This is a genomic window from Burkholderia sp. Bp8986, from assembly GCF_003854225.1.
Taxonomy (GTDB): Bacteria; Pseudomonadota; Gammaproteobacteria; order Burkholderiales; family Burkholderiaceae; genus Burkholderia.
In genome coordinates, this window is the sequence record NZ_QTQM01000010.1 from 56979 (window position 1) to 171423 (window position 114445).

Annotated in this window: 93 protein-coding genes, 1 pseudogene and 1 riboswitch; of the genes and pseudogenes, 49 read left to right on the plus strand and 45 right to left on the minus strand. The window is 67.9% G+C overall.

From position 1 onward, the window contains the following. Positions 1 to 150: 150 nt before the first annotated feature. Positions 151 to 930: an SDR family oxidoreductase gene (locus tag DID99_RS12260; protein ID WP_124666795.1), complete on the minus strand. Its 780-nt coding sequence runs from the start codon at positions 928 to 930 to the stop codon at positions 151 to 153. Between the two features lie 139 nt (positions 931 to 1069). Here DID99_RS12260 and DID99_RS12265 point away from each other — a divergent pair, with 139 nt between their 5' ends. The 6 genes from DID99_RS12265 to DID99_RS12290 all read left to right on the plus strand — a co-directional run bounded on the left by DID99_RS12265 (position 1070) and on the right by DID99_RS12290 (position 5580). After that, positions 1070 to 1906 carry an alpha/beta fold hydrolase gene (locus DID99_RS12265; protein WP_124666796.1) on the plus strand — a complete coding sequence of 279 codons (837 nt, stop codon included), beginning with the start codon at positions 1070 to 1072 and terminating at the stop codon, positions 1904 to 1906. Between the two features lie 62 nt (positions 1907 to 1968). Beyond that, positions 1969 to 2757 carry an SDR family NAD(P)-dependent oxidoreductase gene (locus tag DID99_RS12270; RefSeq protein ID WP_044844631.1) on the plus strand — a complete coding sequence of 263 codons (789 nt, stop codon included), beginning with the start codon at positions 1969 to 1971 and terminating at the stop codon, positions 2755 to 2757. Positions 2758 to 2795: 38 nt separating this feature from the next. Further along, a complete protein-coding gene (locus tag DID99_RS12275) occupies positions 2796 to 3545 on the plus strand; it encodes an electron transfer flavoprotein subunit beta/FixA family protein (RefSeq protein ID WP_124666797.1) in 750 nt (249 codons plus the stop codon). 16 nt (positions 3546 to 3561) lie between these two features. Next, positions 3562 to 4524, plus strand: a complete 963-nt coding sequence (locus DID99_RS12280; RefSeq protein ID WP_124666798.1) for an electron transfer flavoprotein subunit alpha/FixB family protein — start codon at positions 3562 to 3564, stop codon at positions 4522 to 4524. A gap of 3 nt (positions 4525 to 4527) precedes the next feature. Next, positions 4528 to 5058 carry a transferase hexapeptide repeat family protein gene (locus DID99_RS12285; protein WP_124570863.1) on the plus strand — a complete coding sequence of 177 codons (531 nt, stop codon included), beginning with the start codon at positions 4528 to 4530 and terminating at the stop codon, positions 5056 to 5058. Positions 5059 to 5331: 273 nt separating this feature from the next. Next, positions 5332 to 5580, plus strand: a complete 249-nt coding sequence (locus DID99_RS12290) for a hypothetical protein (RefSeq protein WP_124485054.1) — start codon at positions 5332 to 5334, stop codon at positions 5578 to 5580. A gap of 60 nt (positions 5581 to 5640) precedes the next feature. Here DID99_RS12290 and DID99_RS37235 read toward each other — a convergent pair whose 3' ends face one another. Beyond that, entirely contained in the window at positions 5641 to 5811 is a 171-nt protein-coding gene (locus DID99_RS37235; protein ID WP_185733765.1) for a hypothetical protein, read from the minus strand. A 248-nt stretch (positions 5812 to 6059) separates the two neighbouring features. On the opposite strand from DID99_RS37235, the gene DID99_RS12295 reads away from it, so the two are divergent. Beyond that, positions 6060 to 7112 carry an alpha/beta fold hydrolase gene (locus DID99_RS12295; protein ID WP_124666850.1) on the plus strand — a complete coding sequence of 351 codons (1053 nt, stop codon included), beginning with the start codon at positions 6060 to 6062 and terminating at the stop codon, positions 7110 to 7112. Positions 7113 to 7148: 36 nt separating this feature from the next. On the opposite strand, the gene DID99_RS12300 is transcribed toward DID99_RS12295, so the two are convergent. Next, the gene (locus DID99_RS12300) at positions 7149 to 8312 is read right to left on the minus strand and encodes an MFS transporter (protein WP_124666799.1); all 1164 of its coding nucleotides are present in this window, start codon (positions 8310 to 8312) and stop codon (positions 7149 to 7151) included. A 344-nt stretch (positions 8313 to 8656) separates the two neighbouring features. On the opposite strand from DID99_RS12300, the gene DID99_RS12305 reads away from it, so the two are divergent. Genes DID99_RS12305 through DID99_RS12315 form a run of 3 tightly spaced genes read left to right on the plus strand, consistent with a single transcriptional unit; the run spans position 8657 to position 10487 of the window. Next, positions 8657 to 9301, plus strand: coding sequence for a DUF1326 domain-containing protein (locus tag DID99_RS12305; protein ID WP_044844625.1), 645 nt, complete (start codon positions 8657 to 8659; stop codon positions 9299 to 9301). Next, the gene (locus tag DID99_RS12310) at positions 9298 to 10089 is read left to right on the plus strand and encodes a DUF2182 domain-containing protein (protein WP_124666800.1); all 792 of its coding nucleotides are present in this window, start codon (positions 9298 to 9300) and stop codon (positions 10087 to 10089) included. Before DID99_RS12305 ends, DID99_RS12310 begins: the two co-directional genes overlap by 4 nt. A 44-nt stretch (positions 10090 to 10133) precedes the next feature. After that, positions 10134 to 10487: a copper-binding protein gene (locus DID99_RS12315; RefSeq protein WP_044844623.1), complete on the plus strand. Its 354-nt coding sequence runs from the start codon at positions 10134 to 10136 to the stop codon at positions 10485 to 10487. 53 nt (positions 10488 to 10540) lie between these two features. Here DID99_RS12315 and DID99_RS12320 read toward each other — a convergent pair whose 3' ends face one another. Then, positions 10541 to 10951 carry a VOC family protein gene (locus DID99_RS12320; RefSeq protein ID WP_124666851.1) on the minus strand — a complete coding sequence of 137 codons (411 nt, stop codon included), beginning with the start codon at positions 10949 to 10951 and terminating at the stop codon, positions 10541 to 10543. A 63-nt stretch (positions 10952 to 11014) separates the two neighbouring features. Continuing rightward, positions 11015 to 11476, minus strand: coding sequence for an Lrp/AsnC family transcriptional regulator (locus DID99_RS12325; RefSeq protein WP_044844621.1), 462 nt, complete (start codon positions 11474 to 11476; stop codon positions 11015 to 11017). Between the two features lie 115 nt (positions 11477 to 11591). Here DID99_RS12325 and DID99_RS12330 point away from each other — a divergent pair, with 115 nt between their 5' ends. Further along, positions 11592 to 12239: a LysE/ArgO family amino acid transporter gene (locus DID99_RS12330; protein ID WP_124666801.1), complete on the plus strand. Its 648-nt coding sequence runs from the start codon at positions 11592 to 11594 to the stop codon at positions 12237 to 12239. A gap of 118 nt (positions 12240 to 12357) precedes the next feature. On the opposite strand, the gene DID99_RS12335 is transcribed toward DID99_RS12330, so the two are convergent. Both DID99_RS12335 and DID99_RS12340 read right to left on the minus strand, forming a co-directional pair. After that, complete coding sequence (locus DID99_RS12335) at positions 12358 to 14286, minus strand: TonB-dependent receptor domain-containing protein (RefSeq protein WP_124666802.1); 1929 nt, start codon at positions 14284 to 14286, stop codon at positions 12358 to 12360. A 327-nt stretch (positions 14287 to 14613) separates the two neighbouring features. Then, positions 14614 to 14807: riboswitch (cobalamin riboswitch) on the minus strand. Positions 14808 to 14917: 110 nt separating this feature from the next. Further along, positions 14918 to 15964, minus strand: a complete 1047-nt coding sequence (locus DID99_RS12340; protein WP_124666803.1) for an AraC family transcriptional regulator — start codon at positions 15962 to 15964, stop codon at positions 14918 to 14920. A gap of 169 nt (positions 15965 to 16133) precedes the next feature. On the opposite strand from DID99_RS12340, the gene DID99_RS12345 reads away from it, so the two are divergent. Genes DID99_RS12345 through DID99_RS12365 form a run of 5 tightly spaced genes read left to right on the plus strand, consistent with a single transcriptional unit; the run spans position 16134 to position 19895 of the window. Next, positions 16134 to 16478: a hypothetical protein gene (locus tag DID99_RS12345; RefSeq protein ID WP_124666804.1), complete on the plus strand. Its 345-nt coding sequence runs from the start codon at positions 16134 to 16136 to the stop codon at positions 16476 to 16478. Next, on the plus strand, positions 16468 to 17100 hold the full coding sequence (locus DID99_RS12350) for a Dabb family protein (RefSeq protein WP_124666805.1): 633 nt from the start codon (positions 16468 to 16470) through the stop codon (positions 17098 to 17100). The genes DID99_RS12345 and DID99_RS12350 overlap by 11 nt, the downstream gene beginning before the upstream one ends. A 56-nt stretch (positions 17101 to 17156) precedes the next feature. After that, positions 17157 to 18149, plus strand: a complete 993-nt coding sequence (locus DID99_RS12355; RefSeq protein ID WP_124666806.1) for an NADP-dependent oxidoreductase — start codon at positions 17157 to 17159, stop codon at positions 18147 to 18149. Between the two features lie 44 nt (positions 18150 to 18193). Then, complete coding sequence (locus tag DID99_RS12360; RefSeq protein WP_124666807.1) at positions 18194 to 19069, plus strand: SDR family NAD(P)-dependent oxidoreductase; 876 nt, start codon at positions 18194 to 18196, stop codon at positions 19067 to 19069. A 1-nt stretch (position 19070) separates the two neighbouring features. Continuing rightward, positions 19071 to 19895, plus strand: a complete 825-nt coding sequence (locus DID99_RS12365; RefSeq protein WP_124645883.1) for an SDR family NAD(P)-dependent oxidoreductase — start codon at positions 19071 to 19073, stop codon at positions 19893 to 19895. A gap of 55 nt (positions 19896 to 19950) precedes the next feature. Here the strand turns inward: DID99_RS12365 and DID99_RS12370 are convergent, their stop codons facing one another. The 4 genes from DID99_RS12370 to DID99_RS12385 form a co-directional block, all read right to left on the minus strand. Next, positions 19951 to 20208 (minus strand): hypothetical protein, encoded by a 258-nt coding sequence (locus tag DID99_RS12370; RefSeq protein ID WP_124523997.1) that lies wholly within the window; start codon positions 20206 to 20208, stop codon positions 19951 to 19953. A 131-nt stretch (positions 20209 to 20339) separates the two neighbouring features. Beyond that, on the minus strand, positions 20340 to 21314 hold the full coding sequence (locus DID99_RS12375; RefSeq protein WP_044844612.1) for a threo-3-hydroxy-L-aspartate ammonia-lyase: 975 nt from the start codon (positions 21312 to 21314) through the stop codon (positions 20340 to 20342). Positions 21315 to 21371: 57 nt separating this feature from the next. After that, entirely contained in the window at positions 21372 to 22010 is a 639-nt protein-coding gene (locus tag DID99_RS12380; RefSeq protein ID WP_124523999.1) for a transcriptional regulator, read from the minus strand. Next, on the minus strand, positions 22007 to 22528 hold the full coding sequence (locus DID99_RS12385; RefSeq protein ID WP_124666808.1) for a YbaK/prolyl-tRNA synthetase associated domain-containing protein: 522 nt from the start codon (positions 22526 to 22528) through the stop codon (positions 22007 to 22009). The genes DID99_RS12380 and DID99_RS12385 overlap by 4 nt, the downstream gene beginning before the upstream one ends. Before the next feature lie 412 nt (positions 22529 to 22940). On the opposite strand from DID99_RS12385, the gene DID99_RS12390 reads away from it, so the two are divergent. After that, entirely contained in the window at positions 22941 to 24527 is a 1587-nt protein-coding gene (locus DID99_RS12390) for an isocitrate lyase (protein WP_044844609.1), read from the plus strand. Between the two features lie 64 nt (positions 24528 to 24591). On the opposite strand, the gene DID99_RS12395 is transcribed toward DID99_RS12390, so the two are convergent. Together DID99_RS12395 and DID99_RS12400 are read right to left on the minus strand one after the other, a co-directional pair. Next, positions 24592 to 25308 (minus strand): EthD domain-containing protein, encoded by a 717-nt coding sequence (locus tag DID99_RS12395; RefSeq protein WP_044844608.1) that lies wholly within the window; start codon positions 25306 to 25308, stop codon positions 24592 to 24594. Between the two features lie 51 nt (positions 25309 to 25359). Next, the gene (locus tag DID99_RS12400) at positions 25360 to 25881 is read right to left on the minus strand and encodes a nuclear transport factor 2 family protein (protein ID WP_124666809.1); all 522 of its coding nucleotides are present in this window, start codon (positions 25879 to 25881) and stop codon (positions 25360 to 25362) included. A 210-nt stretch (positions 25882 to 26091) separates the two neighbouring features. On the opposite strand from DID99_RS12400, the gene DID99_RS12405 reads away from it, so the two are divergent. The 5 genes from DID99_RS12405 to DID99_RS12430 all read left to right on the plus strand — a co-directional run bounded on the left by DID99_RS12405 (position 26092) and on the right by DID99_RS12430 (position 31578). After that, positions 26092 to 26592 (plus strand): nuclear transport factor 2 family protein, encoded by a 501-nt coding sequence (locus tag DID99_RS12405; RefSeq protein ID WP_124484721.1) that lies wholly within the window; start codon positions 26092 to 26094, stop codon positions 26590 to 26592. Positions 26593 to 26649: 57 nt separating this feature from the next. After that, complete coding sequence (locus tag DID99_RS12410) at positions 26650 to 27516, plus strand: SDR family NAD(P)-dependent oxidoreductase (RefSeq protein ID WP_124666810.1); 867 nt, start codon at positions 26650 to 26652, stop codon at positions 27514 to 27516. 9 nt (positions 27517 to 27525) lie between these two features. Continuing rightward, positions 27526 to 28281, plus strand: a complete 756-nt coding sequence (locus DID99_RS12415; protein WP_124645880.1) for an SDR family NAD(P)-dependent oxidoreductase — start codon at positions 27526 to 27528, stop codon at positions 28279 to 28281. Positions 28282 to 28412: 131 nt separating this feature from the next. After that, positions 28413 to 29189 carry a glucose 1-dehydrogenase gene (locus DID99_RS12420; protein ID WP_124484724.1) on the plus strand — a complete coding sequence of 259 codons (777 nt, stop codon included), beginning with the start codon at positions 28413 to 28415 and terminating at the stop codon, positions 29187 to 29189. A 523-nt stretch (positions 29190 to 29712) separates the two neighbouring features. After that, positions 29713 to 31578: a phosphoenolpyruvate carboxykinase (GTP) gene (locus tag DID99_RS12430; RefSeq protein WP_124666811.1), complete on the plus strand. Its 1866-nt coding sequence runs from the start codon at positions 29713 to 29715 to the stop codon at positions 31576 to 31578. Between the two features lie 139 nt (positions 31579 to 31717). On the opposite strand, the gene DID99_RS12435 is transcribed toward DID99_RS12430, so the two are convergent. The 5 genes from DID99_RS12435 to DID99_RS12455 form a co-directional block, all read right to left on the minus strand. Continuing rightward, positions 31718 to 32623: an NAD-dependent epimerase/dehydratase family protein gene (locus DID99_RS12435; protein WP_124666812.1), complete on the minus strand. Its 906-nt coding sequence runs from the start codon at positions 32621 to 32623 to the stop codon at positions 31718 to 31720. Between the two features lie 78 nt (positions 32624 to 32701). Further along, the gene (locus DID99_RS12440; RefSeq protein ID WP_124519382.1) at positions 32702 to 33538 is read right to left on the minus strand and encodes an SDR family NAD(P)-dependent oxidoreductase; all 837 of its coding nucleotides are present in this window, start codon (positions 33536 to 33538) and stop codon (positions 32702 to 32704) included. Between the two features lie 40 nt (positions 33539 to 33578). After that, positions 33579 to 34337 (minus strand): SDR family oxidoreductase, encoded by a 759-nt coding sequence (locus DID99_RS12445; protein ID WP_014899307.1) that lies wholly within the window; start codon positions 34335 to 34337, stop codon positions 33579 to 33581. A gap of 40 nt (positions 34338 to 34377) precedes the next feature. Continuing rightward, positions 34378 to 35235, minus strand: a complete 858-nt coding sequence (locus DID99_RS12450; protein WP_124484728.1) for an SDR family NAD(P)-dependent oxidoreductase — start codon at positions 35233 to 35235, stop codon at positions 34378 to 34380. A 3-nt stretch (positions 35236 to 35238) separates the two neighbouring features. Next, complete coding sequence (locus tag DID99_RS12455) at positions 35239 to 35655, minus strand: nuclear transport factor 2 family protein (protein WP_124570846.1); 417 nt, start codon at positions 35653 to 35655, stop codon at positions 35239 to 35241. A 459-nt stretch (positions 35656 to 36114) separates the two neighbouring features. Between DID99_RS12455 and DID99_RS12460 the strand changes: the two genes are divergently transcribed. Both DID99_RS12460 and DID99_RS12465 read left to right on the plus strand, forming a co-directional pair. Continuing rightward, complete coding sequence (locus DID99_RS12460) at positions 36115 to 36324, plus strand: hypothetical protein (RefSeq protein ID WP_124484730.1); 210 nt, start codon at positions 36115 to 36117, stop codon at positions 36322 to 36324. A 302-nt stretch (positions 36325 to 36626) separates the two neighbouring features. Then, positions 36627 to 38123, plus strand: a complete 1497-nt coding sequence (locus DID99_RS12465; protein ID WP_124666813.1) for an FAD-dependent oxidoreductase — start codon at positions 36627 to 36629, stop codon at positions 38121 to 38123. A gap of 116 nt (positions 38124 to 38239) precedes the next feature. On the opposite strand, the gene DID99_RS12470 is transcribed toward DID99_RS12465, so the two are convergent. Then, positions 38240 to 39904, minus strand: a complete 1665-nt coding sequence (locus DID99_RS12470; RefSeq protein WP_124666814.1) for an acid phosphatase — start codon at positions 39902 to 39904, stop codon at positions 38240 to 38242. Positions 39905 to 40321: 417 nt separating this feature from the next. Here DID99_RS12470 and ftsH point away from each other — a divergent pair, with 417 nt between their 5' ends. Together ftsH and DID99_RS12480 are read left to right on the plus strand one after the other, a co-directional pair. Beyond that, positions 40322 to 42289: an ATP-dependent zinc metalloprotease FtsH gene (gene ftsH / locus DID99_RS12475; protein WP_124484733.1), complete on the plus strand. Its 1968-nt coding sequence runs from the start codon at positions 40322 to 40324 to the stop codon at positions 42287 to 42289. A gap of 124 nt (positions 42290 to 42413) precedes the next feature. Further along, positions 42414 to 42881 (plus strand): OsmC family protein, encoded by a 468-nt coding sequence (locus tag DID99_RS12480; protein WP_044844593.1) that lies wholly within the window; start codon positions 42414 to 42416, stop codon positions 42879 to 42881. Between the two features lie 21 nt (positions 42882 to 42902). Here the strand turns inward: DID99_RS12480 and otsA are convergent, their stop codons facing one another. Beyond that, complete coding sequence (otsA, locus tag DID99_RS12485) at positions 42903 to 44309, minus strand: alpha,alpha-trehalose-phosphate synthase (UDP-forming) (RefSeq protein WP_044844592.1); 1407 nt, start codon at positions 44307 to 44309, stop codon at positions 42903 to 42905. Positions 44310 to 44779: 470 nt separating this feature from the next. Beyond that, on the minus strand, positions 44780 to 46858 hold the full coding sequence (locus DID99_RS12490; RefSeq protein ID WP_260439241.1) for a TonB-dependent receptor: 2079 nt from the start codon (positions 46856 to 46858) through the stop codon (positions 44780 to 44782). Between the two features lie 411 nt (positions 46859 to 47269). Here DID99_RS12490 and adhP point away from each other — a divergent pair, with 411 nt between their 5' ends. Further along, on the plus strand, positions 47270 to 48298 hold the full coding sequence (gene adhP / locus DID99_RS12495; RefSeq protein WP_124666815.1) for an alcohol dehydrogenase AdhP: 1029 nt from the start codon (positions 47270 to 47272) through the stop codon (positions 48296 to 48298). A gap of 64 nt (positions 48299 to 48362) precedes the next feature. Here adhP and DID99_RS12500 read toward each other — a convergent pair whose 3' ends face one another. The 3 genes from DID99_RS12500 to DID99_RS12515 all read right to left on the minus strand — a co-directional run bounded on the left by DID99_RS12500 (position 48363) and on the right by DID99_RS12515 (position 51641). Then, positions 48363 to 49823: a sialidase family protein gene (locus DID99_RS12500; protein WP_124666816.1), complete on the minus strand. Its 1461-nt coding sequence runs from the start codon at positions 49821 to 49823 to the stop codon at positions 48363 to 48365. Between the two features lie 472 nt (positions 49824 to 50295). Then, positions 50296 to 50727, minus strand: coding sequence for a MarR family winged helix-turn-helix transcriptional regulator (locus DID99_RS12510; protein ID WP_124666817.1), 432 nt, complete (start codon positions 50725 to 50727; stop codon positions 50296 to 50298). Further along, positions 50724 to 51641: a serine aminopeptidase domain-containing protein gene (locus DID99_RS12515; protein WP_044844586.1), complete on the minus strand. Its 918-nt coding sequence runs from the start codon at positions 51639 to 51641 to the stop codon at positions 50724 to 50726. Before DID99_RS12515 ends, DID99_RS12510 begins: the two co-directional genes overlap by 4 nt. Before the next feature lie 301 nt (positions 51642 to 51942). Between DID99_RS12515 and DID99_RS12520 the strand changes: the two genes are divergently transcribed. Both DID99_RS12520 and DID99_RS12525 read left to right on the plus strand, forming a co-directional pair. Next, positions 51943 to 52908, plus strand: a complete 966-nt coding sequence (locus DID99_RS12520; RefSeq protein WP_044844585.1) for an ABC transporter substrate-binding protein — start codon at positions 51943 to 51945, stop codon at positions 52906 to 52908. 52 nt (positions 52909 to 52960) lie between these two features. Further along, positions 52961 to 54061 carry an LLM class flavin-dependent oxidoreductase gene (locus tag DID99_RS12525; RefSeq protein ID WP_124666818.1) on the plus strand — a complete coding sequence of 367 codons (1101 nt, stop codon included), beginning with the start codon at positions 52961 to 52963 and terminating at the stop codon, positions 54059 to 54061. 143 nt (positions 54062 to 54204) lie between these two features. Here DID99_RS12525 and DID99_RS12530 read toward each other — a convergent pair whose 3' ends face one another. The 11 genes from DID99_RS12530 to DID99_RS12580 form a co-directional block, all read right to left on the minus strand. Beyond that, a complete protein-coding gene (locus DID99_RS12530) occupies positions 54205 to 55137 on the minus strand; it encodes an ABC transporter substrate-binding protein (RefSeq protein WP_124570837.1) in 933 nt (310 codons plus the stop codon). Positions 55138 to 55171: 34 nt separating this feature from the next. Continuing rightward, complete coding sequence (locus DID99_RS38355; RefSeq protein WP_124522903.1) at positions 55172 to 56959, minus strand: amino acid ABC transporter permease/ATP-binding protein; 1788 nt, start codon at positions 56957 to 56959, stop codon at positions 55172 to 55174. 59 nt (positions 56960 to 57018) lie between these two features. Then, positions 57019 to 58377, minus strand: coding sequence for an LLM class flavin-dependent oxidoreductase (locus DID99_RS12540; protein ID WP_124519393.1), 1359 nt, complete (start codon positions 58375 to 58377; stop codon positions 57019 to 57021). A 7-nt stretch (positions 58378 to 58384) separates the two neighbouring features. Continuing rightward, complete coding sequence (locus DID99_RS12545) at positions 58385 to 59443, minus strand: LLM class flavin-dependent oxidoreductase (protein ID WP_124666819.1); 1059 nt, start codon at positions 59441 to 59443, stop codon at positions 58385 to 58387. 39 nt (positions 59444 to 59482) lie between these two features. Then, positions 59483 to 60424, minus strand: a complete 942-nt coding sequence (locus tag DID99_RS12550) for an ABC transporter substrate-binding protein (RefSeq protein ID WP_124645868.1) — start codon at positions 60422 to 60424, stop codon at positions 59483 to 59485. A gap of 62 nt (positions 60425 to 60486) precedes the next feature. After that, positions 60487 to 61047, minus strand: a complete 561-nt coding sequence (locus DID99_RS12555) for a GNAT family N-acetyltransferase (protein WP_124484744.1) — start codon at positions 61045 to 61047, stop codon at positions 60487 to 60489. Between the two features lie 562 nt (positions 61048 to 61609). Next, a complete protein-coding gene (locus DID99_RS12560; protein WP_124666820.1) occupies positions 61610 to 62740 on the minus strand; it encodes a DUF4034 domain-containing protein in 1131 nt (376 codons plus the stop codon). Positions 62741 to 63400: 660 nt separating this feature from the next. Then, the gene (locus DID99_RS12565; protein WP_124484748.1) at positions 63401 to 63610 is read right to left on the minus strand and encodes a type II toxin-antitoxin system MqsA family antitoxin; all 210 of its coding nucleotides are present in this window, start codon (positions 63608 to 63610) and stop codon (positions 63401 to 63403) included. Positions 63611 to 63644: 34 nt separating this feature from the next. Next, the gene (locus DID99_RS12570; RefSeq protein ID WP_124519401.1) at positions 63645 to 64679 is read right to left on the minus strand and encodes a succinylglutamate desuccinylase/aspartoacylase family protein; all 1035 of its coding nucleotides are present in this window, start codon (positions 64677 to 64679) and stop codon (positions 63645 to 63647) included. 244 nt (positions 64680 to 64923) lie between these two features. Further along, complete coding sequence (locus DID99_RS12575) at positions 64924 to 65199, minus strand: hypothetical protein (RefSeq protein ID WP_124666821.1); 276 nt, start codon at positions 65197 to 65199, stop codon at positions 64924 to 64926. 273 nt (positions 65200 to 65472) lie between these two features. Beyond that, entirely contained in the window at positions 65473 to 67041 is a 1569-nt protein-coding gene (locus tag DID99_RS12580) for a sensor domain-containing diguanylate cyclase (RefSeq protein WP_124666822.1), read from the minus strand. Positions 67042 to 67539: 498 nt separating this feature from the next. Here DID99_RS12580 and DID99_RS12585 point away from each other — a divergent pair, with 498 nt between their 5' ends. The 3 genes from DID99_RS12585 to DID99_RS12595 are packed head-to-tail and all read left to right on the plus strand — an operon-like array spanning position 67540 to position 72385. Beyond that, positions 67540 to 70416 (plus strand): xanthine dehydrogenase family protein molybdopterin-binding subunit, encoded by a 2877-nt coding sequence (locus DID99_RS12585; protein WP_124666823.1) that lies wholly within the window; start codon positions 67540 to 67542, stop codon positions 70414 to 70416. Continuing rightward, a complete protein-coding gene (locus DID99_RS12590) occupies positions 70413 to 71129 on the plus strand; it encodes a (2Fe-2S)-binding protein (RefSeq protein WP_124666824.1) in 717 nt (238 codons plus the stop codon). Before DID99_RS12585 ends, DID99_RS12590 begins: the two co-directional genes overlap by 4 nt. Next, positions 71126 to 72385: a cytochrome c gene (locus tag DID99_RS12595; protein WP_124666825.1), complete on the plus strand. Its 1260-nt coding sequence runs from the start codon at positions 71126 to 71128 to the stop codon at positions 72383 to 72385. Before DID99_RS12590 ends, DID99_RS12595 begins: the two co-directional genes overlap by 4 nt. 95 nt (positions 72386 to 72480) lie before the next feature. Here the strand turns inward: DID99_RS12595 and DID99_RS12600 are convergent, their stop codons facing one another. From DID99_RS12600 to DID99_RS12610, 3 genes are all read right to left on the minus strand, one after another. Further along, positions 72481 to 72663: a hypothetical protein gene (locus DID99_RS12600; protein ID WP_124666826.1), complete on the minus strand. Its 183-nt coding sequence runs from the start codon at positions 72661 to 72663 to the stop codon at positions 72481 to 72483. A gap of 307 nt (positions 72664 to 72970) precedes the next feature. Further along, positions 72971 to 73462: a peptidoglycan-associated lipoprotein Pal gene (pal, locus tag DID99_RS12605; protein WP_124666827.1), complete on the minus strand. Its 492-nt coding sequence runs from the start codon at positions 73460 to 73462 to the stop codon at positions 72971 to 72973. A 334-nt stretch (positions 73463 to 73796) separates the two neighbouring features. Continuing rightward, positions 73797 to 75056, minus strand: a complete 1260-nt coding sequence (locus tag DID99_RS12610; RefSeq protein WP_124666828.1) for a porin — start codon at positions 75054 to 75056, stop codon at positions 73797 to 73799. Positions 75057 to 75625: 569 nt separating this feature from the next. Between DID99_RS12610 and DID99_RS12615 the strand changes: the two genes are divergently transcribed. Then, positions 75626 to 88015: an LWXIA domain-containing protein gene (locus tag DID99_RS12615; RefSeq protein ID WP_124666829.1), complete on the plus strand. Its 12390-nt coding sequence runs from the start codon at positions 75626 to 75628 to the stop codon at positions 88013 to 88015. 119 nt (positions 88016 to 88134) lie between these two features. On the opposite strand, the gene DID99_RS12620 is transcribed toward DID99_RS12615, so the two are convergent. After that, entirely contained in the window at positions 88135 to 88791 is a 657-nt protein-coding gene (locus DID99_RS12620) for a response regulator transcription factor (RefSeq protein ID WP_124666830.1), read from the minus strand. Positions 88792 to 88930: 139 nt separating this feature from the next. On the opposite strand from DID99_RS12620, the gene DID99_RS12625 reads away from it, so the two are divergent. The 3 genes from DID99_RS12625 to DID99_RS12635 all read left to right on the plus strand — a co-directional run bounded on the left by DID99_RS12625 (position 88931) and on the right by DID99_RS12635 (position 93985). Further along, a complete protein-coding gene (locus DID99_RS12625) occupies positions 88931 to 90700 on the plus strand; it encodes a hybrid sensor histidine kinase/response regulator (RefSeq protein ID WP_124666831.1) in 1770 nt (589 codons plus the stop codon). A gap of 477 nt (positions 90701 to 91177) precedes the next feature. After that, positions 91178 to 92059 carry a sterol desaturase family protein gene (locus DID99_RS12630; RefSeq protein ID WP_124666832.1) on the plus strand — a complete coding sequence of 294 codons (882 nt, stop codon included), beginning with the start codon at positions 91178 to 91180 and terminating at the stop codon, positions 92057 to 92059. Between the two features lie 9 nt (positions 92060 to 92068). Continuing rightward, positions 92069 to 93985 carry a serine hydrolase gene (locus DID99_RS12635; protein ID WP_124666833.1) on the plus strand — a complete coding sequence of 639 codons (1917 nt, stop codon included), beginning with the start codon at positions 92069 to 92071 and terminating at the stop codon, positions 93983 to 93985. Positions 93986 to 94138: 153 nt separating this feature from the next. On the opposite strand, the pseudogene DID99_RS12640 reads toward DID99_RS12635, so the two are convergent. Continuing rightward, a pseudogene (locus DID99_RS12640) lies at positions 94139 to 94360 on the minus strand (ankyrin repeat domain-containing protein); the annotation flags it as partial. On the opposite strand from DID99_RS12640, the gene DID99_RS37240 reads away from it, so the two are divergent. From DID99_RS37240 to DID99_RS12660, 5 genes are all read left to right on the plus strand, one after another. Next, positions 94339 to 94491, plus strand: coding sequence for a hypothetical protein (locus DID99_RS37240; protein WP_185733768.1), 153 nt, complete (start codon positions 94339 to 94341; stop codon positions 94489 to 94491). The pseudogene DID99_RS12640 and the gene DID99_RS37240 sit on opposite strands and share 22 nt — an antisense overlap. A gap of 413 nt (positions 94492 to 94904) precedes the next feature. Then, a complete protein-coding gene (gene mdlC, locus DID99_RS12645) occupies positions 94905 to 96494 on the plus strand; it encodes a benzoylformate decarboxylase (RefSeq protein ID WP_124666834.1) in 1590 nt (529 codons plus the stop codon). A gap of 55 nt (positions 96495 to 96549) precedes the next feature. Next, positions 96550 to 98001 carry an aldehyde dehydrogenase gene (locus DID99_RS12650; protein ID WP_124666835.1) on the plus strand — a complete coding sequence of 484 codons (1452 nt, stop codon included), beginning with the start codon at positions 96550 to 96552 and terminating at the stop codon, positions 97999 to 98001. A gap of 262 nt (positions 98002 to 98263) precedes the next feature. Next, positions 98264 to 99610, plus strand: a complete 1347-nt coding sequence (locus DID99_RS12655; RefSeq protein ID WP_124666836.1) for an MFS transporter — start codon at positions 98264 to 98266, stop codon at positions 99608 to 99610. A gap of 93 nt (positions 99611 to 99703) precedes the next feature. Next, positions 99704 to 100876, plus strand: coding sequence for an alpha-hydroxy-acid oxidizing protein (locus tag DID99_RS12660; protein ID WP_124666837.1), 1173 nt, complete (start codon positions 99704 to 99706; stop codon positions 100874 to 100876). A gap of 115 nt (positions 100877 to 100991) precedes the next feature. Here DID99_RS12660 and DID99_RS37245 read toward each other — a convergent pair whose 3' ends face one another. The 4 genes from DID99_RS37245 to DID99_RS12680 all read right to left on the minus strand — a co-directional run bounded on the left by DID99_RS37245 (position 100992) and on the right by DID99_RS12680 (position 104898). Further along, positions 100992 to 101186 (minus strand): hypothetical protein, encoded by a 195-nt coding sequence (locus tag DID99_RS37245; protein WP_185733767.1) that lies wholly within the window; start codon positions 101184 to 101186, stop codon positions 100992 to 100994. A gap of 37 nt (positions 101187 to 101223) precedes the next feature. Next, positions 101224 to 102684, minus strand: a complete 1461-nt coding sequence (locus tag DID99_RS12670; RefSeq protein ID WP_124666839.1) for an MmgE/PrpD family protein — start codon at positions 102682 to 102684, stop codon at positions 101224 to 101226. A gap of 45 nt (positions 102685 to 102729) precedes the next feature. Then, positions 102730 to 103812 carry a porin gene (locus DID99_RS12675; RefSeq protein ID WP_124666840.1) on the minus strand — a complete coding sequence of 361 codons (1083 nt, stop codon included), beginning with the start codon at positions 103810 to 103812 and terminating at the stop codon, positions 102730 to 102732. A gap of 183 nt (positions 103813 to 103995) precedes the next feature. Beyond that, a complete protein-coding gene (locus tag DID99_RS12680; RefSeq protein ID WP_124666841.1) occupies positions 103996 to 104898 on the minus strand; it encodes a CoA ester lyase in 903 nt (300 codons plus the stop codon). 228 nt (positions 104899 to 105126) lie between these two features. Here DID99_RS12680 and DID99_RS12685 point away from each other — a divergent pair, with 228 nt between their 5' ends. The 5 genes from DID99_RS12685 to DID99_RS12705 all read left to right on the plus strand — a co-directional run bounded on the left by DID99_RS12685 (position 105127) and on the right by DID99_RS12705 (position 110125). Further along, a complete protein-coding gene (locus DID99_RS12685) occupies positions 105127 to 105891 on the plus strand; it encodes an IclR family transcriptional regulator (protein ID WP_185500287.1) in 765 nt (254 codons plus the stop codon). A 73-nt stretch (positions 105892 to 105964) separates the two neighbouring features. Next, entirely contained in the window at positions 105965 to 107245 is a 1281-nt protein-coding gene (locus DID99_RS12690) for a CaiB/BaiF CoA-transferase family protein (RefSeq protein WP_124484796.1), read from the plus strand. 66 nt (positions 107246 to 107311) lie between these two features. Then, positions 107312 to 108331 carry a cyclase family protein gene (locus tag DID99_RS12695; RefSeq protein WP_124666842.1) on the plus strand — a complete coding sequence of 340 codons (1020 nt, stop codon included), beginning with the start codon at positions 107312 to 107314 and terminating at the stop codon, positions 108329 to 108331. An 82-nt stretch (positions 108332 to 108413) separates the two neighbouring features. Beyond that, on the plus strand, positions 108414 to 109901 hold the full coding sequence (locus DID99_RS12700) for an MFS transporter (protein WP_124666843.1): 1488 nt from the start codon (positions 108414 to 108416) through the stop codon (positions 109899 to 109901). Then, positions 109901 to 110125, plus strand: coding sequence for a hypothetical protein (locus DID99_RS12705; RefSeq protein WP_124666844.1), 225 nt, complete (start codon positions 109901 to 109903; stop codon positions 110123 to 110125). The genes DID99_RS12700 and DID99_RS12705 overlap by 1 nt, the downstream gene beginning before the upstream one ends. A 48-nt stretch (positions 110126 to 110173) precedes the next feature. Here DID99_RS12705 and DID99_RS12710 read toward each other — a convergent pair whose 3' ends face one another. Then, a complete protein-coding gene (locus DID99_RS12710; RefSeq protein WP_124666845.1) occupies positions 110174 to 110992 on the minus strand; it encodes a response regulator transcription factor in 819 nt (272 codons plus the stop codon). A 178-nt stretch (positions 110993 to 111170) separates the two neighbouring features. On the opposite strand from DID99_RS12710, the gene DID99_RS12715 reads away from it, so the two are divergent. The 3 genes from DID99_RS12715 (at position 111171) to DID99_RS12725 (ending at position 114220) form a co-directional block, all read left to right on the plus strand. Beyond that, positions 111171 to 112016, plus strand: coding sequence for a carbon-nitrogen hydrolase family protein (locus DID99_RS12715; protein ID WP_124666846.1), 846 nt, complete (start codon positions 111171 to 111173; stop codon positions 112014 to 112016). A 127-nt stretch (positions 112017 to 112143) separates the two neighbouring features. Further along, positions 112144 to 113484, plus strand: coding sequence for an APC family permease (locus DID99_RS12720; protein WP_124666847.1), 1341 nt, complete (start codon positions 112144 to 112146; stop codon positions 113482 to 113484). A 139-nt stretch (positions 113485 to 113623) separates the two neighbouring features. After that, complete coding sequence (locus tag DID99_RS12725; protein WP_124484802.1) at positions 113624 to 114220, plus strand: plasmid pRiA4b ORF-3 family protein; 597 nt, start codon at positions 113624 to 113626, stop codon at positions 114218 to 114220. The last annotated feature ends 225 nt before the right edge of the window (positions 114221 to 114445 follow it).

Below are 114445 nucleotides of genomic sequence, written 5' to 3' on the forward strand. Positions count from 1 at the left end.
GTGTCTCCTCTGGGGGTATCGACGACGGTCGACTGTGGTTGTCGTGAGAGGCAGAGTAGGGAGATCGCGATAGCAGGGAATCGTCAAAATGAACTAGATGACTTCCCTAGGACTGGAAACGATCGGCGTACGCCTCTGGCGGCGCGTGCGTCAGCGCGCTTGCATCTGCGCTGCGGCCAGGAACGCGGGCCGTTCGCCCCCGCCGTCGAGTCGCAGGTTCGCGCCCGACGTGTACGACGCGTCGGGCGACGCGAGGAACAGGCACGCCGACGCGACGTCGTCGGGTGTCGCGAGCCGTGCGGCCGGAATCGTCGCGCGGATCGCATCGAGCGCCGCATCGTCGCCGTAGTGGCCTTCGGTCGCGGATTCGGTTTGCACGAGGCTCGGGCTGATCGCACACACGCGCACGCGCGGCGCCCACTCGACCGCGAGCGACGTGACCGCGTTGACGAGCCCCGCCTTCGCGGCGCCGTAGGCCGCGGTGCCGGGCGACGGCCGCGACGCGCTGACGCTCGCGATGAACAGCATCACGCCGCCATGCGGTTGCGGCTGCATGATCGCGTTCACGCGCTGCGCGAGTTGCAGCGGCGCGATCAGGTTCAGCCGCACGATCGATTCGGTGAAGCGCGGCGATGCGTCGGCCGCGAGCACGAACGGCGAGCCGCCCGCGTTGTTGACGAGCACGTCGAGGGCGCCCGTCGAGGCGCGGACCGTCGCGAGCATCGCGTCGACCTGCTCGATGTCGCGGAGGTCGGCCGCGATGAAGGTGGCCGTGCGTCCGCCGGCGGACGGCGGCGTGTCGGGCGCGCTGCGCCCGCACACGAACACGCGCGCGCCCGCCGCGAGAAACCGCTCGGCGATGCGCCGCCCGATGCCCTTGGTGCCGCCTGTCACGAGCACCGTCTTGCCGCTGTAGTCGAATCCGTTCATCGTCTGCCTCCGTTTTCGGTGGCCCGATGATAGGAACAAGCGCGCGTGGCTTCGTAGTCTGAAAGGATGATGCCGGCCAGCGCCGGCGGCGCAATCATCGTGGCAGGCATCCATCGACCGACGAAGGAGACAACCCGCGATGACGACCCCCACGACGCCGCCGGCCGGCATCTTCACCGACGTAGCGGGCGGCTTGCGCCTGCATCATTTCGAGGCGGGCGCAGGCCGCCCGGTGGTGTTCATCCACGGCAGCGGCCCGGGCGCGAGCGGTTTCAGCAACTTCAAGCACAACTACCCCGCGTTCGCGGCGGCCGGCCACCGCGCGATCGTCGTCGACCTGCCGGGCTACGGGCAGTCGTCGAAGCCGTCCGACGTCGCCTACACGCTCGATTTCTTCGTCGGCGCGCTGCACGCGCAGTTGTCCGCGCTCGGCATCGGGCCGGCCGTGCTGCTCGGCAACTCGCTCGGCGGCGCGATCGCGCTGAAATACGCGCTCGATTACCCGGACGAAGTCGACGGGCTGATCATGATGGCGCCGGGCGGCGTCGAGGATCGCGACACCTATTTCCGGATGGAAGGGATCCAGCGGATGGTGAAGCTCTTCACCAATCGCCAGATGAATGACGACACGATGCGCGAGCTGCTGACGCTGCTGGTGCACGATCCGGCGATCGTCACTGACGCGCTCGTCGCCGAGCGGATGAAGGTGTGCGTCGAGCAGCCGACCGAAGTGTTGTCGACGATGAGCGTGCCGAACCTGACGGGCGCGCTCGCCGACCTGCACTGCCCGGTGCTCGGTTTCTGGGGCACGGACGACCGCTTCAATCCGGTCGGCGGCGCGCTGACGTTCCTCGAGCGTTGCCGCGACGCGCGCTTCGTGCTGCTGAACCGTTGCGGCCACTGGGTCATGGTGGAGCATGCGGCCTATTTCAATCGGGAATGCATCGATTTCCTGGCTGCGCCGACGGCGCGATGATGCGCGATGGTTTTGATGGCCGGCCCGTTCGTGGCCGGTTCGCCTAAATTCAAGGAGACACAATGAAACTCATCGAAGACCTGTTCGACCTGCGCGGCAAGGTGGCCGCGATCACCGGCGGCGCGCGCGGCATCGGCGCGGAAACGGCGCGCACGCTGGCCGCGGCCGGCGCGAGCGTCGCGATCCTCGACGTGCTGTCGCAGCCCGCCGAAGCGCTCGTCGAGGAGATTCGCGCGCAGGGCGGCCAGGCCGCGTTCTGGTCGCTCGACGTCACGCAGGAGGCCGACGTCGAGCGCGTGTTCGGCGAGATCGTCGCGCGCTTCGGGCGCCTCGACGTGCTCGTGAACAACGCGGGCATCGAAGGGCACAACGTGCCGACGCACGAACTCACGCTCGCACAGTGGCAGCGCGTGCAGGACGTGAACGTCAACGGCGTGTTCCTGTGCACGCGCGCGGCGATTCCGCGCTTGGAAGCGGCCGGCGGCGGCTCGATCGTGAACCTGTCGTCGATGTACGGGATCGTCGGCGGCCCGGACGTGCCCGCGTATCACGCGTCGAAGGCCGCGGTGCGGATGATGGCGAAGGTCGATGCGATGCTGTATGCGGCGAAGAACATTCGTGCGAACTCGGTGCACCCGGGCTACATCCGCACGCCGATGCTCGAGGACGCGTTCCGCCAGATGGGCCAGGATCCCGACAACGTGTTCGGCTATCTGCAGACCCACGTGCCGATGGCGAAGATCGGCAGCCCGCGCGACATCGCGGCCGGCATCCTGTATCTCGTGTCGCCGGCCGGGCGCTACGTGACGGGCGCGGAGCTGGTGATCGACGGCGGATACACCGCGCGCTGACGCGCCGCGGCGGTCGAAACAAGAGAGGAGGCAGGCAGTTGAAAGCGCTCGTGGCAGTGAAGCGCGTGGTCGACGCGAACGTGAAGGTCGGCGTGAAGTCCGACCGCACCGGCGTCGACATCGCGAACGTGAAGATGTCGATGAACCCGTTCGACGAAATCGCGGTGGAAGAAGCGGTGCGCCTGAAGGAAGCCGGTGTCGCGACCGAAGTGATCGCGGTGTCGGTCGGCGTGACGCAAGCGCAGGAAACGCTGCGCACGGCGCTGGCAATCGGTGCGGATCGCGCGATCCTCGTCGAGTCGAACGACAGCGTCGAGCCGCTGGCCGTCGCGAAGATCCTGAAGGCGCTGGTCGACAAGGAACAGCCGCAACTGGTGATCCTCGGCAAGCAGGCGATCGACGACGATTCGAACCAGACGGGCCAGATGCTGGCCGCGCTGGCAGGTCTGCCGCAAGCGACGTTCGCGTCGAAGGTGACGATCGCCGATGGCAAGGCAACCGTGGCACGTGAAGTCGATGGCGGCGCGGAAACGCTGTCGCTGTCGCTGCCGGCGGTCGTGACGACCGACCTGCGCCTGAACGAGCCGCGCTACGTGACGCTGCCGAACATCATGAAGGCGAAGAAGAAGCCGCTGGAAACTGTGAAGCCGGAAGACCTGGGCGTGGATGTCACGCCGCGTTTGAAGACGCTGAAGGTGGCCGAGCCGCCGAAGCGCGCGGCCGGCGTGAAGGTGCCGGACGTGCAGACGCTGGTCGACAAGCTGAAGACCGAAGCCAAGGTGCTGTAACAGGGAGCGGACGGACATGACGATTCTGGTAATCGCCGAGCACGATGCGGCATCGGCTGGCGGCGCGTCGCCGATCAAGGCCGCGACGTTGAACACGGTGGCGGCGGCCGCCGAAGTCGGCGCGTTCGGCGGTGGCGACATTCACGTGCTGGTCGCGGGCCACAACGCGCAAGCAGCGGCCGATGCAGCGGCGAAGATCGCAGGCGTTTCGAAAGTGCTGCTCGCCGATGCGCCGCAACTCGCGGACGGTCTCGCCGAGAACGTCGAAGCGACGGTGCTGACCGTCGCGTCGAACTACTCGCACATCCTCGCGCCGGCCACCGCGTACGGCAAGAACATCGCGCCGCGGATCGCCGCGAAGCTGGACGTCGCGCAGATCTCCGACATCACGGCGGTTGTATCGGCCGACACGTTCGAGCGTCCGATCTATGCTGGCAACGCAATCGCGACGGTGCAGTCGGGCGACCCGATCAAGGTGATCACGGTGCGGACGACGGGCTTCGATCCGGTCGCGGGCGTTGGCGGCAGCGCAGCGGTCGAGAAGATCGAAGCGGCAGCAGATGCGGGTGTGTCGCAGTTCATCGGCCGGGAGGTGACGAAACTCGATCGCCCCGAACTCACCAGCGCGAACATCGTCGTGTCGGGCGGCCGCGGCCTGGGCAGCGGCGAGAACTACATGAAGGTTCTCGAACCGTTGGCCGACAAGCTGAGCGCCGCACTCGGCGCGTCGCGCGCGGCAGTGGACGCCGGCTACGTGCCGAACGACTACCAGGTCGGCCAGACCGGCAAGATCGTCGCGCCGCAGTTGTACATCGCCGTCGGTATTTCAGGTGCGATCCAGCATCTGGCCGGCATGAAGGATTCGAAGGTGATCGTCGCGATCAACAAGGATCCGGAAGCGCCGATCTTCGGTGTGGCCGATTACGGCCTCGTCGGCGACCTGTTCACGCTCGTGCCCGAAGCGGCCGCGGTGCTCTGAGCGATGCCGCTGTTCGAATTCGACGGCATGCGCCCGCGCGTCGCTTCGTCCGCGTACGTTCATCCGAGCGCGGTCGTGATCGGCGACGTGACGATCGGCGCGGGCTGCTACATCGGCCCGCATGCGAGCCTGCGCGGCGACTTCGGCGCGATCGTCGTCGGCGACGGCAGCAACGTGCAGGACGGCTGCGTACTGCACGTCGGCATCCGCGAGACGTGCCGGCTCGGCGTGAACAGCCACATCGGCCATGGCGCGATCGTGCACGGCGCGACGCTCGAGCCGGACACGATGATCGGGATGAACGCGGTCGTGATGGACGGCGCGACGATCGGCGCGACCACGATCGTCGCGGCCTGCGCGTTCGTGAAGGCCGGTTACGACGTGCCGCGCGGCGTGCTGCTCGCGGGCGTGCCGGGCCGTGTGGTGCGGCGGCTGAGCGACGCGGAGATCGACGCGAAGGCGAACGGCACGCGGATCTATCAGCAGCTGGCGGTGGATTGCTTGAGGGGGCTCCGGCAGATCGACGACGCGTAAGCGATGCGCGTTGTCGACGCGTCGTCGTTCGGGCGGAGGATGCCTGCCGGCGGCAAGACCGTCGTGCGTCAGCGTGAATACCGCAAATCCGTGCGCGCCGAGCGCCGCAAGGCGCCGCGCCGAAAGCGCGATGCCACGGTTTTATCGGGGTTTGTGCGGATGGCGATTCGCCGTCGTGCATGCCGGTCGCGACGTACGCGCGGGATCGATTGCCTGATGCGGCGCCGTTGTCTTAAGATCGGCGTCACACCATCCCACCGCCTCCGGCGCCGAATGAAAACGACCCTACGCCTGCGCGTCGCCATTATCGCTTCGGCCTTCGCCGTCTATCACGTATTCATGCACATTCAGTGGGTCGCCAGCGGTTGCATCGAATTTCGCGGCAGCCGGCATTGCAGCTTCGAGAACAGTGAGAATTTCGAAGGCATGATGGACTTCGACCTGCTGCTGACCTGCGCGTGGGTCGCGGGCGCGATGATGGCGTGGTTCGCGGTCGCGCGGTCGTCGAAGAAACCGGGTTGACGTCAGGACGACACCGCCGAGGGCGGCGGATGCGCCGCGTGCGGCGGCGCGTTTTCGCCGTCAATGCCCGACGGCTGCCATCATTCGCGCCGAATGGCGTTCGCCTGTCGCCGCACCGACCGGTGCGGGCTCGTCCAGCGCTGCCAGTTCGCCGGGCGAGAGATCGATGTCCGATGCGACAACGTGTTCCTCAAGATATGCGATACGCCGGGTACCCGGAATGGGCACCATGTTGCGGCTCCACGTTCACGCGATGACGATTTGCGCAGGCGTGACACCATTCGACGCTGCGAGTGCGGAGACTCAGCCGACCAGCCGATGGCGGCACGCGCGACCCAGGCGCATACAGACGGATTCAGGCAATGCGTCCTATTGCCGTCTTTCAATCCGCCTTGCAAGCCGTTTCCTATCGACTAACATTTTCCGGTAGCGCCTGTTTGTCGGTTTGTCGGTCAGTCCCACTGAAACGGGAGATAAAAATGCCACAAGAAATCGACCCGCGCCGGCGTGGCTTTGCGCGCATGGCAGCCGGTGCGCTTGTTGCAGCGCAGTTCGAGATGCTGCAATCCGCTCACGCACAAAATGCGCCGTCGGCAACACCGCCGATGCCACCGATCAAGCCTGGAAGCCATTCGTCGTTCACGACGATCAAGCAGATCAAGGCCGGGTTGCTCAATGTCGGTTATGCGGAAGCGGGCCCGGCCGATGGCCCGCCGGTCATGCTGCTGCACGGCTGGCCATACGACATCCACAGCTTCGTCGACGTCGCCCCGGCGCTCGGCGCGCAGGGGTATCGGGTGATCGTCCCGTACCTGCGGGGCTACGGCTCGACCACCTTCCTGTCGGACCAGACGATGCGTAACGCGCAGCCGACGGCCGTTGCACTCGACATCATCGCGCTGATGGATGCGCTGGACATCCGGACGGCCCTGTTCGGTGCATTCGACTGGGGCGCGCGAACCGCCGATATCATTGCCGTGCTGTGGCCGGAGCGTTGCAAGGGGCTGGTATCGGTGAGCGGCTATCTGATCGGCAGTCAGAGCGCGGGAAAAATGCCGCTGCCGCCCGCCGGCGAGTTCCAGTGGTGGTATCAGTTCTATTTCGCGACCGACCGCGGCCGCGACGGCTACGAGAAGTACACCGAAGATTTCGTCAAGTTCATCTGGAAGCAGGCGTCGCCGAAATGGAACTTCGACGACGCGACCTTCGCGCGAAGCGCGCCGGCTTTCCGAAACCCGGATCACGTCGCCATTACGATCCACAATTACCGGTGGCGGCAGGGGCTTGCGGTGGGCGAGGCGAAGTACGACGAATACGAGCAGCGGCTTGCATCCGCGCCGCCGATCACGGTTCCGAGCATCACGATGGAAGGCGACGCGAACGGGGCGTTTCACGTGCCGCCGGCCGTCTATCGGGCGAAGTTCACCGGTAAGTACGAGCATCGCACGATCACCGGCGGTATCGGCCACAATCTGCCGCAGGAGGCGCCGCAGGCATTCGCCCAGGCGGTGGTCGACGTCGGGCGGTTCTGACCGGCAGGCTGCGCGGCGGTTCGTCCCGCCACTGCGTCATTGCGTGCGCACCGGCTCCGGCCGGTCGCGCAGGATCGCGAGCGACAGCGCCGCCAGCCCGCAGCTGGCGATGAGCATCAGCAACGCGCCCTTGCCGGCATGCACCATCACCCAGCCGCCAAGCGACGGAAACCCGAACGCGCCGATGAAATACGACGCGACGAACCAGGTCAGCACGCCATGCCGTTGCGCGTCCGGGCAATCGTTGACCGCCTGTGCCTGGATCACCGGATACATGAGGCCGTAGCCGGCGCCCAGCAGGACGGCCGCGACGGACTGCAGCGATGCGTGCGCGGCAGCGCCGAACATCGCGAGCGCGCCGAGCAGCATCAACATGAGCAGGCCCTTGGTCGCCGTTTCGGGGCGCGCCATCCTGACCCATCTGCCGAGCAGCCAGCGCGCGCTCACCACTGTCATCGTATAAACGCTGAAGAATGTGCCGGGCCGCGCCTGCGTGCCCTGCATCAGCGACATCTGGAACGTCATCAGGCCGGAGAACACGCAGGTGCCGAGCGCGATCATCGCGATCGGCGCGGCCGCCCGCGTGCGCGAGATCGTGCGCAGCTCGCGCACCCACCGGCCGCCGGCGACGGGGGCGGACGGACGCGGGCTCAGGCGGCCGAATGCTTCCAGCATCAGCGACGCGAGCGCGCACAGCGCGCCGACCGCGTAAAGCGTGTCGTCGATCGACCAGTGGAGCATGCGCATCGCATAGGCGGCAAACGCCGGGGATGCGCCGATTCCGGTCATCTGGAACGTCGCCGATCGAAAGAACCAGGTGCCGCGCTCCGCACCGCTGGTACGCTCGGCCAGCGACATCGGCGCGGCCAGGTGAAACGCGCCCCAGCCGAAGCCGACCAGGAAGCCGGACGGCAGGTCCGCGTAGGCCGCGCGCCCGACGAGCGCGAAGCCGACGATGCCGGCGCCGATGCACAGTGACGACAGCGCGGCGATCCGTGTGGTGCCGATCTGCTGCGAGAACCAGCCGACGAACGACAAACCGGCGAACGTGCCGACCGTCGCCGCGGCCAGTGCCGCGCCGGTATCGAGATCGCTGCCGCCGATCGCGCGAAAGCGCATCGACAGCAGGAAGGTTGCACCGTAGCCGCCCGCGGTGAGCAGGGTGCCGACGAGAAACAGCAACGCACTTTGAACACGCATGACAGCGATCCGGGGCGACGGCGACGGTCGAGGTGAATCGGCGATTGCGAGACAGTATGAACCAGGACCGATGCGGGATGCCCGCATTCGTGATGCCGCGGACGTGCCGTCGGCTTTTGTCCGACATGGCTCGAACACGCTCGTCCGAGCGCGCCGTTGCGCATCGAAAGGCCTGCATCGGCGGGGCTGCACGACGAGGTTGAATGCGTCGGGCCGGCACCGTTGCGCGCCGCGCGGCGCCTGGTTTTTTTCGACGCACGAGGCACCCGCGCGCACTTTGATTTCCCCTGTCCGCTGCACTAGATTCGAAACATTACGTGCCAGCGACTGCGCGAGGTGAAGCCATGACGCCGTGGGAGATCCAGGGAACCGAACTGATGAACTGCAATTGCTCATACGGTTGCCCCTGCCAGTTCAATTCGTTGCCGACGCACGGCAACTGCGAAGCGATGGGTGCGATTTCGATCGACAGCGGCCACTACGGCGACGTGGTGCTCGACGGTGTCCGGATCGCGGTCGTGTTCCAGTGGCCCGGGCCGATTCACGAAGGCCACGGCCGGTGCCAGCCGATCGTCGACGAGCGTGCGAGCCCCGCGCAGTGCGAAGCCGTGCTGAAGATCATGACCGGTCAGGACACCGATCCGTTCGCGACGATGTTTTCCGTGTTCGCATCGACGCTCGAGCAGGCCTACGAGCCGATCTTCGCGAAGATCGATTTCGACGTCGATGTCGATGCGCGGCGCGGCCGGATCAGCATCGACGGCGTGCTCGACATCGTCGGCGAGCCGATCCGCAATCCGGTGACGGGCGCCGAACATCGCGTGCGGATCGACCTGCCGCACGGCTTCGAATACGAGCTGGCCGAGATCGGATCCGGCACCGGCCGGTCGCACGGCCACATCCAGCTGGATCTCGAGCGGAGCTACGCGCAGTTCGCACGGCTGCACCTGAACAACCACGGGCTGATCCGGCATCGCGTCGCGGCATGATCCCCGTCGGCGAGCTGCTCGGACGCGAGCGCGTCGTCACGCTGCTCGGCATGACCGCGCTCGTCGGCGCGTGCTGGGCCTACCTGTGGACGGGGGCCGGCACCGGCATGTCGGCGCTGGACATGACGGCGGTCGCGCTGTTCCCGCATCGGCTGGCCGACGGCATGGGCGCCATGGATCCGTCGCTGGCGACCGTGATCGTGATGTGGTGGGTGATGATGATCGCGATGATGACGCCCGGCGCGGCGCCGGTCGTGCTGCTGTACCGGCGCGTGCTGCGGCATCACGATCGGGGCGATGCCGGGTCGGCATTCACGTCGACGTGCCTGTTGGCCGGCTATCTGGCCGTATGGCTCGCGTTCTCGGTCGGCGCGGCCGTGCTGCAGATGCTGCTGCAGCCCGCCGGCCTGATCTCCGGGATGATGCTGTGGTCGAAGAGCGCCGTGCTGTCCGCGATCGTCCTCGCGCTGGCCGGCGTCTATCAGTTCTCGCCGCTGAAACAGGCCTGCCTGCGGCAATGCCGGTCGCCGGTGCGGTTTCTCGCGACATACTGGCGCCCGGGCATCACGGGCAGCTTCCTGCTCGGCGCGCGCCACGGCGCGTATTGCGTGGGCTGCTGCTGGCTGCTGATGGCGCTGCTGTTCGTCGGCGGCGTGATGAACGTCGTGTGGATCGTCGCGTTGTCGCTGTTCGTGCTGGTCGAAAAGGTGCTGCCGGGCGGCGAGCGGGTCGGCCGCGCGCTGGGTGTCGTGCTGATCGGGTGGGCGGTCGCGACGTTGCTGGTGTAGCGGGTGCGTTCCATGCGTTACCCGCTGCAGCCGGGAGTCGGTCGATGAAGATTCGAAATATTGCCGTCGCCGTCCTCTGCGCGATGAACGTCGTCGCGACACCGGCGTATTCAGCCGGCAGCATGTCCGACATGAACATGGACATGGGCGACTCGAAGACGTCGGCGCCGGATGCCGCGCTGACCAACGCCGAAGTGAAACGGATCGATGCCGAGCACGGCATGGTGACGCTGAAGCACGGCGCGCTCCAGAACGTCGGGATGGCGCCGATGACGATGGCATTCAAGGCCGGCGACCCGGCGATGATCGCGTCGCTGCACGTGGGCGACAAGGTCAAGGTCCGGGTCGAGCGCGTGAACGGTGCGCTGACGATCGTGAAGCTCGTGCAACGACGGTAACGCTCGCGCAAGCAACCGCTTGCCGGGCAACTGTCACGGACCAGTCGCCAGCGCTAACCCGGTCCATCACCGGAATCGCGGCCGGCGTCTGCAAAATTCAACTCGACGCCATTCCCGGCCGGATCGGTGAAAAAGATCTGCAGCTGGCTCGTGACCGGCACGTACCGGCGCGCGTACCGGACCTGCGCGTCGACAAGACGCCGCTCCATGTCCGCGGCATTCGCGCACGAAAACGCCACATGGTCGAACGTATTGACGACGTGCGCCGGCCGCGCCTCGCCGGGCCGCGCTTCCGACAGGTGGAGGATCGCCTGCGCCCCCGCGTAGAGCCAGTAGCCGCTGCTCTGGAACGGCGGTCGATACCCGGGTTCGAGGCCTACGACGTTCACGTAAAAGTCGCGCAGCGTATCGAGCGTGGCCCGATCCGCGCGGAGGTTGTAATGATCGAATCCGATGACTGGCATGGCAGGTTGTCCGGTTCGCGCAAGCGGCGCATGGCACAGCATCGCGCAGCGCGGGGCATCCTGTCACCCCCGAACGCCTTTGACCGCCGCGGCCGGACGGGCGAGCCCGCGCGCCGGCAGCGGCGTCGACATCACGATCGACGTGCGCGTTTCGCCGTACAGATTGATGCGCTCGATCAGCTGTTCGAGATGCGCCATGCTGACGGCGACAAACCGCATCACGTAGGAATCCGCGCCGGTCACGTGATGGCACTCGACCACTTCGGGAATGGTCTCCAGCAGCTTCAGGAATTTCGCCTTCGCCGGCTGCGGCACCGTGATGCCGATCAGCGCGCTCACCGGGTAGCCGGCCGCGGCCGGATTGACCCGCGCCGTGTAGCCGTCGATCACGCCCGCCGATTCGAGGCGCTTCACGCGTTCCGTGACCGCCGGCACCGACAGGTGAACCTGGCGTGCCAGCTCCGTGTAGCTGATGCGGCCGTTGGCCTGCAGCAGCGCGAGTATTTTCCAGTCGAGTTCGTCCATCGCGGCGGAGTTTTTAAGGTGAAGCGGCTATTTTTCCTTAAAAACCGCCTTCAGCGGCGACCGGAGTTTCCCTACGATGACGATTCAACGCATTGCATGTCGCGAGGAGCCGGCCATGTTGTTCATCAAGTCCGTCGTGATGGGATTGTCGATCGCGGTGCCGGTCGGCCCGATAGGCATGCTGTGCATCCAGCGCAGCCTGAGCCGCGGCTTTCACGCGGGGTTCGCGACGGGCATCGGCGCCGCGTGCGCCGATGCGATCTACGGGCTGCTCGGCGCGCTGGGCGTCGCCGGCATCGTCACCGCGTTCCCGATGCTGACCGTCGCGCTGAAAATCGGCGGCGGCGCGTTCCTCGTGTGGCTGGCGTGGTCGATCGCGCGGCAGGCGCCGGCGGCGTCGACCGCATCGGCGGCGGTTCGAGACCTGCCGCGCACGACCGTGCTGCGCGATTTCCTGACGACTTTCGGCCTCACGCTGTCGAACCCGATGACGATCCTGTCGTTCGTCGGGATCTTCGCGGCGCTCGGCCCGCTGGCGGGCACGCATGAAGGCGCGATGGGGGCGGCCGTCGCGCTGATGGTCGCCGGCGTATTCCTGGGTTCCGCGACGTGGTGGCTGTGCCTGAGCAGCGCGACCGCCGCGTTGCGCACGAAGATGTCGCTGACGTTCATGCACCGGCTATCGCGCATGTCGGCCGTCGTGATCGCCGCGTTCGGCGCGATCCAGTTGATCGCGGGCGTGCGGGGCGTCGCAGGGGCGTGACGCGTAGCGCGGTGCGAGCGAACGCGATCTTGCGCTCGCGGCCGACGACATCCGGCACCCGTACACCCGTCGGCATCGCCACCCGCGCACCTGGGTGCCGATGCACCGACCACCCCGCTCAGAACGTATAGCTGACCTTGCCGAACGCCGTGCGGCCGAGCGTGTTGTAGCCGTACGCGGTCATGTACTGACGGTCGAACAGGTTCGACAGCGTGGCGGACACCGTCAGGTGCGCGTTGATCCTGTACGACGCGCGCAGGTTCACGCTCAGGTACGACGGCAGGTACGTCGTGTTGGCCGGATCGTCGAACGTCGTGCCGCCGTAGCTCAGCGACGCGCCCGTGCTCAGCGCGTGCAGATGGAATTCGTCCCACGTGTGGTCGACGTTCACGCTGACGGTCTGGCGCGGCCGGCGGTTGAGCCAGCTGTCGTTGGTCTCGTCCTGCGGATTCAGGATCCCGATCGCGACGCTGACCGGCGTATAGCGGCCGATCGTGCCCTTGTACGACAGGTCGATGCCGCGGATATGCGCACGGCCGATGTTGATCGGCGAGAACGTCGCGGGGTTGTACGCGATCAGGTTGCTGACGCGCGTGTCGTAGATCGCGGCGCTGAACGTGCCGTACGCGGTGTTCGCGTCGAGCGCGGCCTCGACCGAATCGCTGCGTTCCGGGCTCAGGTCCGGATTGCCGTAGCCCGGGTAGTACAGGTCGTTGAACGACGGCAGGCGGAACGCATTGCCGTACGACACGCGCGCCGTATAGACCGGCGTAATGGCCCACGACAGCGCGGCGTTGCCGGTGTTCACGGCCTTCCCGGCAATGATCTCGTGGCGGCCCGCGACGAACATCGTCACGCTGCCGAGCGTCGCCGACTGATGCAGCGAGAACGCGGAATCGTTGCGCGTCGGCACGCCGTCCGGCACGTCGACCGGCAGGAACGCCTGTTCGCGCGTGAAGTCGTACGCCACCTTCGTCTCGCCCGACAGCGGCAGGCCGAACAGATGGAAGCCGTGCGCCTGATGGGTCAGCGACGTCGACGAGCTGATGCGCTGCGAGTTGATCTGGTCGGTCGGGATGGCCGGGTCGCTCGCGTACAGGAACTGGCGATCGTTCGCATAACCGAACGACTGGTCGAATTGCGTGTCGGGGGTGACGTCGAGATGGAACGCGAGGCCCGTCGTCAGCTGATGATCGAGCTCGCGGTTCGCAAAGCCGGCGTTGTCATAGGACAGGTCGGAGCGGTGGTACAGCGCGAACGTCGAGATCGACCAGTTGTCGCGCGCATAGCCGAGGCGCGCATCGAGGTCCTGCGCGTGATACGGATTGCGGCCGTCTTCGTGGTAGGGCAACACGGGCCGCGTTGCGTCGATGCCCGCCGTGTTGTAGTCGTGCAGGCCGAGCGTGTAGGTGAGGCCACCCAGCGCGGCGAGCGGCCCCGTCGACGGCACGGTGCCCGACGTTCGCAACTGCGTGTCGAAGGTCTTGTTCGAGCCGCCGCCGAACGACACGGTGGTCTGGTTCGGCTGGCCGGCGGCGCGGCGCGTGAACAGCTGCACGACGCCGCCCATCGCGTTCGCGCCGAACGACGCGGCGGCCGGCCCCGAGATCACCTCGACGCGCTCGAACGCTTCGGTCGGCAGGTCGGCCCACGGCGCGATGCCGGTGGTCGGCGAGCCGATCCGGATGCCGTCGATGAACACCGCGACCTGGCTGGCCGACGAGCCGCGGATGCTGACCGACGCCGACGAACCCGGGCCGCCGTTCTGCGAGACGGTCACGCCCGGCAGCGTCGCGAGCGCCTGCGTGATGCTCGGGTCGCTCGGCGACAGCCGGTCGAGATCGGCGCGCGTGAGCACCTGCGTCGTCGCATAGCGCTGGTCGAACGACTCGGGCAGATGCCGCGTGTCGGTCACGCTGATCGTCGGCAGGTCGGCGCCTTCGGCGGGTTGGGGCGGCTGCGCGGGCGGCATGTCGCCGGCGGCGTGGGCGATCGGGGAGAGCAGCGCCGTGGCGGCGGACGTGGCGAGAAGGTGGCGAAGATTCATGAGGCAGCGAGGGTGATCGTGTTGCAGGTACGGCGAGCGTAAGCGGGTGGCGGCGAGTACCGCCTGGTTGTCGTTGGTCTATCGCGGGACCGGCCAGCGTGGGCGGCATTCACGCGTGTCGTCATGACGCGTGCCGCGCGACACGGCACGGCACACGCGTGCGGACACGCCGCGCGGACTGGCCGCGCAACGGCACGACGCTTCCGGCGTGGAAGCGGAGGCGGAAAGATCGGACATCCGAAGGGTCCTGAGGTCGGGCCGTCCATGCAACGGGGCGACCGCCAAAGGCGGTGCTGGCGCATCGGGACACCCCGCCCGGTGCGGCTGCTTGGACCTCGGGTCGATGGCAGGTCTCCTGGCTCGCGGGTCGCGATTCGCACCGGCCTTCCCGGTTTCCCAGTGGCATGGGGTGGTGCGGATTCGCCGCTCACAGTTGCGGGGGCAGCCGCAGATTCGAGGCACGGCCTCTCCTGCGTTCCCTTTTGATCCCGTTCCCGGGAACCATCAGCGCGCAAGCGTAATGGCGAGCGCGCCGGCGCGTCAATTATCGAAGTGCGCAGGGATGCGAAAAAACGTCAGTGTTCGTCGGATGCTTTCTAAATCATTTCAATTCGAGCCTTCGCACCGCGTTTCATGTCTGACGAAACGCACCGCCGGCGGCGCTGCAATCGCGCCGGAACCGGCTCGGCGCGATGCCCGTCCATCGCACGAACGCCCGCCGAAACGCTTCTTCGCCACCGAACCCGAGATGCGCGGCGATTCGCGCGACCGGCCAGTCCGACTCGCGCAGGCAGCGCCGCGCGACGTCGGCGAGGCACTGTTCGCGCAATGCGTGATAGCCGCTGCCTTCGGCCGCCAGCCGCCGCCGCAACGTCGCTTCGCTGACGCCGAGCCATGTCGCCAGCGCCGCGAGCGCGGGCAGCGCCTGTTCGCGCGCGAGCGCCGCATCGAGAAAGCCGCGCACCTGCTGCGCCCATGACACGACGGCCGGCGCGGCATCGATCAGCCCAAACGGAAAATCGACGAGAAACGCGGCCAGCTCGCCCGGCTGGCGGATCACGCGTGCATCGAGCCGCACCGCGTCGAACGCGAAGCCGTAGGTCTTGCGGCCGACGTCGACCGGCGCGTTGAACAGCCCGAGCAGCGGCATTGCGTCTTCGCGGCGCGGATGGCCGAGCCAGACTTCGTCCGGCCGCAGCGGCTGCCCGATCAGCCAGCCGAACAGTTGCAGATAGCAGAACAGCCCCGTCAGGTCGACGAGGCACGCGGCGGGGCTGCGCGTGCGGCGCAGCGAATCCATCCGGAACGTCGCGCGTCCGTCGCGCACCGCGAGCGACAGCGCGCCGGCGCGCGGCGTCAGCATCTCGCAGAACTCGGCGGCGCAGCGGATCGCGTCGGCGAGCGTCGCGCAACTGAGCAGGCACCGGCACATCAGGTCGACTTCCTGCTTGCGCATCGGCGGATGGCCGTCGCCGCGCGCGACCTGCGCCTCGAGCCGCTCGATCGCGTCGCGGTACAGCGCGACGAAGCCGCCGTGTGTCGTCGTCGACGCAGCAGCAACGGCAGGCGGCGCAGGCCGTTGCGCCGGCGGCACGCCGCTGCGCGCCAGTTCGTCGAGCAGACGGGCACCGAAGCCCGGCAGCACGCGGCCGCGTGCCGGCAATGCGCGCTGTTTCATATGTCTCCCGGTTTGAGCGTCCTGACAGGGGCCGGTGAGCGCGCCGGTAGGGGTTCGCCGACCGCCGCCACGCAAGAATGCTACTCACGCCGGCCGCTTCCGGCCTCGCCGGAACGGCGTAGGCGGCCGGCATCGCATCCCGCCACGAACCACCCGAGACGACCCGCGAATGATTCAGATCGTAGACGAAATCACCCTCGCGCCCGAGCGCATTCCCGACGTGCTGGCGCTGCTGCGCGACCGCTATTTGCCGGGCCACGCGGCACGCGGACTGACGGCGGCCGGCCGCTGGGTGTCGCCGCCCGTCGCGGTGCCGGGGCAGCCGAGCACGCTGTGGCTGACGTGGCAGGTCGCCGATGCGCCGTCGTACTACCGGATTCGCGCGTTGACCGACGGCGACGTGGTTGCGTTCTGGATGGCCGTCGACGCACTGTGCGACGCCCGCCGCCGCCATGTGATGACGGATGCCGATGCGCCGCTGTCCGCACTGACGGAGATCGACCATGCGGCATGACACGGCTCAGATATTCGTTTCGGCGACCGGCGATGCCGGCGCATTCGAGCACGCGTTGCGCGATGCCGCGCAGGCGTTGCCCGGCGCGACCCGCGTGGCGCTCGCGCGCAATCTCGACGGCTGCTGGGGCGCGGGCGACTACACGCTCGACGTGCTGCGCGACGAACGGGCGACCGGCCACGCGACGGATTTCGCCGCGCTGGCCGGCCTGCCGGGCGTCGTGCGGATCGACGGCGCGGCGTGTCATGCGATCGGCGGCGGCCTGCGCGAACCGGCGCTGCGCGACGGCGTATGGCGCACGCTGATGCTGCGCGTGCGGCCCACGGCCGGCGAAGCGCAGGTGGGCGATCTCGAGCGCGAACTGCTGCGCATGCCGGCATTCATGCCCGGGATCCGCAACTGGCGGCTGAGCCGGATCGTGACGCCGGGCATGTGGACCCACGTCTGGCAACAGGAATTCGCGCACGTCGGCGATCTGCTCGGCGAATACCTGCTGCATCCGTATCACTGGGGCTGGGTCGACCGCCGCTTCGACGCCGAAAGCCCCGACTGGACGGTCGAGGCGATCTCGCACGCGTTCTGTCCGCTCGCGTCGAGCCTGCTGGCCGACACGGCGGCGTGACGCGCGACGCGCACGCGACCCGCCGCAATGCAAACGACAACACCGGAGACACCACCATGCGAGCCTTGCTGATCGACCGCGTCGGCCATTCCGACGCGCTGCGACTGGCCGACGTTCCCGCCCCGAAGCCGGGCCCCGGCGATGTGCTGATCCGCGTCGCGTACGCGGGCGTCAATCCCGCCGACTGGAAATGCCGCGAAGGCTATCTCGGCGCGTTCATGCAAATGACGTTTCCATTCGTGATCGGGTTCGACGCGGCAGGTGTGGTGGCGGCGGTCGGCGACGGCGTCGAAGGTGTCGCGCCCGGGATGCGCGTATTCGCGCAGACCGACGTCGGCGCGGGGCGCTGGGGCGCGTATGCGGAATACGTCGCGGTGCGGCACGACTCGGTCGTGCGCCTGCCCGACGCGGTCGGCTTCGCGGAAGCGGCCGCCACGCCGACGCCCGCGCTGGCCGCATGGGCCGGCCTGTTCGACGACGGCGGGCTGCGGGCCGGGCAAACCGTGCTCGTGCACGGCGGCGCGGGCGCGGTCGGCACCTTCGCGATCCAGCTTGCCGCCCAGGCCGGCGCACGCGTCGTGGCGACGTGCTCGGCGCGCAACCGCCCGAGCGTCGAAGCGCTCGGCGCGGCGGCGAGCATCGACTATCGCGCGCAGGACATCGCGACGGCCGTGCGGGCGTGGGCGCCCGGCGGCGTCGATCTCGTGCTCGATGCGGTCGGCGGCGACACGCTGCCCGCCGCACTCGACCTGCTGGCGCCGGGCGGCACGCTCGTGACCATCATGACGCTCGCGCCCGGCGATGCGCAGCGGCTGGCCGCGACGGGCGCGGAGGCCGCGCGGCGCGGGCTGCGCACCGCGATGACCTACAGCCGGATGCCGAGCGGCGCCACGCTTTCATCGATCGCCGAGCGGCTCGGCATGCGCACGCTGCGCGTGCCGCGCTTCGACAGTTTTCCGCTCGAACAGGCGGCGCGCGCGCTCGACCTCGTTCAAACGGGCGACGCGAAAACCAAGTTCGTGCTGCACGTTGCGGATATCGCGGGCTGACGCATAACGCTCCCCGACACACCATCACCTACACCGGAGACATCATGACCGACCACCGAACCGCGACGCTCGCGGGCAAATGCGCGCTCGTGACCGGCGCGAGCCGCGGCATCGGCCGCGCGATCGCGCAGCGCCTCGCAGCCGAAGGCGCGACCGTCGTCGTGACGGCGCGCAGCCTCACGCACTCGGCGACGACCGCCGGCACGCTCGCCGAAACGGTCGCGCTGATCGAGCAGGCCGGCGGCCGCGCGATCGCACTCGCGGCCGACCTGTCGAAGCCGGCCGAGCGCGATGCGCTCGTCGCGCGCGCGGCCGAGGCGGCCGGCGGCCTCGACATCCTCGTGAACAACGCGGGCGTGGCCGACTACGCGTGCGTCGACGCGATGCCGATGACGATGTTCGACGCGACGATCGAACACTACCTGCGCATTCCGTTCGCACTGAGCCAGGCCGCGATTCCGCTGATGCGCGCGCGCGGCGCCGGCTGGATCGTGAACGTCGGCTCGGTCACCGCGCTCGCACCGCTGCGGCCGTTCGACGACTTCGCGCGCGCGGGCGGCGCGACCGTCTATGCGGCGGTCAAGGCCGCGCTGTCGCGTTTCACGCAGGGGCTCGCAGCCGAACTCGAAGCCGACGGCATCGCGGTGAACCTGGTCGCGCCGAGCACCGCGATCCGCACGCCGGGCGCGGCCCGCTATATCCCCGAAGGCTATCCGACCGAGGACGTCGCGTATCTGGCGGAAACCGCGCTCGCGCTGTGCAGCCTGCCGGCGCGCGAGCGCACGGGCCTCGTCACGCACAGCCTGCATTTTCCGATGTCGCAGGCGCTCGCGGTGCGCTCGCTCGACGGCCGCACGCCGTTGCCGCCGCCCGAGATTCCGGCGTACGCGCATCCCCATATCGACCCGGCAGGACTGTGACATGACGAACCCGATTCGCTTCGACGGCGGCACCGCCGTGATCACCGGCGCGGCCAGCGGCATCGGCAGCGGGCTCGCGCGCCACGCGGCCGCGCTCGGGATGCGCGTGGTGCTGGCCGACCTCGACCCGGCGAAGCTCGACGCGTTCGCCGCGACGCTCGACACCGACGTGCTGTGCGTGCCGACCGACGTGAGCCGCCCGGAAGCCGTCGACGCGCTGGCCGACGCCGCCTGGCGGCGCTTCGGCGGCGTCGACCTGCTGTTCAACAACGCGGGCGTGATGGCGACCGGCTTCAGCTGGGAAATCACGCCGGAGCGCTTCGAGCGCAGCGTCGCGATCAACGTGCACGGCGTGATGAACGGGATCCGCAGCTTCGTGCCGCGCATGCTCGAGCGCAACGTGCCGGCGCGCGTCGTCAATACCGCGTCGGTCGGCGGGTTCCTGCCGAGCCCGCTGATGTCGCCCTACTCGGCGACGAAATTCGCGGTGGTCGCGCTGACCGAATCGCTGTACGGCGAACTGAAGATGCTCGGCGCGCCGGTCGGCGTGTCGCTGCTCGCGCCGGGCCCGGTGCAGACGGGCATCTTCAACGACCCGTTCGGCGCCGCGCACGACCGGCCCGAAGTACAGGGCTTCGTCGATACGATGCGCGCGATGCTGAACGCGCATGGGCTCACGCCCGACGCGTTCGCGGCGCGCGCGTTCGACGGCATTCGCGACGGGCGCTACTGGCTGATTCCACAGCCGGAGACGCTCGACGGCGCGCTGCAGCGGCGCACCGCGGACATCCTCGCCGCGCGCGATCCGTCGCTGCCGTCGTTGTGATGGCGTGACGCGGGCCGGCCGACCGACGCGGCCGGCTCACGCAGCGTGACCCGCGTTACATATGCATGCCGCCGTGCGTGCGGCCGCTCGGGTCGCCGCCGCGATCGGGCGGCGTATTGTTCTGATCGATCTTCGCGAGCACGAAGCCGGCATGCGGCAGCGCGGCGGGCGAACGGTGGGCTGCCTGCGCGACCGAGGCGTGCGGTGCGTGCAGCAGCGTGGCGGGAAAACCGGATGACGTCACGCCCGGTTGAGCGAACGCCGAAAGGGATGCTGCCGCGAGGGCGGCGGCGACGATCGCGTGCGTGTTCATGGTGACTCCTTCTTCACGACTGACTGCGGGACAACGCATTCAGTCTAGGGCGCGAAACTTAACGCGGCGTGAAGGAGCGGCGGCGCGCGGATGACAGGATGTTCATGCGGTCATCCGCGCGCCGCGACGCATTACGCGGAGGCGGACACCAGCGCGCAGAAGTTCTCGAGATCGACGTTGCCGCCGCTGATCACGATGCCGACGCGCTTGCCTTGCAGTTCGTCCTTCATCCGGCGCGCGGCCGCGAACGACAGGCAGCCGGTCGGCTCGACGACAATCTTCATACGGGTCGCGAAGAAGCGCATGCAGTCGACCAGCTCCGCGTCGGTCGCGGTCAGGATGTCGTCGACGTCGCGCCGCAGGATCGGGAACGTCAGGTTGCCGAGGTGCTGCGTCTGCGCGCCGTCGGCGATCGTGCGCGGCGTGTCGATATGGACGATCGACCCGGACCGGAACGATTGCTGGCCGTCGTTGCCGGCTTCCGGCTCGACGCCGTACAGCTTCGCATGCGGCGACAGCGCGCGCGTCGCGAGCGCCGTGCCCGACAGCAGGCCGCCGCCGCCGAGCGGCGTGAAGACCGCGTCGAGCGGCCCGACTTCGTCGAACAGTTCCTTCGCCGCCGTGCCCTGGCCCGCGATCACGTCCGCGTGGTCGTAGGGCGGCACCAGCGTGAGCCCGTGTTTTTCCGCGAGTTCGCGGCCGATCTGCTCGCGGTCCTCGGTATAGCGGTCGTAGGTCACGACGTTGCCGCCGTAGCCGCGCGTCGCGGCCATCTTCGCGGCCGGCGCGTCCTGCGGCATCACGATCGTCGCGGGGATGCCGAGGATGCGCGCCGACAGCGCGATCGCCTGCGCATGGTTGCCGGACGAGAACGCGACGACGCCGTGGCGCCGCTGCGTCGCGTCGAAGCGCGACAACGCGTTGAACGCGCCGCGGAACTTGAACGCGCCCATGCGCTGCAGGTTCTCGCACTTGAAGAACACCTGCGCGCCGAGCGCTTCGTCGATCGTGCGCGACGTCATCACGGGCGTGCGGTGCGCGTGGCCATCGAGCCGCGCCGCGGCGGCCGCAACGTCGTCGTAGGTGGGGAGGGTCGGAGTGTTCATGAGTCGCTCGTCGGAAGAGTCAGTCAACAGGTAAGCGGGGCGCGCCGCGGGCACGCGTCATTTCGCATCGTTGTATACAGTGGCGCGCGACACGCCGAGGTGCTGCGCGACGATTTCCATCGCGCGGCGCACCTCGAGGAAGCCGTCCGCTTTCAGCGTTTGCATCAGCTCGCGGCGCTGGTCGGTCTTCAGCTCGCGCGGCGTGGTCGCGAGGCGCGTCGCGAACGCGTCGATGCGCTGCCGGATCGCGTCCGCGCCGGCCGGGTCGAGCGTTTCGGCGACCGGCGCGCCTTCGGTGCTGCAGAACTGGTTCAGCATCCCCTGGAAGCCGCGGAACAGCGTGACGTCCGCGTTCAGGCACAGCGCGGCCACATAGCGGCCGCCCGAGTCCTTGATGCCGATCGACGTGCTTTTCGCGGTGCGGCCGTCGGCGAAGCGGTTCGCGTAGTTCGCGAGCACCTGGGGGAAGTCGTCGTCCGCGATGCGGGCGAGCCCGAGTTCGGTCGCCGGATCGCCGATCGCGCGGCCCGACAGGTTGTTGTGGATCGCGAGGATCGCGTGCTCCGGCGTGCGCAGGTCGTGCACGACGACTTCGGTGAACGGCGCGAACATCGCGCCGAGCCCTTCGGCGATGCGCAGCACCTGCTCGATCAGCGACGCCTGTTCCGACTGCGGCCTGGGGCGGGGCGTGGTCATGCGCCGGCCTCGAGCACGGGCGCGCCGGTCGTTTCCGGCCGCGTGATGTCGGCCAGCAGCGGGCGGGCGATCCGCACGTAGTCGGACGCGTCGAGCACGACCGAGCGGTCGAGGCGGCCTGCGTTGAACGCGATTTCGTCGTTGAGTTCGATCAGGGCAGGGTCGACGACGAGCGTCACGTTCGCGTCGAACACGAACGGCGGCACGGCGCCCATCACGCAGCGCGTGACCGCGGCGGCGAGTTCGGGCGGCGCGAGCGTCGCCTTGCGGCGGCCGACCGCGTCGGCGACCTTGCGGAAGTCGATCTTCAGGTGGCCGGGGATCACCGCGAGCGCGGTGGCGTCGCCGCCGTCCTTGAACGTGCAGAGCATCGCTTTCGCGCCCTGTTCGGGACGCGTGCCGCGAAGCGCGGCGATCGCGTCGGATTTGCCTTCGGCCGGGTGATCGAGCACGCGGAACCGCGCGCCCGAGGTGTTCAGCAGTTCGCACAGCGCGTCGAAGACGGGGTAGTCGCTCATGGGGTTCCAGGCAGGAGGGCGCGCATCGCGGTACGCGGGAACGGCGCCTGTCGGTTCGCCGTCGATGGATTGTCCAAGTATAGACGTTTTGTCATGTCGGTGGCAAAAGCGCGAAACATGAATCGCCGAGCCTGTCCTCCCACCAACTGCCGAAAGGCCGTTTCATATCGCGGAATGTGCGCCGAATTCCGGCCGCATCGTCTTCCCGCCGCTTGAAAACCTGTTTTGCATCGCAAAACGCGTTACTTATCTCATTGAAAAACAAGAAGAATTTATATCTTATGTCTTATATAAGAGTTGCTCGACAGTGCGTCGCGGGGCGTTACCATTGAGTCCATGCAGTTCGCTTCGTCACACGGAGCGGGCACGCTGAACCCTTTACTCAAATGCGCTTCGTTCCCAGGAGATTGACATGTCCCAATATCAAGACGACATCAAGGCAGTGGCTGGCTTGAAGGAAAACCACGGCAGCGCGTGGAATGCCATCAGCCCCGAGTATGCGGCCCGCATGCGTGCCCAGAACAAGTTCAAGACGGGGCTCGACATCGCGAAGTACACCGCGAAGATCATGCGCGCCGACATGGCCGCGTACGATGCCGACCCGGCCAAGTACACGCAGTCGCTGGGTTGCTGGCACGGCTTCATCGGCCAGCAGAAGATGATCTCCATCAAGAAGCACTTCAACAGCACCGAACGCCGTTACCTGTACCTGTCGGGCTGGATGGTCGCCGCGCTGCGCTCGGAGTTCGGCCCGCTGCCGGACCAGTCGATGCACGAAAAGACCTCGGTCAGCGCGCTGATCCGCGAGCTGTACACGTTCCTGCGCCAGGCCGATGCACGTGAACTCGGCGGCCTGTTCCGCGAGCTGGACGCCGCCAAGGACGCCGCTGCCAAGGCCGCGATCCAGGAAAAGATCGACAACCACGTGACGCACGTCGTGCCGATCATCGCCGACATCGACGCCGGTTTCGGCAACGCTGAAGCGACCTACCTGCTGGCCAAGCAGTTCATCGAAGCGGGCGCGTGCTGCATCCAGATCGAGAACCAGGTGTCCGACGAGAAGCAGTGCGGCCACCAGGACGGCAAGGTCACGGTGCCGCACGAGGACTTCCTCGCGAAGATCCGCGCGATCCGCTACGCGTTCCTGGAACTGGGCGTGGACGACGGCATCATCGTCGCCCGTACCGACTCGCTCGGCGCCGGCCTGACCAAGCAGATCGCCGTGACCAACGCGCCGGGCGACCTGGGCGACCAGTACAACGCGTTCCTCGACTGCGAGGAACTGTCGGCCGACCAGCTGGGCAACGGTGACGTCGTCATCAAGCGCGACGGCAAGCTGCTGCGTCCGAAGCGCCTGCCGAGCAACCTGTTCCAGTTCCGCGCCGGCACGGGCGAAGCACGCTGCGTGCTCGACTGCATCACGTCGCTGCAGAACGGCGCCGACCTGCTGTGGATCGAAACCGAAAAGCCGCACATCGCGCAGATCGGCGGCATGGTCAGCGAAATCCGCAAGGTCATCCCGAACGCGAAGCTGGTGTACAACAACAGCCCGTCGTTCAACTGGACGCTGAACTTCCGTCAGCAGGCATATGACGCGCTGAAGGCCGCGGGCAAGGACGTGTCGGCCTACGACCGCGCGCAGCTGATGAGCGTCGAGTACGACGAGACCGAACTGGCCAAGCTCGCCGACGAGAAGATCCGCACGTTCCAGGCCGATGCATCGCGTGAAGCCGGCATCTTCCATCACCTGATCACGCTGCCGACGTATCACACGGCCGCGCTGTCGACCGACAACCTCGCGAAGGAATACTTCGGCGACCAGGGCATGCTCGGCTACGTGGCCGGCGTGCAGCGCAAGGAAATCCGCCAGGGCATCGCGTGCGTCAAGCACCAGAACATGTCCGGCTCGGATATCGGCGACGACCACAAGGAATACTTCAGCGGCGAAGCAGCGCTGAAGGCGGCGGGCAAGGACAACACGATGAACCAGTTCTCGTAATCGTCATACCCGCGGCACGACGCCAACCCGTTCATGACGGGTTGGCGTTTTTTTTATCCGCGTTTTATCCGCGCACCGCCTTCACGACGTACTGGCTCGTCGGCACCACGTCGATCTTGTCGAAGTCGATGAAGCGTCCGCAGCTGTCCATCATCTCCGCGACGTTGCGCTGGAATTTCTCCTCGTCGCCGACCGCATCGAAGAACGCGTACGGATCGGTCATCGCCGCGGCCGGGAAGCACTCCTCGACGATCGCGTCGTAGCCGGGCGCCGCATGCGTGAGCGCGCGTACGACCACGTTCTGCACGTACAGGAAGTTATCCTGAGTATCGATCGCGACGCGCGTGTGATGGCCGTGCCACACATCGAGCCACGCTTCGTGCGTGAGGCGCGGCGGGCGCTTCAGGAACGCGAGCTGAGAGAAGCCGCTGGTGCGCTCGCCGGGCCGCGCCGGAAAGCGCGTGTTCGGAATCGGCTGCGATTCGGTGACCAGATACGCGGCCATGTGCGGGACGGCCGCGCGCACCGCGTCGTCGAACGGCTGGCGGAACATCGGGTTCGCACTGTCGATCCATACCGCGACGATGCCGTCGATGCCCGGGTGCGTGTTGGTCTGCTTGAGGCCGGCGGCCGGCGCGACGTCGGCGTCGGCGACGTTCACCTGCACGCCGTGCGCGCCGAGCGACAGCAGCTTGTCGGCGAGCTGCGCGCGCACGCTGCGGCTCCACGGCTCGGGCGCGGCCTGCGCGTCGCGCCACAACACGTAAATGACTTTCTCCATTGCTCCGGCTCCAGGGGGGAATGACGGGATCGGCGGCGCTGCCGCCGGGTTTCAGGAAGCGTTGACGGCCGAATCGGCCGGGCGCGTTGCGTCGTGCGCGTGCGGCGCGAAGCGGTTCGCGGTCAGCGTGAACGACGGCGGAATCGGCGACGTGACGGTTTCGAACAGGCGCTCGTGACGCGTCGCGTGAATGCGCCACACACCGTCGTGCTTCACGTACTGGTCGTCGTAGAACGCGGTGCCGTGCACCAGGTAGTCATCCTCGAGATTGATCGCTTGATCCTCGAGAAACCACACGCCGCACGCGTGACCGGCGGACACCAGCGTGAGCTCGGGATGATGGCCGTGATGCATCGTCAGGAAGGTCGGCTTGCCGATCAGCGCACGCAGGCTCGACACGAACGCGTCGCGGCCGTCGTACGCATAGCGGCCGCCTTGCAGGCGCACCTCGCAATCCTCCGTCACGCATTGTTCGAGCAACGCCCAGTCGTGCGTGTCGATCGCGCGGAAATACCGGTACTTCAGCTGGCGGATCTGCTCGTGCTCGTAGAGCGTGCGGGTCGTCTCGTCCATCGCCGTGTCTCGTGGTGGTGTCCTCCGATCTTAGGAACGAAGCCACTCATGTCACATCGTCTGTTCGGACGAACGCCGCGACGGCCGCGTGCATCTCCGCCTCCACGGACCATCGAGGTTCATCCAAACAGGTGATGGCCGGCCATTCGTGCGGCTGTAACGTGGCGTCGACGCGGCTTCGATCCGCGCACACGAGACCAAGGAGACGGCATGACCCCGATCGAACGAATGGAAGTGCGCGTGCGCAGGCTCGAGGACGCCGACGCGATTCGCCAGCTGAAGGCCCGCTACTTCACGTGCTGCGACCGGAAGGATCCGCAAGGGATGCGCGATTGTTTCGCGCCAGGCACCGTGCACATCGACTATGGCCGGATCGGCACGTTCGAGCATCGCGACGCGCTCGTCGACGTGTTCGAGCGGCTCGGCTGCCACCCGCACATCGTCGAGATGCACCACGGCGTGAATCCGCACATCACCGTGCTCGACGACACGCATGCGCGCGGCACGTGGGGGCTGCATTACCAGATGCTCGACACCGATGCGCGCACGCTCACGCAGCTCGGCGCGACCTACGACGATGAATACCGGAAGGTCGACGGCGAATGGAAAATCGCGGCCACGCGTTGCGTCGTCACGTCGACGCTGTCGGCCCGCTACGACGGCGATGCGCCTGGCGTGCTGTTCGCCGGCGCGCAGCCGCCTGCTGCATAACGAAACGACGCGCGCTCCCCGCGCCGGTCGAGAACATTCCCCCAGGAGACATCGAACATGACACAGAACCACGAGGCGCCGGTCGCCGTCGTGACGGGCGCGTCGCGCGGCGCAGGCAAGGGCATCGCGCGCGCGCTCGGCGCGGCCGGCATGACCGTCTACGTGACGGGCCGCTCGCAGAACGAAGGCGATGCGCCGCTGCCCGGCACGATCCACGAGACCGCGCGCGAGATCGACGCGCTCGGCGGCCGCGGGATCGCGGTCGCGTGCGACCACGCGGACGACGCGCAGGTGAAGGCGCTGTTCGAGCGTGTCGAACGGGAAAGCGGGCGGCTCGACATCCTCGTCAACAACGCGACGTACCTGCACGACCAGCTGATCCTGCCGGGCCCGTTCTGGGAGAAGCCGCTGGACCTCGTGAACATCCTCGACGTCGGGCTGCGTTCGGCCTATGTCGCGAGCTGGCATGCCGCGCCGCTGATGGCGAAGCGCCGCAGCGGGCTGATCGCGTTCACGTCGTCGTTCGGCGCGAGCTGCTACATGCACGGCGCCGCGTACGGCGCGCAGAAATCCGGCGTCGACAAGTTCGCGAAGGACATGGCGGTCGACCTGAAGCCGTTCGACGTCGCGGCCGTGTCGATCTGGATGGGGCCGCTGCGCACCGAGCGCACGACGCGCGTGTGGGACGAGCATCCGGACCTCTACAAGGAATTCTCGCTCGTCGCCGAAAGCCCCGAATTCACCGGCCGCGTGATTCACGCGATCCATGCCGATCCGCAGCGCATGGCGCTGTCCGGGCAGGTGCTGGTCGGCGCGGAAGCCGCGCTGCAATACGGCATTGCCGATCTCGACGGCAAACAGCCGCCGTCGTATCGCGAACTGCTCGGCGGCCCCGTGCAGGCGCATCCGGCAATTGTCGCTTAAGGAGCGCGCATGGGCATGCTCAAGGGCAAGGTCGCGCTCGTGACGGGCGCGGGGCAGGGCGTCGGGCAAGGCGTCGCGCACGCGCTCGCGGCCGAAGGCGCGCAGGTGGCGGTGGTCGGCCGCACGCGCGACAAGCTGGTCGCGACGTGCGATGCGATTCGCGCACGCGGCGGGGTCGCGGAGCCGTTCGTGTGCGACGTGATGGACGCCGCGCAGATCGTGCAGTGCGTCGACGCCGTGGTCGAGCGTTTTCGCGGCGTGCAGATCCTGATCAACAACGCGCAGGTCGTACCGCTCGGCCGCCTGCTCGACGTGACCGACGCGGATTTTCTCGCGGGCCTCGAATCGGGGCCGATCGCCACGCTGCGGATGATGCGCGCGTGTCATCCGCATCTGAAGGGCGATGGCGTGATCGTCAATTTCGCATCGTCGGCCGCGGTGCGCTGGGACACGTCGGGTTACGGCGCCTATGCGGCAACCAAGGAAGCGATTCGTGCGCTCACGCGTGCGGCGGCATGCGAATGGGGCGCCGACGGCATCCGCGTGAACGCGGTCGCGCCGCATGCGCTGTCGCCGGGGCTGAAGGGCTGGGTCGACGCGAACCCGGACGAGGCCGCCGCGTTCTTCCGCACGATCCCGCTCGGCCGCGTCGGCGACTGCGAGCAGGACATCGGGCGCGCGATCGTGTTTCTCGCGAGCCGTGACGCGGCCTACCTGACGGGCGCGACGCTGCCGCTCGACGGCGGGCAGGCGTACTGGGGCTGACGGCTGGCGCGGGATCGCCGCGTCGTCGTCAGCTCGTGATCGGCCGCGCACCGGCGTGCGGCCGGGCGTGGCGGCCAGCAAACGGAACCGGAACCGGAACTGAAATCGAAACGCATCGAAGAGAGAACGACATGAGTCGACTGGAAGGAAAGGTAGCGATCGTCACGGGCGGCGCGCGCGGAATGGGCGCGGCGACGTGCAGGCTGTTCGTCGAAGAGGGCGCGCGCGTCGTGATCGCCGACGTGCTCGACGCGGAAGGCGAGGCGCTTGCGCGCGAGCTCGGCGACGCCGCGCGCTTCATGCGGCTCGACGTGGCCGACGAAGCAAACTGGCAACGCGTGGCCGACGCGACCGTCGAGCAGTTCGGCCGCATCGACGTGCTCGTCAACAACGCGGCGGTGCTGATGTTCGGCGCGATCACCGAGTTGTCGAAACGCGATTTCGAGCGTGCGGTGTCGATCAATCTTGTCGGCACGTTCGTCGGCATCCATACGATCGCGCCGCGCATGATCGCGCAAAAGCGCGGGTCGATCGTCAACATTTCGTCGGTGGACGGGCTGCGCGGCGTGAATGCGCTGGCCGCCTACGTCTCGAGCAAATGGGGCGTGCGCGGGCTGACGAAGGTGGCGGCGCTCGAACTCGGCCACCAGGGCGTGCGCGTGAATTCGATCCATCCCGGTGGCGTGAACACCGCGATGTCGAACCCGACGGGCGCACCGCTCGACGAAGTCAACAAGCACTACACGCACGTGCCGCTGCAGCGTGTCGGCTTGCCTGAGGAAATCGCGCGCGCGACGCTGTTTCTCGCGAGTGACGAAGCGTCGTACTGCAACGGCGCCGAGCTGTCGGTCGACGGCGGGATGGCGGCGGGCGCGTATTACCCCGGATTGCCCGGCGCGCCGTTTTGAGCGGTAGCGTACACAACGCGTGCGCGACGGATGTTTGTGTACGCAACCTAATTCAGGGTTTGCCTGAGTAGCGAAAACGTGAATTCGGACGGCGACGGTTCGGGTGCATCGCATGCGAACGTGTCGCGCCGATTTTGCGCTTTTGCGAAACCCTTGCCGGACGGACGTTCCAGCCGTTTCGTCCCCAAAGCGCACACGGCGGCGCAAAAAAAGGACCTGCCGGCAAGCGGCGTGCCGGCGCGTCGACACAGTTGTTTCTTGTTGCAACGCAACGCCAGCCCAATAACGGCGATGGTATGCTGGCCGATATGGAGTTGTACGGCAGGTTGCTTGCATGGCGAAACTCGCGTTCGCACACTCATACGAGACATCACATTCTCTCGCCCGCATCGCGGCATCGACACGCGCTCCGCTCGCGCGTCCCGCCTTGCGCGTCGCTTCAACCTGCGCTCCGACCGCATTCCCCATCTCGCGGGCTCGCCCCGCATCCCCCATCCCCGCCCAATAATCTGGAGACATTCCCATGTCGCAAAACTCTTTGGCCGAAGCGACGCACGGCCCGCTGATCGCTCCCCCGGCATACGTCAAACATCGCAAGCTGATCGACTGGGTATCGCGGATCGCGGCGCTGACGGAGCCCGAGCGTGTCGTCTGGTGCGACGGCTCGCAGGAAGAAAACGACGCGCTGTGCCAGGCGATGGTCGACCAGGGCACGCTCACGCGCCTGAATCCGGCGAAGCGCCCGAACTCGTATCTCGCGCAGTCCGATCCGTCCGACGTCGCGCGCGTCGAGGACCGCACCTTCATCTGCACCGAATCGCCCGACGACGTCGGCCCGACCAACAACTGGATCGCGCCGGAAGAAATGCGCGAGACGCTGAACGGCCTGTTCCGCGGCTCGATGCGCGGCCGCACGCTGTACGTCGTGCCGTTCTCGATGGGCCCGCTCGGTTCGCCGATCGCGCACGTCGGCGTCGAGCTGTCCGACAGCCCGTACGTGGCCGTGAACATGCGGATCATGACGCGCATGGGCCGCGAGGTGTATGACGTGCTCGGCGAGGACGGCGAATTCGTGCCGTGCGTGCACAGCGTCGGGCATCCGCTCGAAGCGGGCCAGAATGACGTGCCGTGGCCGTGCAACCCGGTCAAGTACATCGTGCATTTCCCCGATACGCGTGAAATCTGGAGCTTCGGCTCCGGCTACGGCGGCAACGCGCTGCTCGGCAAGAAGTGCTTCGCGCTGCGCATCGCGTCGACGATGGGCCGCGACCAGGGCTGGCTCGCCGAACACATGCTGATCCTCGGCGTGACGTCGCCGGCCGGCAAGAAGTATCACGTCGCGGCCGCGTTCCCGTCCGCGTGCGGCAAGACCAACTTCGCGATGCTGATCCCGCCGCAGGGCTTCGACGGCTGGAAGGTCACGACGATCGGCGACGACATCGCGTGGCTGAAGCCCGGCCGCGACGGGCGCCTGTATGCGATCAACCCGGAAGCCGGCTTCTTCGGCGTCGCGCCGGGCACCGGCGTGAAGACCAACCCGAATGCGATCTCGACGCTGAAGGAGAACGTGATCTTCACGAACGTCGCGCTGACGGAAGACGGCGACGTGTGGTGGGAAGGCCTGACCGACACGCCGCCCGCGAAGCTGACGGACTGGCAGGGCAACCCGTGGACGCCGGAGATCGGCAAGGAAACGGGCCGCAAGGCCGCGCATCCGAACTCGCGTTTCACGGCGCCGGCATCGCAATGCCCGTCGATCGACGCGGACTGGGAGAACCCGGCCGGCGTGCCGATCGACGCGTTCATCTTCGGCGGCCGCCGCTCGACGACCGTGCCGCTCGTGACCGAGGCGCGCGACTGGGTCGAAGGCGTGTACATGGCCGCGACGATGGGCTCCGAGACGACCGCCGCCGCGGCCGGCCAGCAGGGTGTGGTGCGCCGCGACCCGTTCGCGATGCTGCCGTTCTGCGGCTACAACATGAGCGATTATTTCGCGCACTGGCTGAAGCTCGGCAAGCAGCTCGAAGGCGCGGGCGCGACGCTGCCGAAGATCTACTGCGTGAACTGGTTCCGCAAGGACGCGAACGGCAAGTTCGTGTGGCCGGGCTTCGGCGAGAACATGCGCGTGCTGAAGTGGATGCTCGATCGCCTCGAAGGCAACGGCGGCGGCGGCGAACATGCGTTCGGCGTGTCGCCGGCGTATGACGACCTGCATTGGGACGGGCTCGACTTCACGCGCGAGCAGTTCGAGGCGGTCACGTCGATGAATGCAAGCGAATGGCGCGAGGAACTGAAGCTGCATGCGGCGCTGTTCGACACGCTGAAGCTGCGTCTGCCCGCGGAGCTGACCGAGACGATGAGGAACATCGAACAGCGTATCGGCGGCTGACGATGCGAGTCGAAGTCACGCGGTAACGACGTAACGCCGTTGCGGCACGAACGTCCCGCCGCCGGCATGCATCGCCGGTGGCGGGACGTTTTCGTTTCTGCTTCGTTTCAGCGTCGCGCGTGCAACGCCGACCGTGCGCTTACGCGCCGCACTGCGCGACCACTTCGTTCACCGCGCGCTGCACGTCGCCGCGCCGGTAGCGCAGCAGCGCGATATCGGCCGGGTCCGGCTCGTACGCCACGACGTTGCCGCGCCCCGTATAGATCGCGATGTCCGGCAGCAGCGGATGCTCCTGGTCGAGCGACGGCACCGGCTGCGGATTGCCGGCCGCGCGAAAGAACGCCGCGAAGTAGTCGGCGAAGCTCAGGTTCTCGTCGCCGACGAGATAGGCCTTGCCGGATTCGCCGCGCTGCAGCGCGCCCCAGATCGCTTCGGACAGCGATTGCGTCGAGATGAAGTTGCTGCCGCCGGCCGGCCCGTACACCGGCAGCCCCGCGAGTTTGCCCTGCGCGTAGCCCGTGTACGCGGCGAACATCTCGTTGCGCAGCCCCGGCACCGAGCCGACCACGAACGGCGCATTCACGCTGCACACCGCGAACGACGGCGACGCGAGCGCGCGCACGCGTTCGTCGGCGAGATGGCGCGAGCGCACGTACGGCACCGTGTCGACGAGCGCCGGCGCGACCTGCGGATAAAAGCTGCCGACCAGCACCGCGCGCTTTACGCCCGCGTCGCGCGCGAGCGCGAAGAAGCGCGGCACCGCGTCGACGTTCGCGCGTTCCCAGTGCGCGGCTTCGTCGGTGCCGGGCGGCAGGTGGCGAATGTCGTTGCCGGCCGCGAACACGACCGCGTCGAATGGCGCGAGATCGTCGCGCGTGAAGTTGCCGGCCACATAGTCGCGCAGCAGCACGTCGAATTGCGCGAGCGCGCTGCCCCGCGCGGGCGGCTTGCGCGCGGCGAGCGTCACGTCGTTGCCTTGCGCGCGCAGATGCAATGCGGCGTGGCCGCCGATGAGGCCGGTGCCGCCGATGATCAGGATTTTCATGGTGTCTCCGGTGGCGGCGCCGCTGCGCCGCTTGAATTGAACCGATGATTGAACGGACGAATCCGTGCGGAACGTCGCTCAGAAATTGAAGCCGTTGCCGGTGACGACCGGCATGTTGGTCCAGAATCCGTTCGGATCGCGATACCAGCCGGCCGCCGCGAGTGCGCCGCCGTCGACGTGAAGCGTCGTGCCGGTGACCCATGCGGCGAGCGGGCTCGCGAGGAACAGCGCGGCGCCCGCGATGTCGCCGGCCGCACCGAAGCGCCCGAGCGGAATCCAGCGCGGGACGTGCGCGCGATGCTCGGGCGCGACCATCGCGCTGACCGGCACCTGCGGCGTCTCGGTGGTCTCCGGCGCGATCTGGTTCACGCGGATGCCGGCCGGCCCGAGTTCGAGCGCGAGGCTTTTCGTGAAGCCGGTCAGCGCGGCCTTGAACGACGCGTACACGGTGCAGTTCGGGATCGCGCGAAAGCCCTCGATCGACGACACGCCGACGATGCTGCTGCCCGCGCCGCGCTTGCGCAGCAACGGCAGCATCGCGCGCGTGACGACGAACACCTGGCGCAGGTTCACGTCGAACAGCCGCGCGATGTCGTCGTCGGTATGGTCGTCGAACGGTTTCGCGATCTGCAGGAAATCGCCGACGTTGTTGACGAGCACGTCGAGCCCGCCGAAGCGGGCGTCGATCGTCCGCGCGAACGCGTTGACCTCGTCGCGGCGTGTGACGTCGACGGTGCCGACCAGCGCGTCGACGCCCGCGGCTTCGAGTGCCTGACGCACGTCCTGCGCGCGGGCGGGATCGACCTCGGCCACCACGACCCGCGCGCCCGCCGCGCCGAACGCTTGCGCGCACGCGCGGCCGATGCCCGCGCCGCCGCCGGTGACCAGCACGGTCTTGCCGGAAAAGGAAATCATCGGAACGCTACTCCTTCGAACGGAAAAGCCACGCGCCGCATCACAGCGACGCAACCAGTTGCGCGTTGTCGATCCGCAGCTCCGCGCCGTTCACGAAGCGCGATTCGTCGGATGCGAGGAACAGCACGAGATTCGCGACGTCCTGCGGATCGCACATGCGTGCCATCGGATCGTTGCCGATGCCGAGCTCGGCCGGATCGAGGCCTGGCATCAGCGCCTGCGTCATCGGTGTCCAGATGCCGTCCGGATGGATCGAGTTGCAGCGGATCCGGTAGCCGCTGCGCTTGCAGTGCACGGCGACGCTGCGCGCGAGCGCCGTTACCGCGCCTTTCGAGCCGGTGTACGCGCACATCATCGGCAGGCCGCCGAGCGCGGCGACCGACGACATCATCACGATCGAGCCCGGCGTGTCGTTGTGCTTCATCGCGCCGATCGCGTACTTGCAGCCGAGGAAATAGCCGTCCGCGTTGACGCGCAGTACGCGTCGCCAGGTGTCGAGGCTCGTGTCCTCGATCGATCCGACCGGGCAGATCGCCGCGTTGTTGACGAGCACGTCGAGGCGGCCGAAGCGCTCGAGCGTCGACGCGATCGCGTGCCGCCAGCCGTCTTCGTCGGCGATGTCCTGATGGACGAACAGCGCGGTGTCGCCGATCTCGCGCGCGAGTGCGCGGCCCGCATCCTCGTCGATGTCGGTGAGCACCACGCGCGCGCCTTCGGCGGCGAGCAGCAGCGCATCCGCGCGGCCGACCCCGCTCGCCGCGCCGGTGATCAGCGCGACCTTGTTTGCGACTCGATTCATGTCCGGTCGATTTCCTGTGACGTTGAAAGAAGGCGGGCGCTCATGCGGCGCCCGGCGCACGGCCGGCCCTGACCGCATCGAGCGCGGCCGCGCCGTAGATCTGCGCGATGGTGGCGTCGACGCGCGGGTTGGCGCGCAGCTCGTGGCCGCCGTCGACCGCGAAGCTCTGGCCGGTGACCCAGCCCGACTCGGGGCCGGCGAGATAGCGCACCGCGTGCGCGATCGCTTCCGGCTCGCCGAGTGAGCCGAGCGGAATCTGGTCGAGGAAGCTGTCGACGAGCGCCCGGTTGTCGAACATCGGCGCGGTGGCCTCCGAGCGCGTGAGGCCCGGTCGCACCGCGTTCACGCGGATCCTCGCGCCGGCCAGTTCCTCGGCGGCCCCGCGCACCAGCGCTTCTAGCGCGGCCTTCGCGGTGCAGTACGCGGTCAGCCAGCGGAAATTGATCTGCGCGGCCGTCGACGAGATGCAGACGATCGTGCCGCCGCCGCTGTCGGCGAGCCGCGGCGCGGCGTGGCGGATCGCGGCGAACGCGCTGTTCAGGTTCAGCTCGATTTCTGCCCGGAAGCTGTCGGCGTCGTGCATCAGCAGCGGCCGGAACCCGGCACCGCCGACGGTCGGCACCACGATGTCGAGCCGGCCGTCGAGCGCCCACGCGGTATCCAGCGCCGCCTGCAGGTCGCCGTCGTCGCACGCGTCGCCGGCATGGATCGCGACGCGGCTGCCGGGCAGCGTGTCGGTCAGGTGCCGCTGCGTGCGTTCGAGTGCATCGCGGCGGCGGCCCATCAGCACGACGGCCGCGCCATCGGCGGCAAGCGCGTGCGCGCAGGCCGCGCCGATGCCGCCGGCGCCGCCCGTGACGAGCGCGGTGCGGCCGGCGAGGGGAAGGGATGCGCGCATCGTTCAGCCCTCCAGCGGCAGGTCTTGCGACCAGTCGACGTGCAGCGTGCGCGCGGCGAAGCGCCACGTGCCGCCGTCGAACACGCAGCGGTCGCGATAGCGCAGCCCCCAGTCGAGCTTGCGCTTCACGCCGTCGCGCACGTACACGTGGCACGCGAGGCAGTAGGTCTCGACGTCGGCCTCACCGCCGTCGAGCGTGGCGAGCTGGTTGTGCACGTGATGCTGGGTGGTTTCGTAGCGCTCGATCACGCGCATGCCGGCGACGATCGCATCGCGGTCGTCGAAACGGAAACCGGGGCCGTCGAGCTGGGCGTCGGCGGTGAAGAGGGTGGCGAGGCGCGGCCAGTCGCGCCGGTCGACGGCCTGCGCGTAACGGCACGCGAGTTCGTACAGCGCGTGGCGGGGATTCGAATCGGTCATGCGGTACTCCCGTGAATGAACGGAAAGACTCGGCCGCGCCGCGAGCGCTGACGCGACGGCATTGCGACGTCGACCCGCAGGTTCGCATCCGGCCGCGCGATCCTCATCATCCATACGGAGCAGGGGCACGATCAGGGAAAACACCGGCGCGACGGCCGCCCATCGTCCGATGGTGCGATGCAGCGGCGAACGCGTGGCATGCGCACGAAGATCACGCGCCCCGTCACGACGGGCTGCGGTACGCGGTTTTCCGATCGCGACGCCGCTGCCACCGCTCGGCGATGCTGCGGCGCCGCACGTCGCGTCAGGGCCGCTTCGCGTTTGCCCCTAGTCGAAATGGACGATGGCCGGCGGGCCGGCGCTGGCTACCGTGCAGTCATCCGGTGCGGTTGCCTGTTTGCCCGAGGCCAGTGCGCCGGACACGAACCGCGATAGCGGCCAACCGGAGGGGACACGATCATGAGACTGACGACTCGCAAGCTGTGCGTATTGGCGACGGGCGCGTTCGCGGCGATGGTGATGGCGCGATATGGCGCCGATCAGGTCCCGGCGCCGCCGTATGCGGCCGGCATCCTGCAATGCCGCTCGCTCGATGCGAACGGCCTGCCGACCGGTTGCGTGCCGATCGATCCTTCGCGCTTCGGTTTCGCCGCACTGCGCGGCATGTGACGACGGCGCGGCCGCGTGCCGCGCCGACTCGATGTCACGTTGACGCCGTCACGATGCGACGGCGACCGGGTGGACGGCGTTCGCTCAGCGCAGTGTCGCGGCGCGGCGCGCTCGCGGCAGTTCGTCCGGCGTGTGCATGCCCCCGGCTTGGCTCGCCGCTGCCGCTCGATTTCCCCGTCGACGACGCGGCGTTCGCGTGCCTGCGATCGCTCGCATCGACGACGCGCCGGCCTGCCGGGCCGGCCGCGCAGCGCCCCGACCACCGCCTTTCACCGAATCCCTTCACGCAGACCCTTGCCTCCATGTCATCCGAATATTCCCTCGCTCGCCCCCTGAATATCCGCGACGTCCATCGCTGGGACGCCGAACACGACGTCGTGATCGTCGGCTTCGGCGCGGCCGGCGCGTGCGCGGCGATCGAAGCCGCGAGCGCCGGCGCCGACACGCTGATCGTCGAGCGCGCGTCGAGCTACGGCGGCACGAGCGCGCTGTCCGGCGGCGAGATCTACCTCGGCGGCAGCGGCGGCACGCCCGCGCAGCGGCAGGCCGGCTTCAGCGACGACACCGAGGACCTGTACCGCTACCTGATGCTCGCGGGCGGCCGCGACGCCGACGAGGCGAAGGTGCGCCTCTATGCGAACGAGAGCCTCGCGCATCACGACTGGCTGGTCGCGCAGGGCGTCACGTACAAGAACACGTTCATCGCCGAGCGGATCGTCGAGCCGGAAACCGACGACTGCCTGATCTGGTCGGGCAGCGAGGAGGCCTGGCCGTTCAGCGAGAGCGCGAAGCCTTGCCCGCGCGGCCACACGCCGCAATGGCCGGGCTGGGGCGGCGGGCAGATGCTGATGCGCGTGCTGGCCGAGCGCGTGCAGGCGCTCGGCGTGTCGACGCGCTACGACACGCGCGCACAGGCGCTGATCGTCGACGATGCCGGCGCGGTGCGCGGCGTCGTGCTGCGCGCGTACGGCGAGACGGCGTTCGTGCGGGCGCGCCGCGCGGTGATCCTGTGCGCGGGCGGCTTCGCGATGAACCGCGACATGGTGCGCCGGCATGCGCCGCAGTTCCTGCGCTCGGCCGAACCGATCGGCAGCCCCGGAGACGACGGCTCGGGCATCCTGCTCGGCCAGAGCGCGGGCGGCGCCGCGATCCACATGGACCAGGGTTTCGTCAGCCTGCCGTTCTACGCGCCCGAATCGCTGATCCGCGGGATCTTCGTGAACGCGCGCGGGCAGCGTTTCATCAACGAGGACGGCTATCACGGCCGCACGGGCCACCACGCGTTCCACCAGGCCGACGACCGGATCTACCTGCTGGTCGACCAGGCGACCTACCAGGAGCCGCCGGACATCGCGCGGATCGGCATCGCGGCGGCCGGCGAGACCTGGGACGAAGTCGAGCGCGACCTGCAGATGCCGGCCGGCACGCTGACGGCGACCGTCGACGTCTACAACCGTCACGCGGCCGAAGGCGTCGATCCGCTGTTCCACAAGGCGAAGAAGTGGCTGAAGCCGCTGATCGAGCCGCCGTTCGTCGCGCTCGATTGCCGGATCGATTACGCGTTCTACCCGCATTTCACGCTGGGCGGGCTCGATACGCTGCCGACCGGGCAGGTGCTCGACGCGGCGCGCACACCGGTGGCGGGCCTCTATGCGGCCGGCCGCACGACCTGCGGGCTGCCGCGCTGGGGCGCCGGGTACAGCTCGGGATTGTCGCTGGCCGATGCGACGTTCTTCGGCCGGCAGGCAGGTCGTCATGCCGCAAGTGCGGCGAGCGACGCGTTGCACGGCGTCGCGTAGCGTCGCCTGCGTGGAGCACGGATCGCGGATCGCAGAACGCACACGGCAAAACACGACGCCCCGGGCAACCGCGTTGCACCGGGGCGTCGTCGTTTCGGCGAGGCGTCAGTCGTTCGTCAGCCGAGATCGAGCGCGTTCGTCAGGTCGCCCGGCGGCGTCGCGCCGCGCGCCGCGAACGCCTTGTCGCGCGCGGCGACGCCGTCGAGCGGCGCGAGCCCGTGCACGCGGCTGATGAAGCGCAGGATCGAGTTCGTGTCGTACATCGTGTGGTCGACGTAACCCTTCTTCGCGAACGGAGAGATCACGAGCGCCGGAATCCGCGAGCCGGGGCCCCAGCGATCGCCGACCGGCGGCGCGACGTGATCCCACCAGCCGCCGTTCTCGTCGTGCGTCATCACGATCACCGTGTTCGCCCACTGCGGGCCGCGCCGGATGCGTTCGATCACGTGCGCGATGTGGCGATCGCCGGATTCGACGTCCGCATAACCCGCGTGCATGTTCAGGTTGCCCTGCGGCTTGTAGAACGCGACGGCCGGCAGGCGGCCTGCGTCGATGTCGGCGATGAAATGATTGGTCGACGGCTCGTCGCCGAGGCCCGCATCGCGCAGGTGCTTGCGGCGCGCGTCGGTGCCCGGCGCGTAGTTCACGAAGTAGTTGAACGGCTGGTGGTGGTACTGGAAATCCGGCACCATGCCGGTGTCGCGGTGCTCGAGCGCGTACTGCCACGCGCCGCTGTACCACGCCCAGTCGACGTTCTTCTCCGACAGGCGGTCGCCGATCGTCGCATGGCCTTGCGGCGGGATCACGCGATGATCGGACGGATCCGCATACGCGGCGTTGCCCGGATCGGCCGGCGGCACGTAGCTCGGCTGATACGGCGGCGCCATCGTGTTGACGCCGTAGCCATCGGGCGTCAGCGGGCCGTCGACCGCGAACTTCGGCGGGCCGTCGAGCGCGGACGCGGGCGAATCGGCGGCGAGCGTCAGGCGCGTGCCGGCCTGATCGTCGCCGTCGACCTTCGACAGCAGCTTCGCCGCATGCGGATGCTTGTGCGCATCCGGATACATCGGCGGCTGCGCGGAAATCAGGAACATGTGGTTCAGCCACGACCCGCCGAAGGCCGCCATGAAGAAGTTGTCGCACAGCGTGTATTGCCGTGCGAGGTTCCACAGCCGCAGCGTGTCGGCGGAATTGCGGTAATGGCCCATCACGAGGCCGCCGGAATCGGCCCACGCGACGAACTGGTCGTTGCGGCCCGCGGCGATCTGCATCTGGTTCTGGTAGAAGCGGTGCCACAGGTCGCGCGTGATCACGCCGTTCGGCAGCGGCTTGCCCTGCGCGTCTGCGATCCGGAACGGCGCGTTCGGCAGCTTGTCGATGTCGCGCTCGGCGATCGCGTAGCGCTGGCCGCCGACTTCCTGCGCCTGCGGCACGAGCCCGCCCCAGATCTTCGGCAGCACCGGCAGCGGCGTCTTGCCGTCGCGATCGAGCTGCCGCGCGTGCTCGGGTTTCACCTCGCTCAGCGGATATTGCACGCCCGGGAAATCGCCGTACAGGTTCGCGAAGCTGCGGTTCTCCGCATAGATCACGACGATGTGGCGCACCTGCCGGCGCAGCGCGTCGTCGAGCCGCAGGTCGGCGGCCGAGCGCGGCGCGCTGCCCGGCGTGGTCTCGCAGCCGCCGAGCGCGACGCCCGCGCCGAGCGCGGCGAGGCCGCCGAGCATGCGGCGGCGGTCGGGATCGGCGGGAAGGTCGTCGGGGCGATCGGGGGTGTCGTTCACGTCGTGTGCTCCTCGGATGGGCGGTTGTCGTTCGATGCGCGGCAGCGTCGCACAGCCTGCCGCGACGCGCGGCGGGACGCAACGGCCGGCGTCGCGCCCGGGCGCGGGCGACGCCGGCTGTCACTAAAATGTCACGAACGCGACTATAACGCGGCCGGCGGCGTCGATGAAAGGCGTTTGTCGGACAATGCGCGACGTCCGCGCGCGAACTAGACTTGAATCACGGGCGGCGCGTTGCGGCGCGCTGCCCGCGCGAACGGCGCCCGGCGGCGCCGTCGCGGTGTCATTCATGCGACGAAACGAGGCGACGATGGCGCGGATCCATTCCGTTTGCGCGTGGCCGGCGATGCCGCGCGCCGACCGGGCGCGCGTGCACGCGTAAGCGCGCGCGTCGACGCGCGCGGCCGGCCCGATGCCATGGACAGGAAATTCGATTACGCAGGATTGCTGATCGCGGCGGGCTTCTTCGTGCTGTTCGCCGCGCAGTTGCTGATGCTGCGTCCGGCGTCGACGATGATCGCGTACAGCGACTTCCACCGGCTCGTTGCCGCGCGGCTCGTCGACGATCTCGAGATCGGACCGGCGACGATCACGGGCACGCTGACGATGCCGCAGGCCGGCACGCTGCTGCCGGCGTCCGAAGTCGCGGCCGTGAAGTCGGACGGCACGCCGCCGCGCTTCAGCACCAACCGCGTGACCGACCCGCAGCTGATCGACACGCTGACCGCCGCCGGTATCCGGTTTCACGGCGCGTCCGACACCGGCTGGATCGCGTCGCTCGCGTCGTGGCTGGTGCCGCTCGTCGCGTTCGTGTTCATCTGGAACCTGATGCTGCGCAAGCGCGGCGGGCTGCAGGATTTCACCGGGATGGGCAAGAGCCGCGCACGCGTGTACGTGCAGCAGGAAACCGGCATCACGTTCGACGACATCGCGGGCATCGACGAGGCGAAGGCCGAGCTGCAGCAGCTCGTCGCGTTCCTGCGCAACCCCGATCGCTACCAGCGGCTCGGCGGCAAGATCCCGAAGGGCGTGCTCGTCGTCGGCGCGCCCGGCACCGGCAAGACGCTGCTCGCGCGCGCGGTGGCCGGCGAGGCGGCCGTGCCGTTCTTCTCGATCAGCGGCTCGGCGTTCGTCGAGATGTTCGTCGGTGTTGGCGCCGCGCGCGTGCGCGACCTGTTCGAGCAGGCGCAGCAGAAGGCGCCGTGCATCGTGTTCGTCGACGAGCTCGACGCGCTCGGCAAGGTGCGCGGCGTCGGTCCGATGTCGGGCAACGACGAGCGCGAGCAGACGCTCAACCAGCTGCTCGTCGAGATGGACGGCTTCCAGGCCGGCTCCGGCGTGATCATCATGGCCGCGACCAACCGGCCGGAGATTCTCGATCCCGCGCTGCTGCGCCCGGGCCGCTTCGACCGTCACATCGCGATCGACCGGCCCGACGTGAACGGCCGCCGCCAGATTCTCGGCGTGCACGTGAAGCGCGTGAAGCTCGCGGCCGAGGTCGATCTCGGCGAACTCGCGTCGCGCACGCCGGGCTTCGTCGGCGCCGATCTCGCGAACGTCGTCAACGAAGCCGCGCTGCATGCGGCGGAACTCGGCAAGCCGGCGATCGGGATGGACGACTTCGACGAGGCGATCGACCGCGCGCTGACGGGCCTCGAGCGCAAGAGCCGCGTGATGAACGCGCAGGAGAAGCTGACGATCGCCTATCACGAAGCCGGCCATGCGCTCGTCGCGGAAAGCCGCGCGCATTGCGATCCGGTGAAGAAGGTGTCGATCATTCCGCGCGGCGTGGCCGCGCTCGGCTACACGCAACAGGTGCCGACGGAGGATCGCTACGTCCTGCGCCGCAGCGAGCTGCTCGATCGGATCGATGCACTGCTCGGCGGGCGCGTCGCGGAAGAACTCGTGTTCGGCGACGTGTCGACGGGCGCGCAGAACGACCTCGAACGCGCGACCGCGATGGCGCGCCACATGGTCATGCAATACGGGATGAGCGAGAAGATCGGGCTCGTCAGCGTCGACGACGGCGAAACGCGCACCGGCATCCCGGGCGCATGGCATGCGGGCGAGGGCCGCTGCAGCGAGCACACCGCACGGATGATCGACGACGAGGTGCATACGCTGTTGACCGACGCGCATGCGCGCGTCGCGGCAACGCTCGGCGAACGCCGCGATGCGCTGGAGCGCATCGCGCGACGGCTGCTCGAGCGCGAAGTGCTCGAACGCGACGCGTTGCAGGCGCTGATCGACGGGCGCGAGGCGCCGGTCGCCGAATCTTCCCTGACCGATCGCGGGCCATGCACGAGCGCGAATGCGCCGGAGCAAGCGTCGGCGATCGAGCGCGATTTCGTCGCATACGGGCCGCCGCGCGAACCCGAACGCTGAAGCGCGGACCGCTCGCGCAGCCGGCGGGCGGCCATGATCGCGCCGCGCCTTCGCTGCAATTCGCACTTGCCGGCACGCCGTTGCGCCGGCGTTCTCTTTCCCTTTTTCGAGTCACGGAGTCGCCATGAGCGAGGCACACGTATCGGTGGATGTCGCGCAGCATGCGCGTTTCAGTTTCGAAGTCACGTTTGCCGGCACCGAGCTTTCGCCGGTGCTCACCGACGAGCCGCCGCCGCTCGGTGCCGGCCGCGGCCCGAATCCGGTCCGGCTGCTGGCCGCGGCGGTCGCGAGCTGCCTCGCGGCGAGCCTGTTGTTCGCGCTCGAGAAACAGCGCGTCGATCCGCAGCCGGTCACCGCGCATATTGACGTCGACATGGTGCAGAACGACGCGGGCAGGGTGCGCGTCGGCGCGATGGCCGTGACGCTGTCGGTCGGCAAGGCATGGGCCGATCTCGCGGCGGCGACGCGCATGCTCGACCGGTTCGATGCGTATTGCGTGGTGACCGAGAGCATGCGCGAAGGCATTCCGATCGCGGTGGCGGTGCAGGACGTGAACGGTGCGGTGCTCGACCGCGAGACGACCGGCGTGTAAGCGAGCGACAGGACCCGGGCGTCAGGACACGGTCGCGGCGGCGACTTCCGCCGCCTCGGCGAGCGCCTCGAGAAAGCGCGTGCGCCACCAGTGCACGTCGGTCTTGCGCACGATCGCCATCAGCGCGTCGTGACGCTGGCGGCGTTCGTCGAGCGGCATCGTGAGCGCGCGCTGGATCGCCTGCGCGGTGCCCTGCGTGTCGTACGGATTGACGAGCAGCGCAGGCTTCAGCTGCTCGGCCGCGCCCGCGAAACGCGACAGCACGAGCACGCCCGGGTCGGCCTCGTCCTGCGCGGCGAGAAACTCCTTCGCGACCAGGTTCATCCCGTCGCGCAGCGGCGTGACGAGCGCGACGCGGCTCGCGCGGTAGAGGCCCGGCAAGCGCTTGCGCGCGACCGTGCGGTGGATGTAGCGCATCGGCATCCACTCGAGTTCGCCGTAATCGCCGTTGATCGCGCCGCACAGGCTGTCCATCTCGCGCCGCAGGTCGTCGTACGCACCGAGATCCTCGCGGCTCGGCGCGGCGATCTGGATCAGCGTCGCGCGGTCGCGGTTCTCCGGATACTGTTCGAGCAGCTGACGGAACGCGTGCACGCGCTGCGGCAGCCCCTTCGTATAGTCGAGCCGGTCGACGCCGACGAGCAGCTGGCGGCGCGAATACTCGTCGCGCATCCGCTCGAACATGTCGATGCCGTCGCGATTCTCCGCGAGCGCCGTGAACTCGTCGACGTTGATGCCGATCGGGAACGCACCGGCCGACAGCGTGCGGCCGAACGCGCGCAGGCGGCCGTCCGGCAGCCGCGCGGCGCCGGCTTCCGCCTCGACGTAGTGCTCGAAGTGAAGCAGGTCCGATTCGGTCTGGAAGCCGACGAGATCGTAGGCGAACAGCGAGCGCATCAGCCACTCGTGCTCCGGGATCGCGGCCATGATCGGCGGCGGCGGCATCGGAATGTGCAGGAAGAAACCGATCGGGTTCGTGCAGCCCGTCGCGCGCAGCTCGGCGGCGAGCGGAATCAGCTGATAGTCGTGGACCCAGACGATATCGTCGGGGCGCAGCAGCGTGCTCAGCTTGCGCGCGAACAGCTGGTTCACGCGCCGGTATCCGTCCGCAAAGCGGCGGTCGAACTGTGCGAGATCGAGGCGGTAGTGGAACACTGGCCACAGCACGTTGTTCGAGTAGCCGAGGTAGTACGCGTCGTAATCCTGCGGATCGAGATCGATCGTCGCGAGCTGGATGCCGCCGACGTTCTGGATCTGCACGTCTTCGCCGTGCGCGGGATGGTCGCCGTCGCCGCGCAGCCTGCCGCTCCACCCGAACCAGACGCCGCCCGATTCCTGCAGGCTGTCTTTCACGGCCACGGCAAGCCCGCCTGCCGCGGCCTTACGGGGATCTGCAATACGATTGGATACGACGACGAGTCGGCTCACCAGCTCTCCTGCGAATGGTTGGGGAAGGTTCGTGCGGCCAGGGCGTGAGGCGGACGCCGCCATCGACGCGTGGCGCGATGGGGCCGCGATACGAGCGGACGGGAATCAGGGCGCGCGATTCGCCGTCCGAACGTGGAGTGCTTTTTTTAGGATACTCGTCATTCGGCTGATTTAAAAGTGCATGACCGGGATCAATGATCCTGGCTATCGGTGCGATGCAGTGCGATGCGCGGCGTTCCGCGCGTTCGACCGGCAGGACCGGAAATTGCACGGCACTGCAGCGGCCGTGTGCGCAACGGAAGGTGGAGGGCCGGAGAAGGGAGAGCGAAGGCGAGGGCGATCGATCGTGTTCGGTCACGCCGGCGCGGTCGATCGCGACGGTTTCGATCGACGCAGGCGGGCTGCGCCGATCGATCATGGCGGGCGTTGGCGCCGCGCGGGACGCGTGGCGCGAACGCACCGGCGCGCGATCAGAACGTCGTGCGCAGGCCGGCCATCACGCTGCGGCCGCCTTCCGGCGCGAAGCCGCGCACGACCGAGGTCGCATAGCGGATCTCCTGGTTCGTCAGGTTGTCGCCGCGCAGGTACGCGAGCCAGTGCGTCGCGCCGACACGGAACTTGTACGTCAGCATCACGCCAAGCGACGTGTAGCCGTCCGTCGGAAAGTCGTTGTCGGGCACACGATGCTGCGACCACGCGTGCGTGACCTGCGCGCGTGCGCCGAACGGGCCGTAGCCGTAGTCGGCCGCGAGCGTCACGCGCAGCGGCGCGATCCGCGGCAGCGGCTGGCCGGTGTCGACGTTGCGCGCATGCGTGTAGTCGGCGGTCAGTTCCAGGTCGACCGTATGGCCGCGCTGCGCGAACGCGCGCCATTTGCCGTCGAGTTCGACGCCATAGAACTCGGCGCGCACGCCGCGATAGATTGCTTCGTTGAGCGTATCACCGGCGCCGGGCGCGACCGGTTCGCCGTCGCCGTTCACGACGCGGCCCGTGTTGTACTCGGTCAGGTAGTTCGAGAAGCGGTTGTAGAACACGCCGACGCTGCCGCGGTTCGGGCCGCTCGCGTAGCGCAGCGACAGGTCGGTCGACACGGCCTTTTCCTTCGACGCGTTCGGGTTGCCGATCAGGAACTGGCCGGTCGCATCGTGCGGGCCGTTCGAGTACAGCTCGTAGAAGGTCGGCGCGCGCTCCGTGTAGGCGACGTTCGCCGCGACCGACCACACGGGCGTCAGCGAGAACAGCGCGCCGGCCGAGACGCTGCCGGCATTGAAGTCGCGCGGCTGCGCGAGCGCGAATTTCTCGACGCCGGCCGGATCGGGATCGACCTTCACGTGCTCGAAGCGCCCGCCGACGCTCAGCTTCAGCGCCGGGACGACCTGCCATTCCTCGAGACCGAACAGCGCGACGCTGTTCGTGCGCGTCGACGGCACGAGCGTTTCGTCGCCGAGCGCCGAGAACGTGTTCTGGCCGAACTGCACGCCGATCGCGCCTTCGAACGGGCCGATCCTGCGATGCCGCGCCTCGATGCGCGCTTCGTAGCCGCGGTTGCGGAAGGTGGTGGCGGTCTCGCCGTTGTCGACTTCCTTGTGGCGATAGTCGGTGTACGCGAAGTCGAACTTCAGCTTCGTGAACGGGCCGCTCAGGTTGCGTATCTCGGACGCGAACGCGAGCCGTTCCTGGCGCATCCGCAGGCGCACGTCGTCCTCGGCGACGGAGCCGTAGTTCGACTCGTAGCCGCTGTACGACAGGCCCGCGAAACCGTCGGCCCACGTGTACGACGCGCCGAGCGCGCCGCCATGCACGCGGCCGTCGCTGTTCGGCACGTTGCCGTACGGTTGCGGCGTATCGGGATCGTCGATCGCGCGTTGCTGGCTGCTGCGTGCGTAGCCGGGAATCCGCAGCTTGCTCGTTTCACGGTCGAACGCGTCGACATGGAACGCGAAGCGGCCGTTGCCGCCTTCGACCTGCGCCGCGCCCGCGCGCACCGAGTTCGCGCCGCCGTAGCGCGCGTCGAGCGCGCCCGTCACGCCTTCGATCGCTTCCCGCGGAATCCGGTTGTCGATCGTGTTGACGACGCCGCCGACCGCGTTGCCGCCGTACAGCAGCGCGGCCGGACCGCGCACGATCTCGACGCGCTCGATCGACAGCGGATCCTGCGGCACCGCGTGGTCGTACGACAGCGACGACGCGTCGTAGGCGGCGACGCCGTTCTGCAGCAGCCGGATCCGGTCGCCGTCCATCCCGCGAATGATCGGGCGGCCGACCATCGGCCCGTAGGTGGTGGTCGACACGCCGGGCAGGCCGTTGAGCGTTTCGCCGAGCGAATCGGCCTGGCGGCGCGTCAGCGCATCGCCGGACAGTTGCGCGGTCGGCGCGATCAGCTCGGTGTCGCCGAGCGGGTTCGCGGTCACGAAGATCGGCGCGAGCGGTGTGGTCCGCGGCGGCGAAGACGGGGGTGGCGTCTCGGCCTGCGCGTGCGCGACGGCGGCGAACAGCATCAGCGAAACGGGCGAGAGCGGGCGAAGCGGTAGACGAGGGAGGTCGCGCATGGTCGGTGAATCGGTTGGTATCGGATCGGAAAGCGAGCCATGCGGGTCAAGGCTGGATACGATATATTGTTGCATTTCCGGCGCGTAATGACCCGGTTGGATTGGACTCGGCGTAGCCCGGCCACCGGGTTGAGAGGGTTTCAGGTGGACGAGATCGCGAAATGATATGTTATATCATTTCAAATTCCAAGCGAAACGGCGGCATGCCGCAGGGTTTCCGACAAGCTGCGGAAACGGCGGCGAAAGCAGAGCCGGGCCGTCAAACCCGCGCCGGCACCGGTGGCCCACGCAACAGGTCTCGCGATGAATCTGTCACCGTCGCGCGCGTTTCCCGCTCCGTTGATACGCATCAAGTCGTTCCGGTTTCGAGCCCGGATACTGGCCCGGTCATCGACCAGACAGGAGCGACGCATGACTCAAACCATGAAGGCGGCGGTGGTCCACGCGTTCGGCGAACCGTTGCGCATCGAGGAGGTGCCGGTCCCGACGCCGGGCCCGGGCCAGATCCTCGTCAACATCAAGGCTTCGGGCGTCTGCCACACCGACCTGCACGCAGCCGACGGCGACTGGCCCGTGAAGCCGACGCTGCCGTTCATTCCGGGCCACGAAGGCGTGGGCGTCGTCGCGGCGGTCGGGGCGGGCGTCACGCACGTGCGCGAGGGCGACCGCGTCGGCGTGCCCTGGCTCTATACGGCATGCGGTCACTGCGAGTACTGCCACACCGGCTGGGAAACCCTTTGCCACGGGCAGCAGAACACCGGCTATTCGGTCAACGGCAGCTATGCGGAATACGTGCTGGCCGACCCCGACTACGTCGGCCATCTGCCCGCGCAGGTCGCGTTCGACGAGATCGCGCCGATCCTGTGCGCGGGCGTGACCGTCTACAAGGGCATCCGCGTCACCGACACGCGTCCGGGCCAGTGGCTCGCGATTTCGGGCATCGGCGGGCTTGGCCACGTGGCCGTGCAGTACGCGCGCGCGATGGGCCTGCACGTCGCGGCGATCGACGTGTCTCCCGCCAAACTCGCACTCGCGCGCGAACTGGGCGCCGAACTGACGATCGATGCGTCGACCGACGATCCGGCGAAGGTGATCCAGAAGGAGATCGGCGGCGCGCATGGCGTGCTGGTGACGGCGGTGTCGCGCAGCGCGTTCGCGCAGGCGCTCGGGATGGTGCGGCGCGGCGGCACGGTGGCGCTCAACGGCTTGCCGCCCGGCGATTTCCCGCTGCCGATCTTCTCGACGGTGCTGAACGGCATCACGGTGCGCGGCTCGATCGTCGGCACGCGGCGCGACCTGCAGGAATCGCTCGACTTCGCGGCGGACGGGCTGGTGCGCGCGCATATCCATCGCGACCGGCTCGGCAACATCAACGACATATTCGCGCGGCTGCGCGAAGGGAAAGTCGACGGTCGCATCGTGCTGACCGACATGCATTGACGCGCATTCGGGAGCGCTGCCGCGACGCAACGGACGTCGCGGCGGCGCTATGCTCACCCGCGCATCACGGCGCGAAGAACACGTCGGTGCGGTTCGTCAGGTTGCCCGCGTTGGTCTGGACGAAGAACGGATGGAACGACGACGACGGCAGCACGTCGAGCCCCTGGTAATCGCCGATGAAGAAGCCTTCCGCATTCGGCGCGAGCTTCATGTCGAACGGGCCGCCGACGCGCCGCTCGTCTGCGAACGTGGTGCCGTTGTCGTGCGAGATCTTGCGCCAGAACCCGGTCGGCAGCGTCGTCGTATTGCCGGCCAGCAGGTCGCGGAAATCATAGTGGGTGACCATCACCGCGCCGGCATTGTCGACGCGCACCGACGGATTGAACGCGGGACGCCCGGTCGGCGTGTTCACTTGCAGCGGCGCGCTCCAGCTCGCGCCGCCGTCCTTCGACGTCGACAGCGCGATCTCGTCGTAGTTGCCGCCGTTGAAGCGGCTGTCCTGCCATACGACGTAGAGCTGCCCCGACGCCGGATCGATCGCCGGTTCCGGAATGATGTCGCCGGTGCGTACCGGTTCGCCGGTGTTCGGATCGGTCACGCCGACCGTCTGCAGCCCGGCGATCACCTGCGGTTTCGTCCAGGTCGCGCCGTCGTCGGTCGACTTGACGAACGCGACCTTGCCGGCCGCCTTGTTGAACGGCGGCTGGATCAGGTCGAAGAAGTCGTAGAGCGTGCCGGTCTTCGGATCGACGACGATCTGGTTGCCGATCGTCTGCTGGCGCGACGGCACGTTGACGATCACCTTCGCACGGCTCCACGTCTTGCCGCCGTCGACCGTCTTCGAGAAGAACGTCGGCCCGCGGTATGCCTGCGTGTGCAGGTTCGCATACGGGTTGCCGTTCGGCAGTTCGAGGCGGTCCCACACAGCGTAGGCCGTGCCGGCCTTCACCGGGTTCGCCGTCACCGACTCCTTGTCGTTGAAGAACTGCGTCGTCGGTTCGTCGTTCGCGATCAGCACGGCCGGGCTGCTCCATGTCTGTCCGCCGTCGGTCGACACCGAGGCCGCGACCGCGTTGCTGTTGTTCGACTGGTTGAACGAGATCGATACCGAATACGCGGTGCCGTCCGGACCGAACGACACCCACGGATCGGACGCGCGCTCGTACTTGAGCCCGCCGGGTGCGCAGGCGCTGAACGGCTGCGGCGTGCGCGCCCAGGTCGCGCCGCCGTCGAACGTATAGCCCGCGACGAGCCCGTGGGCGCCGCCGTTCGACCAGCGGTCCTGCTGCCACACGCCGATCATGTTGGTCGGGTTCGCGGGGTTGACCGACAGCCACGGTTCGACCTCGGCGTTCACGTAGTTCGTGCCGGGGCCGCCGATGGTGCAGGCGGCGAACGGGCTCGGGCCGGACACGACCACGGGATCGGCATGCGCGGCCGCGGCGGCGGCCATCGCCACGGCCATCGCGGCGGACAGGCGGGTGAGGCTGGGGACAAGCGAGTGGGACACGATCGTGCGTCGCATGGACTGCTCCTCGTTGACGTGCGGCGGCGATGGCGCGGCACGGCGGCACGACGCGCACCGGTACGCGCGGCAACAAATGCCGTGCCATGCGTCGGATCGTGTCGTTCAGGAAGCCGCCGCGGTCATCGCAATCCGCGTGTGCTGGATGCCGCCAGCACGTCGGTCAAGACACCTCTTCGTTTTCATTGCTTGTCGGGTGCGTCCAGGGTTGCGGACGCAACGGGAAGGCCAGGCCGTGCAGACGACGAATGCGTCGAAGTGGATTGCAATGTAGGCGATCGATATGCGGCGCGGCAGGCAATTTTTTGTAACAGTACGTAGCCGGAAAGCGTTGCCGAAGCAATGCCGCCGGAACGCAAAATTTGCCGCCTGAAAGTTCGGAAACCGAATTGAAAGCGCGAATCGAAAGCACGAATCGAAATCGCTATCGATTACGCGGATTCGTGCCCATGCGGCGCGCCGCCGGCGCGGTTCAGCGCTCGGCCGGAAAGCGGTCCTGCAATGCGTGCAGCCAGCGCGCGACGACGTCGAGTTCGGCGTCGGAAAAGCCGTCGCACAGCTTGCCGTTCAGCTCGCGCAGCGCCACGCGCGCGCGCTTGAGCGCCGCGTGTCCTTCGCCGGTCAGGAACAGTCGCGTTGCGCGCCCGTCGTCCGAATCGGCGTGACGCGCAAGCAGGCCGGCCTTCGCCATCCGGTCGGCGAGCCCCGTCATCGCGGACGGCGCCAGTTGCAGTGCCGCGCCGACTTCGCCGATCAGCGCGCCGTCCTGCCTCGCGAGGCAGAACAGCACGCCGGCCTGCGCGGCACTCGCGCGCGCATCGGTCTCGGCCTTGCGGTCGACCCAGCGCTGCACGCGCCGCTGGCCGATGTTCAACAGGAAAAACAGTCGTCGGTCTTCGCTCAAGCTCGGTTCCCGGCTGCAATGGAAAGGGACGGGCGACCCGCATCGCGCGGCGCGTCGAGCGCCTGCGCGAGCCAGTCGGCGACCGCGGGCCACAGCACCGTGCCTGGCCGGCTGCGGAAGAAGCCCATGTGTCCGACCGGCCCGCTGCCCGCGGCGTGCGGATCGATCTGGCGGCGTTCGACGGCCGCCCGGGTCAGGTAGCTTACCAGCAGGTCGATCGCGGGCGGGTTCGCCCACGGATCGTCGTCGAAGCCGAGCACGAGGATCGGCAGCTGCTGCTTCGAGAAGCGCTCGGCTGCGCCGAGCGTCGGATCGTCGAAGAAGTAGCGCGGCAGCGTGGTCCAGCGGCTCCATTCGCGGAACACGCCGGCCGGGAGGTCCTCGCCGAGGCCGAGCCGCTTGCCGGGCACGTAGCCGAGCAGCGCGGACGCGAGCGGGCCGAGCACGCGCAGGATCAGCCGCACCTTCAGCCGCTCGGCCGCGCGGGCGATCAGCCGCGTGCTGCCCGCGTGCGCGGCGACGAGCACGGCCGCGCGCAGGTGCGCGGTGCCGGCCGACAGCCCGATCGCATGGCCGCCGACGCTGTGCCCGACCGCCAGCAGCGGCAGCCCGTCGTGCGTAGCGCGCGCCCACGCGATTGCGGCGCCGACGTCGAGTTCGACCCAGTCGCGCATGCGGGCCTGCAGCGCGCTCAGCCGCGCGGGCCGCGACGCGCCGATGCCGCGATAGTTGTAGGTGAGCGCCGCGAAGCCGCGTTCGGTCAGGAAGCGCGCGAAGCCCGCGTAGAGCCGCTCCGGCACGGCGGTGGCCGGATGGATCAAGACCAGCGCGCGCGGCGGCGCGTCCGGTGACCACAGCGTGCCGCGCAGCGTGTAGCCGTCGGCGGCGGAAAACTCGATGGGTTCTGACGTCATGGCCGTCCTCGTTCCGGGTAGGTATTTCGTATGCGAAATATAGTTCGCCATGTATTTCGCGTGCGAAATATCTGTCGAGGGATCATTCGAACGGCGTCCCGCGAAGCCCGGTGGACGGCGTCGCTGCGCGGCGATCATTCCATAAAACATTTGCATATTTGTATAGCAGAATATTGCGTTTGTCTCATGAAGCGGATCGCCGTATCTTCACCAGTTCCATCCCGTCCGCCAGCCGTCGCGCCAGGCGGACCCAGGGGCGACGCCGTCGCGCGGCCGCCCGCCAACCTCCGGGGAGATCACGTTGTTGAGCCGAATCGTCACGGCGCTGCTGCTCGCGCTCGCCGCGCAGCCGGGCATCGCGAAAGACACCGTCACGCTGCGCGTCGGTGAACAGAACTACTTCAACATCCAGGCATCGATGGAGGCGTCCGGCGTGTTGAAGGACCTGCCTTATACGATCGAGTGGAAGCACTTCCAGGCTGCCGCGCCCGTCGCCGAAAGCCTGAACGGCAACGCGATCGACGTCGGCTTCCTCGGCGATTCCGCGCTGCTCACGCTGGCCGCGCGCGGCGCGCCGGTGAAAGTCGTCGCGGTGTCGCGGCAGAGCCTCGACGGCGTCGCGATCCTCGTGCCGAAGAACTCGCCGGTGCGCACCGTCGCCGACCTGCAGGGCAAGACGATTGCGGTCTGGCGCGGTGCGTGGAGCCAGCAGCTCGTGCTGCGCGCGCTCGAACACGATGGCCTGCGCGCGGATTCCGTCAAGTACGCGTACCTGATGCCGATCGATGCGACCAACGCGCTCGCGAACGGCTCGGTCGACGCCGTGTCGCTGTGGGAGCCGTTCGTCAGCACGCTCGCGCTGCGGCAGGGCGCCCGTCCCGTGACGACCGCGCAGGGCCTGATGCCCGCGCTCAGCTTCGTCGCCGCGAACGAGCAGGCGGCCACGGCCAGGCGCGCGGAGATCACCGATTTCCTGAAGCGCGTGGTGGCGGCACGCCAGTGGGTCGACAGTCATCCGCGCGAGTACGCGGACCTGTGGGCGAAGCGCGCGAAGCTGGAGCCGGACGTCGCGTACCGCTGGCTCAACAACGCGCACCAGCGCGTGGGCCCGGTCGACGACACGGCCGCGAAGGATGCGCAGAACACCGCCGACTTCCTGCACAAGGCCGGCGTGATTCCGGTCGCGTACGACACGGCGAAGCTGCTCGACCGCTCGTATGCGGGCGCGTTCGCGGCGCCCGCGCAGAAGACGGCCGCCGCGCAGTGAGCGTGCTGCAGCACGCAGCCATTTCCGATCGACGACAAGAAGGACCATCGACATGCCCGTCGACATCATCGGCATGATCACCGCGACGCCCGGCGCGGAGGTCGACGTACCGGGCGGGGCCGCCGTCCAGCCCGACTACGTGCGGCGCTTCGCGCAGGCGCACGAAGCCGCCGGCTTCGACCAGATCCTGGTCGGCCATTTCAGCAACGCGGCGGACGGCTTCATCGTCGCGTCGTTCGCGGCCGCCGCGACCGAACATATTCGCATCCTGCTCGCGCACCGGCCGGGCGTGATCGTGCCATCGGCCGCCGCGCGGCAGATCGCGACGCTCGACGTGTTCAGCGGCGGCCGGCTCGCATTGAACGTCGTGTCGGGCGGCGACGATGCCGATCTTCAGCGCGACGGCGATTTCGTGCCGCACGACGCGCGCTACCGCCGCACCGGCGAATATCTCGACGTGCTGAAACGCATCTGGCTGGCCGACACGCCGGTCGATCACGACGGCGAGTTCTATCGGCTGCATGGTGCGTCGCCGGTCGTGAAAGGCGCGCAGCAGCCGCACGTGCCGATCTATTTCGGCGGTTCGTCGCCGGCCGCGCTGGCCGTGGCCGGGCAGCACGCGGATGTCTACATGACGTGGGGCGAGCCGCTCGCGGCCGTGCGCGAGCAGATCGCGCGCGTGCGGGCCGCGGCAGTGCCGTTCGGACGCGCGCCGCGCATCAGCGTGTCGTTTCGGCCGATCGTCGCGGACACCGAAGCCGCCGCGTGGGAGAAGGCCGAGGCGATCCGCGCGCGCGTGCGCGCGGCGCGGCTCGCGAACGGCCAGCCGATCGACGGCCATGCGCCGCAGAACGCAGGGTCGCAACGCCTGATGGCCGCGGCCGCTCAGGGCGACGTGCTCGACGAGCGGTTGTGGATGGGCGTCGCGAACCTGACCGGCGCGCGCTGGAATTCGACCGCGCTCGTCGGCACGCCGGAACAGGTCGCGCGTGCGCTCGGTGCGTATTACACGCTCGGCGTATCGACGTTCCTGATTCGCGGTTTCGATCCGCTCGACGATGCGCTGGATTACGGACGCAAGCTGATTCCTGCGATCCACGCGCACATCGCGGAACTCGACCACCATCGCGATCGCGCGGCGCTGACGGCGTAGGAAACGACGGCCCGCCCACGTCGATTCGCCCCGGCATCTTCTTTAAGGGATGCCGGGGCGATTTCATTTGCTGCGCGACCGATGCGCAGCTCGCTGTGCCGACGCAACGACGCGTCGGCACATCGACACATCGACACATCGAATCAAAACGACGGCAATCCCGGCGGATTCGTCTCCGCGCGCGCGACCGCCTCGCTCTGCAACCCCCAGCGCGCCAGCGCCTGCCCGTAGCGGCCGTTGTCGATCAGCGCGTTCGTCGCGAGCGTCAGCGCCGGCGCGAGCCCGCTGCCGCGGCGCGTCGCGATCGCGACGTCCGCGTTCGCGGGCCAGCCCGCGTTGACGACGCCGACCCGCCGGATCTTGCCGTCGCGCGCGGCTTCGTACGCGAGCGACGCGTTCGGATTCAGCTCGGCATCGGCGCGGCCCGACAGCAGCGCGACGCGTGCCGCCGCATCGTCGTCGAAATAGAGCAGTTCGGTCGGCTTCAGCCCTTGCGCGACGTTGCGCCGGCTCCACTCGAGCAGGATGCGCTCCTGGCTCGTCCCCGCGCCCGTGATGACGCGCAGGCCGGCGACGTCCTTCGGTTCGGCGATCTTCGCGATCGGGCTCGCGGTGCGCACGTAGAAGCCGTGCAGCCCGAGCCGGTAGGTCGTGAAGTCGTATTTCTCCTTGCGCTTCTCGGTCACGCCGACGTTCGAGATCACCGCGTCGTACTTGCCCGACGTGAGCCCGAGCGGCCAGTCGGCCCATGCGATCGGCACCAGCACCAGCGTGCGGCCGAGCGCGTCGGCGACGAGCTGCGCATAGTCGGGATCGGCGCCGACCACGGTGCGTGCGTCGGTCGCATAGGTCGATACCGGTGGCGCGTGCGGCGAGATCGCGACCGTGAAGGCCCCGTCGCGTACCCAGCGGTAGTTGCTTGCCGCGCGAATCGCCGCATCGTCGCGCGCTGCGCGGATCCGGCCGGCCTGGCGCGGATCGAGGTCCGCCGTCGCGGCGGCGGCCTCGGCCGCGTGCCACCGGAGGCCGGCGGCGGCCGCCAGCGTGGCGGTGATGAACTGGCGTCGGTCGATCATCGTCGGTTGCCTCGCAGGTCGTGAGCGGCGTGCATCAGAGCACCCGTGACAGGAACGCGCGTGTGCGCGGATGGGCCGGCGCGTCGAGCACGACGGCGGGCGGCCCCGACTCGACGATGCGGCCCCGCTCCATGAACAGCACGTTGTCCGCGACTTCGCGCGCGAAGCCGATCTCGTGCGTGACGATCACGAGCGTGGTGCCCGAGCGTGCGAGCTCCTTGATCACGTCGAGCACTTCGTTGACCAGTTCGGGATCGAGCGCCGACGTCGGCTCGTCGAACAGCAGCACCTTCGGGCGCAACGCGAGCGCCCGCGCGATCGCGACGCGCTGCTGCTGGCCGCCGGACAGCTGGCGCGGGTACGCATCGGCTTTATCGGCGAGGCCGACGCGCGCGAGCAGCGTGCGCGCGGTGCGTTCGGCGGCCTCGCGCGTGACGCCGCCGACGGCGACCGGCGCCTCGATCAGGTTCTCGAGCACCGTCAGGTGCGGAAACAGGTTGAAGTTCTGGAACACCATGCCGACCGCCGTGCGGCGCTTCAGCACGTCGCGCTCCTTCAACTCGTGCAGCACGTCGCCGTCGCGCCGATAGCCGATCAGCTCGCCGTCGATGTCGATGAAGCCGTCGTCGACGCGCTCGAGATGGTTGATGGTGCGCAGCAGTGTCGACTTGCCCGAACCGGACGGCCCGACGATCACCGTCACGCTGCCGCGCGGTGCGACGAACGACACGTTGTCGAGCACGCGCTGCATGCCGAACTGCTTCGATACGTTGTGCACGGCGACTTCGCCGCCGGTGCGCGGCACCGGAGCGGCCGCGGCGTCATCGTGAGCCGCCGCGCCGGTTGCCGTTGCGTTGCGCGCCGCCGCATGCCGCCACAGCGCACTGACGCGCGCCAGCACGAACGTCAGCGCCGACGGCGGCGGGTTGCGCAGCGCGCCGCGCGCATAGTGGCGCTCGACCTGCACCTGGATCGCGGACAGCACGGTCAGGATGATCAGGTACCAGACGGTCGCGACCATCAGCAGCGGAATCACTTCGAGATTGCGGCGATAGATCACCTGCACCGTGTAGAACAGCTCGGGCATCGCGAGCACGTAGACCATCGACGTGCCTTTCGCGAGCGAGATCAGGTCGTTGAACGCGGTCGGCAGGATCGCGCGCATCGCCTGCGGCAACACGATCCGCGTGGTCTGGCGGCCGCGCGGCAGGCCGAGCGCGGCGGCCGCTTCGAGCTGCCCCTGGTCGACCGCGAGAATGCCGCCGCGAATCACTTCCGCGGAAAACGCCGCGTGGTTCAGCGAGAGGCCGAGCACGGCCGCGAGGAACGGGCTGATCAGGTCGGTGGTCGGTGTGTCGAACCACACGATGTCGGTGAACGGCACGCCGAGCCGCACGTGTTCGTACAGGTAGCCGAGGTTGTTGAGGATCAGCAGCAGCACGATCAGTGGAATCGACCGGAACAGCCACACGAAGGTCCATGCGCTCGCCGCGAGCAGACGCGAGCGCGACAGCCGCGCCAGCGCGACGAACCCGCCGAGCGCGAAGCCGAACACCGCGCCGAGCAGCGTCAGCACCAGCGTGCGCGCGAGCCCGGACAGCACCGGCGGCGACAGGAACCACTCCGCGAACACCGGCCAGCCCCATTGCGGGTTGCCGAGGATCGAATACAGCACGAGTGCGATCAGCACGAGCGCGAGCACGGTGCCGACGGTGCGCGACCGGTGCCGGGCCGGCACGATCCGCAGGTGCGTGCCGGTGTCGCGGGCGCGGGAGGGGGAGAGCGGCGGCACTGCGCCGCCGAGATGGGTCGTGTCGCTCATGTCGGTGAGGGTCCTCGATCGAGTTGGCCGGAAGCGCCGCGCGAGGCGGCGCGTCGGCGTCATGCGTGCGCTTCGGCCGCGTCGTCCTGTTGCTGCACCGCGCCGGGCGCCGCATGGCGGCTCGCCTTGCGCGGCAGGCCGAGGTGGTCGCGCAGCGTGCTGCCCGGCAGGTCGCGGCTATAACGGCCGCGCGCCTCGAGTACCGGAATCACGAGGTCGATGAAGTCGTCGACGCCCTGCGCCTGTACCGGGAAGCCGAGGATGAAGCCGTCGCCGGCACCGGCGTCGTGCCAGCGGATCAGCTCGTCGGCGACGTGCTCGGCCGTGCCGATGAAGTTCGGGCGCGGCGTCGCGACGGCGAGCGCCGTCTCGCGCAGCGTGAGGTGCTTGCGCTTCGCATCGGCCTTGATCCGGTCGGTGGTCGAGCGGAAGCTGTTGCGGCCGATGTCGCCGAGCTCGGGGAACGGCGCATCGAGCGCGTACTGCGTGAAATCGTGGTGATCGAAATAGCGGCCGAGATACGCGAGCGCTTCGTCGATCGTCAGCAGGTCGCGGATCGCCTGGTATTTGTCTTCCGCCTCGGCGGCCGTGCGGCCGACGATCGGCCCGATGCCCGGGAAGATCTTCACGTCGCCGGGCTGCCGCCCGTGCTCGACCGCGCTTTGCTTCACGCGCCGTGTGAACGCGGCCGTTTCGTCGAGCGACGGCGAGTGCGTGAACACGGCGTCCGCGTACTTGCCCGCGAGCCCGATGCCGGTGTCGGACGAGCCGGCCTGGAAGATCACCGGCTGCCCCTGCGGCGAGCGCTGGATGTTCAGCGGGCCGGCGACCTGGAAGAAGCGGCCGTGGTGATCGAGCGTGTGGAGCTTGTCGCGATCGAAGAAGCGACCGGTCGCGCGATCGCGCACGAACGCGTCGTCGTCCCAGCTATCCCACAGCCCCTGCACGACCTCGAGGTATTCGTCGGCGATCTCGTAGCGCAGTTCGTGATCGGGATGCGCCTTGCCGAAATTCTTCGCGGTGCCTTCGAGCGGCGTCGTCACGACGTTCCAGCCCGCGCGCCCGCCGCTGATCGTGTCGAGCGACGCGAGCTGGCGTGCGACCGTGAACGGCTCGCTGTACGACGTCGAGATCGTGCCCGCGAGGCCGATCTTCTTCGTCGCGACCGCGAGCGCCGACAGCACGGTGAGCGGCTCGAAGCGGTTCAGGAAGTGCGGGATCGACTTCTCGTTGATGTAGAGGCCGTCCGCGACGAACGCGAACGCGATGCCGGCGGCTTCCGCCTTGCGCGCGATGCCGATCGCGAAGTCGAGGTTGATGCTCGCGTCCGGCGGGTTGCTCGGGTGCCGCCATGCGTTCATGTGGCTGCCTGCGCCTTGCAGCATCAGGCCGAAGGGAATCGATCGTCGGGTCGTCATGGGCGCGTCACGCGTTCTGGTCGGGGGAAAGGGAGCGAAGGGAGCGGTCGGCCGCGAGGGCCGCCTGCACGGGGGTGATCGACTGCGCGCCGCCGAGCCATTCGGCCGACGCGAGCCGTGCCGCGTAATCGGTCACCGGCGAGTCGATCACGAACGCGTCGACGTCGAGCCGCCGGCTCAGCGCGTCGAGCGCGCGGTGGATGCGCTCGGGCGTATCGGCCAGCACGGTCGGGCGCAACTCGTCGATCCGGTAGTCGGACGCGCCGCTTTGCCGCGCGAATTCGGCCGCGGCCTGCGCGCTCGGCAGGTTGAAGCTCTGGCCGCCGGCGAACTGCAGCTTGAAGATCTTCAGCGGCCCGATCAGTCGCTCGGCCTCCTCGCGGGTCGGTGCGGCGACCGCGTACAGCGCGACGAGCGCTCGCGTGCCGCCTGCGTCGCGGTAGGCGGCCAGCGAGCGTTCGAGGTTCGCGTCGTCGCCGTTGAAGTGCCCCGCGTAGCAGAAGCGCCAGCCGTGTCGGGCGGCGAGCGCACCGCTGTCGGGCGAGCCGCCGAGCAGGATGCGCTCCGGCGCGTGCGGCGGCACCGGCATCGCGACCGCGCCGGCGAGCGGATGATCTTCGGCGACGCCCCAGCCCAGGAACGCATCGAGTTCGGCGAGCTGGCCCGCGAAGCCCGGCTTTTTCGCCTTGTCGTGAAACCACTGCAGCGCGCGCGTGGTCAGCGGCAGCCCGCCGGGCGCCTTGCCGACGCCGAGATCGACGCGGCCCGGCCCGAGCGCGGCGAGCAGCTTGAAGGTTTCGGCGACCTTGAACGGGCTGTAGTGCTGCAGCATCACGCCGCCCGAGCCGACGCGAATGCGCGACGTGTGCGCGAGCAGGTGCGCGACGACGATCTCGGGCGCGGAGCTCGCGAAGCCGGGCGCGCCGTGATGCTCGGCGACCCAGAAGCGCTCGTAACCGAGCTGTTCGGCGCGCTGCGCGAGGGTCGTCGTGAAGCGCAGCGCGTCGGCGGCGGTCGCGCCGTCGGCGATCGGACTCTTGTCCAGCAATGAAAGCGAATAAGACATGGTGATCGGCGTTCCTGCGAAGGCGTGAAGGGGCGGCGCTCAGCTCTTCGGCAAACCCGGCGGATTCGTGCGCGACTGGTCGATCGCTTCGGACGCGAGGTTCCAGCGGTCGAGGATCTGCTGATAGCGGCCGTTCTTGATCAACCCGTTCAGCGCGACCGTCAGCGGATCGGCGAGCCCGCTGCCGCGGCGCGTCGCGATCGCGATGTCGGCCGTGCGCGGCCAGCCGCCGCTGATCGCGCCGACGAGCCGTGTCTTGCCCTGCTGCGCGCTCTGGTACGCGAGCACCGAGTTCACGCTGAACACGGCATCGGCGCGGCCCGACTGCACGGCGACGATCCGCATCGCCTGGTCGTCGTAGTACTGCACCTGCACCGGTTTCAGGCCGTGCGCGACGTTCTCGCGGTCCCACGCGAGCAGGATCTTTTCCTGGTTGGTGCCGGCGTCGGTCACGATGCGCAGCCCCGCGACGTCCTTCGGCTCGCGGATCGACTGGATCTTGCTGTCGTTGCGCACGTAGAAGCCGACCTGGTCCTTGCGGTAGGTCGAGAAATCGAATTTCTGCTTGCGCTCCTCGGTGACGGTGACGTTCGAGATCACCGCGTCGACTTTCCCCGATTCGAGCGCGAGCGGCCAGTCGGCCCACGCGAGCGGGACGATCTTCAGCTTGCGGCCGAGGCTGTCGGACACGAGCTGGCCGACGTCCGCGTCGAAGCCGATCACCGTGCGCGCGTCGGTCGCATACGTGCTGATCGGCGGCAGGCTCGGCGCGACGCCGATGGTCAGCGTGCCGGCTTCGGCGAACTTGAACGACGCGGGCACCGCGCGCTCGACGGCCGCATCGGCCGTGCCGCGCGGGCGGCCGCGCTGCTCGGGGCTCAGGTCGAAGGTCGCGGCGGCCGCGGCGATCGCGGTCACGCCGATCAGCGCGGCGGCCAGCGTGCGGAGCGCACGCGGCGTGAAGGGTACGGCTCGTTGCATGGATGCGTCCTTGTTGTGTTGTCGTCGGGAGCGAGGGAGCGGAATCGGATGACGCGACGCGTTCAGCGCGGCAGCACCGCTTCGGGCAGCGGCGCCCACAGGTCCGCGAGGGTCGACGTGCGCGACGGATCGGCGAGATCCTTGCCGAAGCGCAGGTGGAAATACGCTTCGGGGTCGATCGACGAATCGAACAGCCGCGTATAGCCGGTGCGGTCGTACAGCGCCCACGCTTCGGGCTGGCGAAAACCGGTGGTCAGGTACACACGCCGATAGCCCTGCTGCGCGGCGCGCAGTTCGAGCGCGTCGACGATCAGGCGCGCGAGCCCCTGGCGGCGCAGGTCCGCGCGGGTCCAGATGCGTTTGAGTTCGGCGGTCTGCGCGTCGTAGCGCTTGAATGCGCCGCCGCCGATCGTCTCGCCGTCGCGCAGCAGCAGCACGAACGCGCCTTCGGGCGGCGCGAACAGCTCGGCCGGGTAGCGTGCTAGTTCGTCGCGTGCGGACGCGCGGCTGTCGGGGCGGTACGCGTCGTAGCGCGTCGCGTATTCGTCGATCAGCGCGTCGATCAACGGCTGGGCGCGGACGTCGAGCGGCGTCGTGTCGATGATGCGGTCGTTCGTGGCCATGGGCATCGCGAAGGGCGCGCGATGCGGACGTTCCTGGCGGGGGCGGGGCACATCGCCCGGCCGGTCTGTTCCGTTATCGCGACGCGGTTGTCGTGATGACGGCGGCCGCGGTGCTTCCTGCGCTGCATCCGGCGTGCCGCCGCCGTTTCGAACACGTTAGCGGCGCGGCCGGCAAAGGCGAACGAAGCAATTTCGATAAGGATTTCGCGGGGAGCGTCAGAAGGCTTGCAGGGGGAGTGGGGTGGGGGAGGCGATCGAGAGTAGTGCGGAGCCGAGCCAGTTGGATGTGTGTGCAATACATATGAATGCCGTGGGTTTGCACGCTGTTATTGCTCGATGTTCTATCGGTATTGCCGATTTGGGGGCGATCAGGTTTGGCGGGAAGCGGCCCACTTCCGTCCATTCGCCTGAGCGCTCAGTTGGGCTCGAACGCCATACCGACTCGGAACGCGAACCTGAGTCAGTCGATCGCGCGACTTCGCGCCGTCCGATGTTGCCGACAAATGCTCGGGATCCGGTGTCGCTCTCGGCGTGTGACTGCTTCCGCGTGAGCATCGCTTCGCTATCCCTGCAACGCCCACGCAAGATTCTTTTCGGCATCTTTATTACCTTGTTCTGCGGCGCGGCGAAACAACTTGATCGCACGCTCCTTGTCACGGGGTACTGAAATTCCGAACCAATAGAATTTGCCCAGTTCATTTTCAGAGAAATCATCGCCCAGCTCGGCGGCCTTTTCGTAGTCTTTAACCGCTCGTTCGGATTGTTTCATGCCTTGATAAATCGCCCCCCTTTTTGAAAGAGCGTAACTATTGTTCGGGTTCAGGTTGATCAGCTTCGACAAAGGTTCAATTGCTTGCTCGTACTTGTGCTCGCGGATGAGTACGTTGCTCATTTGCGTCAGCATGTCCCGGTCGTTCGGCATCAACGCGAGCGCCTGGGCGTAAGCCTTTTCTGCACCGGGATCATCACTGTCGCGGTACATGACCCAGCCTTTATCTGCAATGACCATCGCTTCGAACTCTCGTAGCGCCGTTGCCGGTACCGGGAACCGCCGACACTCGTCGACGAAGGCCGCCATGCGTTTGGGGCTCCCGCCCCATCTTGTCTGTATCGAAACGAGATAGGTGCGCCTGACCACTATGTTCCCCGGGTCCTTTTTGATGGACTGGTCGAGCAATTCGCGGCTTTCCTTGTTCGTACCAGAAAGGGCCTTCCAGATCTCGATCTCTTCCATGTATGACATGGTGGGCTTCGCAGTCAATCCAGTCGACTTCGATAGATCGCGGAGAGCCATGCTGTGATAGGCTCTCATTCCAGCGAACTGTTGCTCGCTGGTGCTCCTCGCATATGCGTTGCCGCGCCTGACCCATCCCATTGCCTCGTAGTACATTCCTCGCGCTAGCAATGCCGCATATGACTGTGGAAACCGCGCAACCCATTGGTCGAATTTTGGTTCAAGGTCGGGGTCGGCGAGGTAAAGGGCACGGAATGCCGCGACTAATTGGTCGTCGCTGATTGAGCCATGCTCAAATGCTTGCTGAAGGGCGGTCATTGCATGATCCAACTCGGCAAATCGGCCGTCTCTAAGCAGGGCGAGCCTCTGCGCTGCGTCGGGGTCCGTCGTCCCCGCGGGGCACCCGACAGCATGGAATGCGAGACATATCCAGCTACAGAGCAAGATTCTTCGAATCATTTTAGGTGCCCGTACCAGTGAATACTTCAGATCAATTGCAGTCGCAGTGACTGTGGATTTCCTGCGGTCAGTTTTACAAGTTATGTGCCATTTTCCCAAACATGTATGTTGGCGAAATCACCTACTTTCGAAGTCCGGGATCCGGGTGCGCAATTCTCGATCGAATTCAATTCGACGCCAATCGGTGGTCAAGCACAGCGCGCTGACGATGGGCCCGCCGTCGGCGCGTTTCGCCATTGAAACGTTTTTCGCGCGGGCTCGAGAGCTAGATCTCGAAATCCATGACTGAACGTCCATGCTGCGATTCGTGCCCGCGCGAATCTGGCGGATTTGTGAGCAACGGCTTCAACCGGGACCGGCTGTCGACCATTCATTTCAACGCTACCTTTCTGTCGGAACCACCCTCGAAAAACGCAAGTGGCAACTGACGTATTGGATCGACGGACGCGAAGGCGACACTTTCCTGCCTTGTCGTACTGTGGCCTTTCGTGTCAGGGGGAGGCGCATTTGCATTGGCTCGCGACTTTCCCAAGAAATGCCTGGGCTAGTTCAAACTCTGAACTTCGGTTCCAATGCAAGCGATCGACCGCTCCGGGGCGATACCGGTCATGACACGCCATCTACGCAGCGACCCTCATCCCATCGAACGACGACGTGCATCTAGTTCGCCCGCCCGTCGAATTGTGTGGCGAACCGTGTCATCGCATCACCGAGACGACTGGCATTTTCGATATCGAGCACCGCTTCGCCGCATGCCGGGCAGAAGTCGCCCGTTATACCTCGAACGACCGTGGACACACGCTGAAACGCATACGGAATATCGCGTGTGTCGCGAATCAGTTCGGCTTCACCGCAGGCGGGACATTTCATGTTCGTGATCTCCTCGACGACTCGATCACGCACGTTACCCGATGACCCGCGGCGGCGTCGACGCCTCCGCAAGCTGAAACAGGCAATCGCCGCGCTGCACCTGCGCGGGCACGCGCTTGCACACGACTTCGCCGTCGCCCTTGAAGCGGTGCAGCACCGGTTCGCGCAGCGGCGTATCGGGGAAGTGCACCCACGCGGCCGGCTGGCCGGCCTTCACCTGGTCGCCGAGTTCGACGAGCGGTTCGTACAGCCCGCGTTCGTACGCGTAGACGAAGTGGCGATCGCCGTCGACGCGCAGGAAGCGCGTGACGGTCGGCGGCGCATCGGGCACGAGTGCGCCGTGCAGCAGGCCGATGTAGCCGAGATAGTGCAGCAGCCCGTGACGGCCGAGCCGGATCAGCGACGGATCCGCCATTCCCGCACCGCCGAGTTCGGTCACGATCGAGATCGCGCCCTGCCGGCGCGCGGCCGAGGCCGAATGCACCGGGTTCGGCGCGTGCAGCAGCGCGTTCGGCAACCCGAACGCGACGAGCAGCCCGTTGAGCTTCGCCGCTTCGTCGTCGTCGAGCGGGTCGATCGCGAGCATGTTGCCGCCCTGGTACAGCAGCGAGCTGCCGCCCGAATGCAGGTCGACCAGATACTGCGCGCGCGACAGCAGCGCATGCTCGATGTAGTGGGCGATCATCTGCGTCGGCGTGCCGGTCGGGTTGCCGGGAAAGCTGCGGTTCAGGTTGCCTTCGTCGAGCGGCGACACGCGCAGGCCCGCGTCGGCCGCGGGGAAATTGGCCATCGGCAGCAGGATCAGCTGCCCGGTGACGCTCTCCGGGTCGATCTCGCGCATCAGCTGCGACACGATGATCTGGCCTTCGTATTCGTCACCGTGGTTGCCGGCCATCACGAGCGCGACCGGGCCGTCGCCGTTGCGGATCGACGCGATCGGGATCGGCAGCCAGCCGTACGCGGAGCGATGCACGGAATGCGGCAGGCGCAGATAGCCCGCATGCTTGCCTTGCGCATCGAGATCGATTTCGCAGTGGATGGGATTTCGGTGTGAGGAGGAGGCGGTCATGGCGACATCGTTCGGAGAACGGGAATCCGCCATCTTATCGGGAAACGACCGCCGCGCGGCGCGCGGTGCGGCCGATGTCTAGCGCCGTCGGGCGGCCCGTGCGCGAACGCGCGGCAAGCGCAACCGGAGCGGCCGCGCGCGATGTTGCAGCGCTGAAACGCACGCCGGTGTGCGGGCCGGCCGCCTGCGCACGCCGCGTGGCGCGCCAGCCTCTTGCCGCGACGGCGGCCGGCGCGCGAGCGCGTCAGCGGCCCGATGTTTCAGCCTCGATACGGCCTTCTTCCCACACCGTCCAGAAACGGCTGCCGGCGCGATACGGATTCGCGCGCCGCGCCGCATGGTCGGTGACGCCCTGGCGAAACGCGCCGTACAGCGTCAGCGGCGGATTGGCGACGCACGCGGCTTCACGCGCCGCGGGCATGCGGCGCTCGGAAACGAGCCGCCGGATCAGCGAGGCACCGTCGATCACGTCCAGTTGATCGATCGTTTCCGCGCGGCTGAGAACTTCGACGGTATTCATGAGTGGCCTCCCTGACATCCTGTTTCCCGGTCAAGGAGCAATAAGAGTGCCAGCCATCAAATGCCGCGCGCCGTCGCGATCGTGCGGGCTTCTGCAGCGAACGCTACGCGCGGCGCGCGCCGATGTTACGGAACACGTCACGTGACACGGGCGGCCGCGGCGGAACATCCGCGCGCACGCGTCGAACCACGCAAGGCGTTTCCGGAATGAATCGCGGGAAGCGAACGGGCAAGCCGGACAGCGCGGCGGCCGCCGGCGGGAACGAGCGCGCGCTCAGCTCGCGGTCGCGGGCGTCACGCGGCTGCTTCCGGCCGAATAGAAGCGGTAGATCCCCTTGCCGGCCGACTTCGCGTCGTACAGCGCGCTGTCGGCCTGCCGGATCAGTTCGTCGGGTGAGCCGTGCCCGTCGTCGAGCGCGATGCCGATGCTGATCCCGAAGACGACGGTCTCGCCGATCGACAGCGTGTACGGCGCCGAGATCTGCCGGATGATCCGCGCGGCGAGGACCGAGCACGCCTGCATGGTGGTTGCGTCGAGCGCGACGATGAACTCGTCGCCGCCTACCCGCGCCGCCAGTTCGCCGGGCGGCAGCGTCTTGCCGAGCCGCTCGGCGACCTGCATGAGCACTTCGTCACCGGCCTGGTGGCCGAAGCGGTCGTTGATCGCCTTGAAGCCGTCGAGGTCGAGATACATGACGGCGAGCGCGGGGCTCGGCACGTGCGGCAGGTGCGGCAGGTGCGGCCGGTGCGCGAGCATCCGTTTGAGTTGCGCATGCAACTCGTGGCGGTTCGGCAATCCCGTCAGCGCGTCGTGCCGCGCGAGGTGCCGGATATGCTGCTCGGTCTGGCGGCGCGCGGTGACGTCCTCGACGATGATCACCGCGTTGCCGTCCGGCACGCGGTGGCGCGTGAGTTCGAGCTGGCGGCCGTCGGCGAGCGCGATGTCGAGCGGCTCCGGTTCGTCATGGTTCAGCCAGAGGTCGCATTGCACGGCGAGACTGGCGCCGTCGGGATCGGTGAGCGCGTTCGCGCCGAGCGCCGCGACGACGTCGGGCAGCGGCGTGTCCAGCATGATCTCGCGCGGCGAGCCGAACAGTTGCGCGGTGCGCCGGTTCGCGACGATCACGCGGCTTTCGCCGTCGATCATGCACAGGCCGTGCGGCATGTAGGTGAGGGCGGCGTCGAAGCGCGCGACGAGCTCGGCGTTGCGCTGGCGTGCGGCGATCAGCGCGACCAGCACGCGGTAATGGCGTTCGACGACCGTACGCATGGCCGCGAGATAGATCACGAGCGGCGGCAGCAGCAGCCATGCGCCGGGCCGCTGGACCAGCAGCGCGCCGACGCCGATCGGCACGACGCCGAGCGTGACCTGCGTCATCGCGAGCCGCGGCAGCGCCGAATTGCGCGACGCGATCCCGCCGAACACGCCGCCCGCGACCATCACGGCCAGCGTGCCGAGCTCGACGTCGGGCGCATCCACGCAGCCCATCACGCCGAGGCCGAGCACGAAGCACGCGGCGAGCGACACGGGCGCATAGCGCCGGGCCCAGTATTCGGCGCGATCGTCGCCGGCGGCACGACGTACCGCATACGCACGTGCGATCGCGAGCCGCGCGGCGAGCAGGCCGACGTCGACGACGAGCCACACGAAACACCAGAGTTGTTGCAGGCGGATCAGCGCGATCGCCGCGACGAACGCGCTGGCGAAGCCGGACAGCGCCATCGGACGCACGTCCTCGAACAGCGTGACGAGCATCGACGGGCGCAGCGCGGCCGTCACGTAGTGATCGCCGCAGGGGGGCGTGGCGAGAACGGCGTTCAGGAGGCGTGCCTTGACTGCCATGGCTATTTTGACCTCGACACGATGCGGTGCACCGCCGGCCGCCCCGCCCGGCACGGGATGGCCGGCGAACCGGATGCGCACGACATTAACATGAAACATCGGCCGCGAGCGCCGTGCGGGGACGTCGGCGCGTCGTCGTCAACTTCGTTCGCGCGCATCTTGCGGATTCGCCGATGCGCAGGCAGGATCGTTGCCGACGGAACGATCTCGGGCAGCCGCGCGCGGACCGGTTTCAGCCCGCGCCGCACGCGGGCCGCCGATGGCGCACGATCGGCCGGCAGCCACCGATGCGGCCGGCGCGACACCGCGCAGTCGCACGCGTGTGCCGCCCGCGACCGCGCGCCGCAGCTCGTCCGAATCCCGTTATAAGAAATCCAATAAGCAATTCATGCGAGAAATACTATAGGCGATATATCAAAAACAATGCCAGAATGCGCGCCGCTCCGAACGCCGCGACACCCGATCGCCGTCCGAGCCGCATCAGGAGGTTCCCCCCCAATGAAAAACCACGGCCTGTCACGGCGGGGTTTTCTGAAAGCCAGCGTGCTGGCGGGCGTCGCGGTCTACGTCGCGCCCATCGGCAGCCGCGCGTTCGCGGCGCTCTTCGAAGAAAAACTCCTCACTCCCGTCAAATGGGATAGCGTCACCGGCATCCCCCAATTCCGCATCGACGGCATCGCGAAGGTCACGGGCTCGAAAGTGTTCGCCCGCGACGTGCGCGCGGCCGACATGCCGCACTGGCCGCAGCAGCAGTCGCACGCGCTGATCCTGCGCGTCACGCAGGCCGACCGCACCTACGAGGGCTTCGACCTGTCGCTGCTCGGCGACGAGCTGAAGCCGGACCGCGTGGTCACGGCCGACGATCTCGCGCGCGACGGCGTCGCGTTCCCGACGTTCTACGGCGACGACATGCTGTTGCCCGCCGGCAAGACACCCGCGTATCTCGGCCATGCGGTCGCGATCCTCATTTACCACGACTTCGCGCGCTTCCGCTTCGCGAAGAACGCGCTCAAGTTCCGCGACGACGTGATCCGCTACGGCACGGTCACGGGCCCGCTCGAGCGCGATCCGTGGGGCACGTTCCGCTACGTGCGGGTGGGCGGCGAGACGGCCTACGACGACGATGTCTATTCGAGCCTGAAGGATGCGCCGATCTTCCCGAGCATGATGCGCAAGCACCTGCCGGTCTGGCCGGACGGCAAGGAGCACGGCAAGCTCGACGAGCAGGGGATGTTTCTCGCCGGCCAGATCGCCGCGGAACTCGACCATCCGTCGGCCGACTGGCTCGTGTTCGACCGCGAGTACAACACGCAGTCGGTCGATACCGCCGCGCTCGAACCCGACAACGCGAACTGCTGGTACGACGCCGCGACGCAGTCGCTGCACCTCGTCGTGCCGACCCAGTCGCCGCTCGAAGTGTCGGAAAACGCGGCCGCGATGGTCGCGAAATGCCGCTTCCCGGTGAAGAAGCTGTTCGTGCATCCGTGCTACACGGTCGGCTACGGTTCGAAGGATCACTTCAACGTGCCGTTCTACGGGCTCGTCTGCGCGCTGTACGCGGACGGCCGCCCCGTGCGGTTCGCGAACGACCGCTACGAGCAGTTCCAGACGTCGCTGAAGCGTCACGCGTTCAGGATGCGTTACCGGATCGCGGTCGACCGCAACACGGGCCTGCTGCAGTCGTTCAAGGGCGACTTCGAGGCGAACGGCGGCGGGCGCTCGAATTTCTCGCCGTCGGTGGCGATGGTCGGCGCGACGGCCGCGCAATCGATCTACTACTTCCCGAAGAGCGACCTCGCGGCGGTCGCGATCGCGTCGCGTGCGATCGATGCCGGCTCCGCCCGCGGCTACGGCACGCTGCAGAGCATGGCCGCGACCGAGATGGCCGTCGACGAGATCGCCGCGCAACTGAACCTCGATCCGATCGAATTCCGCCTGCGCAACGCGCTGCGTTCGGGGATGAAGAACACCCAGGGCGCGATTCCCGCCGGCGCGCTGCGCGTCGACGAAGTGCTGGAACGCGCGAGGCAGCATCCGCTTTGGACGCGTCGCGCGGCGCGCAAGGCCGAATTCGAGGCCGCGAACCCGGGCAAGCGCTACGGTGTCGGCTTCGCGTGCGTGCAGAAGGACTTCGGCACGGGCGCCGAGGCATCGTTCGCGAAGGTCGAATTCGACGAGAACGGCAAGGTGTCGCTGCAACACACGGCGGCCGAGATCGGCACCGGGATGTCGACGTCGCAGGCCGTCGCGGTCGCGAAGTGGCTCGGCCGCCCGGCGACCGAGGTGCGCGTCGCGGTGACCGAATGGCCCGACCTGCCGGTCGAGACGAGCGGCGATCCGTACCTGATGTCGCAGGCCGACCAGGATCGGCTGAGCGCGAATCCGCGCTGGTCGCCGGGCTATGCGTCGCCGTCGAGCGCGACCAACTCCGCGTACTACTTCACGCACAGCACGCGCGAAGCCGCGCGCGCGGTGTTCCGCTACGGGCTGTGGCCGGCCGCGATGTCGATCTGGACGCGCGGCCTCGGCGGCGGCCAGGCCGCGCCGTACACGATCCGCATCGAGGACGCGCGCTGGGTCGACGGCAAGCTGAGCGCCGACGGCCTCGAGCCGCTGACGTTCGAGCAGCTCGCGAAGCAGGCGCATGCGCTCGGCCTGCCGACCGGCGCCGTCGTGCACGTGTTCAACCGCTGGCAATGGACCGACGCCGAGTTCGACGTGGGCGGCGCGGTCGAGCGTCTGCCGATCGACGGGCTCTCGCTGCGTGTCGGCGCGCCGAAGACGGGCGCCGACGGCCCGCTGCCCGGCACCGTCGCGCCGGCCGGCGCGACCGCGCTGCGCGGCACGCTGGCGCCGACCGCGAACGGCTATCGCGTGTTGGACCGCAAGCGCGTGTTCATCCCGCCGACGAGCCGCAACAACGCGGCCGTCACGTACTACACGGCGGTCGGCACGCTCGTCGAGCTGGCCGTGCACGAAGCGACCGGCAAGGTCGAGCTGCTCACGCATCACTCGATCATGGAGTGCGGCAACCAGATCTCGCCGCAGCTCGTGTCGGGCCAGCTGCAGGGCGGCCTCGCGATGGGTATCGGCCATGCGCTGCACGAGTACCTGCCGCTCTACGAAGACGGCCCGGGCAACGGCACGTGGAACTTCAACCGTTATCAGCTGCCGCGCGCGAGCGACGTCGCCGTGTGGTCGCAGACGGGCGACATCCTGCCGCCGCTGTCCGAGACCGATCCGCCGAAGGGTGTCGCCGAAGTGGTGATGATCCCCGTCGTCGGCGCGATCGTGAACGGCATCGCGCACGCGATCGGCCATCGTTTCACCGACTTGCCGGTGACCCCGCAAAAGATTCAGGAGGTGCTCGCATGACGACCGCCCAAACCGCCGCGTCGGCCGCGAGCGCCAGCGCGGCCGCGACCGCCGCGTCCGTGCCGAACGCGGCTTCGGCCGCGCCGGCATCCGCATCCGCTGCGGTGCCGGCTGCATCGGCTGTATCCGCCGCAGCTCCGGCCGCCGTCGAGCGTCCGCTCGTGCGCTTTCAGCTGAAGCCGCTGTCATTGAAGATCAACGGCAAGTCCGTCGGCCCGATGCAGGTGCCCGAGGGGCTGATGATGATCGAATTCCTGCACGAGTACGCGGGCCTCACCGGTTCGCGGCTCGGCTGCGGGCAGGGCATCTGCCACGCATGCGTCGTGATCGTCGACAAGCCGGACGGCACCAGCGAGGAAATGCGCACCTGCATCACCGGCGCGCACTTCTTCCACGGCCGTTCGATCCGCACGATCGAAGGCCACGCGAAGCGCAACGAAGCCGGCGAAGTGGTGGAACTGTCGCCGATCCAGCAGAAGTTCCTCGAGCACTTCAGCTTCCAGTGCGGCTACTGCACGCCGGGTTTCGTCAACGCGGCGACGGTGCTGATCGAGCGGCTGACGCGCGAGCCGGTCGCGAAGGCCGACGTCGAGCGCACGATCACCGACGCGCTGAACGCGCACCTCTGCCGCTGCACGGGTTACGTCCGCTACTACCAGGCCGTGAAGGACGTGATCCTGACGACGCCGGGACTCGTGAAGGACGCCGCATGAAACGCACATTCGCCCATCGTGCCGCGCGGGGCGCGGGCCTGCCCGCGCTCGCGGCCGCCTGCGCGCTGCTGCTCGCCGCCTGCGGCAGCCAAGACGCGCCTGCCTCGAACGCGGCTTCCGGCGCGCCCGGTGCCGACCCGGTCGCGCGTGGCCGCTATCTCGTCAAGGCCGCCGACTGCGCGGCGTGCCACACCGCGAAGGACGGCGCGCCGTTCGCCGGCGGGGCGCCGCTCGAATCGCCGTTCGGCACGTTCTACGGTTCGAACATCACGCCCGACAAGGATCACGGGATCGGCAGCTGGAGCGCGGACGACTTCTACGCCGCGCTGCACGACGGCAGGGCTCCGGGCAAGCGGCTGTATCCGTCGATGCCGTACACGTCGTACCGGCAGCTCACGCGCGCCGACAGCGACGCGATGTACGCGTACCTGAGGACCGTGAAGCCGGTCGCGCAGGAGAACCGCGCGCACGCACTCAAGTTCCCGTACAACCTGCGCTTCGGCATGGTGTTCTGGGACATGGTGTTCCTGAAGGACAGCCTGCCCGACGCGTCGCGCGGCCAGTCCGCCGACTGGCGGCGCGGCCGCTACCTGGCGGGCGCGCTCGGCCACTGCGCGGAATGCCACACGCCGCGTGCGTTCACGGGCCAGCTCGACGGCGCGAAGCCGTTCGCGGGCGCGGCGCTCGGCCGCGTGGCCGCACCGGACATCACGCCGGCCGGCCTCGCCGCGCGCGGCTGGACGGGCACCGACCTGCAGACGTTCTTCGGCGTCGGCATCGCGCCGCAAGGCTCGGCGTTCGGCGAAATGTATCCGGTCGTGCACCTGAGCACGCAGTACCTGGCGAAGGACGACCTGCGCGCGCTGTCCGTGTACCTGCTCGGCGATACGCCGCCGGCACCGCAGCCGGTGAAGCCGGTGTCGGCCGACGCCGCGCAACTCGCGGCCGGCCGCTCGGTGTATCTCGCGGTGTGCGCGGGCTGCCACGGCTTCAACGGCGAAGGCAAGCCGCACGTGGCGGTGCCGATGAACGGCAATTCGACGCTGCGTCAGGGCGACGCGCGCAACCTGCTGGTCGCGATGCTCGACGGCGTCGACGAGCAGAAGTTTGCCGGCTACGAAAACCTGCAGCCGATGCCGGGTTTCTCGCACACGCTGAGCGACGACGAACTCGCGCAGCTCGCGAACTACCTGCGTGCGACGTGGGGCGGACAGCCCGCGAGCGTCACGCCGGCCGACGTGAAGGCCATGCGTTGAGCCGTCGAGCGGCAGGGCGGGGCGTCGCGCGCAACGCAGCCGGTTCCCGGCCGTGTTCCCGCGCGATGCCTCGCCCGATTCCGGGAGGCGGTGTTTCAGTAGCCGCCGCCTCCGCCTCCGCCACCTCCGCCACCACTACCCCCTCCGTTGCCGCCCGCGCCGCCGTAGCGGCTCATGCCGGATCCTTGCGACATCCCGCCGCCCGACGACGTACATCCCGCCGACAGCACCAGCATCAGCGCCGCGACGAGCGCCGCGGCCAATCTTGCCGATTTCATTTCACTCTCCTTGGACCGCGCAGGCCGCGCGGCAGGGCGGTTCGCGTGAACCGGCGACCGCGCGATGACGAAACGTCTCCGTCAGGCGGTTTATTCCATGTTTTTTGGGTATCGGTGCGTCGCGGCATATAGCGACACGAATCGGCGCGCGGGGCGCACGCGCGTCGGGCGGCGCCGTGCTCGCGCAGCGGCGCACGCGCTCACACGAGCACGAGCACGAGCACGCAGCCGGGGCGCCCCGGCGATTCGTCGCATGACAGGTAACGGGGGACGGGGGCCGGAATGTCGCCGTCGCGGCGGCATCCGGTCAACGATAGACGAGATCGGCGCGGCGGTTCTGCGCCCACGAATCTTCGTCGTGGCCGAGCGCGACCGGCTTTTCCTTGCCGAGGCTGACCGCTTCGAGTTGCGTGGCCTGCACGCCCAGCGTTTCGAGCGCGCCCATCACGGCTTGCGACCGGCGTTGGCCGAGCGCGAGGTTGTATTCGGACGTCCCGCGTTCGTCGGTGTTGCCCTGGATCAGCACGCGGCGCGACGGATGGCTGCGTAGGTAGTCGGCGTGCGCCTGCAGCAGCGTCTGGTATTCCGGCTTCACGGAGTACTGGTCGAAATCGAAGTAGACGCTGCGCTTTGCGAGCGGGCTGTTTGGGTTGTCGAGATCGTCGGCCGCCACCGTGGCGACCGCTTCGCTCGATGGCGCCGGCGCCATCTCGGCATTCTCGGGCGTTTTCGCCGCGTGGTGGCAACCCGCCAGCAGCGCGAAGGCTGCCATGACCGCGAATCGGTTCATTTTGCTCATCGTGCGTCTCCTGCGGTTGACTGCATGGAAAGCGTGGTGGGGCGATCTGCCGCGTCACGCATGCGGCGAGACGACATGAAAGCGCCGGCTTCCGTGCGCGATGCGCTTTCGTAAGCCGGCGACGTGCCGGATGAAAGATTGTCTCGGCCGGACGCCGACGCACGGCGCCGCTGCAACAAGATTAGGAAAAATGTCACAGCGTGACCAGTTTCTCCGTCTTTTTCGCGCGAAAACGACGCAGGACGCATTCTTGCTTGCGCGAACGCGCGCAGCATGCGCCGCGCATGCGTGATGCGTCCTTCCGGTGGGGGCGTATCGCGCGTCGCCGGCGCACTCAGAACTTGTGCCGCAGCCCGAGCGCGACCACGACCTGGTTGCTGTTGGCCGAAGGCGTCATGGTCCAGACGGTCGCGTTGAACGCGGGGTTGCCGTTGCCGCCGCTCACGCTTTGATAGACGGCTTCGAGATACGCGTCCGTGCGTTTCGAGAACGCGTAGTCCGCCTGCGTGACCACCTGGTTCCATTTCGGGCGCGTCTGGCCCGTGCGCGTGTCGAAACGGCCCATCGTGTACGTGTACGCGGCGGCCACGCTGAACGCCGGCGTGACGAAGTAGCGGCCGTCGACCGTGAAGTTGTCGAACACGAGCGATTCACCCTTCAGCGGGGTGATGCCGCTGCCCTGGAGCACGCCGCTCACGCCGTCGGTGGCCGAGTGCGACCATGCGGCACCGACCGAATGCGGGCCGAACGCATAACGCCCGGCCAGGGCCCAGATCTGCTGGTTGCCGCCCGTGATCGTCGCGGAGCCGTCGAGCGTGCTCAGTGCGCCGTCCGGATTCGGCGCGTTGCGGTCGCGGCTGATCTTCAGGTAACCGGCGCCGAGCTTCAGCGGCCCGTTCGCATACCCGAGCCCCGCGCTCCATACGGCGTTGTTCGAGAACGCGCCGGCCGTGTTCGAGAATCCGAACATCGCGCCGAGCGTCAGCCCGCGATACGTCGGGCTCGTGTACTTCACCGCATGGTTGATGCGCAGGTTGCGGTTCGAGTCGTCGTTGTCGTACGGATGCACCGCGAGGTTGCCGCCCCAGCCGGGGCCCGACGCGCCGAGCGGCGTCACGAAATCGAGAATCAGGTCGTACTGGCGGCCGAACGTGAGCGTGCCGGCCGTCCGCGAGCTCAGGCCGAGCCACGCCTGACGGCCGAACAGGTCGACGCCTTTCTGCGACAGCTTGCCGGTCGTGCCCGAGAAGCCGTTCTCGAGCGTGAAGACCGCTGCCGTCCCGCCGCCGAGATCCTCGCGGCCGCGCAGCCCCCAGCGCGACGCGTTCAACGCACCGCTCGTCATTGCGACGCTGCCGCTGCCCGGCGAACCGGCGCCTTGCGTACGCTGGTTGGTCGAATAGGTGATCGACGTATCGATCAGGCCGTACAGCGTCACGCTGCTCTGTGCTCGCGCGACGCAGGGAATCAGGAAGCCGGCCGCACAGGCGGCAATCACGCTCAGCGGGAGCGCACCGGTACGACGGCCGCGGCGGGCGGCAAGCGGCGCGGCGACGCGTGCGCCGGCGGGCTTGGTTGTTTTATAGGAATGCATATGACTTTTTTCGCTGGTCTCCGGCCCGATCGCCGGTGGGTCGTATCGGCGCGCGGGCCGACGGATCGAGTGGGCATTATTGGAGAACGTGCGACCGGCGATTAAGGCGCTGCACAGGAAAGGTCCTCTGCGGGATCGCGTGGAATCGCGGCGTTTCGACGCGGGGTGTTTCGATCGAATCTGCGCGAAACGCGGCCATCGCGCATGCGGAACGATTCGGCAGGGCCGGGGCAGTTCAGCGTGAGCGTCGGCGCTGTCAGGAGCAGGCGGCGGAGCGCGGCGGGGTGGTGACGCGTCGCGAAAGGTCGTGTGTCGCCGGTCGGCGGCATCGTGTATTTCTGACCCGATGCGCGGCAGCCAGCAAAATTTTCCGCCCGAAGCGGCAAGGACCGAATGGCGGCATCGGGTTGATTGCGTTCGTAGCGCGGGTCTTCCCGCGCTGCCGCAACCGGCCCGGCGACTACGTAATGCGCGGCTTTTTCACGTGCGCCCGTTCGGCACAATGGACCATTGCGCGTGGCCCGCCTGCCGCTGTGCCGGCACGTCACGCATGCCGCGGGAGAACGGACATGGTGTTGATGGCTGTGGGCGGGGGCGGACCGGTGAACGTGCCGCAGCCGCAGGATGACAACGATCCGGCACCGACGAACGGGGCCGGCAGCACCCCGCCGGCGCAGACGCCGGAACAGCAGGCCCTCGCGGCCGCACAGGCCGAGACGCAGCGCCTGCTGCAGCTCGCGCAGGCCGAAATGGCGACGCTCAAGCGCCTGCACGACCAGGGCGCGTCGCAGGCCGATCTCGACAACCAGGTGAAGAAGGCCGAAGCGGCATGGGGCTCGGTGCAGGCGGCCGTCGAGAACCAGATGCGCGTCGCGGCCGACGGCGGCGGCGACACGAACAAGGCGATCGCGGGCGTGGCCTCGGATCTGCGCAATGCGACGCCGAACGATCCGGTGCTCGGCTCGGTGCTCGACGATGCGCAAAAGGCGGTGTCGGCCGAATCGGCGCCCGAGCGGGCGACCAACGTGAAGGCGTTCCAGTTCGCGCTGGCGATGCAGAAGGACCAGGCCGCGAACGCCGACGTGAAGCAGTACGACGCGCTGCCGGGCGGAATCCGGCGCGCCGATCCCGACACCGGCGTGCAACTTCGCCAGGCGGCCGGCACGGCCGACACGAATGCCAACAACGCCTACACGGCCCTCACCACCGCGTTGCGCCACGAGTACAGCACGTCGGCCGCGACGCTGCGCCTGAACGACGCGAAGGCCGACTACGCGGCGTGGCAGAAGGAGCCGGGCGGATTGCGTCGTGCCGACGAGGCCGACGTCACGCAGGCGCTGGCGCAGGCGCAGAGCCAGTACGACAAGGTCGTGACGGGCGGCGACGACACCGCACTGACCTACGTGACGGCCGACGAGCAGAAGCAGGTCGTCGCGTCGGTGAAGCAGAATCACGACGGCATGTGGTACACCGGCCTCGTCGACGCGCTGGGCGAGGAAAGCCAGCTCAAGCGCACGATCGCGACGATCAATCCCGACGATCCGTCGCTGTCGCCGCAGATGAAGCAGCTCGCGCAATCCGATCCGGTCACGTTCGCGCTGTTGCAGGACACCGGCGTGACCGTCGATCCGAACGATCCGAAGCTGTCGCCGCAGGAGAAGGCGCTCGCGCTGCAGAATCCGCTCGCGGAAGCGTTCGTCAAGCTGACGGGCATTCCGGTGAGCACCGACGGCAAGAGCGACGCGGACGCGAAGGCGCTGAACGCGCAGATCGACCAGGCGGGCGGCGTGTTCGCGTACGCGATGGCGCAGGCGCAGGCGGACAAGAACAATCCCGGTTACCAGAAGATCCAGACGCTGCTTGCGGCGGCGCCCGAGGTGCGGCTGCAGTACACGAAGCAGCAGGTCGCGCAGTTGATGCAAGGCCCGGGCAGCAATCCCGGCGCGGCGCTCCAGGTGCTGAAGACCAACATGGACGCGTCGTTCTCGCTCGACGAGCGCCAGACGCTGTGGACCCAGGCCGGCCAGCCGCATTTCGACGCGAAGTTCATCCATTCGCAGATCGATCCGCTGATGCAGAAGCCCGATGCGGATGCAACGGATCAGGCGAGCATGCGTGCGCGTTACGACGACACGATGAACGCCGACAAGGCCGGCAAGTGGATGCAGGACATCCTGAACAATGCGCCGCCCGAGTTCGCGGGCGTCGTGCTCGATACCGTCGAGCACGATTTCGGCAACAAGTGGATGCAGACGAACACGGGCACGCCGCAGCCGTACGGGCAAGGCACCGAGTTCTACAAGGGGCTCAGCAAGGCGGTCGGGCTGGCGGACCAGCAGCCGAACGCGAGCGGCGTGCCCGTGCGGCGCGAGGACGACGTCGCGAACTGGCTGCTTAACGACAAGGGCAACGCGAAGACGCTGATCTACACGCTGCGCGGCAGCAACACCGGCTACGGTTTCGACACCGTGCGCGAGGCGCTGTCGTCGGGTGTCGATCCGGCGCTGTCGAAGGCGCTGCTGTCGAAGATGCAGAACGACGACCGGTTCCAGGCGGGCTTCGCGAACGACTTCCAGCTGCGTTACGACCAGGGCACCAAGAGTGCGCAGAACAAGCAGAACAAGGACGCCGCCAACGCCAGCTACAAGCTGTTCCAGGCCGATCCGGACAAGCAGCTGAAGGCGTATTTCGACGACTTCCAGAAGAACTTCGACGACAAGTCCTACACGTTCACCACCGGCTCCGACCAGATGACGAACTTCGTCGGCGCGGGGCTCGGAATCCAGCCGGACGACCCGGCCGCGACGCCGACCGACCGCAACGACGTGCCGTCGATGGCGATGCTCGAGCAGTTGATCGTCGGCAACGGGCAGTTGCAGAACGGTGTGGCGGTCAACAGTCGGTCGCTGTACGCGAGGAATTCGGCGGCGACGCAGATGATCCAGACCGTCGTCGACCAGATCCGCAAGGTCGGCGGCGACCACGCGGTCGTGTCGCTGGTGCCGATCTACTACGTGTCGAAGGGGACCGGTACCGCGCCGAGCGCATTGTTCAAGGTGCAGGTCGCGAACCATCCGGACCAGTTCAAGCTGATCGACGATCGCGGCTGGAAGTACGACACCGTCGACGACTACCAGCACAACAACGCGCTGTCGGACGACGGCAAGCTGTACGTGCCGAAGAGCCTGACGAACGGCGCGGCGTCCGGCGGCTACTCTCAATACGAATCGATCGACGCGCACAAGACGGAGTGGTACCAGCACGTCGAACACTATCTCGAGATCGGCACGGGGATTCTCGCCGCGGCCGGCGGTGTCGTGCTGGTCGCGAGCGGCATCGGTGCGCCGGTCGGCGGCCTGATGCTCGGCGCCGCGTGGACCGCGGTCGGCGCCGGGATGGCGGTCGGCGTGCCGGCCGCGATCGGCGACCTGAACAATCTGAGCGAGCACGGGCAGTCGATCGGCTTCGGCAATGCGCAGGCGCGCGGCGACTGGATCAGCCTGATCGGCAGCGGCGCGGGCATCGCGGGCGGCGGGCTCGGCGTCGCGGCGAAGTCGCTCGCGGAGGCGTCGTCGCTGCTGCGCACGACGGGCCAGGTCTCGGACATGGTCACGCTGGCATCGCGCGGCGAGGGCGTGACGGCCGACGTGGCCGGTCTCGGCCGTTTCGCGCAGGAAGCCGACGCGTTCCAGTCGGTCGCGCAGACGACGGGCCGCACGGCCGGCGTGCTCAACGTCACGGGCGGCGCGATCGGCGGCTATCAGATGGTCGACCAGGGCGTGTCGCTCGTGAAGAACTGGGACGCGATGTCCGATTCCGATCGCGCGCAGCAGTTGCTGAACCTCGGGATCGGCGTCGCGCAGATGGGCCTCGGCTCGCATACGCTGATGGAACGGCCGATTCGGGCGATCACGAAGACGCCGGCCCCGCCGGCGACGCAGCGGCCGATCACGATCGACGTGGCGAACGCGATGTTCGCCAACGGGCTGGCGAACCAGCGCCTCGCGGTCGGCGAGATCGGCAACCCGTGGCAGCACGCCGAGGAACAGGCGGCCAGTTTCGGCGAGCCCGTCGGCGACGGCGAGCCGGTGTCGCCGGCGGAAGGCGGGCTGCGGTCGCGCTTCACCGCGTGGCTGCGCGCGCGCCGCACGCAGGGCACGCCGGACGACGGCGACGCGATCCTGCTGCGGCTCGCGCCCGATGCCGAAGGGATCGATGGCGAAGCGACGCCGGCCGTTGCCGCCGCGATCGCGGGCGATGATGCGACGCCGGCCGGGGCCGGCACGCCGGCGACGGCGGGACGCCCCGCGTCGTGGCCCATTCCCGCGCATGTGGCGGCCGATCCGGACGCGCTGGCCGGCGTGGTCGGGTCGATTCTCGACAGCGGCAACCGCCTCGAGGACGTCGAATACTACGTGTACGCGCTGGAGGACGGCGAAGGGAACGTGCGCAAGCCGGACGAAGACGGACTCCCGTCGACCGAACGCGGCAACCTGGGAGACGACATCCGGGCGGCGAACGCGGACGCGCGGCGCGCGGCGGCCGGGGACGATCCGGTGAAGCTCGCGGCCGCCGCCTCCAGCGAGGACGGCACGATCGGCGTCACGCGTTACGCGTCGTTCCACGACGCGATGATGGTCGCCCGCGGCGGCGTGGCGGCGGGCCGCTATCAGGTCGCGCTGGTCGACCACGGCGCGCTCGCCGCGGACGGTACGGTGCCGCCCGAAGCGGTGGTCGCCCGGGTCGGGCTCAACGACGCCGGCGACGCGCTGATGCTGTCGATGAACGACGCGTACGATCGCACGCTGCGCGTGATGTACCCGCGCGGGTTCGATCCCGCCAAGCCGCTGATCCGCAGCGAGGACGGCCGGCGTGTCGACGTGATCAACGCGCCGCCCGGCATGGACGAAACGCAATGGGGCGCGTATCCGCGCCGCGAAGCCGACCTCGCGATCTATTCGAACCATCCGCACCAGCCCGAGAACCGGCTGCCGGCGGGCGAGCGGCCATTGATGCCGGTGCCGCCCGGCTACTTCGCGGTGTACGCGCATGCGTGGTCCGACGCGTTCGCGAGCGCGACCGGCAAGCCGATGAGCGCGGAAGACCTGGCCGAGCTGGTGCGCCAGAGCGGCTGGGACGGCAAATCGCCGGTGATCCTCTATGCATGCGGCGCGGGTACGCGGGTGAGCCCGCTCGCGCAACTGCTCGCGAACGTGCTGGGGGTGGACGTGTACGGCGCAAGCGGCTTCGTCGCGTGGCGTTCGCCGCGCTATCGCAGCGACGGCAGCCCGGACTCCGGCTATACGACCGGCATCGTGGTGGAGCCCGGCGCCCCCAGCCTCGCGGGGAAGCCGGACCATTCGGTGCAGCATGCGCCGCGCACCTACCGCTTCTCGCCGGCGCTGGCGGTCATCGACCAGGGCGCGCACGCGGTCGACTGGAGCACCGTGGCGCCGCGCCCGGTGTCGAATCGCTGGGGCGCCAGCGGCGCGTCGGGCGACGCGCGCGTGCCGCTCGGCGTCTACGTCTGGCGCGTGCTGACGAATCGCGGCGGCGCGGTCATCAATCCGCGCAGCCGCCGCCCGGCGAGCGCGCTCGAGATGACCCACGCGCTGGAGGAACTGGCGTGGAAAGGCTATACGCCGGGCACGCCGATCGCGCTGGAGGGGCCGCACAGCGGCGCCGATCCCGAATTGCTGCAGGAATTCGCGGACCTGATCCAGGCGCCGGTGTTCGGCCGGCTCGGCGACGACGACGCGGCCGGCTGGCGGCGCGCGATCCCCGATCCGGGCCGCCGGCTCGCGCGCTTCCAGATCGAACCCGACGTGAACGGCAAGTTCTCGCCGGGCCGCGCGCAGCCGGTTCGCGTCAATCCGCTGGAATTGCGGCCGGTGCCGGGCTCGAATGTCGTGAACCTGCTGGGCCACGCGACCGCACGGCAGTTCCTGAAGGTTTCGGGCTTCGACATCGCCGAATCGCATGGCACGAAGCCGCGCGACGTGAGCTGGGACAGCGCGATCGCGATCACGAAAGACGGCAACACGATGTCGCCCAGGGAATTCGCGCGCAGCCTGCTCGAGGATCCGGCCTACACGGAAGGCAATGGCGTGCTGCTGACCGGCTGCTATCTCGGCTCCGGCGGCTACCCGTTCGCGCAGGAGCTCGCGTATGAACTTCAGGTGCCGGTGATCGCTTCGATCGCGTCCAATTCGATACGCGGCACCGGTGCGCTGGAACTGCACCCGAACAGCGACGACATCGTCGTGCCGGCACACGATCCGGATGTGTCGACGCGGCTCTACCTGCATGTCCCGGAGGCGCCTGACGCGAGCGAACCGCCGCTGGTGTTCGCCCGGCGCGGCGAACCCGTGCCGGGCACGGTGGCGCACGGGTACGACGGTGCGCCGGTCGAACCGGTGCGCCCGATCGACGCGCAGATCGATCCGGACGCCGACAGCGGGCCGCGCGGCAACACCGGCACGCCGGGCGATGCCGCGCGGCCGGGCGCGACGGCACATGGGCCGGCCCAGCCGCAGCCCCCGGCGCATCCGCGTCTCGCACCAGAGCCGGATGCGGGCGAGCCGCCCGTCGACGAGCCGGTTCCGGTCGTCGACGTCGCGCCGGGGCAGATTTTCACGGCGGACGAGTGGGCCGCGCGCACCGAGCAGGCCGCCGAGGCCGAAGCCGACGACGGCCTGTCGGGGATTCCGCAGAAGACGTACCGGAACAACAGCCGCGTCTATACGGACCGCGCGATCGCCAACGACGGCGTGATGACGACGACGATTCGCGGCGAGTCGGTACTGCAACCGGGCTTCGACGACGTGACCGGCGTCGACGCGACGCAGCACCCCGAATTCCTGCGTCCGGCCGACACGCTTTTGATGCCGGCCGACGACCCGCTGCATCCGGTCGGCGCGCGCGGGCTGATGTCGCCGCCGGGCCATCACGTCGTGTTCGGACACGGCATGTCGGCCGATGCGATGCTCGGCCCGGACGGCCGGCCGGTGACGCCGGACGAGGTGGCCGAGCGTGTCGCGCCGCAGCTCGAGGCGGGGCAGGACGTGACGCTGTATTCCTGTTTCGGCGGGTCGGACAAGCACGATCCGTTGCGCGTCGCGCCGGGCCAGGTGCGGGCCGCGAGCGGGACGTTCGCGGCCGCGCTCGCGCAGCGCCTGTCCGAACTCACCGGGCAGCCGACGTCGGTCTGGGCGCCGCAGGACATCCTGCTCGTCAAGCCGGACGGCTCGGCCACCGTGCGCGTGACGCGCCGGACCGGCGAGGTCGACAGCGATCGCCTGCCGATGCAGCGCTTCGTCGGCGATCCCGCGCGGGCAGGCCGCCCGGCACTGCCCGCCGGACCGGACGCGGAACCGGCGCCGAGCGCCGCGCATACGGCGCCGCCGCCACGGGCCGAGCGGCCGGCGCGTCCGACGGTGCCGCGCGTGCCCGATCCGACGTTCGCCGATCCCGGCTACGACTTCACGCCGATTCCGGACGGCACGTTCGAATCGGTCACGCTCGACCATCCGTTCCGCAGCGCGCTGGCCGACCGGCCGGGCGTGATCGGCGATGCCGCGCGCGTGACGCAGGCCGGCGGCACCGTGAGCCAGCACTGGCCGAGCTATTTCCTCGACGGCCCCGAGCCGACCCGCGTGATCGACGACGTGATGCAGGCGTTCGACGCGGCCGGCCTGACGAACCTGCGCGTCGAATTCGTGACGGCCGACGGCAGCATCGTGCTGGGCAGCGGCACCGATTTCGGCGCGCTCGATCCCGAGGCGGGCTGGTTCCGGTTCAGCGGCACGGTGCCGGACGCCGCGGCGTCGGCAGCGCACGCGACGGGCCGCACGGCCGCCGAAGCGCGGCGCGCGTTGCCGGAAGGCGTGACGACGGTCGCGCACGACGATCTCGGGCAGGCGCTCGATGCGGCGCAAGCCGGGCCGCGCAATCACGCGTACGTGCCGGCCGATGCGCTGCCGGACGACATCGCGTTCGCGCAGGGCGACCTGACGCCGGCGGAACGCGTCGCGGCCAGCGCCACCGCGCATCTGGCCGCGGTCGAGGCCGCCGCACCGGCCGACGTCGTGCTGCTGTCGGCGCTCGGCCACGATCCGGCGAGTGCGCTGCGCATCACCACGCCCGACGGCGGCTCGCTGTTCAAGCCGGCCGGCGTCGACATGTATGTCGTGCGCACCCGCGATGCGGCGACGGGCGACGTGTCGTACCGGCTCGTCGGCGTGGATCGTTCCGGCTTGCCGGAAGGCTATGCGGCTGTGCATGCCGGCGGGACGCGCGCGCTCGGCGCGGTCGACGGCAACCCGACCTGGCCGAGGTTCGGCCACGCGGGGCCGGCCGGCCGTCTGGCGAGCGCGGCCGGCGACCCGGCAAGCAACCTGTCCGCTGCAGTGCCCCCGGCTACCGTTTCCGGTCATTCAGCCGCCCCGGCCGCGCCGCAGGGTGCCGCAGCGATCGAGGCGGAACATCAGGCGCGCGCCGCCGACTGGCTCGACACCCTCGGCCGCCGCACGCTCAAGCGTGTCGACGGCCGGCATGCGCCCACGCTGGACGGACTCGCCCGGCAGCTCGGCCCCAACGCGCATGTGCTGGTCACCGCGCATCACACGCCGCCCGACGGCGCCGCGGCCTACACGCCGCCGGCCTTCGTCGCGGTGCTCGAGACCGACGCGAACGGCGCGCTCGGCCCGGTGCGGATGCTGAACGGCAAGCGCGTGCCGCCCGCGCTTACCAAGGCGCTGGAAAATGCCAACAGCGGCGGCCGACGCGCACGCGGGAAGTTCGATTTCCATGTGTCGCCGGTCGCGCATGACGAACTGGTGGCGTTCGGCGGCCCGTCGAAGATCGAGACGCCGGACGGCAAGACGTCGTGGGACGTGACGGCGTCGGGCCATGCGATCGAGACGACGCTCGCGGGCGACGTGTCGAAGCTGCAGGACGCGCCGGTCTTCAAGCGGCCGCGCCAGGCCGTGCGTGCGGTCTCCGGCGCGCAGCGCTGGATTCACGTGGTCGACGACGAGACGGGCAAGGTGCTCGGCCATGCGGAACGCAACACGAATCACGAGTGGAAATATTTCGAAAAGGCGTCGCTCGGCGATACGGAGATCCCCGAGCAGGATCTGCGCACGGTGTTCCGGCGCCGCCGCCGCGGCGGCATTCCGGTCGGCCGGTCGCCGCGCCGCGGGATCCGCTTCGTCGTCAGCGACGTGGCGCCGGCCACCGTCGACCGCATCGGCGGGTTCCGGCCGGCGAAGGCAGCGCCGGCCGTCGAGAAGAAACCGATCCGCTCGGCCGGCGACCTGTTCCAGTCGATCGTGCCGGTGCGCCGGCCGCTGGCGCGCGCGGAGCAGGGCGACGACGCGAACGCCGCGCCGCTGGCGCCGGTCGATCCGCATCTGTTGCCGTCGGACCAGTCCGCGCTCAACGCGGTCGACTTCAGCGGCAACAGCGTGTCGCACCTGCTGACCGCGATCCGCAACGGCGCGCTGGACGGCGGCCGCCATGTGATCTACGTGTTCAGGACGGACGGCGCGGTGGCCGAGGCGCTCGGAGATCCACTCGGCGTGATCGCCGAGCGCGATGGCGAGATGCGCTGGTTCGACAAGATCCCGCAGGTCAGCAACAAGAACCATCCGGGCGTGCCGCTCGACGCCATGCCGATCGGCAACGATCGCTTCGGCACGGACGTGCATTTCCTGCTCACGCAACTGTCGCCGCGCGATTTCCTGACCAGCGCGCGGCCGACGCGCGTCGCCGCGCTCGAGGCGCGCGCGAAGGCGCTGCACGATCAATGGAAGGCGGCGGAAGCGCGCGGCCTGCACTCGGCGCCGTTCCGCGCGCTCGCGGCGCGCACGCGGCACGGCTACAACGAGGTGCTCGCCGACTTGCGGCGCCTGGGGAGCAAGGGCACCGCGCCCGAGCCGCTGTCGATCGAGCCGTACCAGCCGGGGCTGTCGTCGGCGACCTCCGTCGAGTTCAGCCTGCGCCACGGCGCGGCGAAGCCCGAGCAGTATTTCGCGACGCACCAGCAGATCGAGGCATACAACAAGCAGGCGCAGCGGCCCGGCGACGTGAACCTCGTGCTGAAGGGCGAGCCGCAGGCCGTGATGGTCGACGTCGGCATGTGGCGCACGCTGCTCAACAAGCTGTACGTCGCGCGCGACGTGTCGACGTCCGCATCGCGGTTCCTGCCGGTGCCGGGCAAGCTGCGCGCGCGGACGCGCAACCTGGGCGCGGCGACCGTCGCCGACAAGCGGATCCGGCAGATCTTCACGCGCTCGAGCGAAGCGTTGCAGGATCGCATGGTGCCGATGGCGCGCTCGTTCTCGCTGAGCGACGATCCGGCGTTGATGGGCGCGCTGGTCGAGCGGTATGGCGGCGTGATGCCGGTCGCCACGCTCGTGATCGATCCGCATTCGCTCGCGGCGGTGCTCGGCAAGGCGCACGATCCGGATTTCCTGCGCGCGGTGCGCGCGCTCGGCGACCAGCAGCACGCCGTGTTCGACGGCGAGAACGGGATGATCCATCCGGCCCCGGGCTCCGACGGGAAGGCGCTCGCGCTCGACGATCTCGCGCATCTGCATCGCTGGCTCGACGAGGCCGCACGCACCGGTTTCGCGATCCGGCTCGAGACGGCGCCGTCGCGCGCGCTCGTGTCCGGCGCCGACTACCGGTTCCAGTCGGGCACCAACGACACGTATCACGATTACGTGCGTGTGATGACCGCCCTCGAACGCTGGTCGAACGCGCATCCCGACACGAAGGCGCCGAACGTGATGGTCACGTTCCACGGCTGGGACGCGGTACCGGAATCGGTGCCGGGCGGCGGACACGAGAAGCTGCTGCGCGCGGTGCTCGAGCGCAAGGGGCTCGAATGGGTGCACATGGGGCTGTCGTACGGCACCCACGGCGCCGACTTCATCGGCAACCAGGATCTCACCGGCGCGCTCGCCAAGCTGATCGTGGAGAACCGCAACCGGCCCGAGATCATCGATCGCCTGCATGGCGCCGATGCGCTCACGCGCGTGTTCGAGCGGGTCGACCAGCAGACGCTGGCGAACCAGCATCAGCTGCTGTTCGCGGAAGTCGAGCGGCTCGGCGCCGCGGACGGCATGACGCCCGCGGACATCGCCGCGCTGCGCCAGAAGCTCTACGAAGGCAACACGACCGTCTGGCTGAACCAGGCGCGCAAGGCGACGATCGAGCATGCGATGCCGCTGTGGGACGCCGACGGCAACCCGCCGCGCACCGGGACGGACGAGGGCGCACGCAGGTTCGGCGGCCGCTGGCTGGCCGACTACGGCGCCGGCGTGCCCGACCGCGTGACCACCGGCAAGCGGCCGGCCGCCGCCGACCCGCTCGACCACTGGCGCGCGGTCGTGCACGATCCGGCGCTGATCAACGACGGCACCAAGCCGATCGGCACGAGCCGCCGGGAAGCGGCGCAGCTCGCGAAGGTCGACATTCCCGACGCGAAGCGCGCGCAGGCGGAACTGCATGCGCTGCGGGTGCACGACGAACCGATCGGCGAGAACACGCCGCCGCCATCGTCCAGGCGGATCGCCGGCGACATCGCGGCGGCCACCGTGACCGGCGGCGCCGGCGCGGGCGTGCTCGTCGCGGTCGGCCGGGAGTCGGTGCGCACCGCGACGAACTCGCTGTATGCGGGCCTGCGGGTCGGGCGCGTGTTCCAGGCGCTGCATCACGGCGCGGTCGCCAGCCTGAAGAACGGCGATCCGCGCGTGTTCGATCGCGTCGTCGACCGGCTCGTGCGCGGGCTGCAGGCACAACTGAAGGCGAACGGCTTCGACGTGGACGCACGCGGCGCGCAGCTGGAGCAGATCGCGCACGAAGGCAAGGCGATGGCCGCCCAGCTGCGCGCGCTGAACGACGACGGGATGCTGTCGTTCGACGATACCGTCGCGCATACGAAGGCGATCGCCGCCGACATGCTCGCGCAGATGCAGGGCGTGGTCGGCGGGACGTCGCTGAAGCTGCTGCATCACGGCAGCCCGCGCCATTCGGTCGGCCGCGTCGGTCGTGTGCTGGCGCTCGGCGGCTACGGCGGTTCGATCACGATGAATGCGTTCAGGGCGATCACGCACGGCGACCTGCTGGCCGGCGGACAGGCGATCGGCGGCGCGTTCAGCGCCGTCTACACCGGCATCGTTTACAAGGGCAGCCTGCGCGGCGTGAATGCCGAGAACCGCAGCCAGCTGGCGCGGATCGCGAGCGCGACCGGCGACTACCTGACCTCGGCGGTCGGCATCGCAACCGGCGTGCATACCGCGCTGACCGTGGATCCGGTGACCGGCACGCTGACCGCGATGTCCGGCGCGCTGCTCGGCGCCGGGCGGCTGCATTCGCATTTCCCGAACGCGACGCCGTGGATGGAGCGCTTGCCGACCGGCATCGCGCTGGCGCCCGTGGCGATCTTCGGGATCATGCAGGGGATCAGCCTGTACACGTCGGCAACCGCGTCGGACGATCAGCACAAGGCGCCGGGTTCGTCGCCGAAACCGTCGGGTTCGAGTGCCGGGGCGCCGACGCCGGGTGCGTCGGGTGCGTCGTTTGCGCCGTCGCCCGGCACGACGAGCGCACCGGTGCAGCCGAATGCGTCGGCACCGCCGTCGGCAGCGGCGTCGGCGAGCGCGCAGCCGTCGGGTACGTCATCGCAACCGGCGCAGCCTTCGACGGGTGCACCGAGCCCCGCGCCCACGCCGCTGACGGTGACCGTGGCGGCCGGCGATTCGTTGTGGACGATCGCGCAAAGTCACGAAGGATCGTTGCTTGCCGCGGCACACGTGCCGGCCGACCAGCAGCAGCGGATGTCGGACGGTCAGCGGATCGACGTCGCGCTCAACGAGATCCTGCAACTGAACCGGAACCTGGCGAGCAAGCCGGGCGAGATCGATCCGGGGCAGCAGGTCGTGGTCGGGTGACGGGGGCGGCGCGCGGAACGTGTGCGGGGCGGATGCAAGCGACGCGTCGCGCGTGACGACGAGCGACGGGCGGGCGCGCCACGACGCGCATGCATGCGTCGTCGTCGCCGGCCCGCGCGTCAGCGCAGGATTGCCTCCGCGCCGACATCGTCGGACCGCGGCAGCACGGTCAGGCCGTCGCGCAGCGCATACGCGATCACTTCGGCGACGTTGTGCAGCGCCAGTTTCGACATCAGGTTCTGTCGATGCTTGCGTACCGTTAGCACGCTGAGATTCAGCTTGATGGCGATGTCCTTGCTCGAGTGCCCGTTGGCGATCAGCACGAGGATTTCCTTCTCCCGGGCCGTCACGGGCGGCACGGCGGCGGCGGTGTGCTCGAGGACATGGGCGAGCGAGTCGCTGACATAGCGGATGCCCGACAGCACCAGCGCGACGGCACGCAGCAGCTCGTCGCCGTCTTCGTGCTTGAGCATGTAGCCGTCGACGCCGATCGCCACGGCCGCCCGGACCGTGGCCGGGTTCTGATTGCCCGTGACGACCAGGATCCTGGTCTGCGGCGATTGCGCCTTGACTTGCTTCGCCAGTTCGATGCCGGGGAAGCCGGGTAGATCGAGATCGAGCAACAGCAAATCGGCCTGCGTATCGCACACCAACTGACCGACCATCCGGCCGTCGCCGGTCTCCCCCACGACGGTCCAGTTCGCTCGCGTCTTCAGCAGCAACTTCAGCCCGTCGCGAATGATGGCGTGATCTTCGGCAAGCACGATTTTTTTCATTTTTCTTTCGCCTTCTCCCGGCGCACCCGGAAGCTCGTTCCTTTGCGACAATACGATGCAACCCCGTTGCGACGTGTCACGCGGCGGGCGAGATCGACGCCCGCTCCGTTCAACGCCGGATCCGCTACGCGATTTTGAAATGGCAAACAGGATAGCGCAAGAATACCGTGCCGACGTGCAGCTGGAACTGGTCAATACGCTGTACCGACAGTCTCCGCCGATCCTGTTCGGCAACATCGCCGTCGTCAGCCTGACCACCTTTCTGTTGTGGAACGAGGTGTCGCGGCATGCGCTGCTCGCATGGGCCGCGGCGATCTGCGTGCTGACCGCGATCCGTACCGTCATGGTCTGGCGGGATCGCCGCGCGGGCGAACATCCTGCCGGGACGGCCACGCGCCGCGCGCGGAAATACATGGTGTTCGCGGGCGTGTCCGGCTGCCTGTGGGGCGCCATGGGCGTGCTGTTCTTTTCGCCGGACAACACGATCGTGACCGCGCTGATCTGCATCGTGCTGGCCGGCATGACCGGCGGCTCGGTGGCGTCGCTCTCGTCGTGGTGGCCGACCTACGTGGCTTATGCGTTGCCGACGGTGCTGCCGTTCGCGATCCGCTCGTTCGCGTACGGCAGCGCGCTGTTTTCGGTGCTGGGCTTCCTGTCGCTGTTCCTGCTCGCGGTCAATCTCGCCTTCAGCCGGACGCTGCAGCGTACCGTGCGCGATGCCGTGTCGCTGCGCTTCGAGAACGTCGACCTGATCCGGCAACTGACGCAGGAGAAGGAGCGCGCCGAACTCGCCAATCGAAGCAAATCGCAATTCCTGGCCGCCGCCAGCCACGACCTGCGTCAGCCGACGCATGCGCTCGGCCTCTACATCGCGACGCTGCGGGCGATGGCGCGCGCGCCGAGCGTCGACGGAACCGCTCTCGACGACATCGCCGAACGGCTCCGCACCGCGTTGAAAGGCATGTCGCAATTGCTGAACGTGTTGCTGGACATTTCCCGGCTCGACGCGGGCGTGATCGATGTCGAGCCGCGCCGCTTCGCGCTGCAGCAGGCGCTCGACGCGCTGGACAGCCAGTTTCGTCAGGCCGCGCTGGCCAAGGGGGTGACGCTCAGGATCCGGCCGACCGCGATCTGGCTGGAAACCGATGCGGTGCTGCTGCACACGATCCTGTCGAACCTGCTGTCGAATGCCGTGCGCTATACGCAGCGCGGCGGCATCCTGCTGGCCTGCCGGCGTCGCGGCACCGACGTCGAGATCCAGGTCTTCGATACCGGCATCGGCATCGCGGGCGATCAACTGCCGCACATCTTTCGGGAGTTCTACCAGATCGGCAACGCGGCGCGGGACCGCGAGCAGGGGCTGGGCCTCGGGCTCGCCATCGTGCAGCGCACGGCGGCGCTGATCAATGCGAGCGTGCAGGTGCGTTCGACCGCGGGCCGCGGCTCGCTGTTCTCGGTGCGGCTGGCCATGGCCGACCATGCCGCGTCGCACGCCACCGGCGCGCACCCGTCGGGCGAGCGTGCGGACCCCGAGCGCGGGCAGGCGCGCAAGACCATCCTCGTCGTCGACGACGATCGCGACGTGCTGGCCGGCATGCAGACGCTGCTTCAGACCTGGGGGCATACCGTGATCGCCGCGCCATCGCTGGAGCGTGCGATCGCGCTTGCCGCGCCGCGGCGCGCCGAACTGGACATGATCGTGACGGACTTCAGGCTGGCGGGGCACGTGACCGGCGCCGATGTCGTCCACCGGGTGTTCCGCGTCATCGGACGCGAGATTCCGGCCATCATCATTACCGGCGATACGTCGCCCGAGGGCATCCATGCCGCTTCGTCGAGCGGCTTCAGCGTGATGCACAAGCCGCTCGACCCGCAGGAAATGCAGACCTTGATCGACGCGCCGGCGTGACGGCGTGACGACGCAGCGATGTCATCGCACCGCGCCTGCTCGGCACCCGCACGCGAATGCGACGCGTTCGCGACGGCAGCCGGCGCGGCCGGCGCAGCGGCGACGGCACTACTGCATCTGCGGTATTTCCCAAACGAAACGGGTGCAGTACCTTCGCACCTGCTGGCAATCGTAAAAAACAGTCGCGCGGGGTAGCGAAGAAGGCAGGACAGCCGGGGAGACCAACCCACGGTTCAGGCCGCACGTCCGATCGAATCGGCACGGCGCCGGCACGGCCTGATGCCGCGGAACAGGATCGGTCGCAGTGCGGCCGATCCTGTTCCAGGCGTCGTCCTTTCTGAAAGCAACGCGACAGGGTGCCGTGCCTGCACCCTGAATCGCGCTCGCCTTGCGCATGAGCCGACCGGCCTCTCGCGGTCGAATCCTTGAACGGTCATGGCGCGGCCTTGCCGCCCGCCTGCCTGGAGCGCAACGGTGATGGACAATCTGCCCAATATCATGGTGGCCGCGTTCCCGGCCTTCGCGGTGCTGATCGCCGTGGAAATCGCACTCGCGGCGGTGCTCGGCCGGTCGCTGTACCGGACCCGCGACACGCTGGCGAACCTCGCGCTCGCGGCCGGCGCATTCGTCGCCAGCGTGCTGACCGGCGGGCTGGTGCTGGCGGTACTGAGCTGGGTGTACGCGCACCGGCTCTTCACGATCCCGACGAACGTCTGGTGGGCGTGGGTGCTGTGCTTCTTCGCGGACGATTTCAGCTACTACTGGTTCCACCGCCTGAGTCACGAGGTGCGCTGGTTCTGGGCGTCGCATTCGGTCCACCATTCGTCGGAACAATACAACCTGTCGGTATCGCTGCGCCAGACGTGCACGGGCACGATCACCGGATCGTTCCTGTTCTGGGCGTGGATGCCGTGGGTCGGGTTCCATCCGAAGATGATCCTGTTCATGCAGTCGGTGAGCCTGATCTACCAGTTCTGGATCCACACCGAAGCGATCGGCAAGATGCCGCGCTGGTTCGAAGCGCTGCTGAACACGCCGTCGCAGCATCGCGTCCATCACGGCAGCGATTTCGACTATCTCGATACCAACTACGCCGGCACCACGATGATCTGGGATCGGCTGTTCCGCTCGTACACGGCCGAGCGATTCACGCCGCACTACGGGCTGACGTCGAGCATCGGCACCGACAATCCGTTCAGGATCGCGTTCTACGAGTGGCGCAATATCGCGCGCGACCTCGCGAAAGCCGACAGCCTGCACACCGCGATCCAGTACCTGATCCGGCCGCCCGGCTGGAGTCCCGACGGCAGTTCCCTGACGACGCGCGATGCGCGGCGTGCCGCACAGCAGGTTTCCTGAGAAGGCGATATGGCTCACACACGCGATCCACACGACCGGCGCCACGATGCGGCGCCATCCAGCGCCGGCCGCCGGCAATTCCTCGAATACGCGGGCGCGGGGTTGTTGTCCGCGATGCTGCCCGGGTGCGGCGGCGCGGATACGATTCAGCGGTCGACCTACGACGCGACCATCGCGGCGGGGCGGCAAACGATCCAGGCCGCGCTCGATGCCCATCCGCGGAACCTCGCGGGCATCTCGGTCGCGTTGCTCAAGGGCAATCAGGTCGTGTGGGCGCAGGCGTTCGGGAATGCGTCGATCAACCCGGCGGTCGCCGCCACGCCGACGACGCGCTACAACATCGGTTCGGTATCCAAAGTGATCGCGGCGCTGGCCGGCGTGATCCTGCAGGATCGCGGGCTGATCGACCTCGACGCGCCGATCGTACGGTACGTGCCGTCGTTCACCATGCTGTCGCCGCAGTATGCGCAGATCACGTCGCGTCATCTGCTGTCGCATTCGTCCGGGCTGCCCGGCCAGAACGTCGACGACATGTTCTCGTATGCGCCGATTCCGGGCTATGCGGCGACCGCGCAAAAGGTGCTCGCCAACGAACACCTGAATCATGCGCCGGGCCAGTTCGCGGTGTACTGCAACGACGGTTTCACGATCTTCGAGCTGGTGGTCGCGGCAGTCACCGGGCTGAGCTTCGCCGATTTCGTTCAGCGCGACATTCTCGCGCCGCTGAACATGACGAATTCCGGCTTCCTGACCAGCGTGCCGACGAGCGGCCAGTTCGCGCTGGCGTACGCGAACGGCATCCAGTACGGGCAGGAATTCGCGAATCCGTACGCCACCGGCGGCCTGTCGACGACGCCGCTCGACATGATGAACCTCGCGCAACTGTTCATCGGCAACGGCGTGTTCCAGGGGCGGCGCATCGCGTCGGCTGCCGGAATCGCCGACATGCTGACGGACCAGACCGACCGGTGGCAGATCAAGTCGACCCGGCTCGGTTACTCGTATGCCTATGGTCTCGGCTGGGACGACGTCGACGATCCGGTCCTGCGCGCGGCCGGCGCCGCCGGCGCGTACAAGAGCGGCGGCACGCAGTTCTTTTCAAGCCATTTCTACGTGCTGCCGGCGGCGCAAATGGCGCTGATGATCACCGGCAGCACCGGCTATGACGCGGCCGGCATCGCGCCCGCGATCCTGCTGCAGGCGTTGCAGGAAGACGGCAGCATCGCCGGGGCCCCCGCGAAGGTGAATGTCGCTGCACCGCCGGCGGCTGCGTCGCCGGACGTTTCCGCCGTCGGCGGCGTCTACGGCAACGAATCGGCGCCGATGCAGGTCGTCGTGAACGCGGACGGCAGCCTGGCGTTGACGCAATGGAACGGCACGGCGTGGACGGACGCCGGCTCGAACAGCGCGCCGTACGTGTATCGCAGCGACGGCTGGTGGTGGAGCGACGGCGATACCGTGTCGTACCGGTTCGATATCCTGCCGGGCACGGACGACGCGGGCAACGCGGTGAGCAATCGGTATCTGACCAAGCGTGTGGTCGACGGCTCGGGCTATGTGTTCCGCGTCGCGCCGTATGCACAGCAATTGCCGGTGCTGCCGCAGCTCGGCGCCGCCTGGCAGGCGCGTGTGAACACGTCGTGGAACGTGATCAACGAATCGGCGCAGTCGGTGTTCTCGGGCGGCAAGCTGCGGGTGTCGCTCGGCAGCCTCGACGCGTTGCCGGGCTATGTCCTGTTCGCTTACAGCACCAGCGGCGGCGCCCACTTCAATTACCAGTTGTTGAAGCCGCTGGCCGACGACCGCTGCGGGATGACCGTGCAGATACCGGTGATGCCCGGCCGCGATCTGTTCGAAATCAGCATGACGAACGTGAGCAATGTCGAGACGATGGCGGCTTCCGGATGGCTGTGCCAGCGCGCGTGAGGGCCGGCGGGAAGGGCGCGAGGCGCGACGATCAGCGGCATGACCGACGCGCCGGCAAGCCGGCTCCGGTGTTAAGGCCGGAACGTGTGCCTTCGTGACCTTGTGCCGCATGACGATCGACAGGCAGTCAACCTCGAGGGCAAGCTCGAGCGGTCACGGCCTCGCTCGCAACGTCACATCGGCATTCGGCGTCGCGCCCACCTTTTCGAGCGCCGCAACCGCGGCGTCGTTGCCTTGCAGGATGGCGTTCTGCAGTGCGGTGCGGCCGAGCGCATCGACGTGATCCGGGTTCGCGCCACGGCCGACGAGCACCGGCAGCATGTCGAGGCGGCCGAACAGCGCGGCGAACGACAATGCCGTTTCGCCGGCGGGATTTCTTCGCAGGGCTGATGCAGGGCCTCGACATGACGACCTGGGTGCAGTTGCCGGACGGCAACCTGCAGGTGCGGTTCAACAGCGGCGTGATCCAGTATCGGCAGGGCACCGGCGCCTGGACCGACGCGTAGGCGGCCCGCCCGGGTGAAGCCGGCGCGGGACACGCGAGCGTGCGCCGGCGCAGTTGTCATCGCCGCGTCGATCAGCGTCACGCTGCCGCTTGTTTCAGCCGCGACGGCCGCTCGGCGGTTGAAAGGGGCTAAATGAATCGAACAAGGTCCCGAGTTGTCCGGTACTAGGTGTCTTCCCTGAACGGGATCGCCATGGCCGCTCACCGCGGCCGCCGCAGAGCCGGCGATGACGGCGTACGGCCTTGACCCGCAAGGCTTCCGGGCGGAATGGACGCATCCGGCAGCCCGATTGACCCATGCCAGAAAGTAATGACTTTGAGCAATTTTGGCAATTTTCAAACAATGCATCGAATCCCATACTGCGGCTCATCCAATCACCGCCAGCCTGAGTGGCGAACCGCAGAGGACTCGAGATGCAACGAAACACAAGTGGGCAGCCGACCGTTCGCGATGCCGTCGTGGACTTGATGCGGCGCCTCGGAATGACGTCGGTGTTTGCCAATCCCGGCTCGACCGAGCTGCCCATGTTCCGCGACTTCCCGGAGGACTTCCGGTACGTGCTGGGATTGCAGGAAGCCGTCGTCGTCGGTATGGCGGATGGATATGCCCAGGCCAGCGGCAATGCCGCTCTGGTCAATCTGCATTCGGCGGCCGGTGTCGGCAACGCGATGGGCAACATATTCACGGCTTTCAGGAACCGGACGCCGCTGATCATTACTGCCGGCCAGCAGGCCCGTTCAATTCTGCCGTTCGATCCGTTTCTGTCGGCATCGCAAGCAACCGAGTTGCCGCGGCCCTATGTGAAGTGGAGCATCGAACCGGCTCGTGCCGCGGATGTTCCGCTTGCGCTCGCCCGTGCTTACCACGTGGCGATGCAGGAGCCGCGTGGCCCGGTGTTCGTTTCCATTCCGGTCGACGACTGGGATCAGCCGGCCGACCTCGTCGAGGCGACACGGGTCAGCACCCGGTTCCGCCCCGATCCGGCATCGATCGCGGAGATCGGTGACGCGCTGGACAACTGCAAACGGCCGGCCATCGTCGTCGGCGCGGAACTCGATCGTGCCGACGCCTGGAGCGAGGCCATCCAGCTCGCCGAGCGCCACAATGCGCGGGTTTATGTCGCGCCGATGTCGTCACGCTGCAGCTTCCCTGAAGATCACCGACTTTTCGCCGGATTCCTTCCGGCGATGCGCGAAAAAATCGTTCGGATTCTGGATGGGCATGACTTGATCTTCGTCATCGGGGCGCCGGCTTTTGCGTATCACGTCGAAGGCAGTGGGCCGCATGTGCCTGATGGCGCGGCGTTGTACCAATTGATCGACGATCCGGCTACCGCGGCGTGGACCCCGGTCGGCACGTCGGTGGTGGCGAACGTTCGCCTGGGGCTGTCGGACCTGCTCGCCCGTCCGGCGCCGCGTGGCCGGCCGTTGCCGGCACCTCGCGAGGTCGTCGAGCGAGCCGAGCCCACGGCGGTCATGTCGGTCGCGTATGCGTTGCAGACGCTCTCCGAGGTGCGCGACGCAGCGGATATCGTGGTCGAGGAGGCGCCAAGTTCGCGGCCCGTCATGCAGCGTTATCTGCCGTTCACGCGCAGTCAGACGTTTTACACGATGGCAAGCGGCGGTCTGGGCTACGGCATGCCCGCCGCGGTGGGCGTGGCGTTGGGCAAACCCGGCAGCCGCGTGATCGGCCTCATCGGTGACGGCTCGACGATGTATTCGCCCCAAGCGATCTATAGCGCGGTCCAACTCGATCTCCCGATCACCTTTGTCATCCTGAATAACGCCCGCTACGCCGCCTTGCAGGAATTTGCGCCCGTCTTTGGCTTCTCCGCGTCGGATCCGGTACAGGGCACCGACCTCGCGGGGCTGGATTTCGTTTCTCTGGCCAACAGCATGGGTTGCGAAGGGGTGCGAGTGAGCGACGCGCCGTCGCTGAAGTCCGCGCTGGAAGACGCTTTGTCTTCGGGCAAAACGCGCCTTGTAGAAATTGTCGTGGCCTGACCGCGCGTCGTTGGTTCGACAGGCTGGCTTTTCAAACATATTCCAGGAGACGGCTATGAATCAGGTATCGATGTTGATCAACGGCGAGCGCACGATGGCTCGCGATGGGGCGACATTCGAGCGCCGCAATCCGCTCGATGGCACGGTTGCATCGACCGCACCCGCCGCGACCGTCGCCGATGCACAGGCCGCGGTGCACGCTGCCGCCGCCGCTTTTCCCGCTTGGTCGGCGATGGGACCCGGCGAGCGACGCGCATTGCTGAATCGAGCCGCAGATGCGCTCGAAGAAAAGCGCGACGCTTTCGCGCTGGCAATGGCAACCGAAACGGGCGCGTCCCGCCTGTGGGCCGATTTCAACGTCAAGCTTGCGGCCGACGGATTGCGCGAAGCTGCTGCGATGATCACGCAGATTTCGGGCGAAGTGATTCCGTCGGACGTGCCCGGCAATCTCGCGCTCGGGGTTCGGCAGGCCGCCGGCGTCGTGCTCGGGATCGCACCGTGGAACGCGCCCGTCATCCTCGGCGTGCGTGCCATCGCGTTGCCGCTGGCTTGCGGCAATACCGTCGTGCTCAAGGGTTCGGAAATTTGCCCCGCGACCCACGGCCTCATCATCGAGGCGTTGCAGGACGCCGGGCTGCCGCGCGGCGTCGTGAACTTCGTCACGAATGCGCCGGCGAATGCCGGCGCCATTGTCGAAGCGCTCATTGCCGAGCCCGCGGTCAGACGGGTGAACTTCACGGGCTCGACCCGCGTCGGCCGCATCATCGCCACCCAGTGCGCGAAGTTTCTGAAGCCCTCGGTACTCGAGCTCGGCGGAAAGGCTCCGTTTCTTGTTCTTCACGATGCCGATATCGACGCTGCGGTTCAAGGCGCGGCATTCGGGGCGTTCGCAAATTCCGGTCAGATCTGCATGTCCACCGAACGCATCGTCGTCGACACGAACATCGCCGACGAATTCGTCGCGCGCCTGGCCGAAAAGGCGAAGAGCCTGCCGCTTGGCGATCCGAGAAAGGGCCCGGCCGTACTCGGCTCCGTTGTAGACATGGCGACCGTCAGGAAGTGCAACGACCTGATCGACGACGCGCTGGCGAAAGGTGCGACGTTGGTCTGCGGAGGAAAATCCGAGACCACGCTCATGCCGGCCACGCTGCTCGATCACGTCACGGCCGACATGCGTATCTACCGGGAGGAGTCGTTCGGGCCGGTCAAGGCGATCGTCCGCGTCGAGGGAGACGAAGCGGCCATCGCATGCGCGAACGACAACGAATATGGTCTGTCGGCGGCAGTCTTCAGCCGTGACGTCGCGCGTGCGTTGACGGTAGCGAAGCGTATCGAGTCCGGGCTTTGCCACGTCAATGGGCCGACGGTTCACGACGAGGCGCAAATGCCGTTTGGCGGGATGAAGTCCAGTGGTTTCGGGCACTTCGGCGGCAAGGCGGGAATCGCGGAATTTACCGATTTGCGCTGGATCACCGTGCAAACGACGGCTCGTCACTATCCGTTCTGATGGTTGCCACGGTCGGGGCGCGTCTTGTTCGCGACGGACGAGACGCGCCGCTGGATCGTGGGCGCGAACAAAACAACAACCCTGTACCGGTGAGTAGCCTTCGCTCCTGTAACGACGAGCGATCGGCTTAAGGAGACTGCAATGCCTATTGTCAATTTTGAGTGGTCGCTCGATCGCACCCAGTTGGAGTCGGGCCATCACGTCGGAACACGGATTACCCAGGCCGGCGATTCAGGCTTCACTGCTCTGGTCGGGGGGCGAAATGAACGATCGTAATCCCGGTCTGCCGATCGTAGACATAGGCCGCACCCTTGATGACGGACCGTTCTCGGCGTTTCAGCGAATGGTCGTCTTTCTCGCCGCGTTCGCGATCGTGATGGATGGCTTCGATGGGCAACTCATCGGGTTCGCGATTCCCAGCTTGATCAAGGAATGGGGCATTACGCGCAACGCATTTGCGCCCGCCGTTGCTGCCGGCCTCGTAGGCATGGGTATCGGTAGCGCGTTCGCCGGCCTTTTCGCGGACAGGTTCGGTCGGCGCTGGGCCATTATTGGAAGCGTGCTGGTATTTGGCCTGGCGACGAGTTCGATTGCGCTATCGCCTGACGTCATGACCATTGCAATCCTGCGCTTCTTCGCGGGACTGGGTATCGGTGGTGCGCTGCCAAGCGCGACGACCATGACGGCGGAATTTACGCCGGCTCGCCGGCGGACGCTCGCAGTCACCGCAACCATCGTGTGCGTACCGCTGGGGGGCATGCTTGCGGGACTGTTCGCGAGCGTCGTGCTTCCTCACTATGGCTGGCGGGGACTTTTTCTCATCGGCGGCACGCTTCCCGTGGCACTGGCGTTCCTGCTGTATCTCGCCATGCCGGAATCGCCCCGTTATCTTGTCCGCCATGACGAACGCTGGAACGAACTGCGTCACCTGCTGACCCGCATGTCCCGCTCGATTCAGCCGGACGCCGTGTTCGCCGATCAGAAGGAACAGAAAGCGATACCGCGTCCGGGCTTTCGTGCTCTGTTCGCGGACGATCAAGGCCGTGACACGATTGCAATCTGGATCGCTTTCTTCATGAACCTGATCGCGGTCTACAGCGCATTCAGCTGGCTGCCGACGATGCTTGCAGGCGAGGGGCTCAGCCCTTCGGTGGCAGGTTCGGGCCTGACCGCCTACAACCTGGGGGGCGTCATCGGCGCACTGGGCTGCGCAGTGGCAATCGGCCGGTTCGGGTCACGCTGGCCTTTGCTCGTGTGCTGCCTGATGGCATCCGCGAGCGCGCTTTTCCTGCGCGGTATCGACGTCTCTGCCCACACGACGTTGCTTGTGTTCGGAATTGGTTTGCACGGCCTCTTCGTGAATGCAGTTCAGTCGACGATGTATGCCCTTTGCGCCTACGTCTACCCGACCGAGATACGCGCGACCGGGACCGCATCCGCGCTTGCATTCGGGCGGCTCGGAGCGATTCTCAGCGCGTTCGCCGGGGCATTCGTGATCACGCAGGGGGGAGCGTCCGCGTACCTGGGCATGCTTGGTGGGGCGATGTCGATGGTCTTTATCTGCCTGATGATCGTGCGTCGTCATGTTCCGCCCGTCAATCGCGCCTGACCTCAGGCTCCAGCTTGACAGAGGCGCGCGAATCCGGACTCCAGCGCGCCTCGTGTTCTTCGCATCACGATCTACTCCGACAGTACGTCAATCATGACAACAGGATTTCCCGGCATTTTCTCCGTCAGCGACTATCGTGACGAAGCCAGACGGCGGCTGCCACGAATGGTGTTCGACTACCTGGAAGGCGCGGCGGACGATGAATCGGGACTGAGGCACAACCGTTCGGCGTTCGATAAATTGCAGTTGTTGCCGCGCCGGCTGTCGGATGTCAGCATACGAGAGCAGTCGGTGGAACTTTTAGGCCAGCGGATTCCATCACCGCTGGTGATCGCACCAACGGGTCTCAATAGCGCATTCTGGCCCAAGGGCGACCTCGCACTTGCGCGTGCGGCGGCCAAGGCCGGTATTCCCTTTGCGCTATCGACGGCTTCCAACATGTCCATCGAAGAGGTGGCAAAAGGAGCCGACGGAGAACTGTGGTTTCAACTGTATGTGGTTCATCGCAACCTCGCGAAGAGCCTGGTCAATCGTGCCCGCGCGGCTCGCTATTCGACCTTGATCCTCACCACCGATGTAGCGGTCAACGGTTTTCGCCAACGCGATCTTCGCAACGGCTTTGCCATGCCGTTCAAGGCAAGTGCGCGCGCGGCCGTCGATGGACTGTCGCACCCGCGTTGGCTTTGGTCCTATCTGATGCACGGCATGCCGGAGTTGAGAAATTTCGCTACGGACGAGGCATCGGACACGGCCTCCCAGGCAGCGATTCTTCGCAGACAGATGGATGCGAGCTTCAGTTGGGACGACCTGCGCCGTTTGCGGGACGAATGGCCTGGCAAACTCCTAGTCAAGGGCATCGTGACGGCCGACGATGCCGCGCGGTGCGTCGAACTCGGCGCGGACGGCGTGATCGTTTCGAACCACGGCGGCCGGCAGCTCGCCGACCTGCCCGCGACAGCCGATGTGCTGCCGGATATTGTCGAGCGCACCTCGGGAACGACTGTCATTCTCGACAGTGGGATACGGACAGGAGCTGACGTCGTCAAGGCGATCGCCTTGGGGGCACATGCCGTGATGCTCGGGCGCGCCACGTTATACGGGTTGGCAGCCAGAGGGGAAATCGGCGTGAGCGACGTCATCGAGATGATCAAACGGGAAACAGACCGGACGCTCGCCCTCATCGGTTGCCGCTCGGTCGGGGAGCTCGATCGCAGCTACATTTCGAAGCGAACGACAATACCAATTGATGGGTTGTCGTTGCCTTGATGGGTCGATCGGAATCAGTATTAAGTTTCTGCATTTCGACGACGCCGGCACGCGACGTCGCCGCGCGGCCGCGCCTGACCCTGCCCGCGGCCGATGCCGAATGCTGTCCGAACGTCTACAGGTACCGGTCGAGTGTCTTCAGGATGCCCGTCTCGAAGGTTTCCGTCGGCTTCCATCTAAGCGGAAACAGCTCGAAGCCGGCACGCAGCGCGCTCGCGCCGCGCGTCTGCTGCAGGTAAAGGCTCGGCAGGACGCGCACGCGTGGCTGCGCGGTCGCATCGTCGAGGTCGCGCAAGCGCTCGAGCGGCATGGCGTCGCGGCGGAGGCTTAGGGTTCGGTCACGCGGCTCAGCCTACGACGAGCAGCGGCGGCAGCGTCGCGACGTCGGGCTGCTCGTCGAGCCGCCACAGGTAATCGAGCGCCGCGCGGATCTGCGTCGGGCTCCAGTGCCGCCGGCAGTTCTTCGCGAACTTCGCCTCGTAGTCGTCGCGCCGCATCGGCCGCGTCGGCGAGCCGGGCAGCTCGTCCACCTGCTTCGCGCAGGTCGTGCCGTCTTCGCACACGGCCGTCACCCGGTTCGGCGCCTGCGCCGGATAGCGGGCGGTCAGCGCCGGGTCCTCCTGCACCGTGACCCGCTCGATCAGCGCGCGCAGCGCCGGATCGTGCAGCGCGTCGTGCCGGTAGCTCTCGGTCGTGATGTCACCGTCGAGCATCGCGCGCGCGACGATGTACGGCAGGCTGTGATCGGCGGTCTCGTGGGTCGACGGCGCCCATTTTTCGCGGTCGCGGCCGGCGGTCACGTAGCCGACCGCGGTGGTGTGGATCTCGATGCGTCGGATGCGGCGCAGGTCGCCGACCTGCGCTGCGACGTCGAGCGCGGCCGGAATCGCGGTTTGGGTGAGTCCTTGCGCGGGATAGAACTTCACGAAGCACTTGCCGATCCGGAACGCGCCGTCGCGCCCGCCGAATTCGCGCGTGTCGACGGCGAACGGCCCGGACACCTGCGGAAAGAACCCCGCCATGCCTTCGAAGATCGGCGCGGGGCCGGTCAGCCCCGCGCGCGCGAGCTGCGTCGAGAACACCGCGTTGCGCGCCGCGTCCGCATCGGCGAGCGCCTTCCAGTTCGACAGCTGCTGGACGCGCGTCTGGTTCAGCGCGAGATGGCTGTTGATCGACAGGTTGACCGCCTGCACCAGTTGCGGCGCGGGCATGCGCATCAGCTTGCCGGCGGCGAGCGCGACGGCGGGCAGGCTGTAGCACGTGTGGTCCCAGCCGCGCGGGCTGATCGCGGCGGCATCCATCAGCCGGCACGCGATCTCGTACGCGATCGCGATCGACAGGATCAGGTCGTGGCCGCTCGCATGCTGCGCTTCGGCGACGGCGAGGCACGCGGACATGTTGTCGCTCGGATGGCCGGTTTCCTTGCCGGCGTACGCGTCGTTGAAATCGTAGTAGCGCAGCGCGGTGCCGGTCGCGAACGCGGCGAGATCGGGGCTCGTGCGTCGGTTCGTGCCGACGATCGTCGACACGCCGTCCGGCGACGCGAGCGCCGCGTCGCGCGCGATCCGCACCGGGCGTTCGTCGTGCGCGGCGATCGCGCAGCCGAGCGCGTCGATCAGATGCGCCTTGATCGTCTCGATCGTCGCGGCGTCGAGGTCGCGATACTGCAGCCCGGCCGCGTAGTCGGCGAGCTGTTGCGCGAGATCGGGGCGGCCGGCGGCCGCCGGCAGCGAGACGGCGCGGGCACGGGCGAGTGGTAGCGCGAGCGCGGCGCCGGTCAGCGTGGAAAGAAAGTGGCGGCGGTTCATGGTTTGAAGACTCCGAAGGTTCCTGAAAGGGCGAGAGAGGCAGGCTCAGAACAGCTTGCGCAGGCCGAGCGCCACGCCCGCGCTGCCGGCGCGGTCGGCGGCCAGCGTGTAGTGGAGGAAGTTGTAGTTGTAGTTGTCGAAATCGAGCGCGGCGCGGCGCGCGTAGCCGCCCGCGAGGTACAGCGTGACGGATTTCGACAGCAAGTAGTTCAGCTGCAGCGTGACCTGCTGCGGGTTGGCCGGGTGCGGTGCGCTCGCCTGCGCGTCCGGCGGATTCTGCGCACGGATGTCCTCGTAATAGAACGCGCCGAGCGCCTGCAGGTAAGGGGTGATCATGTAGCGCACGCCCGCCCACCAGAACGTGTAGTTCGTCACGACCGACCGCGTGGCGACGCCGCTCTGTCCGTGCGTGACGCCGGCCAGCAGCTGCGCGCGGTCGACGGACACGATCGCGGCGGCGGCGTAGCGGCGGAAATGCGCGAAGCCGCCAGGCTGCGGCGTGTTGACGTTGTCGAATGCGGCGGCGAACGAGAATGCGGCGCCGGCATAATCGAAGCCGGCGCCGTAGGCGGCATTCGCCTGGAACGCGCCGGGCGTGCCGCCGAACGAATAGTGCGTTTCGAGCGTCAGCGAGCCGATCTTCGCCAGGTACTTGGCGACGTTGTTCTCGCGGAAGTTGACGCCGACGATCGCGCCGGCCGGCTCGTACAGCGTCGAGTACGCGCCCGTCGGAGAATAGCGCTCCATGACGTCGAACAGCGTCGAATACTGGTGGCCGAGCCGCAGCGTGCCCCAGCGCTCGTGCTGCAGCCCGATCCACGCGGAGCGGTCGAAGCCGCCCGCGCCGGTGCCGGTACCGTTGTTCAGGTTGATGCCGCTTTCGAGCCGGAATGCGGCCTGCCAGCTGCCGCCGAGATCCTCGACGCCCTTCAGGCCCCAGCGCGAGCCGCTCTTGCCGCCCGACGCCATCCGCACGAGCGATGCCGACGACTTGTCGCCGGGCGCGGCCTGGTGGGTGAGGAATTCCGTATAGACGTCGGCCACGCCGTACAGCGTGATCGTGGTTTGCGCGCAGGCGCCGGCCGATACGAGGCCCAGTCCGCACAATGCGGACATTCGCTTGCCCATGGCTAGTCTCCTTCGAGGGTTTGTTGTTTGTTTGATTGCGGCGCCGCGCTGGTCGAGCGGCGCGGCGGTGCTGCGGGCGGCGCTATCCGGGCCGGGCAGCGAACCGGCTGCGTCGCGGCGGGACGCACGCGCGACGTGCGCATGTGCCGGGGTGAAGCACGGCGATGCAGGGCGGCGCGTGCATCACCGGGGCGCGCCGTCGTCACGCGCCTGCACGGCCGCGTGACGCGCGAGCACGCGCTTCGCGCGGGCGACGCCGGGCGCGTCGACCATCCTGCCGTCGACGCGCAGCGCGCCGCGCCCGTTCGCGCGCGCGTCGTCGTAGGCGGCCAGCACCGCATTCGCGTCGCGCACCGCGTCTTCGTCGGGACGGAACGCGCGGTTGAGCGCGCCGACCTGCAGCGGATGGACGCAGGTCGCGCCCGCATAGCCGAGCTCCGCGGACGCGCGCGCGACGCGCTCGAACGCGTCGAGATCGCGTAGCTCGTCGAGGCCGCCGATGAGGCCGAGCGGCAGGACGCCGGCGGCGCGCGCGGCGATGATCAGCAGTTGCTTCGGCACGCGCAGCACGTCGGCGCTCGCGGCGCTTTCGCAGTTCAGCGCGAAGTCGCCGCCGCCCAGCATCATCGCGACGACGCGCGGCGATGCCTGCGCGATCCGGTCCATCGCCTGGAACGCGCGCGGCGTTTCGACGATCGCGACGATCCGCGTGCGGCCCGGCGGCGCGCCGCTTTCCTCTTCGAGCGCGGCCAGCAGTTCGTCGATCGCCTCGACGTGCGAGCCGCCGCGCACCTTCGGCAGCACGACGCCGTCCACGCCGGCCCGGACGGCCGCGCGCAGGTCTGGCACCAGCAGGTCGAGCGGGCCGTTGGCGCGCACCAGCACGTCGCGGCCCGGCGCGCGCAACGCCGGCACGGCATCGGCCAGCCCGTCGCGGGCGGCCTCCTTGCATGCTGGCGGGACGCTGTCCTCGAGATCGAGGATCAGGGCATCGGCGTCGCTCGCGGCAGCCGAAGCGACGAAACGGGGGACGTGGGCGGGGACGTACAGCAGCGAGCGCCAGACCGGTTGAGACGAGAATTCCATCGATGATCCACGAAAATGAAAGCCGCTTTCATTTTTGTGGCGGATGATGGCATTCGTCAAGATTATCGTTAACGCCTAGTTTTCAAGGGGATTTTCGGAAATTACGAGCGAGTGAATCTGTGTTGATTCATGTTGCTGTCGTCGACGATCTGCGTATAATGAAAGCAACTTTCATTTTTAGATGCCGGCCGCAGCAGCACGACTCGGCCGGCATCGCACGAGGTGGACATGAGCAAGATGGAGACAAGCAATCCCGCAGAGGGCGGCGTGGCCGCGGTCAACCGCGCGCTGACCGCGCTGCTGGCGTTCGGCAACGCGCCCGGCGGGCTGATGCTCGCGCAGGTCAGCGAGGAAACGGGGCTCAACATGAGCACGCTGTTGCGGATGTTCGAGTCGCTCGAGCAGTTCCGCTTCATCAAGCGCCTGCCGGATGGGCGCTACGTGCTGGGGCCCGCCGTGTTCCAGCTCGGGATGATGTATCGCGAGTCGTTTCAGCTGCGCGAGTACGTGATGCCGATCCTGTCGACGCTGTCGGCGGAAACCGGTGAGACGGCCGCGTTCTACGTGCGCGAAGGGGATCAGCGTGTGTGCCTGTTCCGCATCCAGGCGCAGCGCTCGGTGCGCACGCACCTGCGCGAAGGCGACCGCTTTCCGCTCGACGTCGGCGCGGCCGGGCGCGTGCTGCTCGCGTTCAGCGGCACGCGCGGCGGCGACTACGAGAAGACGGCCGAGCAGGGCTACGCGGTGTCGATCGCCGAGCGCGACCCGGAAAGCGCGGCGATCGCGTGCCCGGCGTTCGGCGTCGGACGCGTGCTGAGCGGCGCGATCTCGCTCGGCGTGCCGCGCTATCGCTTCAACAAGAAGGTGCTGGCCGACTACCTGCCGCGCGTGCAGGCGGCCGCCGCCGAGCTGACGCGTGCGCTGGGCGGCGATCTGCCCGCCGCGGGCGCGGCGTTTCGCGCAGCCGACCAGCTCGGCGCGCTGCTCGAGTAGCGCCGGCGCGCGGCCGAGCGCGCGCACTTCGAAGTCCGCATCGAACGACTCACCCACCAACCAGGAGACCAGCATGTTCGTTCCCGACCCGCAGGCCGCTCACGCGGCCGGCGCGCGCCGTCGCGCGTCCACCGGCCCGATCCATCCGAAACCGTTCGACGCCGGCGCGCGGGGGCCGCTCGCGGGCGTGCGCGTCGTCGATCTGTCGCGCCTGATGGCGGGCAACATGCTGAGCGTGCAGCTCGCCGATTTCGGGGCGGATGTCGTCAAGGTCGAGAGCGAGCGCGGCGATACGCTGCGCGCGGTCGGCGCGGGCGGGATCAGCACGAACTGGAAGGTGTACGGACGCAACAAGCGCAGCGTGTGCGTCGACCTGCGCGCGCCCGAGGGGATCGACATCGTCCGCCGGCTGGTGCGCGACGCGGACGTGTTCGTCGAGAGCTTCAAGCCCGGCGTCGCCGAAAAGATGGGGCTCGGCCCGGACGACCTGCTCGCGATCCGTCCCGAGCTGGTGATCGCGCGGATCTCCGGCTGGGGGCAGACGGGGCCGTACCGCCACAAGCCGGGCTTCGGCACGCTCGCGGAAGGGTATGCGGGGTTCGCGGCGATCAACGGCTTCGCCGATCGCGAGCCGGTGTTGCCGCCGATGTTCCTCGGCGACATGACGGCCGGGTTGTCCGGCGCGATCGCCGTGCTGGTCGCGCTGCATGCGCGCGCCGCGCACGGCGCGGCGGGGCAGGTGATCGACGTGTCGCTGTTCGAGCCGCTGCTGTCGATCCTCGGGCCGGCTGCAGCGAACTACGTGATGACCGGCGAGATCAAGGCGCGCACCGGCAGCCGCTCGTCGAACACCGCGCCGCGCAACGCGTATCGCACGCGCGACGGCAAGTGGCTGTGCCTGTCGAGCTCGACGCAGGCGATGGCCGAGCGGCTGTTCCGCGCGATCGGCCGAGCGGACCTGATCGACGATCCGCGCTACGCGACCAACGTGCAGCGCGTGCAGCACGCGGAGGCGCTCGATGCGATCGTCGGCGAATTCATCGCCGTGCGCGATCTCGATGCCAATCTCGCGTTCTTCGAGGAAGCAGGCGTGACGGTCGGGCCGATCCAGGACATCGCGCAGATCGTTCAGGATCACTACGTGATCGAGCGCGAGGCCCTCGTCGAGCTGCCGGACGACGACGTCGGCAGCCTGCCGATGCACAACATCACGCCGCGCCTGTCGGCCACGCCCGGCGCGTTCCGCCGGCCTGCACCAGCACTCGGCGAGAACAATCGCGAGATCCTGCTGCCGCTGCTCGGCGAACGCGAATACGAGCGGCTCGCCGGGCTGGGCGTGATCCGCACGCGCTAGGCGCGCCGTGCGAGGCGGCCGCGAACGACGGCCGCCGCACCCTGGACATTGCATGGAGGAGACACCATGAAGCCACGCTGGACCCATCGGCCGCCCGGCTCGAACTGGGGGGATTTCGGCCCTGACGATCAGAAAGGGCGCTTGAACTGGCTGACGCCCGACGCGGTGCTGCGCGGCGTCGCGGAGGTGCGTGAAGGCCGCGTGTTCTCGCTGAGCCTGCCGCTCGACGTGCCGCGCGGCGGCGGACTGAACGCGCGGCGCCGGCCGCCGGCGATCATGCCGGCGCTGCACGGCGACAAGCCGTACTTCGGCTATCGGGCGGACGAACAGGTTGCCAACGCAACCGATGTGGTTTGCGACGATTCGTTCTGCATGCACTCGCAGTTCTCGACGCAGTGGGATGCACTGTCGCACGTCGGCTCGCTGTTCGATCCGGCGGGCAACGGCGAGCGCGCCCGCGTGTTCTACAACGGCTACCGGATGGACGAGCACATCCGGGTGCCCGAAGCGGGTGCGCCGCGCGGCGGTGCGCGCGCGCTCGGCATCGAGGTGATGGCGCAAACCGGCGTGCAGGGGCGCGGCGTGATGGTCGACCTGCGCCGCCACTTCGGCGACGAGCGGCGCAAGATCGGCTACGCGGAATGGATGTCGGTACTGCGCGCGGACGATGTGGTCGTCGAGCGCGGCGACATCGTATGCGTGCATACGGGCTTCGCCGATCGCCTGATCGAAGCCGACGCGCTCGGCGAGCCCGCCGCGCCGGACGTGTGCTGCGTGCTCGACGGCAACGATCCGCGCCTGCTCGAATGGATCGACGCATCGGGGCTCGCCGCGCTCGCGGCGGACAACCATGCGGTCGAGGAGCGCCCGCGCCATGCGTCGGCGCGCGAGCGGCCCGGCGCGCTGATGCCGCTGCACGAGCTGTGCCTGTTCAAGCTCGGCATTCATCTCGGCGAGCTGTGGCATCTGACGCCGCTCGCCGACTGGCTGCGCGCGCATCGGCGCAACCGCTTCCTGCTGACCGCGCCGCCGCTGCACCTGCGCGGGCTCGTCGGGTCGCCGGTCAATCCGGTCGCCACCGTATGAACGCCGGCGCCGCGCGCACCCGCGCCGGCGCCCTGTCCGCCGCTTCGCGCAGACCGCGCGGGCGGATCACCGAGGAATCGCCATGTCCCATTCCCATGCGGCGTCGATCGCCGCGCGCATCGACCGCCTGCCCGCGACGGCCAGCATCTGGACGCTCGTGATGTTCCTGAGCGTCGGCGGTTTTTTCGAGATCTACGACCTGTTCCAGATGACCTACCTGCCGCCCGGGCTGATCCGCGACGGCATCTTTCACGCGGGCTCGCACGGCGTGCTCGGCATGTCGGACCAGGGCGCACTCGGCGCGGCGACGTTCGCCGGGCTGTTTGTCGGCGAGATGTTCGTGTCGCGCCTCGCGGACCGCATCGGACGGCGCGCGCTGTTCACCGGTGCGCTGCTGCTCTACACGGCGGCAAGCCTTGCGATGTGCGTGCAGACGCATGCGCTCGGCATTCTCGTATGCCGCTTCGTCGCGGGCTGCGGCATCGGCGCGGAGCTGATCACGATCGGCGCGTTCCTGACCGAGCTGGTGCCGAAAGCAGTGCGCGGGCGTGCGTTCGCGCTGTGCTTCGCGATCGGCTATCTCGCGATGCCGGTGCTCGCGCTGGTGTCGTGGCTATGGGTGCCGCGCGATCCGCTCGGGGTGTCCGGGTGGCGCTGGGTCGTGCTGCTCGGCGGCAGCGGCGCGGTCGTCGTCTGGTGGCTGCAGTCGCGGCTGCCGGAGTCGCCGCGCTGGCTTGCCAGCACCGGCCGCGAGGCCGACGCCGAAGCCGTGCTCCAGCGGCTCGAGCAGGCGGTCGAGCGGGAATCCGGCCGGCCGCTGCCTGCGGTCCGGATGCCGGCCGTCGCAACGCCGGCCGCGCGGCGCGCGCCGTCGATGTGGGATGCGCGGCATCGCGGCCGCACGGCGATGCTGATCGTATTCAACGCATTCCTGAGCATCGGCTTCTTCGGCTTCAGCCAGTGGCTGCCGACGCTGCTGGCCGCGCAGGGCGCGAGCGTCACGAAGAGCCTCTGGTATGCGTTCGTGATCGCGTTCGCGTATCCGGTGTCGCCGTTCGTTGCCGGCGTGCTCGCTGACCGCATCGAGCGCAAGTGGCTGATCGTCGCGTCGGCGTTCGGCGTCGCGCTGTTCGGCACCGCGTTCGCGATGTCGGCGCAGGCACCATTCGTGATCGCGTTCGGCCTGCTCGTCACGCTGTCCAACACGGTGCTCGCGAGCAACGGCACCGCGTACCAGTCGGAAGTGTTTCCGACCGAGATCCGCGGGCGCGCGCTCGGCTTCGTGCATTCGATCGGCCGCCTGACCGGAATCGCGAGCAGCTTCATCGTCGCGCTGCTGCTCGAGCGCGCCGGGGTGTCCGCAGTGTTCGTGCTGATCGGCGGCAGCATGCTGATCGTGATGGTGTCGATCGGTGTGTTCGGGCCGTACACCAACAACCGGGCGCTGGATGAGATCACCGGCCGCAGCGACGATGGCGCCGAGAACGCGGCGGCGGTGCGCGGGCTCGCCGCATTGCCGACTCGGCGTGTCGATGGGCGGCATAAAGGAGCCGGGGATGGGGCGGTGTAATGGCACCGGCAGCAACGGGGCAAGGCGCGGATTCGAACGGTTTCAAGACGGCAGACACCGTCGGCGTAGTCGATCGAGCGGCGCCGCGTCGTGACAGGATTGCCCGGTTCAAAAATGCATGGCAAGGCAATGCCATTTATCCCGGGAGCCGGAATTCGCGTCCATCACGAATCTCCGGCATCAATCTGGATGCACGTGATTCCATGCTCACCGGCGAAACCTGAAGCGGCAGCGCGCCTGCCGGTATTCGTGCCGTGACACCGAGACGCGAATCACGCAGATTCGCCGGATCTGCCCCGATCGTAGAACATCGCGAACAATTCGGATTGCGATCCGACACCAAGCTTCGCGTAAATGTGCTTCTTGTGCGCACGCACGGTCTCGAACGAAATCGACAGCTTTTCCCCGATCGCGCGAGACGAAAATCCGCTCAATGACAGCATCGCGACTTCGATTTCGCGCGTGGTCAACGCGCCGCGCCCGCTCTTTCCGGTCAGCATCCCGAAGCGCGCCTGCGGGTCGGGCGCTTCGCCTTCGGTCACGCGCGGCGCATCCTTGATCGCGAACGTCTCGAAGCGCAAGCGCTGCTGCATCAACGACAGGACCCAGGGCGTGTACAGCGTGAGCAACGCAATCTCGCGATCGTCGTACTTGCTCATCTTGCCGAGCGAAAAGCCCAATGTGTGATCGCGATCGATCATGACGTTGAAATGCACTTCGTCGCCGACGATGTTTTTCCTGAAGTACCGCTGGTAGTACTCGGTCATCCGGAAATTGTCCGGCGCGACGTCGGCGAGCGTGTAGAAGCCCGACGCCTGCGTTTCGAACGCGGCGAGATAGAACGGATCGAGTTGATAGAGAGCGGCCAGATAGTCCTGAAACATCAGGTCGACCTTGCCGTCGGGCATGGCCTGCTCGCCAAGCACGAGAGGCGGCGCGGCGCGTGCGAAACGCAGCGCGACCCAGTTGTCGAACTCGAGATGCCGCTCGAGCACACGCGTGAGGCGTGCCCAGAAATGCGGGCCATCGAGGGCGTCGATGGCCGAGCCAATCTCCCGATGAAAAGCGAGATCTCGCCATTCGAAGTCCATCGTGTGCTCCGGTGAGGGTAACCCTGGCGGGGAATTTCAGGTCAAAAATAATAACCCGATAATCGGCCTCACTTCGACAGGCAGGGGTACACGGCCTGTTTCGCTCGACCGCGCGTCGTATCAGAAGGGCAGGGCAGACGACGCGCCGATGAAAGGCTATTGGAAGGAGACGGTTTTCATGCAGGTAGAACTCGCGCAACTCTCGCTGATCGACGGCGACGTCGCGCACAACACGCGCAAGGTGATCGACACGATCGGGCGCGTCGACGTGGCAGGCGGCACGAAACTGATCGTGTTCCCCGAGACGACGTTGTCGGGCTTTCCGACCCGGGACAATGTCGCCGAAGTCGCACAGACGCTCGATGGCCCCGGATTATCCGCGGTACGCGACGCGGCACGACAAAAGGGCGTCGCTGTCGCCGTGGGCCTCGCCGAGCGCGACGGCAACCGGTTTTACAACACCACGGTACTTGTCGACGAGCAGGGCGACATTGTGCTGCGCTATCGCAAGACGCATCTGTGGGCATCGGATGTCGGTGTCTTCACGCCGGGTGACCGCTTCGCGACGTGCATCTGGAACGGCCTGACGGTCGGTCTGCTGATCTGCTACGACATCGAATTTCCCGAAACGGCGCGAGCCGTCGGCGCGCTCGATGCCGATCTGCTGATCGTCACGAACGGCAACATGGACCCGTTCGGCCCGGTGCATCGCCGCGCGATCGCGGCACGCGCGATGGAAAACCAGATGTTCGCGGTGATGGTGAACCGTTGCGGGGCCGGCGACGACAATCTGACGTTCGCAGGCCTTTCCGCGCTCGTCGATCCGTTCGGCGAAACCGCGCTGGAACTGGGCAGGGACGAGGCGGTCGTGCTGGCGAACCTCGATCTCACGCGTCTCGAAGCGAGCCGCGAACACTACAACTACCTGCACGACACACGTGTGGCGCTTGATCTCGCGCCGCTCGAGCAGTCGGACGGCCATCGCGCATTCATGATCGAAGCGCGTTGTCAGCGCGGCGAATAATCCGGTTTCGCAGTCCGTTCACGGCATCGCGCGGGCGTCATGCGTCGCCCGGGCGTGCCCGTTCAATCGAAATGTCGGCCGAAGGCACACAGGCATTCGCATCGGCCCCGAAGGTCCAGGAGATAACATGCAAGCGTCGTCATCCCATGAATCGCCGAGCCTGAAGCGCACGCTCGGCCTGCCGTCCGTGCTGCTGTTCGGCCTCGCCTATATGGCGCCGCTGATCGTCTACGGTACCTACGGCGTGCTCGCCAAGGCCAGCGACGACACGGCCGCGCTCGCCTATCTGCTTGCGCTGATCGCCATCGCGTTCACCGCGCTCAGCTACGGCAAGCTCGCCAGGCTCTATCCGACTGCAGGTTCTGCCTATACGTACACGCGCAAGACGTTCAACCCGCACCTCGGCTTCATGATCGGCTGGGCGACGCTGCTCGACTATTTCTTCCTGCCGATGGTGATCTGGTTGATCGGCGCTGCATATCTGAACGCCGCCTTTCCACATGTGCCGACCTGGATCTGGATCGTCGCGTTCATCGTATTGACGAGCGGCTTGAACATCGTCGGTATCGAACTGGCTGCGCGCTTCAATATCGTGCTGATGATCGTGCAGCTCGCGATCGTCGTGATGTTCGTGGCGCTGTGCTGGCACTACGCGTCAGCCGCGGCCGGGCCGGGCGGCATCGCGATGGCGGAGCCGTTCTTCAAGCCGCACGTGCCGTTCGGCGTGACGATGGCGGGCGCCGCGATCGCTGCGTATTCGTACCTCGGCTTCGACGCGGTGTCGACGCTGACCGAGGAAACGATCGAGCCGAAAAAGAACATGCCGCGTGCGATCTTGCTGATTGCGCTGATCGGTGGGGCGATCTTCGTGATAGCGGCATACACGATGCAGCTCGCGCACCCGGGCGTCGAATTCAAGGACACGGATTCAGCCGCGTTCGAGGTCGCGAAGATGATCGGCGGCGATGTGTTCGTCACCGTATTCCTCGCGGGTCTGATCCTCGCCCAATTCGCGTCGGGGATTTCCGCGCAAGCGAGCGTCGGCCGACTCCTCTATGCGATGGGGCGCGACGAAATCCTGCCGAAACGCGTATTCGGATTCATTCACCCGCGCTTCAAGACACCGGCGATCAACATCGCGCTGGCGGGCGTGGTCGGCCTGATCGCGCTGAAGCTGGACGTCGCCACGTCGACGTCGTTCATCAACTTCGGCGCGTTCCTTGCCTTTACGGCCGTCAATCTGTGCGTGATTCGCCTGTATCTGTCGGGCAATCATGGCGAACGCCGGATCGGGGTGTTCGGCGGGCTCGTGTTCCCGGTGATCGGCGCGGTGTCCGATATCTGGCTGCTCGTGAGTCTCGAGAAGGCGGCACTGGTCCTCGGCATCGCGTGGTTCGTGCTCGGGCTGGTATATCTGTGCTGGATTACGCGGCTGTTTCGTCAGGCGCCGCCGGAAGTGCCGATTTGATCGAGGTGAGGCGGGCTGCAGTGCGGTTGCTATGCGCGGATGCTTCGCGTCCCTTCCAGCGTCGGCGATCCTACAGTGCTTGCTTCAGGTGACCATTGCGAGGCAATAATAGTGCAGGTTCGCGTTCTGAGGAGATCGAATGCCGAAATCGTTCCCGCGCTTCACCCTCAAAGTGGCGCTTCAGCACATCGATCCGCCCGTCTGGCGTCAGATCGAAGTCGAAGGAACTGAATCGCTGCGCAAGCTGCATCACATTCTGCAAGCAGCTTTCGGATGGGAAGACACGCATCTTCACGACTTCCTGATCGATGGCATGACCTACGCCATGTTCGAGATCGATGATGTGGTGGACTTTGCTGACTCGGGCACGACTGCAGATGACCGAAAGGTTCGTCTGCAGGCGGTCCTGAAGCCAGGTTCGCGCTTCGTTTACCGATACGACTTCGGGGACGGCTGGAATCACAGCGTCGTCGTCGAGAAGATGGAAACGATCGAGGGCCAACCTTGGGGAGAAGCCCAAGTCATTGGCGGCGCCCGTGCTTGTCCGCCGGAGGACGTTGGCGGTCCATCCGGCTATGAGGCGTTCCTGAATACGCTATCCAACGATCCGGACAGTGAAAAGGCAGAGCGTTACCGAAACTGGATCGGGTCCGGCTTCGACGCGGAATTGTTCGATTTGCGCGCTGCCAATGCAGCGCTGTTGCGCATGGCTTCCAACCGTTGGGGCAATCGGTAACTCAAACTGCGTCAAGACTCTGGACGGCATGAAGACGAGCTGATGGACTTCATGACTCTAACGAGACCGCAGTATGCCGATAGAACCTTAGTGTTGAGCTGAAGCGGCTGATCTTCGGCGCGGGACGCAACACCGCCAAATGCACCAGTGTCGTAGCCATTTCAAGATGTCGGGGCACCAGCCAGATAGAAATGTCCGGTTTTAAGGTTGGTTGGCTGCGTCTCT

Bases quoted from the DNA above. Each gene is read 5' to 3' on its own strand.
- DID99_RS12260 (WP_124666795.1), bottom strand. From the start codon at position 930: ATGAACGGATTCGACTACAGCGGCAAGACGGTGCTCGTGACAGGCGGC.
- DID99_RS12265 (WP_124666796.1), top strand. From the start codon at position 1,070: ATGACGACCCCCACGACGCCGCCGGCCGGCATCTTCACCGACGTAGCG.
- DID99_RS12270 (WP_044844631.1), top strand. From the start codon at position 1,969: ATGAAACTCATCGAAGACCTGTTCGACCTGCGCGGCAAGGTGGCCGCG.
- DID99_RS12280 (WP_124666798.1), top strand. From the start codon at position 3,562: ATGACGATTCTGGTAATCGCCGAGCACGATGCGGCATCGGCTGGCGGC.
- DID99_RS12285 (WP_124570863.1), top strand. From the start codon at position 4,528: ATGCCGCTGTTCGAATTCGACGGCATGCGCCCGCGCGTCGCTTCGTCC.
- DID99_RS12290 (WP_124485054.1), top strand. From the start codon at position 5,332: ATGAAAACGACCCTACGCCTGCGCGTCGCCATTATCGCTTCGGCCTTC.
- DID99_RS37235 (WP_185733765.1), bottom strand. From the start codon at position 5,811: ATGGTGCCCATTCCGGGTACCCGGCGTATCGCATATCTTGAGGAACAC.
- DID99_RS12295 (WP_124666850.1), top strand. From the start codon at position 6,060: ATGCCACAAGAAATCGACCCGCGCCGGCGTGGCTTTGCGCGCATGGCA.
- DID99_RS12300 (WP_124666799.1), bottom strand. From the start codon at position 8,312: ATGCGTGTTCAAAGTGCGTTGCTGTTTCTCGTCGGCACCCTGCTCACC.
- DID99_RS12305 (WP_044844625.1), top strand. From the start codon at position 8,657: ATGACGCCGTGGGAGATCCAGGGAACCGAACTGATGAACTGCAATTGC.
- DID99_RS12310 (WP_124666800.1), top strand. From the start codon at position 9,298: ATGATCCCCGTCGGCGAGCTGCTCGGACGCGAGCGCGTCGTCACGCTG.
- DID99_RS12315 (WP_044844623.1), top strand. From the start codon at position 10,134: ATGAAGATTCGAAATATTGCCGTCGCCGTCCTCTGCGCGATGAACGTC.
- DID99_RS12320 (WP_124666851.1), bottom strand. From the start codon at position 10,951: ATGCCAGTCATCGGATTCGATCATTACAACCTCCGCGCGGATCGGGCC.
- DID99_RS12325 (WP_044844621.1), bottom strand. From the start codon at position 11,476: ATGGACGAACTCGACTGGAAAATACTCGCGCTGCTGCAGGCCAACGGC.
- DID99_RS12330 (WP_124666801.1), top strand. From the start codon at position 11,592: ATGTTGTTCATCAAGTCCGTCGTGATGGGATTGTCGATCGCGGTGCCG.
- DID99_RS12335 (WP_124666802.1), bottom strand. From the start codon at position 14,286: ATGAATCTTCGCCACCTTCTCGCCACGTCCGCCGCCACGGCGCTGCTC.
- DID99_RS12340 (WP_124666803.1), bottom strand. From the start codon at position 15,964: ATGAAACAGCGCGCATTGCCGGCACGCGGCCGCGTGCTGCCGGGCTTC.
- DID99_RS12345 (WP_124666804.1), top strand. From the start codon at position 16,134: ATGATTCAGATCGTAGACGAAATCACCCTCGCGCCCGAGCGCATTCCC.
- DID99_RS12350 (WP_124666805.1), top strand. From the start codon at position 16,468: ATGCGGCATGACACGGCTCAGATATTCGTTTCGGCGACCGGCGATGCC.
- DID99_RS12355 (WP_124666806.1), top strand. From the start codon at position 17,157: ATGCGAGCCTTGCTGATCGACCGCGTCGGCCATTCCGACGCGCTGCGA.
- DID99_RS12360 (WP_124666807.1), top strand. From the start codon at position 18,194: ATGACCGACCACCGAACCGCGACGCTCGCGGGCAAATGCGCGCTCGTG.
- DID99_RS12365 (WP_124645883.1), top strand. From the start codon at position 19,071: ATGACGAACCCGATTCGCTTCGACGGCGGCACCGCCGTGATCACCGGC.
- DID99_RS12370 (WP_124523997.1), bottom strand. From the start codon at position 20,208: ATGAACACGCACGCGATCGTCGCCGCCGCCCTCGCGGCAGCATCCCTT.
- DID99_RS12375 (WP_044844612.1), bottom strand. From the start codon at position 21,314: ATGAACACTCCGACCCTCCCCACCTACGACGACGTTGCGGCCGCCGCG.
- DID99_RS12380 (WP_124523999.1), bottom strand. From the start codon at position 22,010: ATGACCACGCCCCGCCCCAGGCCGCAGTCGGAACAGGCGTCGCTGATC.
- DID99_RS12385 (WP_124666808.1), bottom strand. From the start codon at position 22,528: ATGAGCGACTACCCCGTCTTCGACGCGCTGTGCGAACTGCTGAACACC.
- DID99_RS12390 (WP_044844609.1), top strand. From the start codon at position 22,941: ATGTCCCAATATCAAGACGACATCAAGGCAGTGGCTGGCTTGAAGGAA.
- DID99_RS12395 (WP_044844608.1), bottom strand. From the start codon at position 25,308: ATGGAGAAAGTCATTTACGTGTTGTGGCGCGACGCGCAGGCCGCGCCC.
- DID99_RS12400 (WP_124666809.1), bottom strand. From the start codon at position 25,881: ATGGACGAGACGACCCGCACGCTCTACGAGCACGAGCAGATCCGCCAG.
- DID99_RS12405 (WP_124484721.1), top strand. From the start codon at position 26,092: ATGACCCCGATCGAACGAATGGAAGTGCGCGTGCGCAGGCTCGAGGAC.
- DID99_RS12410 (WP_124666810.1), top strand. From the start codon at position 26,650: ATGACACAGAACCACGAGGCGCCGGTCGCCGTCGTGACGGGCGCGTCG.
- DID99_RS12415 (WP_124645880.1), top strand. From the start codon at position 27,526: ATGGGCATGCTCAAGGGCAAGGTCGCGCTCGTGACGGGCGCGGGGCAG.
- DID99_RS12420 (WP_124484724.1), top strand. From the start codon at position 28,413: ATGAGTCGACTGGAAGGAAAGGTAGCGATCGTCACGGGCGGCGCGCGC.
- DID99_RS12430 (WP_124666811.1), top strand. From the start codon at position 29,713: ATGTCGCAAAACTCTTTGGCCGAAGCGACGCACGGCCCGCTGATCGCT.
- DID99_RS12435 (WP_124666812.1), bottom strand. From the start codon at position 32,623: ATGAAAATCCTGATCATCGGCGGCACCGGCCTCATCGGCGGCCACGCC.
- DID99_RS12440 (WP_124519382.1), bottom strand. From the start codon at position 33,538: ATGATTTCCTTTTCCGGCAAGACCGTGCTGGTCACCGGCGGCGGCGCG.
- DID99_RS12445 (WP_014899307.1), bottom strand. From the start codon at position 34,337: ATGAATCGAGTCGCAAACAAGGTCGCGCTGATCACCGGCGCGGCGAGC.
- DID99_RS12450 (WP_124484728.1), bottom strand. From the start codon at position 35,235: ATGCGCGCATCCCTTCCCCTCGCCGGCCGCACCGCGCTCGTCACGGGC.
- DID99_RS12455 (WP_124570846.1), bottom strand. From the start codon at position 35,655: ATGACCGATTCGAATCCCCGCCACGCGCTGTACGAACTCGCGTGCCGT.
- DID99_RS12460 (WP_124484730.1), top strand. From the start codon at position 36,115: ATGAGACTGACGACTCGCAAGCTGTGCGTATTGGCGACGGGCGCGTTC.
- DID99_RS12465 (WP_124666813.1), top strand. From the start codon at position 36,627: ATGTCATCCGAATATTCCCTCGCTCGCCCCCTGAATATCCGCGACGTC.
- ftsH (WP_124484733.1), top strand. From the start codon at position 40,322: ATGGACAGGAAATTCGATTACGCAGGATTGCTGATCGCGGCGGGCTTC.
- DID99_RS12480 (WP_044844593.1), top strand. From the start codon at position 42,414: ATGAGCGAGGCACACGTATCGGTGGATGTCGCGCAGCATGCGCGTTTC.
- DID99_RS12490 (WP_260439241.1), bottom strand. From the start codon at position 46,858: ATGCGCGACCTCCCTCGTCTACCGCTTCGCCCGCTCTCGCCCGTTTCG.
- adhP (WP_124666815.1), top strand. From the start codon at position 47,270: ATGACTCAAACCATGAAGGCGGCGGTGGTCCACGCGTTCGGCGAACCG.
- DID99_RS12500 (WP_124666816.1), bottom strand. From the start codon at position 49,823: ATGCGACGCACGATCGTGTCCCACTCGCTTGTCCCCAGCCTCACCCGC.
- DID99_RS12515 (WP_044844586.1), bottom strand. From the start codon at position 51,641: ATGACGTCAGAACCCATCGAGTTTTCCGCCGCCGACGGCTACACGCTG.
- DID99_RS12525 (WP_124666818.1), top strand. From the start codon at position 52,961: ATGCCCGTCGACATCATCGGCATGATCACCGCGACGCCCGGCGCGGAG.
- DID99_RS12530 (WP_124570837.1), bottom strand. From the start codon at position 55,137: ATGATCGACCGACGCCAGTTCATCACCGCCACGCTGGCGGCCGCCGCC.
- DID99_RS38355 (WP_124522903.1), bottom strand. From the start codon at position 56,959: ATGAGCGACACGACCCATCTCGGCGGCGCAGTGCCGCCGCTCTCCCCC.
- DID99_RS12540 (WP_124519393.1), bottom strand. From the start codon at position 58,377: ATGACGACCCGACGATCGATTCCCTTCGGCCTGATGCTGCAAGGCGCA.
- DID99_RS12545 (WP_124666819.1), bottom strand. From the start codon at position 59,443: ATGTCTTATTCGCTTTCATTGCTGGACAAGAGTCCGATCGCCGACGGC.
- DID99_RS12550 (WP_124645868.1), bottom strand. From the start codon at position 60,424: ATGCAACGAGCCGTACCCTTCACGCCGCGTGCGCTCCGCACGCTGGCC.
- DID99_RS12555 (WP_124484744.1), bottom strand. From the start codon at position 61,047: ATGGCCACGAACGACCGCATCATCGACACGACGCCGCTCGACGTCCGC.
- DID99_RS12560 (WP_124666820.1), bottom strand. From the start codon at position 62,740: ATGATTCGAAGAATCTTGCTCTGTAGCTGGATATGTCTCGCATTCCAT.
- DID99_RS12565 (WP_124484748.1), bottom strand. From the start codon at position 63,610: ATGAAATGTCCCGCCTGCGGTGAAGCCGAACTGATTCGCGACACACGC.
- DID99_RS12570 (WP_124519401.1), bottom strand. From the start codon at position 64,679: ATGACCGCCTCCTCCTCACACCGAAATCCCATCCACTGCGAAATCGAT.
- DID99_RS12575 (WP_124666821.1), bottom strand. From the start codon at position 65,199: ATGAATACCGTCGAAGTTCTCAGCCGCGCGGAAACGATCGATCAACTG.
- DID99_RS12580 (WP_124666822.1), bottom strand. From the start codon at position 67,041: ATGGCAGTCAAGGCACGCCTCCTGAACGCCGTTCTCGCCACGCCCCCC.
- DID99_RS12585 (WP_124666823.1), top strand. From the start codon at position 67,540: ATGAAAAACCACGGCCTGTCACGGCGGGGTTTTCTGAAAGCCAGCGTG.
- DID99_RS12590 (WP_124666824.1), top strand. From the start codon at position 70,413: ATGACGACCGCCCAAACCGCCGCGTCGGCCGCGAGCGCCAGCGCGGCC.
- DID99_RS12595 (WP_124666825.1), top strand. From the start codon at position 71,126: ATGAAACGCACATTCGCCCATCGTGCCGCGCGGGGCGCGGGCCTGCCC.
- DID99_RS12600 (WP_124666826.1), bottom strand. From the start codon at position 72,663: ATGAAATCGGCAAGATTGGCCGCGGCGCTCGTCGCGGCGCTGATGCTG.
- pal (WP_124666827.1), bottom strand. From the start codon at position 73,462: ATGAGCAAAATGAACCGATTCGCGGTCATGGCAGCCTTCGCGCTGCTG.
- DID99_RS12610 (WP_124666828.1), bottom strand. From the start codon at position 75,056: ATGCATTCCTATAAAACAACCAAGCCCGCCGGCGCACGCGTCGCCGCG.
- DID99_RS12615 (WP_124666829.1), top strand. From the start codon at position 75,626: ATGGTGTTGATGGCTGTGGGCGGGGGCGGACCGGTGAACGTGCCGCAG.
- DID99_RS12620 (WP_124666830.1), bottom strand. From the start codon at position 88,791: ATGAAAAAAATCGTGCTTGCCGAAGATCACGCCATCATTCGCGACGGG.
- DID99_RS12625 (WP_124666831.1), top strand. From the start codon at position 88,931: ATGGCAAACAGGATAGCGCAAGAATACCGTGCCGACGTGCAGCTGGAA.
- DID99_RS12630 (WP_124666832.1), top strand. From the start codon at position 91,178: ATGGACAATCTGCCCAATATCATGGTGGCCGCGTTCCCGGCCTTCGCG.
- DID99_RS12635 (WP_124666833.1), top strand. From the start codon at position 92,069: ATGGCTCACACACGCGATCCACACGACCGGCGCCACGATGCGGCGCCA.
- DID99_RS37240 (WP_185733768.1), top strand. From the start codon at position 94,339: ATGCCGTTTCGCCGGCGGGATTTCTTCGCAGGGCTGATGCAGGGCCTC.
- mdlC (WP_124666834.1), top strand. From the start codon at position 94,905: ATGCAACGAAACACAAGTGGGCAGCCGACCGTTCGCGATGCCGTCGTG.
- DID99_RS12650 (WP_124666835.1), top strand. From the start codon at position 96,550: ATGAATCAGGTATCGATGTTGATCAACGGCGAGCGCACGATGGCTCGC.
- DID99_RS12655 (WP_124666836.1), top strand. From the start codon at position 98,264: ATGAACGATCGTAATCCCGGTCTGCCGATCGTAGACATAGGCCGCACC.
- DID99_RS12660 (WP_124666837.1), top strand. From the start codon at position 99,704: ATGACAACAGGATTTCCCGGCATTTTCTCCGTCAGCGACTATCGTGAC.
- DID99_RS37245 (WP_185733767.1), bottom strand. From the start codon at position 101,186: ATGCCGCTCGAGCGCTTGCGCGACCTCGACGATGCGACCGCGCAGCCA.
- DID99_RS12670 (WP_124666839.1), bottom strand. From the start codon at position 102,684: ATGAACCGCCGCCACTTTCTTTCCACGCTGACCGGCGCCGCGCTCGCG.
- DID99_RS12675 (WP_124666840.1), bottom strand. From the start codon at position 103,812: ATGGGCAAGCGAATGTCCGCATTGTGCGGACTGGGCCTCGTATCGGCC.
- DID99_RS12680 (WP_124666841.1), bottom strand. From the start codon at position 104,898: ATGGAATTCTCGTCTCAACCGGTCTGGCGCTCGCTGCTGTACGTCCCC.
- DID99_RS12685 (WP_185500287.1), top strand. From the start codon at position 105,127: ATGAGCAAGATGGAGACAAGCAATCCCGCAGAGGGCGGCGTGGCCGCG.
- DID99_RS12690 (WP_124484796.1), top strand. From the start codon at position 105,965: ATGTTCGTTCCCGACCCGCAGGCCGCTCACGCGGCCGGCGCGCGCCGT.
- DID99_RS12695 (WP_124666842.1), top strand. From the start codon at position 107,312: ATGAAGCCACGCTGGACCCATCGGCCGCCCGGCTCGAACTGGGGGGAT.
- DID99_RS12700 (WP_124666843.1), top strand. From the start codon at position 108,414: ATGTCCCATTCCCATGCGGCGTCGATCGCCGCGCGCATCGACCGCCTG.
- DID99_RS12705 (WP_124666844.1), top strand. From the start codon at position 109,901: ATGGCACCGGCAGCAACGGGGCAAGGCGCGGATTCGAACGGTTTCAAG.
- DID99_RS12710 (WP_124666845.1), bottom strand. From the start codon at position 110,992: ATGGACTTCGAATGGCGAGATCTCGCTTTTCATCGGGAGATTGGCTCG.
- DID99_RS12715 (WP_124666846.1), top strand. From the start codon at position 111,171: ATGCAGGTAGAACTCGCGCAACTCTCGCTGATCGACGGCGACGTCGCG.
- DID99_RS12720 (WP_124666847.1), top strand. From the start codon at position 112,144: ATGCAAGCGTCGTCATCCCATGAATCGCCGAGCCTGAAGCGCACGCTC.
- DID99_RS12725 (WP_124484802.1), top strand. From the start codon at position 113,624: ATGCCGAAATCGTTCCCGCGCTTCACCCTCAAAGTGGCGCTTCAGCAC.